The following is a 115,343-nucleotide window of genomic DNA, read 5'->3' as shown; positions in this document are numbered from 1 at the left end:
GACCGGGTTTGGTTCATCGTCAGTTGATATTCAATTTTCAGTGTGGTCAAGAAGAGAGAATTTTCTTGCGCTTAAAAATGAAATGTATCAGAACATTAAGAAAACATTTGATGAGCAGGGCATTGAGATCCCATTCCCGCATATCAGCCTTTATGCCGGGAGTGCAAGTAAACCTTTTAAAGTTGCTATGAATGAGAACCCGAGAAGTACGGCAGATGTTGTATCCAAAGAAGAGTAGTGACTGAATCAACGTTGAGCATTAACCTTGCTGGTTAATGCTCATTATTTATTTTACTGTTTAATAAGCAATAAATCACATGGCGGCTCATATAAAAAATTTGAGGTAGTACTTCCCACCCAAAACTTATCCAGCATGTTTCTATTAACTAGACCGATAAATAAAATATCGATATGGTTTTTGTTAATATATGACTTTAAGGCCTCTTCAGGTAAACCTTCAAGTAATTGATATTGATCCCTCTTAATGCGGAACTGATCAGCGAACTCTTTTAAACCGTCTTGGTGCATCGACAGTACTTTGTTTTTGTATTGGTATAAAACTGATGAAATGTAACAACAGTGGATAAGTTTCCATTTTACTGAAAGCGAATCTTCCCAGCTTTTTAAATGCTGAACAATATGTTCATCAATTTTTGCTGGCCGATCATTTTCGTGTAATGGGTCAACAGCGCCAATGGCATTGATGTTTTCTTTCCATACCTTGTCAGTTAATAATAATACGGGTGCGTTTATTTCAGTGAGAGTTTGAAAAATGGGATGTCTTTGTTTAGGTGGTGTGTCTTCTAAAATTAGCAGGCCATTATTTGTTTTTGCTAATTCAGTATTGATTGTTTTTATGTGATCTGCAGACTCTGAAACGATAATTTCAGCTTTAATTGCACTCATTTCTAATGCTTTAAGCAAGGTTTGTTTTTTCTTGTTAATCACCACTAAATCTTCATTAGCCGTTGGTGAGTCGCCAACCATGGCATGCCAATACCACCGTTGGGTAGATTTTACTTTAGCATCGATGATTATTTTAACGCGCATTTTATGAGTGTTGGCGAGGTGAATAACTTTATCTAAAGTAATGCTTTTATAAAAATAACGTCCATCTATAAACCAAATTAATTGCTCAGTTATCATTCTATTCCCTCATTTTGGATGTTAGTTCCCGGGTGGGATTGACCTAATTTTGTTAAAACGGTCTGGCGACTTTGCTGAAGAAGTCAATATTGTGTAAATTTATCGTAAGGTTGAAAGTATAGATAGTTATTTCTACCTTAAAACTTTTCTATCAGCAAAACCACATAAACTGTTATGCTATGCTTTTATTTAATTACTGCAAATTTCACGGATAATCTAGCATAATGTATAGTCGTTTTTTTTTGTTCATCTTGTTTTTTTTAATCTCACCATTTGCAACATCGAACACACTTATCGTTCAACTTTCAGATAACTTATCCAGTGCAGCAAAACAAAATATTTATGCTTATCTAGGCAATTTGCCAGAGAATGACACCGAACGAACAGCATTTGTTTTTACAGCGAAAAAACAAGCCTTAAATGCGCTCAAGGCACTGGGTTATTACCGTGCTGAGGTAACAAGTTCAATTGACAAGAATTTAGATAAAAATATCTGGACGCTTGGTCTTGTCGTGATACTCAATCAGCCAACAAGAATAAAACACGTGCGTATTAACCTAAGTGGCGACGCTTTAGGGGATAGTGCTTTTTCAGATATTATCAAAGAGGTGCCTATTGCCAGCGGAGATATATTACATCATGGCATTTATGAGCAATTTAAAACGGACTTGGTTTCCTTAGGTTTAGAACGAGGTTACTTTGATAGTAAGTTCATTAAAACTAATATCGCTATAAACAAAAATTTGGATACCGCAGAGATTATTGTTCACTTTGACAGTGGACCTCGTTATCGTTTTGGTGAGATAAAGTTTAATGATTTTGATATAAATACAGATATTTTGAAACCTTTGATTTCTTTTAAGCAAGGTGATTTTTATCAACAAACCTCACTGCAAAACTTACAAAATGAACTGGATGAAACTCAATACTTTAGCAATGTTGTTGTTCGCCCTGAAACAGAGAATAGCGCGAATAACATCTTACCAATAGATGTATCGCTGGAAAAAGCGAAACGCCATCAATTTAATTTAGGACTAGGCTACGCGACTGACACCAAAGAAAGGTTTTCTTTCGGCTGGAAAACACCGCTAGTCAACCGTTATGGGCATCGTCAAGAAACAAGGTTGTCCTATTCAACCATTAATCCGACCGGGCATTTTATTTACAGTATTCCTTTGTCACACCCCAACAATGATGTGTTGCAATTACAAACTGAACTAGAAAAAAATGACTATGGAGACTTAACCAGTCGATTTTTTTCTTTTCAAGTAGGACGCGTTTATCTAAAAGATGATATTTTACGCCAACCTTATTTAAGACACTTAGATGAAGAGTGGGAGACTGATAATGTTTACGATGATGCCAGTTATTTTATTCCCGGGTTTACTTGGTCTGATATTGATCGTGATGGCCCTTTACTCGATCCAACTAAGGGATTTAGACAATACTATAATTTAGAAGGAAGCTATGAAGGTTTATCTTCAGAAACCTCATTTTTACGTTTTAATGCGCGTTGGAAATATATTTCTCTGTTTGCTCCTAAGCACCGTATTGTCGCAAGAGTAGAGCTTGGCTATGTTATTGTCGACAAAGACTTTGAAGAGGAACTGTCTCCTTCATTACGGTTTTATGCTGGTGGTGACCAAAGTATTCGAGGATTCGACTATCAATCAATTGGCCCTAAAGTGACTCTTTCAGAAGGTATTAACCAAGGGAAGGAAATCGTTATTGGTGGCACTAATATGGTCGTTGCTAGTTTGGAGTACCAGTACTACTTTTCAAATACATGGCGCGGCGCACTGTTTATTGATGCTGGAAGTGTTAATGATAATGACAAACTTGAACCGGTATACTCTATTGGTCCCGGTCTTCATTATATTTCTCCCATTGGGCCGATCAGGTTTGCTTTAGGGTATTCATTAAGCGAAGAAAACCCATTATGGCGTCTTCATTTTAGTATTGGTGCTGAACTATGACTTATAAACGTGCCAGCTTCACACTTATCGGCGTGTTAACCGGCTTACTGTGTTTCTTTGCCATACTACTTTCAACGCCTTGGGGAGCTCAGTTATCACTTTATTTTGTCGGTAAGGTTTCCTCGCTGCAAGTTGAATACAAAAGTGGTGCCCTTTTAGATGACTTAGCGTTACGTAAACTAAAAATTGAAAACGATAATGCGCTAATTAATGCCAGTAACATTCGTTTAAAATTGCATTTGCGCTGCCTATGGAAAAACCAGATTTGTATTGATGAACTCAGTATAGGTGCACTACAAGTCAACATAAAAGAAGCAAAGCCAGCGGAATCATCTGAGCAACTTGTCGAACAAACGATTAACTCAACCAATTTCACCTTACCCTTTAGCGTTAAATTAAAGAAGTTTTCTTTAGCTCGCGCCCAAATAACAACTCAGGGGCTAGCGATAAACTTAACCGAGTTTTCTAGTGCTTTATCGGTCAATAAGAATGTTGTGAGTAATATCGCTATTAATATAGATAATGCTCGGTTGCTTAAAGCACATATTAATTTATCTGCGGCGAAGACCTCATCAACCCCGCAACCCGTTACCCCTTGGCCACTGGCATCACTGCCTAAGATGTATTTACCAGTTAAGTTAGCGCTAAAGTCGTTGGTGGTAAAAACGCTAATCGTTAATGAATTAGACAATACGGGCAGTGAGAAAACGCTAATTAATACCACGAATAATGTGGCACGTTTATCATGGTTCAAAACGCAATTATCTATTGAAGAATTGTCATCAAAAGTAGCGGCAGTAGGAGAGTTTTCATTAAAAGGAAAAGTTGACTTTGTACCCCCTTATCTTGTTGATTTAGCCTTGAGTAGTTCCATTGATAACTTTGAGTTATTACCACAACTCAGTCATTCTGAACAAAAGGTTTCATTAAAAGGTGATTTAGCTGATTTAGTAACAACGATTAGCAACGTGGGTGAATTAACACTAACCGCTAAAATGTCAGTGGATGTTACTAACGCAAACTTACCTTATAAATTGAAAGCTGATGTTAGCCAGTTTATTTTACCTGATGATATCGCTAATGTTATTACTCCATCAACACTGTTATTAAACAGCGAAGGCGACCTTAACCGACATGTTATTGATTTAAAAAGTAACATTAGTGGCTTTGGTTACCAAGATGCCGCATTGGAACTACAGGCAACTTACAGTGAACAAACCTTTAAAATAAAGACCTTATATTTTGAAGAGTTCAAAGAAAATAGCCGCTTGGATATAACCGGAGAGTTACAGTTAGGCAATCGATTCTTATGGGATGTTAAGGTGAATTCTTCGGGCATTAGCTTACCTAATATTGATAAACGTTTATCGGGTCGACTGCAGGGAAATATTTACAGTAAAGGATTTTGGCAAGATAATGAATGGGCGTTTACGCTTGCTGACTCTAAGGTCAAAGGCGAAATTAATAAAATAGCTTTTAACGCAAACGGTAATGTTGATATTAACCATAAAGGTCAATTAGCGCTAAGTAATATTAAGCTCAATTATGGTGATATAGCGCTTAACATAAAAGGCCATAGCGATACCCATTGGCATGTCGATGGTACGGTTAATGTTGGAGATAGCAGTTTATGGTTAAAGGATATTGAAAGTGGAATAGCGGCCAATATTTCAATATCTGGTCCAATTGAGCAGCCAGAACTCAATCTACAAGGTGAATTAAAAAAGTTGTTAGTGGCTAATCTTGCCAGTGATGCCATTAAGGTCGAGGTCAAATATCGACCGCTGGATAATCATCAACATCAGGTAGCGTTTAGCAGTGCGCTTATCAATTGGAACGATCACACCATCAATGGTGTTAATTTGTCGAGTAGTGGTGATTTAAATCAACAAAAAGTAAAGCTAGCATGGCTTGGCGATTCAGCGATTGACTTGTTAATTAATAGTGACTATTCACCTGTGGGAGAGCAGTGGCGAGTACAAACTGATCAGGTAATTTTTTCGATAGGTGACGATGTTTTTAAATCAAGTCAGCCACTTAATATACTTTATAATAATAGCCTTAAAACGCTTGCTGTTAATAAACATTGCTGGCTTGGTGACGGCGCTCAGCTCTGTCTAAAAGACGATGCCACCTTAAAAGTAGCTCAAGACGAGTTAACGTTAGCCGTTCAATTAGACACAGACCTTTTAACGCCCTTTATTCCTAAAGATATAACTGTGCAGAGCACATTAGCGGGGAATGTTGCTGTGGGTTGGCAACAAAACAAAATGCCAACCGTTAATGCTAAATTACTTATTAGTGATGGCGATATAAAGACAACTAAAGAAGGCGAATTACATCAATTACTTGAGTGGCAAAAGGGTGAGTTAACGTTAAAAGTTGATAGTAGCAGTGTTGCAGGCAAACTTGCTTTTTTTGCTCAAGACAGTGCTGAAATAGTCAACCTTAGCAGTACGATTGTCTTTGCCGATAGTCGCACTATAAATAGCCAGCTTAATATTAATGAATTCAACCTTTCACCCTTGCAAGTTTTTTTGCCAGAGTTAACCTCATTGGAAGGCCTATTAAATAGCCGTTTAACTGTGAATGGTGATTTAGATAAGCCAATAATAACAGGTGACATTACGTTAACTAAAGGTAAAGCTAAAATTTTAGGAAATATTAATACCTTAACTGATATTAATATGGCTTTAAAATTTAAAGGTCAACAAGCCGTTATTTCTGGTGGGGTAAATATTAATAATGCCTTAGCTAATCTTAAAGGAGACGTTGACTGGCAAGATGAATTGCAAGGTAATTTTGATTTTGATGGGGAATCATTAAAGTTATCAGTTCCCCCGGATCTTAGCATAACCGTTTCTCCTCACCTTAACGCCCAAATCAAAGCATCAGAGCTGAAAATATCGGGCCGTATAGAAGTGCTCGAAGGTAAATTACTGGTTAATAAATTGCCGCAAGGAAGTGTTAGTTTAAGCAAGGATGTCATTATGGTTAATGATGCAGGCGAACAAGTTGCTAATGAAAAACCATTTAAATTATTTACCAATGTTCGTGTGGTTATTGCCGATGCATTTAAAGTTGAAGGGCAAGGGTTTATAGGTCGTCTAGGCGGCGAATTACAAGTGAGTCAGCAGGCAAATCAACCCTTGCAGCTCTTTGGCAGCTTAAAGATCCCCGAGGGTCGCTATCGCGCTTATGGGCAAGATTTGTCGTTAACTAAAGGTATTATTTCTTTTAATGGCACAGCGAATAACCCCTATGTCTCAATGCAAGCGACACGTAGCATTGAAAAAGAAAACATTATTGTCGGTATTGATGCAACTGGATTAGCCAACAGTTTGAATATCAAGCTGTTTTCAAAGCCAACCATGCAACAATCTGAAACTTTATCGTATCTGGTGAGAGGGCGCGGTTTAGATGCAGAAACCAGCGATAGTAATACGGCTATAGGTGTGGCTTTAGGTTCAGCGTTAACAAACTTTTCTGGTGTGCTCACTCAAATAGAAAAATTACCTTTGATCAATAGAATCGAAATAGACGGAGACAATGAGCAAGCCTCCATCGCTGGCTATTTAGGTGAGCAGGTTTATATTAAATACGGGGTTGGTATTCTGAAGCCTATCAATGAATTAACCGTGAGGTTTTATTTATTAAACAGACTATGGGTTGAAACAGTTTCTGGGCTAGAAAGCTCTGCCGATATTTATTACTCATTCGACATAAAATAAGCCGGTGACCAGTAACCTTTATTTCCTAACACACTCGATAAGTTAATAAACGCTAAGCTGCGTTAATCAGCAACTGTTGGATCTAAACTAGGAAATAGCAGCACTTTATTACGGCCTTTGTCTTTAGCTGAGTAAAGTGCAATGTCGGCTTGTTTGTATAGTTCGTCGTAATTAGCGTTGTTCATATTACCAAACGTAACACCGATGCTTGCTGTGACTTTAGACTGAAAGGGGAGGGCCATTTTTTCAATACTACTTCTGACTCTTTCTGCAAATAAGCAGGCAGACACTTCATTACTATTCATTAATAAAATAACAAACTCTTCTCCACCAATACGTGCAAATAAATCATCTTTTCGACACAGTCTTTTAATTTTATCAGCAATCGCCACCAAGACTTCGTCACCAGCATCATGACCAAAGTTGTCGTTAATATCTTTAAAATAATCAACATCAAGCAGCAAAAAGGCCATTTGTATATCTCGCCCTCTAAAGGTATCAATTTGATGCTCTAAAAAACGACGGTTACCAATGCTTGTTAAATGGTCGGTTTCAGAAGCTTTTTTTAATGTTTTGTTTGTGGCTTCCAAACGAGAGATCACCTGTTTTCTTAGCATTAATACTAGGAATAGCACTAAACTAATCAGTGAAATAACAATAACAGCAAATAGGTACATTGAAGCGTGGCGAGACTCTCGTTCGCTGATCAGTAATTCATCTTGTAGTTTTATGTAATCTCGTTCCAAGAGTAGTTGACTCTCCAATTTTTGTAATAGACCCTTTTGTGTCAACGGTTGAACTTGATTTCTTCTGTTTATGTACTCTGTTTGAATAATAGCCGCTGCTTTAAAATTTTCTTGGCTTAATTCTAATTTGGCTAAATTTTCATAAAGCGCCATTTCACTTTCCACCGATATTTTATTTTTTACCTCAACAATGCCTTTATGATATAAATCGATGGCGGCTTTTATTTGGTTTGTTTGGATATAAATATCAGCGAGGCCTAAGTATGCTGATGCGACAGCCGGTGGATAAATACTACCTTTCTCATCGTTAATAACAAACTTATATAGAGATTCAGCCGCCGTAAAGTTTTTTAAATATTTATAAACATCAGCTAAGTTGGCTGATGCTTCACTAAAGCTAAAGTCATTGATGTAATCTTTATTTCTTAGCACTTCTTCAAGTAATTGTTGTGCTTTAAGAGGGTTATCGGATCTTAAGTAGGAGACACTTAATCCAACAGAAGCATTCATCTGCATTGCAATATCATTGAGTTCAGTGTTGATTACGATTGACTTTTTAAAATATTTAACAGCATTAGTATAATCATTTTGAGAATTAAGTACATTCCCTAAGTTATTATAAACCATCGCTAAATCTTCTTTTTGATCGCTTAATTTAGCAAACTTCAATGCTTCTATATAATATTTTACTGCATTTTTGTGATCGATAATGAGCTCGTGAAATACTCCCATTGCTCTATTAGAGACTGAGATTAAATGCACGTTCTCACTCTTATTGGCACTATTTATCGCTTGAGTGAGATGTTTGAAAGCTTCAAGGTTTAAACCTTGGTACATCTGTGATTGTCCAAGCAAGCGCAATAGTTTAGCTTTATTGAAATCACTATCTTCAATACTAGTAAAGGCTAGGGCTTGTGTTGCATAAGCGCTTGTTTCTTTTGGAGCGATATAAAGGTAATAGCTTGCCAGCTCAATTAATGGCGCTAAGCGTGCTTTATCATCTAGAGGAAGTGCTGTTAATGTTGCTTTTAATGAATCAACATTTACCTCGTTTGCTAAACTTGGTGAGGTGATAATCAGTGACAGTATCAATGCTATTAACCATTTTATCACTTTAACTCCTAGCGCTGATGTTGTCCTTAGGTTACTTTCTCATATTTTAATCAATAGATAAAACAAAAAAAAGCTAAATAACGGCCGGAAACTCATTATTCATTATTAACTCAAACTCTTCTTTATAACAAAGCACTCAGTAACGACCTTAGTGTTAATTACTGCGGGCCATTTGATTTGCAACAAAGGCGGTTAACTTAACCAGCATGATGCTTAACTTAACCAGCATGATGCTTAACCTATTTGCTTTAATTCTTTCCTATATTGATGATTGCTTTGAACGTAATGTGCTGCGCCTGCTGCAATCATCTCTTGGGTTTTTTCATCAAGTTGTTTAATTACTTTTGCGGGTGAGCCTAAGACTAAACTCCCATCAGGAATGACCATATTTTCTGTCACTAAAGCATTAGCACCAATTAAGCAGTTTTTACCAATTTTAGCGCCATTTAATACCACCGCATTGATACCAATTAAGCTCCCTTCACCTATCGTACAACCATGAAGCATTACTTTATGACCAATAGTTACATTTTCAGCAATATTAATGGGGAAGCCTTCATCAACATGCAGAATAGAGCCATCTTGAATATTAGAATTTTTCGCTATCTTCACTTGTGCTAAATCGGCTCTGATCACAACATTAAACCAAATACTGACATTTTCGCTTAAGTCTACACTTCCTATTACAGTGGCGTTTGGTGCTATAAAACAGCTTTTTGAAATACGAGGAGAAAGTTCACCTAATTGATAGATCATATCTTGATACCTTAATATTAATGTATTGATTTAATATAACTAATTAGAGATTAACAATCATTAACTTTGTCGCCTAATAATCTGTGGATTGTTGTTGGTATCTCATTAATTAACTAACTCAAGGGGATATATTCCACACTTTCTTTTTAGTCTTAGGCAAAGGCGCAGGATAGGTTTCGTTTAAGTATTTAACAATATTATGACTGCCCATGCCTTTATCAACAACTAAAGGGATAACTTCTTTAGTTGTTGATAAAGTAAAAAGGGTGGGGCTTAGCACTGTCGTATGAGCAATACGATCCACAAGTATCTTAAAAAATGGCGATTTTTAGGTAGGAAATGCCCAAACGTAATTATATTGTGTAAGTTTTTCAGATTATTAACGTTTTTATTTAATGTACACTAGGATTTTTATTGTTAGTCATGCCATTCATAGTGTAGTAGATGTCGTTAATCGCAATTAGCTTTTATCACCAATATTAAAGGGATAACTTGAAGCTAAGTTTTTTATTTACATTACTTTTTGAGGTTTAGCATATGAAGCTTTTATTAGCGTGCTTTTGGGTTGTTACGTTAGCAGTTTGTGTTAAAGCAAATTCAGTAGAGCGCAGTGAATATACAATGGCCAGTGACGGTCCTTTGCCTATATCTCAGCAGGGTTTAACACTTGACCATGCCGATTTATACTTTCGTATCTTTCCTAAACAAAAAACTATTTCAGGCAAAGGCGTTTTAACCCTTAACAGTCAGCGTGCAATGGGGCAGGTAGGCATAAATCTCGATAATTTTTTTACTATAGAACAAGTGCTGGTAAACGATGTGTTGATAGACAAAGCACAATACAGCAATCTTGAAGGGCTCCTGGTGATAAATCTTACAACCCCGCTAAAGGGCCAGTTTATCGTCGAAGTACAATATTCTGGTACGCCGCGCGAAGCGGTAAGAGCCCCTTGGGATGGAGGCTTTGTGTGGTCTAAAACATCGACAGGGAAAGACTGGATAGCTACGGCTGTGCAGGGTGAGGGTTGTGATTTGTTTTGGCCTTGTATCGACAACCCTGTTGGTGAGCCTAAAACAACCACAATGCATATTACTGTGCCTAAAGATTTGGTTGCTGCTGCTAACGGAAAGTTAATTTCGGTAACAGAAAATGATACGACTAAAACGTATCATTGGCATAGTTTATCGCAACTAAACACTTATGGTGTTGCCATTAATATTGCACCTTATGACGTCATTAAAACCACATTTGATAGCCGGTACGGCAATAGTATCCCTGTTGAGTTTTACCATTTACCCGAAAACAAAATGAAAGCGCAGCGTTTGACACAAGAGCTTATTGATATAACAACATTCTTTGAGAGAAAGATCGGGCCATATCCTTTTGCTCAAGACAAAATTGGGATAGCAGAAACCCCACATTTAGGGATGGAGCATCAAACCATTAATGCCTATGGTAACAAGTACCAAGCCGACAAATATGGGTTTGATTGGTTGCTTTTTCATGAGTTTGCCCATGAATGGTTTGCTAATCAACTAACCAATAAAAATGCCGATGCTATGTGGCTACATGAAGGTTTTGGCGCCTATATGCATCCGCTATATGAACAGTATCTCCATGGCGAAGTTGCTTATATGGCTCACATGTACGACATGCGTTTGAAAATACGAAATAAAGCTCCTATTGTGAGTAAAACATTGCAAACCGTAGAAGGGGTTTATCAAGAGGAAAAAGGCGGGCCAGGTGCCGATATATACGCTAAAGCTCCTTGGGTACTACACACATTACGTAACCTTATTGGTGATGAGGCTTTCTTTAGTGCAACAACTGAGCTCGTATATGGTGTTGCTGAGCCAAAACCAGGGCTGTTCAAGCCAGTACTGGCTGATACAGATGATTTTCTTAGTATTGTCAATCGTTTAACAGGTCAAAATTATCGCTGGTTTTTTGATGTGTATTTTTATCAGGCTCAATTACCTAAAGTGATTGAAAAAAGAACTGAAAATAGTCTGACGTTGCAATGGCAAATAGCGCATGATTTATTTTTTCCATTACCGTTGGAAGTATCAGTTAATGGTAAGATCACGACATTAACCATGAATACACCACAAACGATTAAAGTGTCCGCCAATGATTTAGTGATTATTGATCCTATGAGTAAAGTATTAATAGAAAAGCCTCATATTGCGAAATATCAAGATTTTTTGAAAACAAAAGAAAAGTAGCTTTTAGACTCGCACATACCCCACTAATAAAGTGCAAGGAAGCACTGCTATTACTTTAGCCATTCTTTTTTTCTTAACGCCATCATAAAATGAGCGGACTCTGAAATGGTTAAAGTTGCCAATTAGTGTTGTTAAAAATTAGGCCAAGAAGATTAGGTCGATAAATGTAAATATTGTTAAAGGAGAATGGAATTAGGTTGCATATTTGTTAAATACTTAAAGATGATGGAAGCGCTTTTAGAAAGAGAGAAAAGTATAGTTTCTCTTATTCAGTTTGTTCGGAGTTTATAGCCAGGTAGCATCAAATCCATTACCATCGAACAAAACATTCCTGTATAATCCTTCCCATTAAGCAACTGCCTAAGCAAACACACTAAAGTTAGCTATAAAGACAGTTAAACCAACATTTATGACGCTGCTCTTCATTAGTAAAAGCACCAGTTACACAATAAGAGTAAGTTGAGACACTATATGACCGTAGAACAATTCGATCCACAAGCAACTAAAAAAAGCAGTAATTCAGCCGAGAGCCAGACAACCACATTAGACATTCCGTCTAAGATGATTGAAGAGCAAAAGAATAGTCAACAGCCCTCTAAAGCGGCTAAAATCGGATTTGTTTCATTGGGTTGCCCAAAAAATCTTGTTGATAGCGAGCGCATCCTTACTCAGCTTCGCACTGAAGGTTACGATGTAACCAATAGCTACGATGATGCAGAATTAGTGATTGTAAATACCTGTGGTTTCATTGATTCAGCCGTTCAAGAGTCTTTAGATACAATTGGTGAAGCACTTGCTGCCAACGGTAAAGTATTGGTTACTGGCTGTTTAGGTGTTAAGAAAGACGAAATCATCGAATTACATCCCAATGTTTTAGGTGTTACGGGACCTCATGCTTACGATGAAGTGTTAACACAAGTACACAAACATGTAGCCAAGCCTGTTCATAACCCTTTTATTGATTTAGTGCCGCCACAAGGCGTTAAACTTACCCCTAAGCATTACGCGTATTTAAAAATATCAGAAGGGTGTAACCACCGTTGTACGTTCTGTATTATTCCTTCAATGCGTGGCGACTTAGACTCTCGTCCTATTGGCGATGTGTTAGGTGAAGCCAAACGTTTAGTTGATGCTGGCGTTAAAGAATTATTAGTTATATCTCAAGATACTTCGGCTTACGGCGTTGATGTGAAACACAAAACTGATTTTTGGGATGGCATGCCGGTTAAGACTCATATGCAGCAGTTATGTGAAGAATTAGCCAAGCGAGGCGTTTGGATACGTCTCCATTATGTTTACCCGTACCCACATGTTGATAAAATAATTCCTCTTATGGCAGAAGGTAAAATACTGCCGTACTTAGACATTCCTTTTCAGCATGCTAATAAACGTATCTTAAAATTAATGAAGCGTCCTGGTAGCTCAGACCGAGTATTAGAGCGTATAGCTAAATGGCGTGAGATTTGCCCTGAATTAGTTATTCGTTCAACCTTTATTGTTGGCTTCCCCGGTGAAACAGAAGAAGAATTTGAAGAGTTATTAGAATTTTTAGAAGAAGCACAATTAGACCGCGTCGGTTGTTTTAAATACTCACCTGTTGAAGGTGCTACGGCTAATGCTTTACCTGATCATAATTCAGACGAAGTTATGGAAGATCGTTTACAACGTTTTATGGCAGTACAAGCGAGAATAAGCGCGGAAAAACTACAAGCACGTATTGGCCAAGAATATTTAATTCTTGTTGATGAAGTAAGTGCCCTTGGTATTGTTGGGCGTTCTTATATGGATGCGCCAGAAGTTGATGGTAAAGTGTATTTGTCTGATGATTATGACGCTAAGCCAGGCGACCTAATGTGGGTACAAATTATCCATGCCGACGAACATGATGTTTGGGGCGTTCGTGTAGAAGATGAAGAAAGCGAAGAAGCTTAAATCACCTAGGCATAACCCTTAATGTCTCAGTTTTAAATCGCTCTGAAATATAAAGCAATAGCCATAGTGTTATTGCTTTATTTTTCCAAAAATAACGCTCTTAACATTATATCCGCTATCTTACGGGCTACATATTTCTCCCATCGTTACATCTGCTTTTACACAAAAACCTCTCCTGTTAACCTTTTATTGATGAGTGATGACTTCCATCGGATTGCTCTTTCTTACAATTTTTCACACAACGCTGACATTTGATAGACAAAAAGCCTCAGGAACCGAACGCAATAAGTTTTTATAATACCCCCATAAATTACAAAACATAAACTTTAGGGAACAATTATTATGAACAAATCACTTATTAGCACGGTATTACTTTTAGCTTCATCGACTGTTTTTGCAGAAACTGAATATCCTATCAATCCAATATTAAGACCTTTAACATTAACTGATGGCACCATTGCCGTCAGTGGTGCCTTAGCGTGGGGAGAAGAGAAGGATGAAAGACACGCAGCGCTAAATTTAAATCTGGGCTACGGGCTGACTGACAATTTAACGATTGGTTTGAATGGTATTAGTTACCGACTTTTAGCTCGCCCTGACAATGAAGCAGGCTTTGAGTTAGCGGTTGGGTTAGGTTTAAGGGGCTTTCAAGAGTCAACCATTAATGGAGATTCGGTTGCTTATGGTACCGACTTAAAGGGTAAGTATGTCTTTGATAAAAACTTAGCTCTGATTTTTTCTTTAGGTTATGTAAAGTGGGATGAAGAGAAGCTAAAAAATAAAGATGAATACCGTTACTCTGTTGGTGTGCAAACCCACTTAGCAAAAGATTGGACGGCTAACGTTAACTATACTTATCGAGATTTAAAAGACTTTCAGCAAAAATCCGCTCATGAAGTTAGTCTTGGTGTTAATTATAATTACAGCAAACAGACCGACATTGGGATGTTTGTTGGTTATTCAAGCTTCGATGCGCAAGAAAATGGTTATCAATATGATAATAATTTTGATCGTGTGGCAGGTGTTTACGCCACCTATCGTTTTTAACTTAACTTAACTTAACTTAACTTAACTAATTGTGTAACTACCCTTGTTAGTCATATGAAAGTGAGTTGAATAGGCTCACTTTAATCATTAAAAACATCTTCTTTTTAATCATCAGTCGTCACTAAGTCATTTTCTCTTTAACACCAACTTGTTACATTCGTTGGCAAGACACAGCTAATATTCGTTGCTACACTGGCCGATATAAATAAGGATAGTATTATGTGTGGTCGGTTGAATACGACGTTTGATAGCGGTGTAAAAAAGCTTTATACCCGCTTAAAAATAAATAAGGTTATCGATAGGCCGATTGATCGTCGCTTTGTTAAAGCAGCAGACACCGTTTCCATTGTGAGGAATGTGGGTGAACAACGCCGAGTAGAAAGTGCTATGTGGTGGTTATTACTAGATCAAACTGAAAATGACTTTAAACCCTCTCGGTTTACTTCATTTAATACCCGATTTGATAAGCTTAATACTCCCCAAAGTGCAGGTTATCAGGCGTATCGGAGCGCTAGGTGTATTATTGCCGTTAAAGGCTTTGGTGAAACTGAATTTGTCGATAAAAAGCCCGTTCATTACTTTGATATGCAAGCAGAGTCTGGCGGTTTAATATTGGGGGGCTTGTATAGAACATGGCAGCACAATAAAACGGGTGAAATAAAACTCAGTTGCTCGGTGATAACACTGCCCGCACATGAAAAATTAAAACATATCCACAGCAAAGCCATGCCACTGATACTCCCGCAAAATTTATCACTCATAGACAAGTGGTTAGATCCACAATGTGATGAACTTGATCAATTTGAACATTTGTTACATCCGCGTTTGCCTCAGTCTTTGATTGCCCATCAAATTGATAGGCCCATGACTCATCAGCCAATTTCTTTGCCGCAAACAATTCCTTATGATTGATTATTTATAAGTAAACTTAACAGCAGCTGAGCTTTTACTTGTTGAGAGTAAAAGGGCAGAGCATCGCTCTTTATTTACGATTGAAAGTCGATAATACACTAAGTTATCTGAGATAATTGATAGTAGGTGTAAATAGCGTAAAAGGAACAGAAGGTTTTAGCATAGAAGCACATTTAAAAGCTGGTGTTGTGTGTTTAATAACCGTTTCTTATTTAGACTTAGTTGATGTAATATTTTGAAAAGACTAAGGTATTATTATTGAGGGGATCAATTTTTAAGAAGGGATAATTACCTTAATTAAAATCGTTTAGAAAGTCTATATCTTGTATACTTCACCAGTTTTCGACTTAAATAATACAATCGTGTTTTAAACTATTCTAAATCTGGGGGACATGTAAAATGATAGATATTTTAGCGGTTTTTATAACATTCTTTGCTGTTGTAGATCCAATTGGCACAATACCAGTATTTATAGCTGTAACAGCTCAATATGACCAAAAAACTAAGCGTCGTGTTGCCTTACTCGCCACCATTGTCTCTGCGTGTGTGTTATTGTTTTTCTTGATTGTTGGTGAAATAGTCTTAACGGCGTTATCCATTCCATTACCCGCATTTCAAATATCTGGAGGGATCGTTTTGTTTCTTTTTGCTCTCAATATGATTTTTGGCGATAGTAAACCCGATGAAGAAATAAAATCATTACAAAACTCCCATAAAGAAACTGCCATATTTCCACTTGCGGTTCCTTCCATTGCAAGCCCCGGAGCCATGCTAGCGGCCGTACTCTTAACTAAAAATTCTGTATATTCACTCTGGGAGCAAACGCAAACTGCATTAGTTATGTTATCTGTCCTAATTTTAGTTTATATCTTAATGTTACTCGCTGGCTTCATTAACCGCATTATAGGGACAAGTGGAGCAAGTGTGATCAGTCGAGTTATGGGACTCATTCTTTCATCTATTGCTATCACGAATATTTTAGCCGGCTTTGGTGATTATTATAAACTGCTATAGGTAGGGGGAAATTAACTCGCATTTAGGATGAGTATCTTGTTAATTTTTATTAAAGGTAAAATGAACAGTTGGCTTTTTCCGCTTGTTGCGGTGTTAGGTGTAAGCGAAATCATCAGCGTTCAACTATTTTAGGCTATTGTTAACATGGATTTTTTTTCTCTAATACTTCTTGTCATAGTTATTCTAATAGTATTATCCATTGTTTGGAGTACGCTGAAAACGGGGATTTCCCCTATGATGAGTTCAAGCAAAGCGTGCAAAACCATGCTTGCTGAAATAGATACGTATGAAAAAGGACCTTTAATTGATCTAGGCTCTGGTTGGGGCACGCTGGTTATAGCTGTTGCCCAAAAAAACCCCAATCAGCAAGTTATCGGCTACGAGTTATCTTGGTTTCCGTGGTTGGTTTCAAAAATTTTGAAACACAGTTTACGTTTAGATAACCTTACTCTCTTTCGTAAAGACTTTAAAAACGCTGATCTCAGTACTGCCTCGACCCTAGTTTGTTACCTTTTTCCTGAAGGCATGGTCGCTCTTCAAGAAAAGTTAGTAGATGAAGTCTTTAATAAGGTTACTATTGTGAGTAACACCTTCGCCTTACCTTTATGTCAACCAACAAGAGTCATCAGGCTTAGAGACTTCTATCAAACACCTATTTACGTATACCATTGGCAACCAAAATGAGCTTTGGCTTTATTAAGGCGTAATGACGATATACTATATTCTAAATTTCAGTATCTAGCTGACAAGCCACTCAATAATGAAAATTAACAATTGGCTGTTTTTATTTCGTTCAACATTTCAGTAAACTTTTAACCTCTCCTTATTGGAGTGTAGCTAAATAGTATTAGTGTGTTTTACCTTTGGAGAATAAATGAAAAATGGATTTATGGGCGTTTTTGATATTGCGTCAGTAACAAAGACTTTAGCTCTTTGTATTCTAAGTATCGGCTCATATTTGATATATAAGCTCTACCTGTTGTCTAAGCAAATTAATAAACATACAGCGTTAAAAATATCTAAGACTTTTATTTTTATCACTATATTTTTATATATTATTTCGTTTGGCACTCTAATTCACGCACTAGTAAACTGGCAATAGCCTGGTATTTTAAATTTCACCTTAGGTTTTCATATTATCTCATCTATTTTCGATATCACCTGGATAATTATGGTGCGTAATCGTATTAATCTAATTGCAGGCGCTAATAAAGGAGACAAACTTTGGTTAAACCCGTTTATTACATCGTTGTTACATGTGGTTTATATGCAACATAAAATAAATCAAGGCTTGGCTAAAAACGCTACTGAGTATCAACGTTGAAGAGCGACCAAATAGCGTTGCAAAACTAATCAGAATCAACTGTAGAACTAGACGAGTTAATATCTGCAGTTGAAGTCATAATAAACGTAGACTTCTTCATTATTATTAGTGTGATATTGTTTTTATTAGGTATTATTCTAATTTTTATAGATATAATGAAACACAGTTATAATAAGTTGTTAGCTTAATAAGGGCAGTTAATGGGTGTAGGTGTTAAAAGTTAGCAGAAGATGATTGTTATTTTACCAGTAAAATCGTTTTATTCGGCGTTGTTATATTATGTGCACTTTTTGGGCTTGGTCTAAGTCTATTGGTTAGTTTAGTTCTACTTGAGCCATCAACAGGGCAGTGGGCTAATTTATTAAGTTCTATTATTTTCCCTGTACTCGCTTCTGGGTATGTTTTGCATTATTACTATAAGCAGGTCTTTACTCGCGCTAAGTAATACAACCATAGCTTCAAACTAAACCAATAGCTTATTTGTGTGACTTATATTAATCACAGACGCTAACTTGGGTTTGTTCAAATAAGCTTAAATCTTCGAGAATAAGTTCACGTGCCTTTTCCATCGTAATAGGCGCAAAGCGTACTTTACCGCCTTGAGATAACTGACCTAATTTGGCGGTATCAAGGGATATAACGGCACCGATTTTAGGATAGCCACCAATTGTTTGACGATCATTCATTAATACTATTGGTTGGCCATCGCTAGGAATTTGCACGGCACCATGACAAATCCCCTCTGATAAGATGCCGTTAATATCAGAGACGATTTTTTGACCTTCTAAACGATAACCCATCCGATCAAAGCTTTTACCAACACTATATTCACTTGAAAAAAACAATTTTTGCTGTTCTACGCTGAAATGATGTTGCTGATAACTAGGAATAATACGCAGCAGTACTTCTTGGCTATATTTAGGTTGGTCTTCTATAGATAAACTAACTAATTGAGAATCTTTTGTTGTTACACAAGGGAGTATATCGTTCGCGGCTAATTTTTTGCCCTTTAATCCCCCGATACCTTCACGGCAAACGGTTGCAGTGCTGCCAAAACTGGGTGTTATATTAAAACCACCAGCAACAGCAAAATAACTTCGCATACCAAGGTTAGTAAAACCTAGTTCGATTAAGTCACCGGCTTTCACCTGATAACTGCGCCATAACGTTTTTACTTGACCGTTAATGGTTAATGGCATGTCAGCGCCTGTTACGGCAATAACAGCATCTACTTGTGCAATGATGGCAAAACCACCAACACTCACTTCAATAGCACTAACATTAAGGGCATTATTACATAAGCGGTTTGCCCAGTGAAAAGCCAGCTTATCAATCGGACCACCATTGGTTAAACCGACATTAAAAGCACCATAACGACCCTCATCTTGAACAAGACTTAACATGCCTGGTCGTTTAACAATAAAACCTAAGTTTATTGCCGGTCTTCTTAAAGAAGCTTTACTTTGACTAATCATATGTTGCACCTAATACACCACCTAGTGCAAAAAATTCATCTTTGGAAATCGCTTTAAATTTAACCCTATCACCTACTTGAACGGGCATTGTTGGCGCTTTATTGGCGTTAAACATTTCAATAGGGCAAAGACCAATAATATTCCAACCACCGGGAGAAGTACTTGGATAAACAGCTGTTTGTCTGTCAGCAATACCAACAGCTCCTTTAGGCACTTTTATACGAGGAGTGTTTAATCTAGGCATCGCAATACGCTGATCAACTTCGCCTAAATAAGCAAAGCCCGGAGCAAAGCCAATAGCATATACGTTATATTCTTGTTGCTGATGTAGGGTAATTATTTGCTCTATGGTTAAATCTTTAGATTTAGCCATAGCCGCTAAATCGGGTCCTGACTCGCTCGAATAATAAACAGGTAATTCGATGAGTGCCCCTTGATTATGATTAATTATTGGTGAGTTTATTAATAGCTTTTGCAATTTGTTAGTGATCTGATGATGGTCGATATTGTGTAAATTAAACATCACTAATATTGAAGCATAAGATGGTATTAAATCAATAATATCATTGCTCATCTCTTGCCTGATCAGCCATTGTGCTTGCTGTACTTTTGCGGCAACTTCATCATTACCGGGTTGGTCAAAATAAAGGATCAAGCTGTTTTCACCGGCAATTTCTATTTTAAATGTTGCTGACATTAACGAATAAGCTCCCTAATAGTGGCTATTGCTTCTACGCCCTCGAGGTTGTCACCGTGCACACACAAGCTGTCTACTTCTAAAGGTAAGCGCTTACCATTAATAGTGATGACACTGCTTTGCTCTTTTAACAGTTTAACTTGTGCGATCATTTTTTCTCTATTATGCACCGCACCTGTTATGTTGCGTGATAACAAGCTGCCATCATCGTTGTAGCATCTGTCAGCAAAGGCTTCAGTGAGTATTTCCACGTTAAATTTTTCTGCTTGAGCGCGATGTTTTTTAATATTTGAGCTTGCTTGTATCATTAGCTTAAGTGGTTTGTGATATTGGGCTATGGCTGAAAGTATCGCCTCGCGCACTTCAATATTAGTCATCATGTCGTTATATAGTGCACCATGAGGTTTTACATAGCTAAGCTCAATATCTAAAGACTGAGCAACGCCATCAATAGCCGCCACCTGATATAAAACTAACGCAATAATTTCTTCTGTGGAGCACTTCATTGAGCGACGACCAAAACCAACTAAATCAGGGTAACTAGGATGAGCGCCAACACTAACGTTGTGCTGCTTAGCTAATTGTAATGTTTTTTGCATGACCAAAGGATCGCCGGCATGGAAGCCACAAGCAATATTTGCTTGATCAATGTGCGGCATTACTTTTGCGTCTGAGCCCATATTCCAAGAGCCAAAACTTTCGCCGAGGTCGCAATTTAACTTCATTTCATTTCCTAAAAATATTACCGTATATGCAGTGAAGAATTATGATTACTTTAACGATACTCTGACCAAGCATCGTTATTTTAAATCTTTAGCATGCTATTAAGTGACAAAGATTAGCCAGCATCTTACTAAATTTTAGGTGTATAAGGCTAATAGTATCTAAATAAGAGAGGCTAGATTACTTAAATCAAATGGCTGAGATAAATATAAAAAGATGTTAATGATACTTTTGGGAGTGTACAACAATAAAATCAATGCAATAAGACACTTGCCAGTTCAATAAATGATCATTTTTGTGTACCTATTGATCCTACATAATTTATTTTCGCAAGTAATAAGATAAAATGTTACCTGTACATTTCCTTGCATGTGTTAATGTCATTGTTTTAGACTTTACCGGCAGTTATGGTCTGTAGTCCTGTTAAGGCAAAGACTTGATTTAATGCTAGGTTTTCAAATAGGTAGTTGCCACTGACATGATAAAATAACGGGGTGTATTGATTACAATCATGGGATGAATGGCCAGTTGTTTGACGAGCGACTTTACATTAGCAATGCCTGTAAGGTATAAATTGGTATTGTTACTTTTGACCCTAGTAACAAGTAATCGGTCGTTTCTGTTAAAGTTAAAGTTAAAAATAAGCTAATCTTTAACAAGCTAATAGCTGACTATTGTTATAATTATTAATATACCAATAGATCTACTTACATTCTTATGGGGTTTTACCTAATTTCACCGTTGAAATTAGGTAAAAACGATGGTGCTAAATGCCGTATAAATATATATTATTTATTGTTTTTTCATGGTCACTGCAAGTTGGGGCAAATGACACCATAAACATTGCTTCAGACGAATGGTGTCCTTACATTTGTAATGAAGATGATAAGCCAGGTATATTAATTGAAATCATCAGTGAAATTGCTGAAGCTCAAGACTATGATGTTAATTTTACCCTTATGCCGCTGGCTCGTTCATTAAGGCTTCTTCAACAATCAAAGTTAGACATGGTCCTCGCTTTAACAAAAGAACACATTGAAGCTTTTGATTTAAGGCAAAGCCAACAAGTTTATGGCGGCTTGTATAATGACTTTTATGTTAGTAACGAAACTCAATGGAAATTTTCTACCATAGAGAACCTTAAAAACTTCATTGAACAGGGCAATATTCTTGGGCTTATTAATGGCTATGAATACGGCAGTGCAGTGAGTCGCCTAAAAGAAACCTCGGGTGAATTTATATTTTTAGCCTCGGGAGATAAGCCGTTATCCAGTGCTTTAAAAATGCTCAGTAAGCAGCGTATAACTGTGCTGCTTGATTCGCGTTTTAATGTTGAATATGAAATTCAGGATAAAAAAATCACTAACTTACAATATGCCGGTACCCAAGGTATATTTGTTCCTCTTTTTATCGGCTTTGCACCAGACACTAAGCTTAAATATATTAGTGCCTTTGATAAAGGCTTAATAAAACTAAGAAAAAAAGGACAACTGTCAAAAATATTGCAGCGTTATGGTATCTCAGATTGGCACTCAAAAAAGTAGCCAGCCAACGGACTAAATAAAACCCTCAGGCAAGTATTTTTACCACTTGTTTACCGGTAAAACCTCCATCAACTTGAATGTGCAGGGCACGAGAAACCTGCTGTGCGTTAAATTCAATTAAGGTAATATCAGGCGTTTGAATACTGCCTTTTGCTAGTGCATCAAGTAATTGATTACTCTTAAAACTCATTTTTTGTTGTGCGCACAAGCTATTGGCTAACCACGCACCAGCGAGTGATACTATGCCGATATTGGGCGCTTTTCTAAACATGAGCTCTTGGTCAATGTTAGGCAAGGGACGCAAGCAAGCAATACGACCACAAAACCTCATCAGCTCAATATTACGCATTGTTGAGTCACCACCAACAGAGTCAAGAACTGCATCAAAACCTTGTGGTCCTAATGCTAGGCGAATTTTTTGACAAAGTTTTTTATCGTGGTAATCAAATATTGCATCAGCACCGAGTTTCTTTACTAATTTATGATTATGCTTAGCAGCCGTGGTAAACACATCTGCACCACGTTCCTTGGCAAACTGAATAGCAAATTGCCCAACAGCACCTGCACCAGCCTCAATTAAAATAGTATCGCCTTGTACTACTTGTAATTTATCTAAAGCAATTAAAGCCGTCATACCGGCACAAGGAAGTGTTGCCGCTTCACTTGCTGTAACATTTTTTGGCACAATAGAAACGGCAAAGTTAGGGACTTTAGCGTACTCACTTAGCACGCCTTGTTGACCAATATTGGCATGCCACATAACGCGGTCGCCAATATTAGGAAACAGGCCTTTTTTAGCTTGAACGACAATGCCAACTGCATCTAAACCAAGAATATGAGGATATTGCCATTGAGAAAATCCACTTTTAGCGAAATGAGCATCAATAGGATTGAGACCTACATATTCAACCTTAACTAACAGCTCGTGTTCATCGCACTCAGGTAACGGCAATTGCACATCAGATAAATGGATTTTTTCGTTTGCCTTTTCAAGCACTATAGCTCGCATAGAAGTAGGTTGGTCAATGTTGGGCAATATCTCAGTAGTTAGCATAAAAAAACTCAAACTTTACAAGGTGATTAAACCGTAACTCCACCGACCATTAAAAGCCTGATAGGCACTTACTTTGGCCAGAGATGAAGAAATGGTCGCGTTTACTGCATTTTCTTGGGCTATTAAAACATCCTGCCGCGCATCTAACAACTCTAAGTAAGGAATTTGCCCCTCTTGATACATAGCGTTAGCTTGCATAAAAGCTTGATGAGCAAATTGAAAACGTTTATCTGCAAAGCGTTTTTGTTCAAGGTGCTTTGTCAGCAATTGTAACGATAGTTCACTGTCATTAATAGCCGCTAAAACAACCTGCTGATATTGGCTATAAGCCGCTTCACTTAAATATTGCTGCGCGTCACGTTGCGCCAGTAAAGCTGGATAGCTTAATAATGACCATTGTATTTGTGGCGCGACTTGCCATTGATGCTGGCTATTATTTAATTGACTACTGCCAAGGCTTAGCACACCAACAAAGGCACTTAAACTAATGTCAGGTAACAAGGCTTTACTTGCGGCTACACTTAACGAATTAGCTTGGCTAAATTGATATAAGGCTTCGCTAATATCAGGACGTAAAGCTATAGCCGAACTGGGTTGCGCTAAAGTGACCTCAAAGGGTAAGTCAAAGATCTTTTGTTCATTATTAAGCTTTATATCGCCGCTTAAACGACCGGTTAATAAGGCCAACGTAGATAAATCGTTATATAATGCATAACTTGTTTCAGGTAATAATGCTTGTTGTTGACTTAACTGGGCACGAGTGCGGTTTAAGTCAAGTTCATTAGCAATGCCTTCTTCAACCCTGGCGGAAAGAACCAAGATACTTTTTTTAAGCGCAGCAACTTGCAGACTAATAATCTCTTGCTTTTGCATATTGCCCTGATAACTAATGAAACCTTTAACAACAGACGAAATCACTTCGATTTGCAAGGCGCGTAATTGTTCAGCCTGGCTCATCGCTGATGCATTGGCGGCATCAACTAACGCATTAATACGACCAAATAAATCGAGTTGCCAACTTAAGGCTAGATTAGCACTTGATTGACGACTAATATTATCAGCTATGCTGGTGCGTTGCGCACCAATCTCAAGCCCACCTTGTGGTAGAAAATCACTCTTTTCTACCTTGAGTTTAGCTAAAGCACTTTGCAATTGTAACTGACTTGTTTTTAAGTCATGGTTATTGGTAAGTGCATCTTTAATCAATTGATTCAATTGTACTGAGTTGAGTTGTTGCCACCAATTAATCTCGTCTTGACCGGTCAACTGTGTGGCTATATCAGCATCAGCAATAAAACTTTTCATTAATTGTTGATGCTGTTGCTCATCAATTTTGGTGGCACATCCCGATAATAAGCTGGCGACTAAAACGACACCGACAGTTAACTTGGTTTTTAGCGGTTTAGCGCTAAATTGCTTGGCTTTTAAACTACGGGTAAGTAACTTAATCATTGGCTACTCCTCAACCTTTTTTTGTTTAGTCTTGGTCACTAAAATATAAAATACTGGCGTAAAGAGCAGGCCAAATACAGTCACGCCTATCATGCCTGAGAACACCGCATTACCCATAGCATGGCGCATTTCTGCTCCAGCACCTGTAGCAAAAACTAACGGTAGTACACCAGCCGTAAAGGCTATCGAAGTCATGAGTATTGGACGTAAACGCAGCTTACATGACTCAATAATAGCGTCAAAGTGAGATAAGCCTTGCTCGTTTTGATCCTTAGCAAACTCTACCATTAAAATAGCATTTTTCGAGGCCAGTGCGACCAGAACAATTAACGCAATTTGGGTGAAAATATTGTTGTCTGAACCAACGAGCCAAACACCTAACAAAGCAGAGAATATAGTCATGGGTACAATGAGAATAATGGCTAAAGGTAAACGCAAACTTTCATATTGTGCAGCTAAAACCATAAAGACTAAAAGCACCACTAGCGGAAAAACATACACCATAGTGTTGCCGGCTAATATTTGTTGGTAAGTCACTTCTGTCCATTCATAAGCAATACCTTTGGGTAGGGTATTGGCCAATATACCTTCTATTGCCGTTTGTGCTTGGTCTGAACTATAACCAGGGGCAGGGCTACCATTAAGCTCAGCACTTGGGTAACCATTGTAATGCATTACACGGTCTGGACCTGTTGTTGGCGTTACGGTTAAAACAGAACCTAACGGCACCATATCACCATGGCGATTGCGCACTTTGAGGTTTAATATTTGTTCAGGGTCTTGGCGAAACTCAGCTTCTGCTTGCGCTTTTACTTGATAAGTACGACCAAACATATTGAAGTCATTGACATAAACTGAGCCTAAATAGACTTGCAGGGCATTAAAGACTTCATCAAGTGGAATTCCTTGTATTAAGGCTTGTTCACGGTCGATATCTATATCCATTTGTGGAACTTGAATTCTAAAACTTGAAAACAGTCCTACCAATGCAGGGTCTTGTCTTGCTTTGTCAATAACTGCCTGTAAGCTATTAAATAACACTTCAAAGCCTTTGTTACCACGGTCTTCAATTTGTAACTTAAAGCCGCCGGTTGTACCTAAACCTTGGATTGGTGGTGGTGTAAATACCGCAACAAAAGCTTCATCTATGGCTGTAAAACGTTGGTTTAATTGCGCTGCAATTGCCATAGCTGATTTACTATCATCAGTTCGCAGAGAAAAAGCATCTAAAGGAAGAAAAACAATCGCACTATTAGGACTATTAGTAAAACCATTGATCGACAAGCCAGGAAAAGCAACAGTATGAGCAACACCTGGTATATCTAGAGCAATTTTTTCCATTTCTCTAACCACCGCATGGGTACGGTCAAGACTTGCTGCGTCAGGTAATTGAGCAATAGCGATAAGATATTGTTTATCCTGTGTTGGAATAAAGCCACCGGGCACACTGCTAAATAACTGTGCCGTTCCACCCAAGAGTGCGATATAGGCAACAATAACGATAACACTCATACGCATTAATTTTTTAACCAGCTTCTGATAACCATGGCTACCACGTTCAAAAACACGGTTAAAAGGCGCGAATAACCAACGGCCAAAAAGTTTATTAAGTAGGCGTGTTAATCGGTCTGGTTTACTATCGTGTGATTTTAATAACAATGCCGCCAATGCTGGCGATAACGTTAAAGAGTTAAAGGCCGATATTATCGTTGATATCGTAATAGTTAAGGCAAATTGTTTATAAAATTGCCCCGATAGGCCACTAATAAATGCCGTTGGTATAAATACCGCACTTAATACTAAGGCGATAGCGATAATAGGTCCGGTGACTTCTGTCATGGCAACGCGTGTTGCTTCTAAAGGGCTTAGCCCTTTTTCGATGTTACGCTCGACATTCTCAACGACAACAATAGCGTCATCGACGACAATACCTATTGCCAGTACTAAACCAAAGAGTGATAGGGTGTTAATTGAAACGCCAAGTAATTGCATTACCGCAAAGGTACCAATTAACGACACGGGTACGGCAATTAACGGGATAATTGAAGCACGCCATGTTTGTAAAAATAGTATTACCACAATCACAACTAAAACAATGGCTTCAATTAAGGTCGTTATTACTGCATCGATAGAGTCACGGACGAAAATAGTGGGATCGTAAACTATGTCGTATTCGACACCAGCAGGGAAGTCTTCAGATAATAACGCCATAGTTGCCCGTACTTGATCTGATAACTCAATAGCATTAGAACCAGGTCGTTGAAAAATAGGCATAGCTAAAGCAGGTTGCCCGTCTAACATGGCACGCAAGGCATAAGTATTTTGTCCTAGGTCAACACGAGCGACATCTTTTAATCGAGTAAGCTGGCCTTGTTCGCCGACTTTAATAATTACTTGTTCAAACTCTTCAATGTTATCAAGACGGCCTTTTACATTGAGTAATACTTGAAATTCACTGTCGTTAGCAGCAGGTTGAGAGCCTAAACTACCGGCAGCAACTTGTTGGTTTTGCTCACGTAATGCATTAATAACATCGGTTGCGGTTAATTCACGCGCAGCTAATGCATCTGGGTTAAGCCAAACGCGCATCGAATATTGACCACCACCAAATAATTTTATATCACCAACGCCGGGTAAGCGGGAGATTTTATCTTTAACGTAGAGATCGGCGTAGTTAGATAAATATGCGGTATCATGGCTTTCTTGGGGGGAATATAAATGTACCACCATAGCTAAATCAGGCGATGATTTTTCTGCAACCACACCCAGACGTTGCACTTCTTCTGGTAAGCGAGATAATGCACTATTAACGCTATTTTGTACTTGTACTTGCGCGCGATCTAGATCAGTTCCAAGAGCAAACGTCACCGTTAAGGTCATACGACCATCGCCAGTGGCTTGTGAAAACATGTATAGCATGTTTTCAGTGCCGTTGATTTCTTGCTCAAGTGGGGTTGCCACTGTTTGTGCAATAACCGAAGGGTTTGCCCCCGGGTAATTTGCCGTAACCACCACGGTTGGTGGCACAACACCAGGGTATTCACTAACGGGTAGTTGAAAAAGTGAAAGTCCACCAGCAAGCAGAATGACAAATGACAAGACAGCTGCGAATATCGGGCGTTGTATAAAAAAATGTGAAAAGTTCATGGTTAACTCTTATTCTTCTGACGTTAGTTTTGCCGTTAAACTGGCATCAGCAACAGGTGATAAAGTAAAGGCAATACCAGCACTATCAATGGTGACATTATTAGGTGCGACAGGCATGCCTGGACCTACGCGGGCAGGACCATTAACAGCAATAACATCCGTTGCTTTTAGCCCAGAAGTAATCGCCTGTAAACTGCCGTAACGCTCACCCAATTTAACCAGCTTATATTGCAAAATATTATTTTCACCAACAGTTAAAACAAAATTATTTTTTAAGTCGGTACCAATAGCGCGTGAAGGCACGATAATTTTTTCGGTAATGGCATTTGCAGCCAACTTGATGCGCGCAAAAGAGCCTGCACGGAGTTGGTTTTTCTCTTCATTAAATACCGCTCTTACCCGCAATGTGCCGGTTGCCGAATTTATTTGGTTATCAATAAAATCAATATAGCCTTGGTAAGCAAACTCACTTTGTCCTACTTTTTGCATCATGACTTTTTGCTGATCGGAGGCACTAATATTAGCAAAATCGCTATTCCAAGTGCGCTCATCAATGTCAAAGTAAGCAAACATCGCTTGGTTAGAAACAATCGTTGTTAGCACACTTTGTCCGGCGATAATGTTATTGCCTTTGGTAATGTTGGCGCGAGAAATAATACCGTCGATAGGTGAACGAATAGCGGTAAATTCTAAATCAAGTTGTGCTGCTGTTAATTGTGCTTGTAATGCAGCGAGTTGTGCTTCGCGCTGACGTAATGTTGACGTGCGAGACTCTGCTTGTTCAGTGGATATCGCTTTTCGTTGAGTTAAACGTATTGCACGCTCTTCTTCACTTTTTGCTTGATCAAATGCAGCTTTTGCACTGTTTACTTGTGCTTGAAGGCTAGCAACAATAGCTAAAAAGGGTCGATCATCTAGTTTAAACAGTAGGTCGCCCGTTTTAATTTGCTGACCCTCATCAAAAGCAATCGACTCTATTACCCCTGAAACACGTGGTTTCAAAGCAACTTGCTCGGGAGCTTCTAAGTGGGTGGTATAGGTGTGCCAATTTTGTACAGATTTGACTAGCACTTCTGCCACATCAATCGACTGTAGTTGTTGCTGCTGTGTTTTTTGACTAGGCGCTTCTGAGCAACCTAATAAAGTTAAGCTTGCCATAGCAATAGCTACTGCGATTAAATGTTTATTCATAATAAGACCTCTTTTAATTTGAGCGCAATTTTACGTAACAAACCTGTTGATAAAAAGCATAGATTTTGCATTTAATTAGTGCCAAAATGGCACCAATAGAATTGTGATGGTAATAAAGTATGGATACGACTAGCCGATTATTGATGTTGCTTGAAGTGGTTGAACAAGGCTCTTTTATTAAAGCGGCTGAGGTACGTAATATTGACCGTTCGGTTATTTCTAAACAGCTCAGCCGCCTTGAGGAACAATTAGGCGTTAGATTACTTAATCGCACTACACGCTCATTTTCCTTAACGGCTGCTGGCGCTGAGATGGTTAAAAAAGCAGCTGAACTTAGAGAGTTACTGGGCGAAACAGTACGAATGGCTGAAAATTATCATTTGGAGCCCCAAGGAGTCCTCAAAATAACGTCTTCTACCTTATTTGGGAAACGTTACTTACAGCCAGTCATTAACGATTTTCAAATGCGCTTTCCGCAGGTTGAAGTAGAATTGCGTTTAGATGATCGTGTTATTGATATTGTCTCAGAAGGGTTTGACCTTGCGTTTCGTATCGGTGAGCCCAAAGATTCGTCGTTAATTGCTCGTAAAATAGCGCGTAATCGTTTGTTAATTTTAGCGACCCCGACATTTATTGCTAATTATGGTTTACCTCAAACTATTGAAGATTTAACGCAATTACCGGCGGCAAGTTACGCTAGCACCTCGTTTAAAGTCGAAGGTGTTCGCTACTATGATAAAAATGGTGAAGCCAAGGAACAAAAACTCAATAGTATTTTTAGGGCAAACGATGCCGAAGTTTTATTGATGAAAACATTATCAGGTAGCGCGTTTTTTGTTGCGCCAGCTTTCGTACTTGATAACGAAGTGAAAGATGGTCATTTAGTACCTTTATTGACCGACGTTAGATTAATGGAGTATGGCGCTATCTATGCAGTATATCCACATCGCGATCTACCCGTTAGAACGCGATTATTTTTTGATGCGGTTCGTGAGTATTTAGGAAAAGAAATACCTATTTGGGAACGGGCTATTCCTAACTTTGAACAGTTATATACCCGGTAGATATTTGTCTGTGCTATTAAATATTAACCCGCCAATTTTACTCGTTTTATTTGCTTGTTTACCTCAGTTAAATTACCTGTCTTAAGCCAAATTCTTGCGCCAGCGCTACCAGCGGTTACCGTTAAGGTATCGCCTAATGGCAAACGTACCCAACTATGCTTTTGTAATAAATCACTGGGTGTTTGTAACTCCCCTGATAACACTAAAACTTCAGCCCCTTGAGTCGCGACAATATTCATTACTGCGCTCGGTTCAAAAGATAAAATAGCGACCTCTTCGATTGTATCTTGGTGTAGTGGGATAATTGAAACGCCTAGTATTTCTGTCGGTGTTGCAGACATTTGCTGTGTTTGTAAACAAACATGGCTTCTATCTTCTTGCTGAAATTGCCAAAGTTTTACAAAAATAATACAGCCTTCATCAGAACGAGGTGTATGAGAAGATTGTGGTGGGTTTCTAATATATGAGCCGACAGGGTAGTCGCCGTGTTCATCTTGAAATACACCTTCAAGCACAATAAATTCTTCACCACCGGTGTGAACGTGGGCAGAAAACTTGCTTCCTTTTGCGTATCTTACTATCGATGTTGCTCTGGCCACTTCACCGCCTACTCGGTCTAACGGTCTTCTATCTACGCCAGGCATAGGTGAAGCTAACCATGCTAATGAGGTACTGTGCACGATAGCTCTTTGTTCAAAGTTAGCTAAAATTTCCATAATCAATCCTATTTTAAAACAGTAAGGGTGAAAGTGAGCCATTTTACATTTAGTAAAAACCTTCATGTAAAATGACTAACAGTCATTTTTTATTTAACGCTTGGACGTTCAGCAACCTTAGCACGCCAATTGAGTAAATGTGTGTATTCGTCGGGTACGGCTATTTTTGCAAAGTCAGCAAAACCAAGACCGGCAAACAGGGTAATATCAGCGACAGTAAAAGCTTCACCTGCGACATAAGTCTGGTTGCTTAAAACAGTGTTAAAGTATTTAAAACCAGCAAGTGCTTTCTCGCCTTGTTTCTTACCCCATTCTTTATTTTGATATGTTTCAAGTTCAGGTCCTAGGCCGTCGGTAGCATGATGAAAATAAGTAGCGACAGCATCAAGTACCATTAATTCAGCTCTTCGTTGCATCATGCTAATAACGGCACGCGATTTTGCCGTTGACCCTGTTAACGATATCCCCTCAAAAGTGTGGTCGATATATTCAATAATAGCAGAACATTCAGCGATGTAAGTTCCATCATCTAATGCCAATACGGGTACGCTGGCTAAGGGGTTCATAGCGATGAAAGCGTCACTTCGATGTTCTTTGTTCATCACATCAACAGCAATAAAAGTGACCTTGTCAGAGGCGTTTTTCTCTGCTAACGCCATGCGGACACGCAATGGGTTAGGAAAACCTTCTACATCATATATTTTCATTTTATATTTCCAATTAATTTGGTTATCGTTGTTTACTTAACTACCTACCGGTAGGTGGTTTACGTATTTTTAATTATATTGTCAAATTTTATTTAAAACTCAAGTCTTCTAAAAAATTAAAGTTGCTTTTACAGGTCGAGCTAGCTAATATTTATCTATCAGTAGATAGTTTTTTAAAGTTTACATATATGAATAATAAACGTGTGATTATTGTCGGTGGGGGATTAGCGGGTTTATATACCGCTTATCAACTAGAACAGTTGAATATTCCTTATCTTCTTTTTGAAGCAAAAGATGTTTTTGGTGGCCGTATATATAGCGAGCAACCGAAAGTGTATGATGAAAATGAACCATTACATGATTTAGGTCCGACGTGGATATTTCCGCATCATCACCAGATGAAAGCACTAGTGGCTGATTTGAAAACACATTTGTTTGACCAACATATTGAAGGTGCGGTTGTTTATCATGCGGATCAGCATACTCAGCCACAAATTATTGAAAATGGTCAAGGGCCACTTTTACATCGTTTAGCTGGCGGATTATACAAGCTCATTTTAGCTTTACAGGCTAAGCTATCTAAAGATAACTATCAGCTTAGTTGTCAAGTCGAGCAATTAACAAAAGTGCACGATAGCTGGCAAGTGACAGTAAAAAATACTAAAGATGACTCGACATCTATTTTTGAAACCGACCATTTAGTTTTAGCTTTACCACCGCGGATCATTAATGAATTTTTAACACCCGTTCATTGGGCAAGCAAAGCTTTAACCGCAGCCCTTGTCGCTGTGCCGACTTGGATGGCAAGCCAAGCTAAGTTTATTGCAACTTATGAAGAGGCTTTTTGGCGAACGAAAGGCTTAGCAGGGCAAGCCTTTAGCCGTGTTGGACCTATGATAGAAATTCATGATGCCTCGGCACAAGTACAGCAAGATTTCGCTTTATTTGGTTTTATTGGGCTTTCGTCACAAGCGATAGAAGGTTTATCTGTAGAACGGGTTAAAGCTTTGTGTATTAATCAACTGAGCTTATTATTTGGTGATGAGGCCCAGCAATACTCACAGTGTTATTTAAAAAGCTGGGGTAATGATCATTATGTTGCCGTTGAAAAAGACAGAGTGGAGCCACCAAATCATCCTTATTTTAATATGAAGGGGTTTGCTGGCGAATTATCCTCATTAAATTTATATTTAGCCGGTAGCGAATTTGCTCAGCAAGAAGCCGGTTACCTTGAAGGCGCATTATTTGCCGCAAATACAACCATTAAGTCATTAGAAAAGAATTTAATGACCTTAACTAGAGAGAAAATATAATGAGTAAAAGTTCTTATGCTTTATATCACAAGGTTCATTGTCCATATTGCCGACAAGTCATTGCCGCAATGAAAACTAGCAATGTTACGCTTGAATTACGTGACACAGAGAAAAATTTAGCCTTTAATAAAGAGTTAATCGAACAAGGGGGAAAGAAACAGGTACCTTGTTTAAAAATTACAGAAAATGGTCAAGAATCTTGGCTGTATGAATCTGGAGATATTATTAACTATTTGAATAAAATAGCCTAGTCATTGATAATGGATGAAATTATTAAATTTATTTAATAATTTCATCATTTACTTCACCTTCAAATAGCATTTATTTATGAATAAAAAATCTCAAATACTCAAATTAGCTGAAAATAAAGTAAGATCTGGTGGCTATGGTAATTTTAGCTTTAGGGAACTGGCTGATGAAATTGGCATAAAAAGCTCAAGTGTTCATTACTATTTTCGTACAAAAGCTGATTTAGGTGCCGCACTAGCACACCAGTACGTAGATGATTTTTTAGCGTTATTAAATGCTGAAAAAGCAAAGTTAAAGGGTCGTAGTGCGATTAACCTCTATATTAGTGCTTTTAAAACGGCATTAGAAAAAGACAATCAAATGTGTTTATGTGGCTTGTTAGGCGCACAGTCTGATGCACTGCCAGAGCAAGTCAACATAGAAATAAAACGCTTTTTTGAATTAAATATAAACTGGTTACAATCAGTGTATATAGACGAAAAAGGTTTAGCAGTAGACATTGCCAAAACTAAAGCTATTCAGTTATTAGCTACTTTAGAAGGGATGATGATTTTAGCAAAAGTGTTAGACGATACAACGGCTTTTGACAGCCTTAATGATTATATCAATGAGGACATTTAATCGAGTCTATTGATGATAGTGTTACTTGCCAATCATCATATTTAGCTGATCATTTCTTTACTTTAAAGTGCAGAAAAATAGTGAGGCTAGGTAGTAGAGCATAGTTAAGGAGGTTCTTAAAAATATAAAAAATGCCATTAAATATAGAGGCATTTTTACAACACTCTTTTTATCGAGGTAACAACGGCTAAGGGACTGCCAAATGATTAACACTCTTTTCATCTAAACTTTCTTGCCACGTTTCTGGCATTTTCTCCATAATTCGCACTAATAATTGCTTAGCCACTGCCTTATCTTCTAATTGCTTAGCCACTGCCTTATCTTCTAATTGCTCTGATGAGTGTGACAATATTGTTGCCCATAAATAGCTTTTTGCTAAAAGCTTATCTTTATTGATTTGTGCTTTGTTAAAGACTTGCCAATACAATAAAGCGGTTGGCATATAAGCTTTTTTGTATTTTCCTAATGCCGCGATTTCATACCAGTGCAAAGCCTCTTTCTCGTCAACATTCATGCCAATTCCTTTATCATAAAATTGTGCTAACAGATAAGCTGAACTGGGCGATTTTTCACTCGCAACATGCTGTAGCCAGTTAAAAGCTTGTTGATAATCTTGCGGGAAATATTGACCATAAAAATACCACTGAGCAAGCTTGTTTTGTGCACTAATCGAGCCTTGCTGACCGGCCTCAAGGCAAAGCCGTTGCCCAGCTATTAAATCAACTTTAACACCATCACCGGAAAGTAATAATTCGCCAGCCTGGCATGCTCCTGACGGTATTCCTTGTTCAAACGCTTTTATAAACCAATGGTAAGCCAATTTTTTGTTTTGCTTAACTCCTTGTCCTTCAAAAAAGCATTGCCCCAATGATTGCATAGCGCCTGGCATATTATTTTTTGCTGCTTTTTGATACCATTGACAGGCGGTTGAACGGTTGGGGGTGATCCCCCAGCCTAGATCGTAAAATAACGCGACAGTAAATTGCGCAAGACCATTTTCTAAATTGGCTTGTTCTTTAAAGGCTATTAATGCGGCTTTATATTGCTGCTTTGCCAGTAATGCTTGGGCATTACTTAATGGGCCTGCCCAATCATCAATGTTTTTCGCAAAAACAGGTGGTTTGAAGAGTATTAGTAGAATAAAAAAAACAAGGCCGGTAGTTAATCGACCTTGAATTATTTGACCTTTAGATGATTTAGTCATATTAATTACGCGACGGGAAAACACCTTGTAAGGCAATTAACCAAGTGAGCGAAAGGTAAGGGCCGCGAATATTAAAGTCTTGACTACTCCCATTATTATTAACCACGGTATCAGATGTTGAACTTACCTCAACACCTAAACTTAGTGCAATCGCATCAGCTCTCATATCGACATTAGGAGCACCATTACTATATATATTTTCCCTATTCGGACTATTTGATAAAGCCGCGTCCGTCGGTGAATTAGTTGTACTACTTGATGCTAATGCACGTAATGCTATTGTGGTAGCACTGGTATCGACAACATTGCTCGTTGTGGTTGTTGCGGTATGATTATGAGCCGGCATTTGTAAAATATTCAAGACATGAGTTTCTGACCCACCTCTTTGTCCTAAACGGTAATTACCAAGTCCGGGTCCTTGTCCCTGACCAATAGGTGAGCGCCCACGTAAATCGGGTAGTCCAAAAGTTGAACGACCATCGCCACCATAAGTAGTACCAAGAAGAGCAAATAACGCATTATTACTTGAAATCGCTAGTAATTGCCCTTCAGCTTTTGCCCAACTTCGAATAGCAAAATTACCACCAAAAGCACACATCCCACCCAAATATGGTTGAGAAGAGCAGGCCAGTGCTTTCATCGGCATCGTGATAGCCGTGATACTAAATCCTAAAATGCAGCTTAATTTTATTACCTTTACAATATTCATTTCTATTATCCTTAATTTGTAAAAAACCATTAATTATTTATTTTGCGCTTTACTTGTAATAGTGCCATCGCCATAAAAAACAGTATAAATGTACTAGGCTCTGGCACTTGTGACGGTGGCTGTGTGTTGGTTAAATTTTCTGCACCAACAATACTAATAAAGGCACTGGTGCGTGCATTAAAAGTAGAGCTATTGTCGAAAGCTTTACCATCCATTTTTAATAATGCTGAGAAGTTATCTGAGGCACCTGCCGCCAACGTAATATCAAAAATAAAGGTGCCATTATCAGATAGTGCTGCCCCACTAGTCGGTAAATCTGTACCATTTTTTTTGTCAATATAAAAAGTATCTGAGGTTAAATCAGAGGCAAATAATTCACCGATTAAAGTATTTAAAAGGTTTATTTCAGCATCAATAAAAGCTTCAGGCCCGTCTGCATCAGCAAAGTTTAAAAATGCTAATTCAAAAAATATTTTATAAGTATCGGTAGCTGAACTATTGAATAAGGAAAACCTCATGTCAAAGATAAAATCAGGAACTTCACTTATTGCACCCGCAGTAGAAGAGCTTATAGCACTAACACCAACGCCATCTCCAAAATCAGTCAATGTCCCTGCTAAAGGGTTTGCACCTGTTGGCGTGAGATTAGCAATAGAGGTGAGTGTCGTGCCGCCACCAATAACAAGTGACATATCCGCACTTTGACTGGCGTTACCTGTGGGAGAAGCTGAATTAGTAGTATCGAGTTCAGCGTTACCGGTAATAGAGATATCTAGCGGAATTAACCCCGCAGTAACTGTTGGTGCAATTAAACTAAAAGCACATAGAATAGAACAAAACCTGAGAACTTTACGCATCCGTGTAATCCTTTTTAAAGTGGTTGATGAGTCATATGCAAGGTTTAAACCCTTTTACTAATTGATTATAAAAACAACAGTTTGTAATGTGTAGCAAAATGACAAAAAGATAAAATGTAAAAAATACTGACATATTTATTGTTTTAAAATCGTTCTATAAAAATATTAGCCAATAAAATAAGTATCTTCTGAACCTTATGTGAATTTCATACGTATTTAGTTTAATTTAATCAATGTTGTATGCTTACTTTTTACTGAATTAGAAAGTATCGCTTTATTTTATTGTTTGATCAGGTGTTTAGTCTAACAACTCAATATTGAATGGGCTAAAAACACTCAGGAATAACAGTAGTGAACATTAATAGTTTTTCAATTATAAATAAAAAATGGGATTTATGTATGCCACTAATAATTAAAAATGGTTTTTTGGTGATTTTTAGTTCATTTTTGCTATCAGCCTGTAGTTTTAGTTTTATTTATAACCACTTAGACTGGTGGAGCAATTGGTATCTTGATGATTACGTTACCTTAAGCCAAGAACAGCAAAAAACATTTGATACGACATTTAATGAGCTGCATACATGGCACCGACGAACACAACTCAGTGAATATAGTCGGCAACTTATCACGCTAAAAGACCAAGTAAATCGCGGTATTACCGTAGAAGAAGTCGACGATCAATTAGTCATCATCAAACAGCATTGGCTTGCAGTGCGAGAGCAAGCAAAACCGGCACTGATATCGTTAGTTCATACCCTGAGTAGTCGCCAAAGAAAACAAGTTGTCGATGAAATTGCCAATAATAATGAAGAACGTCTCGACGACTATGATGAGTTATCTCAAGAGCAATGGCTTAACGAAACATGTATAGAACGACAAGACCAGTTCAAAAAATGGTTGGGGAAGTTAACTGAAAGTCAAAAAATTGAAGTATGTCAACTGACCAAAAGTTTAGCACCGACATTTAATCATAGAATGGATTATCGAATAAAATGGCACTCAGGTTTAAAACAAGTATTAGCCATGGGATTAGATAGACAAGAATATGAAGTGATGTTTACTGAACTTATTTCTGAACCAGAGTCATTAAAGTCAGAGCAACACAAAACATTATCTAAAAATAATAGTGATACCTCTGTAAAAATATTTCATATTATGATGAACAGCTTAACAGATAAACAATTGAATCGATTTAATAATAAACTTGATGATTTAATTGAGGACTTAAAAGAACTGGCTATAAACACTTAGCACCAAATCTTATTTTAAAGCACTTATATAAGACAACTTTGCGTTGACGTTGTTATTTTCCCTCGTGTTTAATTTTAATTATCTCTTCTTGGTTGTACCCGCCTGAAAATAAAACTATTTTTTCACATGAAAAGTAAACTTAATCTTAGTTTTATCGTATAACATATATTAATTTATACATATCACCGGTAGTAAGTGCGATTAACGTGCAGACACCAGCAAAAATAATTTAAGAGAGTGCTAAATGAACGATATTAATTCACCACAAAAACCGGTGGAAGTGACCCAAAAACCTGTTGTTTGGGGAATACATTTGATTGTAACCATCGTGATTTTTGCTATTGCTTTTGCAATTATTGCAGCGATGTTTGCTAGTAAACCTACTCCACGTAAATGGGGAGGAGGACCGCCGGCTTCTGTTGGTGTTGAAACAGTACAACTAACGGCTACGGATTACCCTGTTTGGATTGAATCTTACGGCTCAGCTGAGCCTTTAACTAGAACGCAATTAGTTTCAGATGTCAGTGGGCGTGTTATTGAGGTCGCTAATAATATTCGTGCAGGAGCATCATTTAAAGCGGGTGATGTTTTACTGGCGATCGACCCTCGTGATTATCAGATAGAAGTTGATGTTACAAAATCAACGGTCGCTAATGCTTGGGTAAAATACAAAGAAGAGTTGGCTCAAGCAGATGTCGCTGAGCGCGACTGGAATGTTAGACCCGGTAGTAAAGCGGGTCGCGATTTAGCACTTCGCATTCCACAAGTTGCGGCTGCACTCGCTTCTTATGACGCATCTAAAGCGCAATTGGCGAAAGCCAAACTCAACCTTGAGAGAACTCAAGTTAAAGCCCCCTTTGACGGAAAAATTTTGAAGCAAATGGTTGATTTAGGGCAAGTTGTTAATCCGTCTCAAACTATTGCTGAGATATATTCCACTGATTATATTGAAGTAAGATTACCGGTAAAAGCCCAAGACCTAGCGCACATCTACTTACCCGATGAATACAATGCACCAGGCAACGAGCCTACAGACAACAAGGAACATCAATCTGTTGTTCTTTTTGAAGGTGAGTTAGGTGGTAAAACTTATACATGGAAAGGTAAGTTAGTACGTAGTGAAGGAGCTTTTGATTCATCTACTCGTATGCTTTACGTTGTTGCCAAGCTCGATAATCCTTTTGTTAGCTCTCCACAACTCCCCGCATTACGTGTTGGGCAGTTTTTAAGAGCAAAGATTGAAGGCACACAATTGAAGAATGTCTATGCTATTCCAAGAAGAGCAGTAAGTCAGAATAATATGATTGCGGTTGCAGAAGATGGTTTATTGCAAAAACGTGCTATTGAACCTTTATGGACAGATGTTGAGTCTGTCGTTATTTCGGCTTCTTCACTTGCTGGCGATATTTATAATTATGCTGGCGCTATTGATTCTACCGATAAGCTTATTTTAACGCCAACGGCCAATTTAGCCGCGGGTACCCGAGTTAAATCATTGAATGACATTAATTCGACAACCAATGAAGAATTAGCTAAAAAGAAAATGACAACACCTGCAATGAATCAAGAGATACAAGATAGTGATAGTGAAAAGCAAGAAGGTTTACCGGCTTTAAAAAAATCCCCAAGTAATTCATCCACTTCGACTACGGACTAGGAACTCATTATGCATGGTTTAATCGCTTGGTTTGCTCGTAATGACGTCGCTGCTAATCTTCTTATGGTGGTCATCGTTGCCGTTGGACTTTATAGTTTGTCTAACAAAATCCCTGTAGATTTATTTCCTGAATTTGAAATAAATACTGTACAAGTTAGTGCTGTTTTACCTGGCGCTTCACCACAAGAGGTTGAAGAAGGTTTAACCATAAGAGTGGAGGAAGCGATTCAAGATATCGAAGGCATTCGTGAAATGACTTCGCGCTCTAATGAAGGCAGTTCAACCGTGACTGTTGAAGTAGAAGATGGTTTCGACGTTAGAGAAGTACTCGACGAAATGAAAGTTCGCGTAGATGCGATTAATAATTTTCCTGTTGAAGCTGAACGTCCTTTGGTGACAATGCCTAAGCGTATGCGTGACGCCATTGGTGTGGTGATGTATGGCGATTATGACAGCTTAACATTACGCCGCTTTGCTGAAGATGTTCGAGATGAAATAGCTTCGTTGCCTGGGGTTACTCAAGTCAGTGTTGATAACTCTCTGCGTTTTGAAATATCGATTGAAATACCTGAATGGTCATTAAGAAAATATGATATTACCTTAGAGCAGGTTGCCGACGCTTTACGACGTAACTCTACAGATGTATCCGCCGGTAATTTGAAAACTGAAGGCGGAGATATTTTTATCCGCAGTATTGGTCAAGCTTATAAAGCAAGTGACTTTAGCCAGCTACCGATATTAACTGATAAAGATGGTACATTAATCCGTTTAGGTGATATTGCTGTTTTACGTGATGAATTTGAAGAAACCCCCTTGAGAACAAGATTTAACGGTATACCCGCAATAGAGGTAGAGGTCTTTCGCGTTGGTGATCAAAGTATTATCGAAGTAACCGATGCCGTTAAAAATTATATCGCAGGTAAACAACAAGCATTACCGGTAGGGTTAACGATGACTTACTGGCGCGATCGCAGTAAGTCGATAAAAGCACGTTTAGCTACGCTTACTACAAGCGCTTGGCAAGGTGCGCTATTAGTTATTCTTCTCTTAGCTTTATTTTTACGACCCGCCGTTGCATTTTGGGTGTGTCTTGGCATTCCAATGTCATTTATGGGTGCATTTATATTGATGCCATTTTTTGGTATATCTTTGAATTTAATGAGCCTATTTGCTTTTATTTTGGTGCTAGGTATTGTTGTCGATGATGCGATTGTTACGGGGGAAAATGTTTACGAACATATGCAACGTGGTACTGATCCCCTTACCGCTGCCATTAGAGGTACTCAAGAAGTTGCCGTACCGGTTACCTTTGGTATTTTAACGACTGTTGCGGCCTTTATACCCCTGGCTTTACTTGAAGGACGAGGCAGTTGGTACCAGAGTATTCCTTACGTTATTGTGCCGGTTTTACTCTTTTCATTGATCGAGTCTAAATTGGTATTACCCGCGCATCTTAAACATATTAAACCGCGAACAGGCGCGCCATCGCGGCTAACACGTATTCAAATGGCAATATCGACCTCTTTAGAGACGTTTATTGCTAAATTTTACCAACCAACATTAGCATTAGCGCTGCGCTGGCGATACGCGACGCTGGCAATTATGTTGTCGTCACTTTTTATAGTCATTGGTGCGCTTTCAAGCGGACAAACAAAATTTGTATTTTTCCCTCGTGTGCAAAGTGAAGTAGCAACAGCAACACTAACAATGCCAACAGGTACCGCCTTTGAAAGTACCGATCGTATTGTTCAACATATGACTACGCAAGCAAAGTTATTACAAGAGAAATATATTGATCCCGAATCTGGTGAGTCTATTATTAAGAATATTTATTCTATTAGTGGTGGACGTAATTCAAGTACGGGACGTGTTCGTGTCGAAACAATCCCTCCAGAAGACCGCAGTACAGATATTGGCACGCAACAGATAGTTGCAGAATGGCGTAAAATGGTTGGACAAGTCGCTGGCGCTGAACAGTTAAATTATCGAGCTGAGATTGGTTGGAATAGACCCGCTATTAATATCGAATTGCGTGGCAAGAATGCTAATGATTTAGCTGAGCTAGGCGATAAATTCAAAAGTAAATTAACGCAGTACTCAGCAGTTTCAGATGTTGAAGACTCAATGTCTGATGGCAAAGAAGAACTACAATTAAAACTTAAGCCCGAAGCAACGTTACTTGGACTTAATTTAAATATGGTTGCAAGACAAGTTCGTCAAGCAGTCTACGGTTTTGAAGTTCAGCGTATTCAACGTGGGCGTGAAGAAGTGCGAGTTATGGTGCGCTATCCTATTGCTGCTCGACAGTCGATTGAGACGTTAGAGCAGATGATGATAAGAGTCGAAGCCGGTCAAGAAGTTCCGCTATGGCAGATTGCTGATATAGTGCCTGGATTAAGTCCTTCGAGTATTTTACGTATTGATCGACAGCGAACACTTTCTATTACGGCTGACTTTAACAAAGAGCAAGGTAATTTGTCTGCGGTACAGGAAGAGTTAGAAGAATTTTTACAACAATCGATAAGTACGTATCCAGGCATGAATTATGAAATGGCTGGTGAAGCTAGAGATCAAAAAGAGTCTTCCCAAGAACTGAAATTTGGTATGTTTGGCTTGTTATTGGTGATTTATATCCTACTTGCTATTCCGTTTAAAAGTTATTCTCAGCCTTTAGTGGTGATGATGGTTATTCCTTTTGGCATTGTCGGTGCGGTTATAGGTCACTGGATAATGGGCATGGATTTAACCTTATTGAGTCTGATGGGGGTCTTAGCGTTATCGGGTGTGGTGGTTAACGATTCACTGGTCCTGGTCGACTATATTAACAAAAAGCGTGCTGAGGGGAGTGCTGTTTTTGAGGCTGTTTATGCCGCAGGTGGTCGTCGCTTTAGGCCGGTTTTACTGACATCATTAACAACGTTTGCTGGTTTAATGCCACTTTTATTTGAAAAGAGTACTCAAGCACAGTTCTTAATTCCGATGGCAGTAAGTCTGGGATTTGGTATTTTATTTGCGACAATCATTACATTGTTTTTAGTGCCGATAAATTATTTGATTATGGAAGATATCAAACGCTATTTCGCTCGTTATAAAAATGACATGCGTTGGTTAATACGTAAAGGCGTTGATAAAGGAAAATCGTCATAACGTCAGCCGTTAAACGCTTAACTATGTTGTTGGAATAACACTAAAAAATTGCCAACCTTTCATTAGGTTGGCAATTTTTTTATTTATCATAAAAATTTAACTTCACTATTATCTGCAGTGCTGATTTCTTCAAATTTTATTAAAAATATGCTCAGTAGAGTAAACTGTTTACTTAAAATAACGCTTTGGCTACAATATTTCATCAAGGTTAGCTGTAATACTGATATTTATTAAAATATTCCTTGACCAATCACCCCCCTCAACCCACTCTTTGCCCACGAATTTATTCAAATGTAGAGATTTAATTAGTGAGCCAAGAATTAATGTACGACAAAAATAGCATTATCATTATTATTACCCTTTTTATTTTGATGTTAATTATTAACCAAATAGGCTACAGCTTCGGATTACGTAATAAAGACGCAGAAAACACCGAGATGAAAAGTCAATCTACGGCTATTCAAGCCGGCATTCTGGGTTTATTGGCTTTGCTGCTGGGTTTCACGTTTAATATGTCGCTGCAACGATACGATGGACGAAGCAGCGCGGTTATTGAAGAAGCGGGTGCTATTTCAAGAGTAGCCATGCAAGCAAAACTATTGAGTGGTAAAGTAAAAGATGACGTTTTTGATGAATTAGAGTCTTATTTAGCACTACGTATTTCACTGAGCCAAATAGATTTGAGCAATGCAGAGCAACGTATGGCTGTAAACAAAAAGGTCAGTAAATCACAAGCGAAACTGATTGAATTAGCACAACAAGAATTAGAAAATCCAAGATCATTGTTAATTGCCAATGGCTTTTATCAGTCATTGTCCAGCATGATTCAAATTGAAAACAAACGTTCGGCTATGCTTAGACTCCATGTGCCTGAGCCGGTATTGTTTTTGTTGTTCAGTGTTTTTGTTACTGTTGGCGGCATGCTTGGATATAATAGCGGGTTAGGGAAGAAGCGTCCCGCATTTCCCACGATATTATTATTCACCTTAATCATCTTGGTGGTCTTTATTATCATTGATTTAGACAGACCTAAGCGCGGTATTATACAAGTTAACCAAGATAGCCTGCATGATGCGGTCATGACCCTTCAAGATTATAAAACTGAATAATGTTAACGTTTATTTAAGCTAGGGATATTAAAACTTAATAGCTATTTTGGGTCATTTAATAATGAATAGCTATTAGATATTCATTATTAAAAGGACAAAGCACCAAAGCTTCGGCTACAATCTCACCTTATATTTGTTCGAAAATATAGATACTAGTCCTGTCGATACCAGCCTACCTAGCTAAGCGCTTTATAGGGATAATAAAGACTATAAAAGTCGACAACGACCAAGCTCTTAAATTTTTGTTATTTAAAAACATCGCCTTGCAAACTTCCTCCTGATTTTTCCTCAATATATTCCTCGATCATTTGTCGCACTTTCTGATACGCATTAACATCATCTAATGCAGCCAGTTTTTCAAAGTTCGCCTTTTTATGATCAATGAATACCGTAAGTCTGGCTGTTGTTTTTACCACCTTTAATGTTTGTATAGCGACATGTTATTTTCATTATCATTTAATTAGAATTGTATTGTCTTTTAATTGGAATATAATTGTCGTTTTGTTGGCTGTCGTGTGAAATATTAACCGATAAATTACGCTTATATATTGATGATATTTACCCATATTTATTTTATGTAAGCAAGACATGCAGATAAACCCCCAACATACTTATATTATGGCTGTTCTTAATTTTCAGCCTTTAAAAGCGTTAGCCACAGGCTTTTTTTGATGGTGACCGTTGCCTTGTATTATCTTTGCTTACTCTGTCAAAGGAATATCTAATGCAGCGCTGCTCGCTGAGATAAAACGTTTTTTGACAAATTTTAAATTAACTCAGAGAAATATCGTGAAAAAATTAATAACGACTGTATTGCTGCTCCTCTTTGCAACACCTGCTTTTGCCGCTGGAGCCGGTGAAATTGATCTCACTAACACTATTGCAGGATTTACTGCATTAACGATTTTTATTATCGCTTACCTACTGGTTATTAGTGAGGAGTTTCTTCATCTGAGAAAGTCAAAACCGGTATTGGTCGCGGCTGGTGTCATTTGGCTGATTATTGGTTGGATTTACACCCAACACGGCATTCCTAAAGCGGCAGAAGAAGCTTTTAATCATAATTTATTAGAATATGCTCAGTTATTATTATTTTTATTAGTCGCGATGACTTATATAAATGCGATGGAAGAGCGAGGGGTGTTCGATAGCTTACGGGTTTGGATGATTTCTAAAGGGTTAAGTTTACGCAGTTTGTTTTGGGTAACAGGCATGATGGCATTCGTTATTTCTTCGTTTGCTAATAATCTAACGACGGCAATGTTGATGTGTGCCATTGTCCTTAAAGTGGCTCCTAAGGACCTTAAGTTTATTAACATTGCCTGTATCAATATAGTTGTAGCCTCTAATGCTGGCGGTGTGTTTAGTCCATTTGGGGATATAACCACTTTAATGATATGGCAGGCAGGCTTAGTTAAGTTTGAGCAATTTTTCGTACTATTTATACCTTCACTGGTCAACTTTTTAGTCCCTGCTATTATTATGAGCTTTTTTATCTCTAATGAAAGATCAACACCTATAACCGATGAAGACTTCATGCTAAAACGTGGCGCGAAGCGAATTATTTTCTTATTTATACTCACCATAGCTACGTCAGTTGCCACCCATAGTGTTGTTAACATGCCACCCGTGTTAGGAATGATGATGGGCTTAGGTTACCTCAAGTTTTTAGGGTTTTATTTAAGAAGAAGCCTTCCTCGTTCATTAGATAAAAAACGTACCTTAGCAACTATCCGTCATGATGAAAAAGCCCTGAAAAGGTTAGGTAATATCGTTCCTTTTGATATTTTTGAAAAAATAGCACGCGCAGAGTGGGATACCTTACTGTTTTTTTATGGGGTTGTTATGTGTGTTGGTGGCCTCGGTTTTATGGGCTATTTAAGTTTAGTATCAGACTTATTATATACCAACTGGGATCCGACCTATGCCAATATTGCTGTCGGCGTACTTTCAGCCATTATTGATAATATCCCTGTTGTTTTTGCTGTCTTAAGTATGAACCCCGTGATGGATTTACAGCAATGGTTATTAGTTACAATGACCGCTGGGGTAGGGGGAAGTTTACTGTCGGTTGGCTCTGCGGCGGGTGTTGCTTTAATGGGGCAAACGAAAGGCAAATACTCATTTGTTGGCCACCTTAAATGGAGTTGGGCTATCGCTTTAGGCTATAGCGCCAGTATCTATGTTCATTTTTTGATTAATGGCTAAGTAATCTGGAACACCTTTAATGTAACTGCGTTATATTAAAGGTGTTCTCTTAGGATATTGATCGACTATTAGGCTGTGCTTGGCCCTGCTAAACAAAGTAATAATTCCCGCACGACTTTCGCCGCAAAAACATCACTATTTCCTGTACTGTCAATTTTAGGCGCTAACTCGACTACATCGCAGCCAACAAAATATTTAGATCGTAAAATTTTGCATAAGCTAATCAGTGAATGAAAATCTTCTCCGCCTGGTTCAGGTGTTCCGGTACCTGGAAAAAAGCTTGGATCAAAATAATCTAAATCTAAGGTTAAATAAATAGGTGTATCTTGTGCAATCGCCTCAACACTGGCAAGAAATTCAGCTCTGCTTTTTTTGAGTGTTTGATGTGCTTTCATCCATTGATATTCTTCACGAGTACCTGAGCGAATACCGTATTGTATTAGCTTATTATCTTTACCAAAATGATCGGTAATACGGCGAATAATAGCGGCATGGGAATAATGATATCCTAAGTAACCATCGCGTAAATCAGCATGTGCGTCGAGATGCAATATGACTAAGTCAGGGTATTCGCTCAAATACTTCTTTATTGGAGCGTAAGAAATAGAATGTTCGCCGCCTAAGGTGACAATGCGAATATTATTTTCTTTTAAAGCAACATTTTCAAATAAGGTGTTAAAAGCATCATTAGCATTACTATAGGCGTTTTCTATATCAGCTTGACAACTTTGTTCATTAATGGATAAATCAATCGGTAAATTACCTAGATCAACAAATGAAATATCTTCAAGGTCTGCGTCTAAATACGGAGAATACGATTCAATACCATCAGAAACGGCTCGAAGTGCGTTAGGCCCATCTTTAGTACCTTTTCTAAAGCATGCGGTACCATCAAACTCAAAGCCGATGATGTGGCTGGTATTTTGAAAAATACCTCGCTTATCTTTAGCTCCTTCAAAAGGTGTTGGCGGGGATATTAAACCCACATTAATTTCTTTAACCATATTCATCGAGTCGTGATACCTAACGGCAATATTTTCTTAATTATCCAAAATAAAGGCTAAATGTATAGTTTTATTTATAAAATATAGTGTTGTTAATAAAAATATGGCTATTGGATGGCAAGCTTGTTGTTTATTTTTTCGATGTTAGCTACATTATTTTATTGATAAAAATGAAATAATTTGTAAAATGACGCACTATTTTTTTAATGAGGAGTTGTTATGTTTTTTGAGGGATCAGAAAAAAAAGCTGAAATCTTAATCGATGGTAAGCAGCTTTCTTTACTTAACGATATTGACGACGAATTTTGGTCAGCATTAGTTAATCGTAGTCAAGCTCAAATATTATCTTCGATTGAAAATGAGTATTGCAAAGCTTTTTTACTGTCCGAGTCGAGTTTATTTGTCTGGTCAGATAGAATATTAATATTAACTTGTGGTGAAACGCAGTTAGTTAAAGCGGTAGAGTTTTTTATTCAAAAATTTGGCACAAAAGTGATTAAACAGCTCACTTATCAGCGTAAGAACGAATATTTTTCAAACGCCCAGCCTAGCTGCTTTGGTGATGATATCAAATTAATTAATCAATATTTACCGGGTAAGGCTTATCGTTTTGGTGAAATGGACAGTCACCACAACTACGTTTTTCATTTAGATAACGACTTTACTGCTGATACTGATGACATTACCTACGAGTTACTCGCCTATCAAATAAGTGAGCAGGCTTCGAAACATTTAACACAAGCTAATTTGACAGCTGAAGAAATTCGTCAGTTTTTGTGTATTGATAGTATTCTACCTGGCTTTATTATTGATGACTTTGTCTTTTCTCCTTACGGTTATTCACTTAATGCGATTAACGAACAGCAATATTTAACCATTCATGTGACGCCTCAAATGGACAGTAGTTATATTAGCTTTGAATCGAATATAGATTTACTTTTGCTTGCGCCAAAACTTTTAGAGATACTGGCACCAAAATCTTTTGATTTAATGAGCTTTAATGAACAAGCTTTTGAGCAAAAATTAAGGGTGTTAATTCCAACACAATATGTGAGTAAATCACGTGTTTGTAAAAAGCTTGATAATGGCTATTTAGTAAACTTTGCCAACTATATTCTGCCACAGACAGTCTTTGCTGAGCCAATTATGATTGATATTTCAGGAGAAAACCATGCACTCTAATTTATGGGTAGAAGAAAAGTTTGAAGACTTTTTGGGGATTAAATTTAAAGTAGAAAAAGTACTTTTCTCTGGGAAAAGTGAATTTCAAACCGTTGATGTTGTTGAAACTAAAGGTCATGGTAAAATGTTACTAAATGACGGTTTGATTATGGTCACCGAGCGAGACGAATTTGCTTATCACGATATGATAAGCCATGTGCCCTTGTTTGTGCATCCTAACCCTAAAAATGTTTTAGTGATTGGTGGTGGTGATGGTGGAACGGCAAGAGAAGTCATTCGTCATCTATCAGTAAAAAAATGTACTATGGTTGAAATCGACGTGATGGTTGTCAACGCCTGTAAAGAGCACATTCCACAAACCGCTTCAGCACTCGATGATGAACGCATAGATCTTATTATCGGTGATGGTGTGCAATTTGTTAAAGAAACCACTGAGAAGTTTGACGTTATTATTGTCGACAGCACTGACCCGATTGGACCTGCTCAACCTTTATTTGGCGAAGCATTTTATAAAGATGTTTTTAACTGTTTAGCCGATGACGGTATCGTTGTTGCCCAGGGAGAGTCTTCTTGGTATGCCATGGATATTCAACAATCGCTATTGAAAGTATTAAACAATGTCTTTCCTAAAACTTATTTGTATAGTTTTAGTAATTTAACTTATCCAGGCGGCTTATGGAGTTTTACTTTTGCGTCTAAGCAATACCATCCTATTAATGATTTTAACGCTGAACGGGTTGAAAAGTCAGGCTTAATTTTTGATTATTATAATGCTCCGCTACACTCTGCTGCCTTCGCCTTACCTAGCTTTGTCAAAAAAGGTTTGCTGGGTTTAATTGATAATTAAGTCATTTTAAACGGCCAATAATCTTTAGACGTTTGCGTTGTAACTGTGTAAGTAAAAATCACCAGACAAGCTATAGCTAAGTAACTCGCTTATTTTGCTATAGCTTATGATTACTCCCCCAAGAGATCCCCTTATTTTGCTATAGCTTATGATTACTCCCCAAGTGATCCCCTTATTTTGCTATAGCTTATGATTACTCCCCAAGTGATTCCCTTATTTTACTGTAGCTTTTGATTATTTCCCAAGTGATCCCCTAATGCTCTTTTATTTATATTTATACTTGTGCAAAGGATATTGTTCATTTTTACATCGACTCATTAAACTATTGGCAACGATTCTTTTTACTGATGCTTAGCAGGTAAAGCGCTAAGTCTTTTAACTTTACTATTATCGTTAAATATAAGTTATTACACCGTTAACAAGGGAGTGGGATTGATTATTACTTTAATAAAATTAGACTCTTGTCATATGTACAGGTATTATTTGAAAACGAAAAAAAATCATTTAAGGTCATCATAATAATGTTTACGTTTCGATTGTTTATGGTTATATCTTTCTGTTCAGTGGTATTCCTTGAAACTGCTTTTAGCCAAACACTTATAAAAGTTGTTGATCAAAATAATGATCCTCTGCCCGATGCTGTTATTGAATATGTCATACCTCAACCCGTTATAAATCAATCAATCGATGATCGTATCTACGTGATGGATCAAATAAACAAACAATTTTCCCCTCATGTTTTAGTTGTGCCGGTTAATAGTCAGGTTAGCTTTCCCAATAAAGATGATATTAGACATCATGTTTATTCTTTTTCGCTAGCTAAAACATTTGAATTAAAATTGTATTCAGGTAAGCCTAAAAGCCCGGTTCGTTTCGAAGATAAAGGTCTTGTCGTCATGGGTTGCAATATCCATGATGCTATGGTCGGCTATATTTATGTTTCAGATGAAAATAATGCCTACTTAAGTGATACCAACGGAGAGGTCTTGTTAACGCAACCATTAGCGTTAAATACCCAATTAAAAATTTGGCATCCTAATAGCACTATAGGTTTAACAAAGCATACCCTGTTAACCGTTGATCAAAAAATGATTGATAACAATGAAATTTTTATCACCATAAGCGTAAAAGCACCTCAAGCAAGAGGCAGTTTTGAAGAGTTAGCTTTCTATGAACACTAGGTTTAGTTTTAAAGCACAAATTACTTGGCTATTAACCAGTTTAATTTTATTAACCGTGATTATTTTAACGGGGAGTAATTGGTTTAGGTTTGCTGATTATGCCGAAAACCAAATCGAACGCCAAATGTATTTTGCTCAGAACGTACTCGACCAAACATTAAGGTCGCAAGAGCGAGTGTTAACGACTACCGCCAGTGTTTTAGCCGCAGACTTTGGTTTTAAACAAGCGGTAGCGACTCGCGACAAAAACACTGTGGAGAGTGTTCTCTTTAATCACGGTAAACGTATCAATGCTGATTTGATGTTGATTTTAGACTTAGAAGGTAAGTTATCGACGACCAGTTCATTACACTCATTCGATGAAAAAACAATTCAAGCAAATATTACTAAACTTCCTTTTAGGGAGGTTCATGCTCAAATTCTGAGTATCGAAAATAAAGTTTACCAAGTTATTGTTGTCCCGGTTAAGGCGCCAAGAGTTATTGCTTACACCGTGATTGGCTTTGAATTTGACCAAGTTGCACTATTAAAACTGAAAGACCTCATCGCTTTAGACTTAACATTAGTGCAAAACAATCAACTGATTGAGTCAAGTATCGAACGTGAAGACATTATAAAACAATTGTTACAAGGCACTAAACAACAGTCGCCAAACTTATTGCTAACACGAGCAGATTACTTCCACAAAACCATCAACTTCGGTGGTTCTAAAGATATAAAAGCAACCTTGTCTGCGCCTTTAACACAAATTCAAAGTGATTTTAATCGGCTGATTTTTTCTATGTTGATAATAGCGGTGATTGTCATCGTTATTGCTATCACCTTTTCTCGCCTATTATCTCGAGGCTTATCTACGCCGTTACATATTTTAATGGAAGTTACGAAAAAAATTGGCCGCGGTGAACTTAATGTGCCTAAATTGGCCAACCGTTTGCCTGTTGAATTTAGCGAACTTTATCAAGGATTTTCATTGATGGGCGCGGCTATTGAGAATCGTGAGCAGTCAATTGTTTATCAGGCAGAGCGCGATATATTAACTGGCTTATACAACCGCCATAAAACATTAACAAAAGTAGCTGACTACTTTAATAAAGATATTCACTTAGTGGTGATTACTTTTAATATTAAAGCCTTTAAAGCACTTAATGACACCATAGGATTGACTAATGGTGATAATATTTTAAAAGAAATTGCTGCCCGTATTTTAGTCTATATTGAAAAATCAAATCATAACTTAGAGCACGATATTATTGCTGCGCGCACTAATTCAGATGAATTTTTATTGGCTGTACCTATACAGAAAACCAATGAAATAAAACATTTTATCGAATTGCTGCAGAGTGAACTTAATCGTCCTTTTTGGCTTGATGACATTAAAATTAATTTATCACTTTATTTTGGTGTCGCCAACTCTATAGAGCATGGCGTCGATGCGGAGCGATTGATCAGGCGATCAACCATGGCAGTTGCTTCAGCTTATCAAGACCAGGTCTTATTGCGATTTTATCAAGATGGAGAAGACGAGGCTTATCTTTATAAGTTGCGCTTAATAGAAGAGTTAAAAGAGGCACTTGAGTGTGAAGTAAGTCCACTTTTCATGAATTATCAGCCAAAATTAAATATGAATACCGGTAAAATTGATAAACTTGAAGCGTTAATTCGTTGGATAAATAAAGAAGGTAACTTTGTAAACCCAGAATTGTTTATTGATTTAGCTGAAAAAGCCGGTTTGATTGTATCCTTAACACGCTGGGTGATCCTACAAGTTATTCAACAAACTGAACAATGGAATAAGATGGGCTACCGTTTTAAGGTAGCGATTAACTTATCCGCACAAGATATTCAAAATGAGCAATTTGTTGATTATTTACTTAACACAGTAAATAATCACGAAGTGTCAACATCGCAAATCACTTTGGAATTAACAGAGAGAGATATTGCCGAAAACGAAGCATTAGTCGTTGCGCGTTTATCTCACCTAAAATCATTAGGTTTTCTGATTTCAGTCGACGATTATGGTATTGGTCAATCTTCATTAGCTAAGTTAAAAAGTTTACCCGTCGATGAACTGAAAATTGACAAAACCTTCATTTTAAAGTTAGAACAATGCCAGAAAGATCAAGATATTGTTGCCTCAACTATCTCTCTTGGTCATAAACTTGGGCTGAGTGTGGTCGCTGAAGGTGTTGAAAACAAAGAAAGCTTAATGTTATTAAATGACTTTCAGTGTGACTATGCACAAGGTTACTATTTATCAAGACCTGTTAGCGCTGAAAAATTTATTGAATGGTATAAAACTTATGAATCGCCTCTTTAGCCTTATATTACTCCTTTTACCTTTGACTAGCTTCGCTAATGGTAAAATATTAGCAACCCCTGGTGTTTCTCAAGTCGAGGGCTCAGGAGGCGGTGGTCTAGTGCCTTGGGCGCAATTAGCGGGGTATGCAACGGAAGACGAAATAGCCTTTTCTGCCTTTTGTTCGCAGGCTAACGTGAAAGACTTTCAATTAAATAGCTGCGGAGGGCAAATTAATTTTTATGACCGTGTCGAGTTTTCATTTGCTAAGCAAGATTTTCAGGTCGACCCATTATCATTAACCTTATCTCAAAAAATTTTAGGTCTTAAAGTACGTTTGTACGGTGACTTGGTTTATAGCACTTGGCCACAATTATCAGTAGGTATACAGCACAAATCACTATCAACTGCCGATGTCGCTTTTTCATTAGGCGCGAAAGATGACACAGGTACCGATATTTATTTAGCAGCGAGCAAGCTTCATTTAGGTTTGTTGGCCGGTTATAACGTGTTATGGAATGCTACTGCTCGTTACACAAAAGCAAATGAAATGGGGTTACTCGGTTTTAGTGGCCCAAAAGGTAATGGTGCATTACAAACCGAAATGTCAGTAGCCGTATTAATGAATAAACACTTGGCGATTGGCACTGAATATCGCCATAAACCAGACAATTTAGGTCTTGGAGAAGACGACTGGCAAGATGTTTTTGTTGCTTGGTTCCCAAACAAACATTTGAACGTTACTCTCGCCTATCTTAATTTAGGCACTATAGCTGCATTAGCCGATCAAAAGGGTTGGTATTTATCTTTGTCGGGATCTTATTAATGATTAAATATGTTAACGGTTTTTTTATTGTCCTAGTCCTGCAACTTTGTCTGGGCTGTAGTAGTAAGAATTTAATACCAAGTGATGAACTTTATCAAGATATTGGCGGTCATCAAGGGATAGAACAACTTGTTGATGCTTTTGTAAAAAGAATTGTCAAGGATAAAGCAATACTGCCTTATTTTGCCAAATCGAGCGTCAAACATTTCAAGAACGGTTTTATCAACCATCTGTGTGGTGTGGTTAATGGTCCCTGTAAGTATAATGGCGATAGCATGATTGATATTCATACCGGTATGAATATCAATGAAGCTGATTTTAATCGTGTGGTAGAGTTGTTAATAGAGGCGATGGAAGATGTTGATATCTCTTATCAGTCCCAAAATAAAATATTGGTTAAATTAGCTGTTTTGAGACCAGAGATAATAAAAATGTAAAGTCGGCAACTGTTTCTATCTGTTGCTTAAGTTAGCCCTAACAACATTATTTGCGTTTAGTTTTAATCGATTACCTCTATACCTTAATATAAACGAAAAATAAGCAAACATAATGATGTTAATTATGTAATAGCGAAGGTAAAATTGCGCCAATTGTGTCAACAGTCATTTTTATGTTGTCTTGCTAAAGGTAGTTGAAATTTTATGGATTATTTTGAACAGTTAGGCGTGAGTAGGGTGTCAACCACCATCGAAATTAAAAAAGCTTATCGAAAACTTGCCAATAAATATCACCCAGATAGAAATGATAATGTTGAAGCCAAAGAAAAGTTTCAACTTATTCAAAAAGCATATGATGTTATTTCTGATCCAAAAAAACGGTCATTATATTTAAAAAGTAACTATACGGTAATAACCGATCCGCGAGAAATTGCTGATTCTTTTTGGCAAAGTGCTTTTAATCAAGCGCAGAATTAGCCTTTTTACTAGGAGATTTGTATGCAATCCCAAACTAACTTACCCGAATATTTAACGGATGATTTCTCTATGTATTTAGAGAATATGAATTCATTATCGGATCCAGAAAATCCTGATCTATTATCAAATTATTTATCAAATTTGTTTGAACAATTAAAGCAAATGCCTTTATTATTTAATGGCATGGTTGATCAGTTGGCGATGGCTATCTCAACTAAGGTAAGAATCGATAGTAAAAATTTATCGACAATCGAGCTTAACGATGAACCAGAGTGGGCTGACGTTAAGCCTTTTGTCGGCGTTCATGCTGATGCTCGAGCATGTATTACTGAAATAATGGCGCATGCTGAAGACGACTTGAAAAAAGCTGTTTTGCTGATTCATTTCTATAATGGTTATGATGCAACGCCCTTAAAAGCCGAAGAAGATGATTACGCTCAAGTCGATGATGACGATGAATCTAATGATTATGATGAGAACTACTAAGCTTAATCAATAAGAGTGTAATTAAGTTTAACTCACCATTAAAAACCGAAATAATCGACAAATAAATATAAGTTTTAAGGAATCAACTTGACAAAAAATGCATTAATTCTAGCTAGCGATATTATAGAACAAGCACAACACAGCGGTAGACGTGCAGGCACTTCATTAGAGGCTATTGCCTCTGAGCACGGCGACGAAAAAATGCTGGCAGTGTTAACCGAGATGGATATTTTAACGGTAGCAAAAATTGTCAGAGAGCACGATGCCACCATTCCCTCTATTGCCACATGGTTAATGGATGCTGAGTCAATAAAACAACTCTTAAATGTTGAACCATCTTACTGGCAAAATATTGATGAAGACCACGTCTTTTGTGCACAAACAGAAGCGCATAGTTTGTTAACGCAAATATTTCTTTCTTCTGATGATGAAGAAAAACAACGAGAAGTATTAACGGCGATAGTTGAAGACGACTTTGGTCTTTTATACTTGTCTTTACCATTCATCGGCCATGATTTTTCAGAAATTGAAGAAGATGAAGAGCAAACCTCTGGTAGTATTGAAGAATTATTAATGAAAATAAAATCCTTAAGCGAAGAAGCTTATCGTGAAGTAATGACGGTTAGTACCAATGGCACACTCGATAATATAGAGAATGCATTAAAGCAAAATGCAAATAAACAAAGAGTGACTGCTGTAGAAATGGATACCGACGATATGTTTGCGCCTCTTTAACGCTAAACTGCCACCGTATTTATTTAGCTTATAATAACCGCTTTAATTGATTGGAATTCATCAATGAACATTGCAGAGTTAAGAAATTATCCGTTTTTACTTTTAGTATTAAGAGACGGCGAAAGTGAAGGTTTTTTTACGCCTGAATTTATGCATAAAACCAAACAACAGTTATCTGATATGTCTTTGAGAATAGCGTCTGATAATCTATCAATAATTTATGCTGATCAAATTAAAAAAGGCTGTGAAATTGTTCTGGGAATGAGCAATTTAGGTTTGTTAGACCTTTGTGATAACGACACAGATAAGGCAAAAGAAATTTTAAAAAGCCAAGGTGTTGTTTATTGCTTTCGGGCAGGCTGGGCAAAGTATGCTCAATTAAAAACAATATCCCCTTCATACTTCGAAGAAATATCTATTCGCCGTTACGCTTTAGCCATCAATGATACAACTGATATCAGAGTAATGCATACAGCGTTAGTTAATGAAGGGTATAAAAGTGCCAAGTTATTACAAGTTTATAAAAGCATTGCCACAGATTATTGTGCAACCAGTTTACTTGTTGACGATGATGAAGAGGTATTGTTGTTTGAATTACAAAAATTTCTAAACACCGCCATTGCATTATTACTTATTGATAGTGATAAAAAAGTTTTTACTACAAGTTTGTACGAGCAGTTGAATACTTACCTGACCAAAACAGATAAACAGGCCTTACTGACTAAAGTCGATACTTGTATTGCCAGTTTTACTGAACAATTATCAGTTTTAACTAAAGGTTACCTGCAAGATATAAAGTTATTAACGTTCACTGAACTTAAGGGCATTATTGATCAACAGGAAAATCTCTCTATTTATATTCAGGAGATATTAGAATTGCCTATCACTGTTGCTAATGAGCTCAATGGCGACTTTGACGGTGGCTATGACTTTCATGCTGACGATGAAGATGATTTGGCTTATTTAAGACCTGAAGGGCAATAATAAAAGTATTAACCAATACTTAAAAGTAAGCGATAACTTGTTAAATAACCGTGCACTAGTGCGGTTATTTCTTTGTGATAACTCAACTCCAGATAAAATTTTCAATGCTATTCATTATTAGCGCTTTTTTTTAGTTTTTGTTAATACAATTAAACCTTCCCTTTATTAAGTTTAGACCTGTCGGTTGAAATATTACTTTCTGTGTTGATAAAATATATCTAAGGCAATTACTTGTACAGATTGGTTGACGTAAAGTTTAGGTTTAAGCTACCTTACTCATCATATTATTATTTTTGGATAAAGGGTTATGGATGAATAGAATAAAGAGGCGTTTTTTACCTGTTGTTTGTTGGGTTGCTGGTAGTGTAATAGTGAGTGCTTGTTCTTCTTTACCTGTTTATCAGAACTTGTCTAGTGACGCGATAGTGGTTAATGCTAAAAAAAACAGCCCTGAGTTAGCCGATGAATTTACAGTAGACATAGGTGATAACTTATTAACTAAAGTGTCAGGTAGCTACTTAGAAAAAAAAACGCAGTCTGTTAGTTTACTTACTCATATTAAATTTATTTACGATGAACACCCAGGATTAAGCAAAGGAAAAACCACCCTGTTAGGCATGAGTCGCTCAGGGGGCAATGCCGCTTGTTTTAATGACGCTGAATATGATGATGGTTTGGTTAAATTTTGTTTATTTGATGAAAACAAAGATGGGTATTTTGAATTGGGAACTTTTGCTGGCGATGAAAGTGTTACTTTAAATATCCCTTATAATATTTTTAGCGATAACAGTAAGACCCCTGAGAAAGGCTATTTCAGAAAAACACTCTCTTATAAAGGATTATCAAACGGTAAAATTAACTTTAACTATGCTGAATACTCAGCAAACATGGCTAAAGCGACTTTTAGCCAAGATTTTTCTATAGAAAATAAAGAAGGTGCGCATATCCTATTTAATTTCAAAGGCGCTGAAATAAAAATCAAGCAAGCGACGTTGTTAAATGTTACCTATGAAGTCATCCAATACTTTAAGTAATTATTTTAGTTCCCATTCTCCCCAATAAAAAAGCCTGATAAGTCAATTATCAGGCTTTTGTCATAAAAAATTATAATGGCATTAAAAGATTAGAAACCACATTGCTTGCCTTTGTTCTTCTCTTTTAACCAGACTTGTAAAGGAGCAAAGTAATCGAGTACTGCGGTTGCGTCCATTTGTTTACTCCCAGTCAACACTTTATAAGCTTCTTGCCAAGGCTGACTAGAGCCCATTTCTAACATGGTATTAAGTGCTTTACCGGCAGCCTTAGAGTTGTAAATTGAACAGCGATGAATGGGATCGGTATTACCTGATATTTCACAAAGCGCTTTATGAAACTCAAATTGTTGAATATGCGCTAAGAAATATCGACTGTAAGGTACGCCACCAGGCACATGGTATTTCGCACCGGGGTCAAATGCATCAACTTCACGAGCTACGGGTGCAGCAATGCCTTGATACTTTTGACGTAATTCCCACCAAGCTGTATTGTAATTCTCTGGTGTAATTTCTCCTGAATAGACTTTCCAACGCCATTGATCAACCATTAAGCCGAAGGGGATGAAGGCTATTTTCTCTAACGCCATTTTCATTAATAAACCAATATCTTTTGATTCGTCAGGGATAGTGTCGATTAAGCCAATTTCTTTCAAGTATTTAGGTGTTACTGAAAGTGCAATGGTGTCACCAATCGCTTCATGAAAACCATCGTTGGCACTATTTTGAAAATAAACGGGTTGATCTTGGTAAGCGCGCTGATAGAAATTATGACCAAGTTCGTGGTGAATAACGTTGAACTCTTCGCCGGTTTTTTGAATACACATTTTAATGCGAATATCATCTTTTGCATCAAGATCCCAAGCGGAAGCATGACAAACAACATCGCGGTCTGCTGGTTTAGTAAATAATGATCGCGTCCAGAATGTTTCAGGTAATGCATCGAACCCTAAAGATGTAAAAAAGGTTTCAGCCCCTGCAACCATTTTAATTTCGTCATAGTTATTTGCAGCTAACTGCTCGGTAACATCATAACCTGGATCTGCATTTTCAGGAGCAACTAACTCATAGATATTCCCCCATGATTGTGCCCACATATTACCCAACAAATGAGCGGGAATAGGTTGGTCTTGTGCTACCTTATCTTCTCCATAGGTTTTGCCTAGTTCGCTGCGAACATAGCAGTGAAGGTCATCGTACAAGGGCTTTACTTGTCCCCATAAACGGTCAAGTTCTTTAGCGAAATCGTCAGCAGGCATATCGTAGTTTGAACGCCACATGGCGCCTAAGTCTTTGTAGCCTAGCCCTTGTGCACCCTCATTGCCTAATTCAGATTGACGAACAAATAAAGGTTTCATCTCTGGACTAATTGTTCGCCAGCCTTGCCACATTTCTAGCAATTCGTCGTAATCACGTGATGTTGCCATCGTCGAAGTCATTTCACCCAAGCTTAATTTTTTTCCAGCTTGGGTCGTGTATGTTCCTTTACCGTACATGCCGCCAAGTTCAGAGCCAATTTTTGCCAGTTCAGCTGACTTTTCAGAATCTTGTGGCGCTGGCATAACTAAGCTTTGCTTTAAGGTATTTAATTTTCTACGTTGTGTCTCTGTAACATCGACATCGTCAAATTTAGCCGCTGCCATAGCGAAACGAACGCCAGCTTCTGTTGATTTTTGGTTTGCTGCCGCAGATAGGGCGGCTGTATCATCGGTAATAAAATTTGAATAAATCCATTCGGCGCGGCTCCCCTCAATACCTAGAGCGATTAATTCTTTTTCGGTAGCGTTAAGAAATACATTCGCATCTTTTGCTGTTAATGCTGGAGCTACTTGCGTTTGTGCTTGTTCAGTTTGTGTAGAATTTTCATCATTACATGCAGTAAGTGAGGCCAATACACACAAGGCTACGCTTGTTTGTTTGAATAGTTTTATCATAACAGTCTTATATTTTTATTATTAATAGATAATGAATCGCCAGTATATAAAATTGTCTAGTCAGCTTAAAGCTTTGACCGCAAAAACTGATCAAACTTTTACAATACTCTGTGATTAAGTAAGTTTGAACATTATCTTACTAGGTAATTAACGGGCAAACGTTAACGCGATTAACGTTAAATAAAAGTCGAGATTAAAGATAACCTATGTAGATTAAATCAGATAAACCAGTAGGGAAGTATCAACGTATCTAAACGTTTTAGTTGTTTCGATAAAAAGCACTAAACACTTTTACGTTGAGTGCTTTATATCGCCATATTATGCTCTTTACTTTCAGTGTGTAAAACTTAACCTTAGCGAATGTGATTAAGGTTAAATTAGGCTTATAAACTTAGAATTTAATGCTAGGGCTTAACTTTTATTCTTGGACTGAACTGATAGTCATCTCCAGTACTTTGTACGCTTCAATATTCTCTTCAATAAAACGTAAAGGTCTACGTTGCGTTTTTTACGAATATAACAACGTTTGGTCTGTATTGTGATCGTTGCCATATTCATCTGGCTGTGAATAGGTAATAGAGGAGGTGGTCATACCAAAATAAAGGCTATCTTGTTGAATTTAAATGTAAATTTATTGATTTGTATATTCATTGTTGCGTTATTTCAAACGCTTGTTTAAACTAGGCTTAATTAATGATGAATATTTTCATTTAGGGCGCAGGTAAGAGGTACCGTTGGCACATGAGTACAAAAAACAAAATTTTAGATGCAGCAGAAAAATTATTCGCAACGCAAGGTTTTAATGGTACATCATTAAGAGAAATTACTAGCCAAGCAGAAGTTAATTTAGCCGCAGTAAATTACCATTTTGGCTCTAAAAAAGAGTTAATAAAATCAGTAATGTCTCGTTATATGAACGAACTTTCACCTCGTTTAGAATTATCGCTAGTGAATATATGCGAACAAGATGATTTAACCTTACTTGAAGTGTTTTCAGCTTTTATTGAACCCTTGTTATCATTAAATGAATTTAAAGAAAATGGTACCAGTAATTTTTTACAATTATTAGGACGAGGTTATAGCGATAGCCAAGGCTTTTTGCGTTGGTTCTTAACGACACAATACCCAGGCGTTATTAATAACTTTGTTAAAGCGGTGCAAAAAGCTTATCCAGAGCTTACTGCTGAAGAAATGTTTTGGCGTTTGCACTTCACTATGGGCACAGTGGTTTTTACCATGTCTTCGAGTGATGCTTTAATTGATATCGCTAAAAGTGATTTTGATCGTAATATGGACATTGCCGGCGTGATTAAACAAGTTATCCCTTATGTCGCCGCAGGTGTTGCTGCTCCTTTACTTTAATCTTACTCTTTTATCATTTTTATATGATATATCCGTGATACTTCAATCTGTCAGCGATAATTTTCAGGTATCACCGTTATATATCAATATCAGCCTTTGTAATTACTATTGATTTAGGTAAAGTAGCAACATCAAAAACTTATCATCTTCAAAGTGTGTATATGGGTCCTATTATGCTAGATGTGCTTGGCACATCTTTAACGGCAGAAGACAAAGAGCTTCTGCAACATCCTCTTGTTGGTGGGTTAATTTTATTTACTCGTAATTATGAATCCCCTGAACAAATAGCAGAATTGACTGCTGATATCCGCCGTGCCGCTAAAAAGCCATTGATTATTGCCGTTGACCATGAAGGTGGTCGAGTTCAGCGATTTCGTGATGGCTTCTCTCTTATTCCGGCAATGGGTAAGATTTGGCACTTTGCCGAAGAAAATATTAGTGTGGCGCAAGAGCTGGCTAAACAAAGTGCAATATTAATGGCATTAGAAGTTCAAGCCGTCGGTATTGATATCAGTTTTGCACCTATTCTTGATATTAACGATATTAGTGCTGTTATTGGTGATAGAGCTTTTCATAAAAATCCAGAAATTGTTTGTCAACTCGCTAGTGCTTTTGTCGATGGCTTACATTTGGTTGGTATGAAAGCTACGGGTAAGCATTTTCCTGGTCATGGCAGTGTTGAAGCTGATTCTCACCTTGCTTTACCTATTGACTCTCGTTCACGTGATGAAATATTCGCTGTTGATATGTTACCTTTTAAAACGTTAATTAATAGCAATAAGGTCGATGCATTAATGCCTGCCCACGTTATTTTCCCTGACGTTGACCGCGAAGCTGTCGGTTTTTCTCCTTACTGGCTCAAAGATATTTTGCGTAAGCAACTTGGTTTTAGTGGCGTTATTTTCAGTGATGATTTATCGATGGAAGGTGCTGCATGTGTTGGTGGTTATGTTGAACGTGCTGAAGCAGCTCAACAAGCAGGTTGCGACATGCTATTACTGTGTAATAACAGAGATAGCTGTATAGATGTCATTGACCATGCCAATATCACTATTGATGAAAAAAGTAATCAGCGCTTATTACGTTTATTGAAAACGTCTACGAGTGGGCTCAGTGAGTTAAAGGCGAATACTCATTGGCAACATGCTCGACAAGCATTAGCCGAATACTTATAAAATAATTTTATCGTCCTCTTAAAAATAATAAAAATAGAGAGTTAAATGAAGTTAACTAAACAAAGTTTTATTGTCTTAGCACCCGCACTAGCCTTTGGTTTTTACTTTTTGCTACTTTGGTTAGGCTTAGCAGAAAAACCCGCAACTGCGGCGGCAATAACATTACTCACCGTTATTTGGTGGGTTAGTGAAGCGATCCCCATTCCTGCAACATCTTTAGTCCCTTTTGCTTTGCTGCCACTACTGGGGGTTGTTGATCATAAAACAGTAGCTTCATCATTAGGTAGTCACGTTATTTTATTGTTAATGGGGGCATTTATGCTCTCTAAAGCGATAGAGAAAAGTGGAGCACACCAAAGACTTGCTGTTTACATGGTTAAGTTAGTTGGCGTATCAAGTGGGCGGCGATTAGTCTTTGGTTTTATGTTAGCGTCTGCTTTATTAAGTATGTGGATTTCAAATACCGCAACGACTTTAATTATGCTGCCGATTGCATTAGCTATACTTACTCATGTAGATAACAAAGAACTTAAAGTCGCTTTAATTTTAGGTATTGCCTATGCTGCGTCGGTTGGCGGTATTGGTACCCCTATTGGTACACCACCCAATGTTATTTTTATGGGCATATATGAAGAAAATACTGGCCGAGAATTTGGGTTTTTATCATGGATGAAAATAGGCGTCCCGATAGTGTTAATCGCTTTACCTATTATGGCATTCTGGCTAACAAGAAAGGTAAAACTCGACCATGAAATAAAGTTACCCGCGCAAGGCGAATGGCGAAGTGAAGAAAAAAGAACACTGTGGGTTTTTGGCCTTACAGCACTCGCATGGATCACTCGCTCAGAGCCCTTTGGTGGCTGGAGTGACCTATTAAATGTTCAAATTGCGGGTGACAGCACCGTCGCTTTATTTGCCGTGGTGTTAATGTTTTTAATCCCTAATGGTAAGGGCTCGCGCCTGCTTGATTGGGACACTGCTAAATCAATACCCTGGGGAATGTTGCTGTTATTTGCTGGCGGTATTGCCATTGCTAAAGGGTTTGTTGAATCAGGTTTAAGCCAGATACTAGGCGAATGGCTGTCTTCGTTGGCTAATTTACCGGTAATTGTGATGATACTGACAATTTGTTTAGTGGTTACTTACCTCACAGAAATTACCAGTAACACCGCGACAGCAACCTTACTTATGCCTATTTTGGCTGTCGTTGCCACCTCTGCTGGTTACGATCCTATGGTATTAATGGTGCCCGCCGCTATGTGCGCGAGTTGCGCTTTTATGCTGCCTGTTGCTACTGCGCCTAATGCAATTGCTTATGGTACTGGTGAACTTGAAATTAAAGATATGGTGAAAGAAGGGGCAATATTAAGTTTTATCTTGTCTTGTTTAATAGCAATTGTTTGCTATTTATTTTTGTTATAACAAAAATAAGGGGCTAAATTTTAGCCCCTTTATCTTAATTACCTAGCATAAATGTAATGGCAAATTATGCTTCTATTATAACGCCATTATGATTTATGCTGCCGTTAACATTAGCCCCAACATGCCAAGAGTAAAGCCTAACACAGCGCCCATCGGTGGAGCCCAATGATTTTCTAATTTTACTTGTGGTGCCAAATCTTGAAATATTGAATAAAGAATTCCGCCTGAAGCGAAAAGCATAACCGCGCCAATAATCTTGGGGGACTCAGATAGCCATAAATAGCCAGAAACTGCGGCGATAGGCCCAAGTATTGCCATTAAAGCAAAGACCATGATAATTTTTTGCGGTTTATAACTTGAAGATGCACTTAACTCACGATAAGCGCTAAATCCTTCAGGTAAGTTTTGTAAGGCAATTAAACCAGCTAGCAAATATGCACTACTACTTCCTGTTGCGAATGCTGCTCCAAGTGCTATTGATTCTGGAATGAAATCAGCAAGCATTGCTGCTAGTTGACTGGCAGGTGTATCTATTTTTTTAAGATAAATATCTAGTGCCATAAAGTTAAGCCCGCCAACAATAAACCAAATGCATGCGGGTAATATATCAAGATTTCCCATTCCTTCAGGTACTAATACTAAGGCAACTGCCGACAACAGCGCTCCGCCACCAAAAGCCATAACGCTATGTCTGAGCTCTTGTTCAAGCCAGTCATTGCCAATTTTTTCGAAGCAGGCAAGGGCAGCACCAAGTGGCATAGCCAAACCAGCAAGAAATGTTGATACGATAACAGTGAGTAATATAGACATGATTTTATCACTTAAGCAGTAAGTGCCCCATTGTGAGGCTATTGTTTAATACAATGAGATTAGTTAGGCCATTAAAGGCCTTATAATTTGACTACTGTGTTCTGTGACCCTTTATTAAAAGCAGCGAGTAAATCGACATTTTAAATGATCACAGTGATTTTTTATTGATCAGTTGAGCTAATACAATTACCACTAGCGCAGCAGTAAAACCACCAAAAACAACAATCATCATTTGTGGCATAGTATAACCGAAGAATTGCCAATTTATGTCACCACAATCTCCTGTTGCTTCAAACAAAGAAGGTAACCATTTGTGTAAAGGGGCCCAACTTGGGAAGTTAGGTACAAACTCACAACTATAGAGAAATGATAATGTAGCTGATTGAATTTCAACGTGCTCAATGGCAATCAATAACCCCCATATAGCGCTAACACCCCAGAGTGTCAATGCGACTGAGCGTAAGAGAGTATTTTTATTGCCCATGCTGCCAACTATGCCAGCAAAGAATATTCCCCATAGTGCTGTACGTTGGTAAATACACATAATGCAAGGAGCTAAGCCCATTACGTATTGAAAATAAAGAGCCGATAATTCTAAACCAAAAACGGTTAGGCTAAGTAATTGCCAAGCGCGAGTGTTTACCGATAAATCACTTAAAAATTTCAAAAGTTTTCCTTAATCATGTTCAATGTTGTTATTTTAGATTGTTATCTAGTTAACTATAGACATCATCACATATTGACACTTAAATTGATGTGATAGTGACATTAGCGTGATAGTTGCTAGCACTTAGTTTGTTGCACAAAAATGACTTTTATCATTAGTATAAATAAAGCGCCATAAGGGCGCTTTATTGATACAAGTTAACAGTAAAACTACTATATGTTAACTTTAGTGTTCTTGTGAAGATGACGCCCCACCTTCAGTCATGTGATGCTGAATTAAACCCGATTCATAAAAATCTTGTGTCGATTGCTCCAAATGACCTGAAGAAATAGCAAGTAAACCAATAATGGTCAATACGATAGTATAAGGGAAAGCCATAATAACCATACGGCCATATGACAATCTAACTAAGGGAGCAAGCGCTGAAGTTAATAGGAATAAAAACGCAGCTTGGCCATTTGGCGTAGCAACACTCGGCAAGTTAGTGCCTGTGTTAATAGCAACAGCAAGTAAATCAAATTGGTCACGGCTTATTATTCCTGAAGAAAGTGCTTTTTCAATTTCAGTAATGTATACCGTGCCAACAAATACGTTGTCACTGACCATAGATAATAGGCCATTAGCTAAATAAAACATGACTAATTGCATGTTACCTTCAAAAGTTAATACCCAAGTGATGACGGGCGTAAATAATTGTTGGTCAACAATAACGGCAACGATGGACAAAAAAACCACTAATAGCGCGGTAAAAGGTAATGCTTCTTCAAAAGCATGACCAATTTGATGTTCTTCAGTTACACCTGTGAAAACCGTTGCAAGTATAATAACGGATAAACCAATTAAGCCAACTGGCGCTAAATGTAATGCTAAACCAACAATCAACCAAACGGCGATTAATCCTTGCACGACTAATTTTACATTATCACTTTTATTGCGTTTTTTACTTTCTTCAATGTCGAAGTCACGTAATATTTGATAAACATTTTCTGGCAGGGCAAAACCATAACCAAACCATTTGAACTTTTCTAATAAAGCACATGTGATTAAACCTGAAACAAATACAGGAATAGTAACGGGTGACATCCGAATGGTGAATTCAATGAAATCCCAACCGGCTTGCTGACCAATAATCAAATTTTGTGGTTCGCCCACGATAGTGCATACACCACCTAAAGCTGTACCAACACCTGCGTGCATCAATAGGTTACGTAAATATCCTCTAAAGCTTTGTAAATCGCTTTTTATATCATCATCATCGGGATTGTCATGGGGATGGTCTTCACCTATAGAGGCAGCTTTATGATAGACAGAATAAAAACCTAGGCCAACGCTGATTATTACCGCAATGACGGTTAATGCATCTAAAAATGCTGATAAAAATGCCCCTGAAAAACAGAATAATAATGACACCACTATTTTTGAACGGATCTTAGTGACTATTTTCGTGAACAAAAAGAGCAACAAACTCTTCATGAAATATATTCCAGCAACCATAAAAATCAGCAGCAGAAGTACTTCGAAGTTAATCATTAATTCATGTTTTACATGAGCGGGTGAAGTCATCCCTATGGCAATAGCTTCAATCGTTAATAAACCGCCGGGTTGCAGCGGGTAACATTTTAATGCCATTGCTAAAGTGAATATAAACTCTATGACTAATGCCCAACCTGCAATATAGGGGTCAACATAGAAAAAGAGGATAGGGTTAATCACTAAGAATGAGATAATTGCCAGCTTGTACCACTCAGGCGAGTTGCCAAGAAAGTTTTTATAAAATGCACTCATGAAGGATTGTTGCATAATTGACCTGTTTATTTTAAGTATATGACGAATTGTGTCTCGCCTTGAATGGATCTTGTTTCTGTTATTTTGATAAAAAATGCATAGTAGTTTAAGTACAATTGAAAAGCTTGTAAATAATCTATCTTTATAGCGTAATCGTGGCCTTTTCTTCTGATAATATAAGGCATGAGTCCTTTATATTATTTAATAACTTAGCCGCAGTGATATTTATTGAATTGCCGTTTTGCTTGAAATGCTTCGACTCTGCAGTATTAAATTAAATATTGCTTTTATAAATACACATTTTAGCCCCGCGTTAAACACCATCGATTGATCTATAAATTCACAATGAGTAAGCTAATTCTAGATTTGCCATGCTATTTCGCAGAATATAGCATGTTAATATTGCTAAATTATTGAGTTAATCGATGTTTATGCATAATAAGTACTTTAATAAGATAAAAATTTATTAGGGGGGGCTTTCGTGACTTAACTCATCGCTTCTTATCAGGCATTAGCTTTAAATATTAATAGTTTTTTAGACGCTAGTTCAGTATTGGCTTAAAAATTAAATAGTAAATTGCATTTTGACTTACTGACTTTATCTACAAATAAAATTATTTATTATTCATAAATTAAAGGCTTATCTCTCTACAGCCGCTAATAAACAGGGGTTAACTCTGTTGTTTTTCACAAAATATAGTGTGAGGTTGCCACTGAGTATCCACATAAGTGACCAACGTTGACAGTAACGTCGAATTTATCCGCTTGTGCCAAATAGATGTTCTGGTACAATCAGTTAAAATTTTAAGATTAAGATATTGTGTGGAGCAGTATGGTTATCAAAGCACATAGCCCAGCAGGGTTTGCAGAGCAATATATTGTTGAGTCTATTTGGAACGGTGGTTTCCCCCCCGGTTCTATACTTCCGGCTGAACGAGAGTTATCTGAACTCATTGGCGTTACGCGTACAACATTACGTGAAGTTTTACAGCGCTTAGCACGAGATGGCTGGTTGACTATTAAGCACGGTAAACCCACCAAAGTGAATAACTTTTGGGAAACCTCTAGTTTAAATATTCTTGAAACCTTGGCTCAACTCGATCAAGAAGGCATACCTGATCTGGTTGACAATTTAATGTCAGCTCGGACAAATATTAGCGCCATTTATATTCGTGGCGCGATTAAAAATAATGCTGAAAAAGTGATTGAGCTCATTAAAGCTTATGAAGATGTAGAAGATAACGGAGAAGCCTTTGCCGAGTTTGATTATCGATTAAATAAAGAGTTGGTGGTTGCCTCTGGAAATTCTATCTATTTATTAATCTTAAATGGCTTTAGAGGCTTATATTCTCGTCTAGGTACTTTATATTTTTCTCATCCTAAAGGTCGTGAGATATCTCGAGTCTATTATAAGAAATTAATTGAATTAGCTAGCGAAGATAAGTTTGATGAGTCTATATTTGCCGTACGTAAATATGGTATCGAGTCAGGTAAGCTTTGGCTAGAACTTAAAGATGACGTATTAAAAGAGCTATCTGAATAAATTATCTATAGTGATTAAAAGGCAAGGGTTAACTTGCCTTTTAATCATCTTCACTGCTCTCTCATTCTGGATATTGTGCAATAACTTCTTCATCCCCCTCTTCATTGTTCTGTACTAACCGCACGTCAAATTGCCATAAGGTATATAAATGTTTCATCACTTCATCTTTTGAATCGTCTAGCGGAACATTTTGGTGTGGTGTATATTTCAATGTTAGCGATCGGTCACCATCAACATCAGCATTTGTTACCTGAATATTAACCTCCAGATTACTCAAATTATACTGTTCAGATAACGCGCTTCTTACTTTTTTGTAGCCACTTTCATTGTGAATAGCCGCCACGTCAATAAAATTTTCTTTTTCATCATCGTGTAAATAAAATAACTTGAAATCGCGCATTAGTTTTGGTGATAAATATTGACTAATGAAGCTTTCATCTTTGAAATTTTTCATGGCAAAATGTAAAGTATCTAACCAATTACTATTGGCTATTTCTGGAAACCATCGTTTATCTTCTTCTGTTGGTTGTTCACATATTCTTCTAATATCTATAAACATATTAAAGCCTAACGCATAAGGATTAATACCAGAATAATGAGGACTGTTGTAATTGGGTTGAGCGACAACATTGGTATGGTTATGTAAAAATTCCATCATGAACTTATCGGTAACTAAGCCTTCATCATATAAATGGTTTAGCAGTGTGTAATGCCAAAAGCAGGCCCAGCCCTCGTTCATGACTTGTGTTTGTTTTTGCGGATAAAAGTATTGCGAGATCTTACGAACAATGCGTACAATTTCTCTTTGCCATGGTTTTAGTAACGGCGCATATTTTTCAATGAAATATAAAATGTTTTCTTGCGGTTCATTTGGAAATGTCGGTTTCTTATCTTTAGCATCATCTTTGTTTTTCGGTAATGTTCGCCATAATGTATTCACCTGCGATTGTAAATATGCTTCACGGTCATTTTGACGTTGTAACTCTTCCTCTAATGATATCTTTTGTGGACGTTTATAGCGGTCAACACCGTGATTCATTAATGCATGACAAGCATCTAAGCATGATTCAACCTCACTAATGCCAAATTTTTGTTCACATTCGCTAATGTAGTTTTTAGCAAACAATAAGTAGTCAATTATTGAGCTCGCATCAGTCCAGGTTTGGAATAAATAATTACCTTTAAAAAAAGAATTATGTCCGTAACAAGCATGTGCCATAACGAGTGCTTGCATGGTCATAGAATTCTCTTCCATTAAATATGAAATACAAGGATCAGAATTGATAACAATTTCGTAGGCTAATCCCATTTGACCACGTTTATAGTTTTGCTCTGTTTGAATAAATTTTTTACCAAATGTCCAATGGTTATATCCAATAGGCATACCGACACTAGCGTATGCATCCATCATTTGCTCTGCGGTGATCACTTCAATTTGGTTGGCGTAAGTCTCCAATCGATAATGCTTTGCAACCCGTGCAATTTCAGTTTGATATTGATCAAGTAAATCAAAGTTCCAGTCACACTGGTCACTTAAGGGTTTACGTTTGTCCATTATTTGCCTCCTTTGCCATTATTAACTTAGGCTGCTTTACTCTGATTTTTCTTGAAAAGCTTTCTAAAAACAGGATAAATATCTTCAACGCTTTTAATATGTTGTATTGCAAAATGTTCTGTATATGCTGCAATTTCTTGATATTGCTGCCAAAGTGTTTGATGAGGTCGTTGTGATATTTCAATGTAACTAAAGTAGCGTGCTTTAGGTAGAATATGCTCTGTGAGTAATTTTTGACAACGAGGAGAGTCATCGGCCCAGTTATCTCCATCAGAGGCCTGCGCGGCGTAAATATTCCATTCGCTTTCCTTATAACGCTCATCCATTATTTTAATCATTAAATCTAATGCACTTGAAGCAATAGTGCCGCCAGTTTCTTGCGAATAAAAAAACTCTTCTTCATCAACCTCTTTTGCTTGCGTGTGGTGTCGAATATAGACCACATCAATCGTTTTATAGGTGCGGGTGAGAAACAAATACAATAAGAGATAAAATCGTTTGGCAATATCTTTAGTGGCTTGGTCCATAGAGCCCGAAACATCCATTAAACAGAACATCACCGCCTTTGATGTAGGTAGGGCTTGTTTTGCATAGTTTCTAAAACGTAAATCAAAGGTGTCAATGAAAGGGACTTTACTGATTTTACCTTTAAGCATGTCGATCTGATTGTTTAGGTCTTTAATTTTTTGGACATGATCATGTTTATCAGCCATTAGTGCCGCTAAGGCGAGTTCAAGGACTTTTAACTCTTTACGCTTGGTTGATGTCATGGCAATACGTCTTGCTATTGATCCCTGTAGCGATTTTACAATATCTATATTTGAGGGGACGCCTTCAGCACAATAACCCGAGCGAACAGTTTTATAATCAATTAACGTATCTAATTGGTTCTTTTCTAAATTTGGCAATTCAAGATCTTCAAAAAGTAAGTTCAAATATTCATCTTTAGAAATAGAAAAAATAAAATCATCATCTCCCTCACCAGTGTTACTGGCATCACCTTTACCGCTACCTTGTCCTTGCTGTTGTGGAGGGCGTTTGATTTGATCGCCGGTTGAAAATTGGTCATTACCCGGGTGAACTCTATCTTTAACACCCCCTTTGCCCTGATGAAAAACAGGTTCAGATAAATCTTTTTTGGTGATGGTAATGTCCTCACCACTATAAACATCAGTAACACTGCGTTTATTAATCGCTTGTTCAACGGATTTCTTTATTTGGCTTTTATAGCGTTTAATAAAGCGCTGGCGATTAACCGTGCTTTTGTTTTTGCTATTTAAGCGTCTATCAATAAAATTCGCCATATTATCCTCCTACTTTATTGGCTTTTTAAAACAATAAAGTACAAGTTAAGAAGACTTTCTTACCCGTAAATACCACTCTGACAGTAACCGCACTTGTTTTTTTGTATAACCTTTACTCATCATGCGTTCTATAAAATCGTCATGTTTTTGCTGGTCGTCATTTGATGTTTTAGTGTTAAACGAAATAACGGGTAATAAATCTTCAGTATTCGAGAACATTTTTTTCTCAATAACCGTGCGCAGTTTTTCGTAACTTGTCCAGTTGGGGTTCTTACCGTTGTTATTGGCTTTAGCACGTAATACAAAATTGACAATTTCATTACGAAAATCTTTAGGGTTACTAATGCCAGCAGGCTTTTCTACTTTTTCTAATTCATTATTTAAGGCTTCTCGGTCGAAAAGCTGTCCAGTTTCAGCATCGCGATACTCTTGGTCTTGTATCCAAAAATCAGCATAAGTGACATAGCGATCAAAGATGTTTTGTCCATATTCAGAATAAGACTCTAAATAAGCCGTTTGAATTTCCTTGCCAATAAATTCTATGTATTGAGCTGACAAGTAACCTTTAATGAACTCTAAATATCGCTCGGCTGTTTCTTGGGGTAATTGCTCTCGTTCAATTTGTTGCTCGAGTACATAAAATAAATGTACTGGATTTGCGGCAACTTCTAAATGATCAAAATTAAAAACGCGTGATAATATTTTAAAAGCAAAACGTGTTGATAGCCCAGACATACCTTCATCCATGCCCGCATAATCACGGTATTCTTGATACGACTTAGCTTTTGGGTCGGTGTCTTTTAAGCTTTCGCCGTCATAAACGCGCATTTTAGAATAAATACTAGAGTTCTCGGGATCTTTTAAACGTGATAGTACAGAAAACTGCGCTAAGGTTTCTAACGTATCTGGCGCACAATGTGCATTTTTTAATTCACTGTTTTCGAGTAATTTTTTATAAATTTTTACTTCTTCAGAAACACGCATACAGTAAGGGACTTTGACCATATAAACGCGGTCCAAAAAGGCTTCGTTGTTTTTGTTATTTCTAAAGGTTTGCCATTCTGACTCATTAGAATGCGCAAGCAATATGCCATTAAAGGGCAGGGCTGATAATCCTTCTGTTGGATTATAGTTACCTTCTTGTGTTGCTGTTAACAACGGATGCAATACTTTAATGGGGGCTTTGAACATTTCGACAAATTCCATCATGCCTTGATTCGCTCGACACAATGCGCCTGAATAGCTATAGGCATCAGGATCATTTTGTGAAAAGTGCTCTAACTGTCGAATATCAACTTTACCAACCAGGGCTGAAATATCTTGATTGTTATCGTCGCCAGGCTCTGTTTTTGCAATGGCTATTTGATCAAGAATTGAAGGATATAACTTAACCACCTCAAATTTTGCAATATCACCTTGATATTCATGCAGCCTTTTAGCCACCCAAGGCGACATAATGGTCTTTAAATAACGTTCTGGTATTTTATATTCTTTTTTTAATATCTTACCATCTGCATTTGCGTCGAATAAACAAAAAGGGTGGTCATTTACCGGGCTTCTTATGCCATTAGCACTGAGCACATAGATAGGCTCTTGCTGCATTAATGCTTTTAATTTTTCAGCTAATGATGATTTTCCTCCACCCACAGGCCCTAATAAATAGAGTATTTGTTTCTGTTCTTCCAGTCCTTGTGAAGCATGCTTAAGGTAGGCAACAATCTGCTCTATAGCTTCTTCCATGCCATAAAATTCCTTAAAGGCAGGATAGCGAGCAATTACCCGATTAGAAAATATACGGCTTAAGGTAGGTTCATTTGAGGTGTCTATCATTTCAGGCTCGCCAATGGCCTTCAATAAGCGCTCAGAAGCGGTGGCGTAAGCAAGTTTGTCTTTTTGACAAATAGCTAAAAATGCTTGAATACTAAAGTTCTCTTCTTTAGCTTCATCGTAACGTGATTGATAATGCTGAAAAATACTCATAACTGCCTCCATAAGGAAAAAATTTGCAGATGAGTAAAAACTTACCGTAGTACAAAGTCGATATTGTTTAACTCATTCAAATAAGACCGAGAAACTATCGATATTCGCCCCAACAAGACACTAAACTTTGCATTTAAACGAATATGTCTACCATTAAGTCTAGACGGTATTTTTTAAGGTTGAGAATAATTAGAGATTTTTTTGTAAGCAAAGAGGAAAATATAAAAATATTTTATATTGAATTTAAAAGAAAAAGGACACTTTTATTGAATTTTAAGCATAAAAAAACCAGAGTAGGTACTCTGGTTTTCAATAAAATTCTTACTTAAAGGTTAATAAATTAATCTTTAATGAATATAAATTAAGCGAAGTTTGCCGCAGCAAAATCCCAGTTAGCTAATGCCCAAAAACCAGCCATGTAGCTTGGACGAAGATTACGGTAATCAATGTAGTAAGCATGTTCCCATAAATCCACTGTTAATAACGGTGTAACGCTCTCATCAGTTAATGGTGTTGCAGCATTTGAAGTGTTAACGATAGCAAGGCTACCATCTGCTTTTTTCACTAACCATGTCCAGCTTGAACCAAAGTTGTTGATTGCACTTTCAGTAAATTTTGTTTTAAATTCAGCGAAAGAACCAAAGCTTGCATTGATTGCATCAGCTAAAGCGCCTGTTGGTTCACCGCCGCCGTTAGGGCTTAAGCTGTTCCAGTAGAATGTGTGATTCCAAATTTGTGCTGCATTATTGAAAATGCCTGCTGATGAAGTCTTTACGATGTCTTCTAAAGACTTGCCTTCAAAATCAGTACCTTCAATTAATCCATTAAGCTTTACAACATAAGTGTTGTGATGCTTACCGTAGTGAAACTCAAGTGTTTCAGCTGAAATATGTGGTACAAGTGCATCTTGTGCATAGGGTAATGCGGGTAATTCAATAGCCATTAGTTTCTCCAGAAATGGGTTATACAAATTTATTTTTGCGCAAAAATAAAGAAGTTGTGTGCTTTTATTTAAAAACCAGTTAAAACCTAGTAAACTAGTCAAGTATTATTAAAGCCTGACTAGTGTACCCATTTATATAGGTTTTGCCAGTGTAAATATCAAGCCTGTTATTGTTTATTCTACTAAATAAGTGCTTTTTAGTCTTTATTACCTTGATTATTTTAGTGTCAGACTCCATTAATCAAAGTAATAAACATTAAATTTTATATTGTAAAGATCGAGGTTTTTTCGGTCGTAATTAGAGGTATCCCATGGAAACTATTGAACGTATCAAAGAACAACTTTCTGAAAACACTATTTTGCTTTATATGAAAGGTTCTCCTAAATTGCCTAGCTGTGGCTTTTCTTCACAAGCATCACAAGCACTAATGCAGTGTGGTGAAAAATTTGCTTATGTTGATATTTTACAAAATCCTGATATTCGTGCCGAATTACCAAAGTATGCTGATTGGCCAACATTCCCACAATTATGGGTTGACGGTGAATTAGTCGGTGGTTGTGACATTATTATGGAAATGTTCCAACAAGGTGAATTACAAACCTTGATCAAAGAAGCTGCAGAAAAAAATAATTCTGAAGAAAAAGCTTAGTATCATTTTTGAAACTGACGTTAGTTAAATTTTTTATTAAAAAAGATGAAAATAAGTTGAAAATCACCTTATCGTCTCAATAATAGATGTATGTCAGTTTTATGATTTAAATCAATTTAATAAAAATATTGGAGAATAGAATGAGTGTATTAGTTGGCCGTGCAGCACCAGATTTTACTGCAGCAGCAGTTTTAGGTAGTGGCGAAATTGTTGATAGCTTTACGTTATCGACAGCAATTAAAGGTAAAAAAGCCGTAGTGTTTTTCTACCCTCTAGATTTTACTTTTGTTTGTCCGTCTGAGTTATTAGCTTTTGATCACCGTATGGAAGAATTCAAAAGCCGTGGTGTTGAAGTTATTGGTGTTTCTATCGATTCACAATTTTCTCATAACGCATGGCGTAACACTCCAGTAAACGAAGGCGGTATTGGCCCAGTACAATATACTTTAGTTGCTGATACAAAGCATGAAATCTGTAAAGCGTACGATGTTGAACATCCTGAAGCGGGTGTTGCATTTCGTGGTTCTTTCTTAATTGATGAAGAAGGCAATGTACGTCATCAAGTAATTAACGATTTACCATTAGGTCGTGACGTTGACGAAATGATCCGTATGGTTGACGCATTACAATTCCACCAAGAGCACGGCGAAGTTTGTCCAGCTGGCTGGAACAAAGGTGATAAAGGTATGACTGCTTCTCCTGAAGGCGTTGCATCTTACTTAGCTAACAATGCTGACAAGCTTTAATATTATAGCTTAGGCTTTAGTTAGCCGATGTAATTATTAAAAGTAATAAAAAACCGCTTAATTGCGGTTTTTTTATGTTCAGGAAGAACGGTATGTCACGGTGCCAAGGATGGCAAAGAGTGACGATGTTCAGGAAGAACGGTATGTCACGGTGCCAAGGATGGCAAAGAGTGACGATGTTCAGGAAGAACGGTATGTCACGGTGCCAAGGATGACAAAGAGTGACGATGTTCAATCCCGTCATGCTGAATTTATTTCAGTATCTGTTTTTGTTTTGTCAACAACGAGATCCTGAAACAAGTTCAGGATGACAGTGTCTTTGTGAGTTGTATTTAAGTATATAAATACTGGCCCTTAAGATCGTCATGCTGAATTTACTTCAGTATCTGTTTTTTGTTTTGTCAACAACGAGATCCTGAAACAAGTTCAGGATGACAGTGTCTTTGTGAGTTGTATTTAAGTATATAAATACTGGCCCTTAAGATCGTCATGCTGAATTTATTTCAGTATCTGTTTTTGTTTTGTCAACAACGAGATCCTGAAACAAGTTCAGGATGACAGCGTCTTTGTGAGTTGTATTTACGTATAATAAGTACTGGCGCTTAAGATCGACATACTGAATTTATTTCAGTATCTGTTTTTGTTTTGTCAACAACAAGATCCTGAAACAAGTTCAGGATGACAGCGTCTTTGTGAGTTGTATTTACGTATAATAAGTACTGGCGCTTAAGATCGACATACTGAATTTATTTCAGTATCTGTTTTTTGTTTTGTCAACAACGAGATCCTGAAACAAGTTCAAGATGACGGTGTCTTTGTTAGTTGTATTTCAGTATATAAATACAGGCTCTTGAGATCGTCATACTGAATTTATTTCAGTATCTGTTTTTTGTTTTGTCAACAACGAGATCCTGAAACAAGTTCAGGATGACGGTGTCTTTGTTAGTTGTATTTCAGTATATAAATACAGGCCCTTGAGATCGTCATGCTGAATTTATTTCAGTATCTAAAGTACTAGATCCTGAAACAAGTTCAGGATGACGTTGTCTTTGTGAGTAGTATTTCAGTATCTAAAGCACTAGATCCTGAAACAAGTTCAGGATGACGGTGTCTTTGTGGGTTGTATTTACGTATTTAAGAACTGGCTCTTGAGATCGTCATGCTGAATTTATTTCAGTATCTAAGCACTAGATCCTGAAACAAGTTCAGGATGACGGTGTCTTTGCTAGTTGTATTTCAATATCAGGATGACGGTGTCTTTGCGAGTTGTATTTTAATATCAGTATGACGGTGGCTTCATTGAGAGGGTAAATAATAGAAAGTGACAGTGTTTAAAATTAAGCCAATCAAAAGTTGAAAATCAACCTACACTTAATTTATCACCTTATTGATTTCTGGAATCGTTTTGTTTGTACCTAAGACGCTTTATGAGAACTTACCGTTCGCGTATTTTATTGTAAGTGGTTATTTACTTACCTTTAATATGACATGGCCTATGCTTATTTCTGCGGCGCTATTTTATAGTGCTGCTTGTGTTACATTAGTTACTCGTTCTGCTTGTCGAAGACTCGATAAACAAAAAAAACTCGGTATAAAAAATAAAATACCTGAACTCTTCTATGAATATTTACCCTATATTTACAACGCTATTGGGGTATTTACCCTGATGGTCACCAAAAATTCACTCTTGCAATTTTTTGCATTCACTTTGATTGTTTTAGCGGTTAGAAATCTATTGTGTCGACATAATAACCGCAGTAGCTCAGCTAAATTATTTTAATCGCTTGCCGGTGTATCACTCTCTTGTTGTTCTTCATTGATTATTGCTAGGGGCCAACCACCCATTTTTTGCCATTTATTAACGATAAAACAAAAAAGTTCAGCGGTTTTTTCGGTATCGTATAATGCCGAATGAGCTTCACTATTATTGAAGTCTAACCCTGCCGCTAAACAGGCTTTTGCAAGAACAGTTTGTCCAAGCGCTAAACCAGATAATGTTGTGGTATCAAAGCTAACAAAAGGATGAAAGGGTGATCGCTTTATCAAACAACGTTCTACGGCTGCATTGACAAATCCCAAATCAAAAGCGGAATTATGAGCAACCATAACGGCACGCTGGCAGCCGGCAATTTTCATCTTTTTTCTAATTAACTTAAAAATCTCTGTTAACGCTTTGTGTTCATCAACAGCACCACGTAATGGGTTTGTTGGGTCTATGCCGGTGAACTCTAATGCCGCTTGCTCTAAATTGGCGCCTTCAAAAGGTTCTACGTTAAAGTGAATTGTTTCATCAATAGAGAATTGACCTGTACTTTCATCTAGCGATAAAGTTGTCGCTGCTATTTCCAGTAAAGCATCAGTTTGTGAATTGAAACCTGCTGTTTCAACATCGATGACTACTGGGAAATAACCTCTAAAGCGCTGTGCAAAAGCACTTTTAATATTTTTATCAGCAGAACTCTTATTTTTAGTATCAGGATTTATACTCATGTTTACATCTTTTTTAAGTTAGCATTCAATTTCAAGGAGTAAATTATCGCAGAAAAAAAATGTAAACTCTATGCGAACGCTATGATGAAGCTTTAAAGTTATGAAAATATTGCTGATAACTGCTAAAGTTATAGAATATTGGGTCGATAACAGATACGTGGCAGGATAAAAGATAAATATTTTATGAAAAAAACTATCATCACATTATTATTATGCGTATTTGTTAGCCAAGCTAATGCTGGTATTCGTCAGTATGGTGCTGACTTAGAACACGCTAATTGGCAGTTAACTAATAACTCAAGGCTAGAGTGCACTTTATCACACCAAATACCTAATTATGGTGAAGCAAAATTCTACAGTACGGCAAACCGTAAAATGAATATGGAATTTGAACTCGATATGATGCGTTTACCTGATACTTATTCATTAGCAGAGGTTCGTTCTGTTGCGCCTAATTGGCGCCCTGGAAAAAATGGTCGAACTCTTGCCAATATGAAACTTCATAAGCAGTTTGCGCCAAGTCTACCGAAAAAGGTTGCTTGGAATATGCTTAATGAATTAGAGCAGGGCATGAACCCAACGTTTTACTATAACGATTGGTATAGCGACAACGATCTTATTTCTGTTGGTATATCAACGGCTAAGTTTAACCGTGCCTATCAAGAATTTATTGGTTGTGTCAGTAACTTACTTAATTACAATTTTGATGATATTTCTTATACGGTATTAAATTATCAATTTGGTGGTGATAGCTTAACGAAATCATCTAAAAAGCGTTTAACGATGATCGCAGAGTACCTTGCTTTAGATCAAAACTTAGAGTTGGTGCTTATTGACGGTTATACTGACAGTTATGGTGGCAGAAATGATAACTTGAAAATATCAAACCGCCGAGCAAACACGATTCGAGAGCATTTTGTTAAGAGTGGTATTGACCCCAGTCGAATTGAAGCAAAAGGTTATGGCGAAAAGCGTCACATTGCTGCTAACAATACCGTTATTGGTCGTGCACAAAACAGACGTGTTGTTATTAGAATGGAACAACCGTAAAGACGAATGTACTGCAAAAAAATTATTTTATAAAGAATCAGTTGAATAGGCTGGTAGGTTATCTTAATCTATCAGCCTATTTTTTTATTGGATCTTCCATAATGCGACCATTGTTTAAGTCTTTATTTGCACTATTGGTTTTATCGAGCTTTACAAGTTTGGCAAAAACCAATGACGCATACACCTATGCTAATTACGACCAAGTAAAAACAACCCACATCTATTTAGATCTAGCGGTTAATTTTGATGAAAAATCACTCGCTGGTTTTGCAGAATTATCGTTAGAGTGGTTAAGTAAAACTTCGCAGCCGATTATTCTCGATACCCGAGATTTAATCATTGACCGTGTAATGGCTCAAACTGAAGCAGGACAATGGCGTGGGGTAAGTTTCACACTGGCTAATCGTGATAACGTGTTAGGTTCAAAACTCACCATAAACAATACTTTTAAAGCACAAAAAATTCGTGTTTATTACCAATCAACTGAAAAAGCATCAGGTTTGCAATGGTTGTCAGCTGAACAAACGGCAGGGAAAAAGTATCCTTTCCTATTTAGTCAAAATCAAGCGATTCACGCACGTTCATGGATACCTGTGCAAGACACACCTAGTGTTCGCGTAACTTATACCGCTCGTATTACTACGCCTGATAATTTATTAGCGGTAATGAGTGCTAATAACGAACCTAATACCGCTCGTGACGGCGATTACTTTTTTAGTATGCCGCAAGCAATCCCTCCATATTTAATTGCAATTAGTGTCGGCGATTTAGAATTTAAAGCGATGAGCAAGCAAACGGGTATTTATGCTGAAGCCAGCATTTTAGATGCAGCGGTTAGTGAGTTTGACGATACACAAGCGATGATTGATGAGTCAGAAAAAATCTTTGGTCCTTATCGTTGGGGACGTTATGACTTACTGATATTACCGCCTAGTTTTCCTTTTGGTGGTATGGAAAACCCACGTTTGTCTTTTATTACCCCAACAGTTATTGCTGGTGATAAAAGCTTAGTCAATTTAATTGCTCATGAACTCGCTCATTCTTGGTCGGGTAACTTAGTGACGAATGAAAGTTGGCGTGACTTATGGTTAAACGAAGGTTTTACCAGTTATGTTGAAAATCGTATTATGGAAGCGGTATTTGGTGAAGACCGAGCTGTTATGGAACAAGCGCTTGGTGCACAAAGTTTAAATTATGAAATTGCTGAATTAGCGCCGGGTGATACTCAACTTTATATCGACCTTAAAGGACGTGATCCTGATGACGCATTCTCAGGTGTTCCGTATGTGAAAGGTCAGTTGTTTTTAATGTTTTTAGAGGCTAAATTTGGTCGAGATAAATTTGATACTTTTATTTTAGATTACTTCAACAGCCATGCCTTTGAAAGTTTAGGTACTGCCAATTTTGTTATTTATTTGAAAAAAAATCTTACTGATAAATATCCAAATATTGTCAGCGATAAAGAAGTTAATGAATGGATTTATGAACAAGGACTACCTAGTTATGCGCCGCAGCCTACATCAAGTGCATTTACCACTATCGACGGTCAAATTAATAGTCTGTTAAGTGATAAAATAACGTTAGCGCAATTACCAACTAAAGCATGGACCTTGCATGAATGGCTGCATTTTATTAATAACCTACCGGTAACATTACCGACTGAGCGGATGAGTGCACTCGATAAAGCGTTTAACCTTACCGCCAGTACTAATGCTGAAATTGCACATGCTTGGTACTTATTAGCATTAAGAACAGGTTACGATACTGTTTACCCTGCGATGTCAAAATATCTAATTGCTATCGGGCGTCGTAAGTTAATTGTACCGCTTTATAAAGCGTTAGCTGAGACACCTGCAGGTAAAGCTTGGGCACTTAATGTCTATGAAAAAGCGCGTCCTGGTTATCATGGTTTAGCGCAAGGCACTATTGACGGTGTCTTAAAAGCTAAATAACATTCAACTAAAATGATAAAATAAAAACGCCACGTTAACATTTATTAACGTGGCGTTTTTTTATGTGATTTTGTGATGTATATATTATTTATTGCTGTTTTCTTCAACGATCACATCAACTTGTCGTAGCTTGTTTTGCTGTGAAATAACAACTCGGATGCTATGTTGTTTTTGGTTAAAGTTTAGCGTTAAACGGCCACGTTTCCTTTCTAGGTTTAACGCTTGCCCATATTCTTTTTGATAAAACTGGATAACTTCCTCTTCGGTACTTTTTGTAAAATAGTTTATAACCGCAGGTGTCTCATCGGTAAATTCAGCAAAAACTCGCGCATCACTCATGGCCGGTATGGTCACCATTGCTGTTTCTTCTGCGATAGCAAGGTTGACGTTTATCAACATAAAAGCGACTAATAGTGTTTTCAAGGAACAAGCTAATCGACTTGATAAATTTACGGTACTTAGGTTAAACATAATATTTGATCCTTTAACGGGCTTAGCTAAATCTAGTGTGTTGCTAGGTAATTATCAAGAATATTGTTAATAATCTAATCATTACCGCTATATAAGGCATTGTTTAAATAACAAATAATAATAGCGGTAATAAGTACCTAATCGTATAAATAACGCTAACTAACTGATTAATAATTAATTAACATGAACGGTCAACAAAATCATCTCGAAAGTTCATTCGGTATCAACAAAGTCATTTCTGTAATGATCAACCCATAGCGCGGTTGCACCACATATAGCGACAGGCATGACCACTAGATTAATAATAGGGATCATTGAAAATACTGCCGTTGTGATACCAAAGCTATAACTTAATCCTTGCTTTTGTTTGAGTGCGTAACGCATTTCATTAAAGTCAATTTTATGATTATCAAAAGGATAGTCTTTATATTGAACGGCCATCATCCAAGCTAAAAATAAAAACCAAAATATTTGTCCTATAACCGGCAGTATCCAATAAAGAATAAAAAAACCAATAGCGCGCGGTAAATAGTAACGTAATTTACACCATTCTCTTGATAACGTTCGTGGTACATCTTTTATAACATCGAGGGTCGAAGCGGGTGGTATTGTTTTACCACAGAGCAATAATTCCATCTTTTCTGATAGCAAACCATTAAAAGGTGCGGCAATCCAGTTGGCGACTGAGCTAAATATAAAAGAAAACATCACTAACAAAAATAATAAAGCGACTGGCCATAAGAAAGCACTTAACCAAGATAGCCAATCAGGAAGCCAGTTATCGAGCATAGTCATATAGGTATCAAGTTCTAAAAATAGACCATAAAAGGCGACACTAAATAATACTAAATTAACCAGTAGGGGTATAAACACAAAACGGCGAATACCTTTTTCTCTGATTAATTCAAAGCCCTTAATAAAATATCCGGCACCACTGTTAGCTAACGGTTGATTAATAATTGTATTCATTGGCTGATTTTTATCCTTACATGCTTTCTTTAACTGTGATTATAAAATAAATTGATAAATTGAACAGATGTTTCATGTTACAAAATATAGATAACTCTGGTAAAATTTTATTGCTGAGTATTATCAAAGTATAACAATAAAAGGTTTCTGTGTTTTATGCGTTTAAAGCATATAAAACTTGCTGGTTTTAAATCATTTGTTGACCCGACTAAAGTGCCATTTGAACAAAGAATGACAGCTATTGTTGGGCCAAACGGTTGTGGAAAATCGAATATCATTGACGCTGTTCGTTGGGTACTTGGTGAAAGTTCAGCGAAAAATTTGCGTGGTGATGCCATGACTGATGTGATTTTTAATGGCGCAGCAACACGCAAGCCGGTCGGACAAGCATCTGTTGAATTGTTATTCGATAATATTGATGGTCGCATACAAGGCAATATGGCCGATCGTAATCAAGTTTCTATTCGACGCGTTATAAATCGAGATAGCCAAAATACATATTATTTAAACGGTAGTAAATGCCGCCGTCGAGATATCACCGATATTTTCCTGGGTACCGGTCTTGGTCCTCGCAGTTATGCGATTATTGAGCAAGGTACTATCTCAAAACTTATTGAATCTAAGCCGCAAGAGTTACGTGTTTTTATTGAAGAAGCCGCGGGTATTTCTAAATATAAAGAACGCCGCAGAGACACTGAAAATAGAATCAGACATACGCGAGAAAACCTTGAACGTTTAAACGATATACGTGTAGAGCTTGGTTTACAAATCGACAAATTGCATCAACAGGCAGAAGCCGCTAAGCGTTTTAAAACGTTAAAAACTAGAGAGCGTAAATATAGAGCTGAGTTGACTGTTTTAAAATGGCAAAAATTTGATCAGCAAGCTAACGAGCAAAAACAACAAGTAAGTCAATATCAAACAGAAATAGAAGCTTTGATTGTTGAACAGAAAAAAATCGATATCCAGTTGTTTGATGCTAAACAAAAAGTGACCATAGGCGGAGAGTCTAGCGGTGGGCTACATCAACAAAAATTACTATTAAGTAATGATATTGCTCGTGCAGAACAAAACATCAAACATTTAAAGCAACAAAAACAGAAAGCCCAACACGATAACAGTGTTACCCAGCAACAGCTGATTAATGCGCAACAATTGGTGCTAGCCGAGCAAGAACAGCTCCAAAAAAGCACTTTAAAAATTACCGAACACGTACCTGAACTTGAACTCATAGAGCAGCAACTGCTTGAGAGTCAAATTCAGTTAGAAGGCTATATTAAACAGCAGCGAAATGAGCATCAGCAATGGCAAGCTTTACAACGCCAACACCAAGATACAAATGATCAACAGTTGAGTGTTAATCAGCGAATCTCTCAGTTAAGCGAGCAGATAAGTCAGCAGCAGCAGCGCCAACAATCATTAACACATTTATTAGCGAATTTAACCAAAGAGAGCTTCAGCGAAAATGTCGAGAGTACTGCTGAGCTTGGAAATAAGCTACTTAAGCAAGAAAAACACCAGCAATCTTTACTAAAACAATATAAAGATAATGAATCAAACCAACTCGTACTCGTTACCCAAATCAGCCTAGCCTCGAAGCAGCAAGCACAGTACAGTGGTGAAATAGCAGCATTAAAGCTTTATTTACAGCAGTTACTGACACAAGAAAATCAACAAGCAGGTTGGCGCATTAAGCAAAAAGAATGGTTAAGTGTGCGCGGGCAAAAAGTTCTTGGCGCTGTTTTTCAATTATTAACCGTAGAAACAGCCTGGCAGGCAAGTGTCGAATTAGTGCTACATCATTGGTTACAAGGCGAGTTGGTTGAATATTTCCCCACAGAAGTCACCATTGAACCACTATTTTTAGTGCTTGATCAACAAATAAACAAGACTAGCGCGACTCGTTCAGTGAAAGTAACAAGCGGCACATTGGCCGAACAAGTTAAAGGCTTACCGGCAATAACGGCCTTGCTAAATAATATTTTTATTGCCCAAGATTACCAACAAGCACAACAGATAATGTTAACGCTTGCTGATCATCAGTCAGTTATTTGTAAAGATGGTACTTGGTTAAGTCGGTATTTTCTGCGAAAAGGAAGCGCTGAAAATTTTGATGCCTTGCTACAGTTAACGGATAATATCAGCCAGACCTCAGAAAAAGTGACTGAATTAACACTCAGTATTCAAGAATGCCAAGATAAAGAAAGTCAGCTGATAAAAAGCAAAGAACAATTTGTTAGTGACGCTAAGGCACTTAAAACGGCAATCGAACAATCTACTTATCAAGTTCAGGCTTTACAGCAAAATATTGCTTTGGCTAAACAAGCGGCAGAGCAACGCGATAAACAAAGTACCCTTTATCAACAAGAGCTAACAACGCTAGAAAGTTTACTGAGCCAAAACAAAAAATTATTATCAGTACAAGAAGATGCGCTTACAAAATTACCAAAGCATGATGCCGAACAGCTTATGCATATCAGCAGTGCACAAGAGAGTTTACAAAGAAAAATTCAAGACAGTCAAGAAAGTAGCCAAAGGTTCCATCAACAAAAACATCAGCAAGCGTTAATGATTGAAAAATTGAATCATGAGCAAACTCAAGGCCAATTATCATTAGTTCGTGCGCAAGAAAGTATTCAACAACTCACCAAACAACAACGCATGCATCAAGAAATCGTTGAAGAGTGTGCATCGCCGTTGCAAGTTGATGAACAAAAGTTACAAGCATGGTTAATAGACGTTGCGGAACTTGATGGAAAAATAGCAAAGATACAGCATGATACAACAGACTCTAAAACACTGATTAGTGATGCAGAATCAAAAGTTCAGCAACTAACTAGAAATATTAATAGTAAGAAAGAGCAAATTAATGCTGTTCATTTAACCGCAGAAAGTTATCGTTTACGTGCTGATGCGGCACTCGAGCAACTTAATGAAATGCAACAGAATTTATTGGCGGTGCAAACCGCTATGCCAGATCAGGCAAAAGAGCCTTTATGGCAGGCTCATATTGTTAACTTAGGTAAAGATATTAATCGTTTAGGGGCAATAAATCTTGCAGCTATTAATGAATATCAAATACAATTTGAGCGAAAGACCTATCTTGATCAACAAGATGAAGATTTAACCCAAGCGATTAATACGTTAGAATTAGCCATTGCTAAGATAGATAAAGAAAGCCGTCACAAATTTAAAAATACCTTTGAAAAAATTAATAGTGATCTTAAAGCATTATTTCCTAAGGTGTTTGGTGGTGGTAGTGCCTATTTAGCCTTAACAGATGATGATATGCTTGAAACGGGTGTTACTATTATGGCTAGACCGCCAGGTAAAAAAAATAGCACTATTCACTTATTATCTGGTGGCGAAAAAGCGCTGACCGCATTATCATTAGTGTTCGCAATTTTTAGGTTAAATCCTGCACCATTTTGTATGCTTGATGAAGTCGATGCGCCTCTTGATGATGCTAACGTTAGTCGTTTTTGTAACTTGGTGCGAGAGATGTCGCAAACTGTACAGTTTATTTATATCAGCCATAATAAAATAGCGATGGAAATGGCGAGTCAGTTAACCGGTGTTACTATGTTTGAACCGGGCGTATCAAAAATGGTAGCTGTAGATATTGATGAAGCAATCGCTATGGCTGAATTAGAATAAGTACAAAATTAAGCAAAGCTAAACAAAGCTGAAAATAGAATAATAAAAGGCTATCCGATGGAATATAATTTCAGAACTGCATTGATTGTTATCAGTGCTGTGGTTATCACGGCAATATTTGTTCATGGTTTTTGGACCATAAGAAAAAATAAAAACCCTTATAAGCTTAAAGCAAAAGCTGAAAAAGTTGAGCCTAATAACCGAGGTTTTGATGGCTCAGGCTTTGATCAAGATGGTGTTAGTAAACCAAGAGTTGTTGAAAACTCACTTGGTGCTCAATCATATGATGAAGAGATGCCTATGCCATCGACAGCTGAATATGAAGAACAAGCTACATCATATCGCGAATTTAGTGCCGAAGATGATGAACCAAGTTTGGGGGACATGTCTTCTTTTGATGAAACTTCTGCTAAAAAAGATAACAACAGTGCTGATTTACGTGATCATGATGCATCATTATTTGGCTCGGTTACCGCCAAAGAAGCGGCTGTTATTGAGAGAATTGAAACACCTGTCTATCAAACACCGATAACATCAGCTAAACAACCATTGAAAACGTCGGCGCGTTTTACTGAAAAAGCGCCTGTTAAGCGAGACCAAATAGAGATAAATTTTGGCAGTGAAAGCAAGGAAAGTAAAAGCGCGGCCAAAAAAGAATCGATAATCCCTCAGCATAAAAAAGTGGAAGTTGAACCCGAAGTACTGGTTATTTCAGTGGTTATGCCTGAAAAACAGCAAATGTCAGGTGCCGCACTTTTACCGACATTATTAACCTTGGGTATGAAATACGGAGAGATGAACATCTTTCACCGCCATCAAGATAATGCTGGAAATGGTAAAGTTACCTTTAGTTTAGCAAACATCATGAAACCAGGAACATTTGACCTCGACAATATGGAAAGCTTTACTACACAAGGTATTAGCCTTTTTATGATGTTACCTAATGCGGGTGATGCTTCCGTTGTCTTTGAGCAAATGCTCAACGCAGCAAAGCAACTCGCTTTAGAATTTAATGGTCAATTATTAGATGACAAACGTAATGTTATGACCAAACAAACAGAACAACATTATGTGGGTAAAATTCGCGAATTTACGCGAAGAAATTTAATCGCCTCATCTTAAAACTAAGCAAACTCTGACAGGTTAATTTATTGATTAACCTGTAATTTAAACTCTTTCAAAAGTAATTCATTCTTATGTCATCACCTGCTAATGCGACTCGAGTACAAGAGCTTCATCAACTTATCAATCAATTAAATCATCAATATTACGACCTAGATGAACCCAGTGTTCCTGATGCAGAATATGATCGCTTAATGCGAGAACTTATTTCAATTGAAACAGCAGAGCCAGAATTAAAATTACTTGATTCACCGAGTCAAAAAGTCGGTGGGCAAGCGTTAAAATCTTTCAGTCAAGTGACACACCAAGTACCGATGTTATCGCTTGATAACGTGTTTTCTGGGGATGAATGGCAAGCTTTTGCTAAGCGTGTAAAAGACCGTTTGCTTTCTAAAGAAACTATTAAATACTGTGCTGAGCCAAAACTTGATGGTTTAGCGGTGAGTTTACGCTACGAAAATGGTGTTTTAGTACAAGCAGCTACGCGCGGGGATGGCGCTGTTGGTGAAAATATCACGGTAAATGTTCGCACGATCAAATCGATACCTTTAAAATTAACCGGTGATAACTACCCTGACATATTAGAGGTTCGCGGCGAAGTTTTTATGCCCAAAGCCAGCTTTAATGCGTTAAATGCTAGTGCGCTAAAAAAAGGGGAAAAGATTTTCGCAAACCCAAGAAATGCAGCTGCAGGTAGTTTACGCCAATTAGACTCAAAAATAGCCGCTAAACGCAACTTAGCTTTTTATGTCTATGGTATTGGTTATGTTGAACAAGCATCAAGTCAAACATTAGGTGAAGAGTGGTTAGAAAATTCACACTATCAACGTCTTTGTCAGTTAAAAACATTGGGTTTACCTATGTGCCCAGAAGTTAAGTTGCTGAGTGATTCGTCAGAAGTCGCCAGTTTTTATCAATATATCATGCAAGAACGTGACAATTTAAGCTATGAAATAGATGGCACGGTTTTTAAAGTTGATGATATAGCCCTGCAAAAAAAATTAGGCTTTGTTGCTCGAGCGCCGCGCTGGGCAACCGCTTATAAATTTCCGGCACAGGAAGAGACAACACAATTACTTGATGTTGATTTTCAAGTTGGCCGAACAGGGGCTATTACTCCGGTTGCGCGTTTAAATCCTATTTTTGTTGGTGGTGTAACCGTCAGCAATGCGACCTTACATAATCAGGATGAGATTGAGCGTTTAGGTATCAAAATTAATGATTTTGTTACGATAAGAAGAGCGGGTGATGTCATTCCACAAATTGTCAGTGTTCAATTGCAAAAGCGTCCTGAAAATTCTCGTGACATCGTTTTTCCGACAACTTGTCCAGTATGTGATTCTGCTGTTGTTAAGGCTGAAGGCGAAGCCGTGCTACGTTGTACGGGGGGCTTATATTGTGGCGCACAACGTAAAGAAGCGATTAAACATTTTTCGTCACGAAAAGCCCTCGATATAGATGGTTTAGGCGATAAATTAGTTGAGCAATTAGTCGACGAAAACTTGATTAAAACCCCTGCTGACTTATTTAAGTTAACAGAACTAGACGTGAGTACCATGGCTCGTATGGGTAAAAAATCGGCAGATAATTTAATTTCAGGTCTAGTAAAAGCAAGAAGTACTACATTGCCTAAATTTATTTATGCACTCGGTATTCGCGAAGTAGGTGAAACCACGGCAACCAATTTAGCCAATTATTTTCTTAACTTCTCTGCAATCAAAGTAGCGAATGAAGAGACTTTGCAAAAAGTGCCTGATGTTGGGGCGGTTGTTGCTAAAAATATTATACAATTTTTTCAGCAAGATCATAACATTGAAGTGGTCAGTGAGCTTGAAAGCATAATGTCGTGGTCAGATATTGAAGTAAAATCTGCAGAACAACAGCCCTTAAAAGATAAAATATTTGTCTTAACAGGCACCTTGACACAAATGGGGCGCAACGAAGCTAAAGCAGAATTACAAGCACTGGGCGCTAAAGTCTCAGGCAGTATCTCAGTAAAAACTGACTTTTTGGTCGCTGGTGAAAAGGCTGGGTCAAAGCTAACAAAAGCGCAAGACCTAGGGGTAGATATATTGACCGAAGATGAGCTGGTAACCTTACTTGCAAAACATAAATAAGGTTATTACTGATCCCTAGGTATTAAATAATAAATAGCCGGTTAAACAATAAATAACCGGTTAAATAACGATCAGTGCGTAAACAAACAAAAGCATAGGTAAAGGTAATATAACGGTAAAAATAATGGCCTCACACCATTCGATTGTTGAATAAAACTTTCGCCACGGTTTATTCTCTTGTTTATTTGATTGTAAAGTCACAAAGAAGAAAATAAAACTTGCTACCACTAAGGTCTGTAAAGCCGCAAATAAAATAAATATAGCGAACCACACCAAGACAATAGGGGTGCTTTGTTCAATTTGCTTACTTAACATAAAAAATAGTGCAAACGAGAAACAGCTCCACGCTAATAGTTTCCAGCGATATGAAGAACAAGTAATGGCGATATTATTGAATAGTGCTGGTGTTAACCGATATTTCATATAAATTCTAAAAGATGATAATGATTAATAATTTTGTCACGCTTGCTGCGGGACTTGCAAGATTTAATAAATATTATCAATACATAGAACCTCTTTATCTAAATAAATTTCATTACTTTTATAATTAACTCTTGTGATGAATTCGTGATAACTTCGTGAAACCTTCGTAATATTTGCTGCGCATACTGAATGTGAAATCATTTAGTCATCAAAGGAAAGTTATGAAATTTTTTAAAGTCGCATCAGCTATCGCATTAGCTTGTTCAAGTTCAGCATTAATGGCACAAACCATTGATATTCAAATTACTAACCTCACCCATGCACAACATTTTACGCAACGCTTAGTTATAGCCCATGATAATTCTGTTGATGCTTTTGAACCCGGTGTTGAAGCTACATCAGCATTAGCATGGCTTGCAGAAGCGGGTGTCATTGATGATGCGCAAAATGCTGCATCAGCAGGTCAAAACTTTGAAGCACTTTTAGGCCCTACAGATACCGATAATACAACGAATACATGGCACCGTTTTGATGGTTTAGTCGCGCCATCAACATCTTTAAGCTATGCCTTTGATACGATGGATAAGCCTTATCTTTCAATTTTATCTATGTTGATCCCAACGAATGATGCATTTGTTGGCTTAGACAGTATTAAAATTCCAACTACGCCAGGTACTTATACTTATATGTTGCACGCATATGATGCAGGTACAGAATTAAATGATGAATTAAACAGTATGCGTACTGATATTGTTGAACAAGGTGGTGCTGCACTTGGTGGTTACGGTGTTCCAGGTGTTGCAGGTGCAGGTGCTTCTCCAGTGCCATTAGGTGTTGGCGGAACAGGTGTTGCAGTAAAAGTTGGTTTTGCTGAAGATGGTAGTGCAATTGGTGCTAATGAAGTTGTTGATGGTACCGATGGTCCCGTACATATTCATAGAAATATTCTAGGTGATACCAGTCTTACCGATGGAGCAAGTGATTTGCAATCGACAGAGCATCGTTGGTTGAACCCTGTTGCCCGAGTAACCATTACTATCCCAGCATCTTAATTTAGGGAGAATAGAACATGAATATTAATAAAATAAGTTTAGTGTTATTGCCTCTTATTACTGTATTAGCAACGGGTTGTGGCGGAGATGATGGAAGTAATGGTACAGCTGGTCAAGCCGGTGCTGCCGGTACTGCGGGTGTTGATGGAGCTGATGGAACTGATGGTACTAACGGTGCTGATGGTACTAATGGTAATCTAGCTATTTTCACTGTTCAGTTAACTAATTTAACCTACAGTCAGCCATTTTCACCTGCGGCGATTATTCTACATGAACCTGGCTACCATGCCTTTATCGATGGTGAAGCCGCCAGCCTTGGTTTAGAGCAGCTCGCTGAAGGTGGTGACCCTACTGAACTTCTTGCTGAAGCTTTAGCTGCAACGCAGTATTTAGATGCTACCACTACAGATGGTGCAACGGGACCTCGCTCTGTTGGTACAATGTCGACACTCGTTGTTCCATTACTTGACGTAGATGATTTAAGACTTAGTTTCACAACAATGTTAGTTGACACTAATGATGCGTTTACCGGTCTTAATGCGGCAGACATAAGTAATATGACCGTCGGACAATCAATGAGCTTTATGGCTCCTACATGGGACTCTGGCACTGAAGCTAATACTGAAACGGCAACGACTATGCCTGGTCCAGCAGCAGGTGCTGCAGGTGGCGGTGGAGCAAGTGCTGGTTTTGATGCAGCACGTGATGATCTTTTTGACTTAGTTCATTTCCATCGCGGTGTTGTCACTAATGCCAATGCTAATGACGAGAGTAAGGAAGGTTTAAGCACGTCGGTATTAACAGAAGCGGATCGCTGGGATAATCCAACGTCACGTATCATAGTAACTCGAACTCGATAAATTGGCTGGCGTCCTTACAGGCGTCGCTATTTCTACATTGCTAGTGATAGATAATAAAGTCAAAGAGTTGATAAAAAATAAAATAATAAATGTTTCGAAAGTATTTATGCCCGAGCAAGTTCTTATGCTCAGGCATAAAGAAAAATAATGCAGAACATATTGATGTTGTTGGTATTGGCTTAGGTGTATCGATGGAGAGTTAGCTTAATAATAGCTTAACTTGAATCGATGAGGTTTATAACTCCTGCTTGGCTACCTAATAATATTGATGAGCATTAAAATTGTCCAATAAAGTATATTCAATCAATAGTTGATGAACTTTTTTTCTTTGTGCTGTAATTCTTAATAATAAATAGAATAAAACGGAGCAAAGCATGGACACTATTTTAGTGGTTGAAGATGATCAAGATATTGCAGATTTAATGATTTTAAATTTACAAGAACTGTCATTAACGGTTGAACACTGCTTAACCGGAGAGCTAGCGTTGCAGAAACTTGTTGATAATAACTATGCTCTCGTTTTACTGGATGTGATGCTACCAGGAATTTCAGGTTTAGATGTGTGCCGACAACTACGTGAACAAAAACCAGAACAAGTGATCTTAATGATAACCTCTCGTGATAGTGAAATTGATCGTGTATTAGGGCTTGAATTGGGCGCAGACGATTATATGAGTAAGCCTTTTAGTGTGCGTGAATTACAAGCTAGGGTAAGAAGTCAGCTGCGACGGTTACACTTAGCGGCTCAGAGAGAGCAACAACACTCACAACAACAGCAACCAGAACAGCATTTAACAATAGGTGAATTGCAAATTAATAATACCACTCATCGAACGCTATTGGCTGGAAAAGAACTAGAGCTAACCTCCACTGAATTTGACTTACTCTTATTTTTGGCTTCTCATCCTGAGCAAGTGTTTTCTCGAGAACAGCTACTTAGTAATGTCTGGGGATACCACCATAGCGGTTATGAGCATACTGTAAATTCTCATATCAATCGCTTACGTAACAAAGTTGAAAGAAATGCCACTAAACCTGAAATTGTGCAAACAGTTTGGGGGGTGGGTTATAAATTTAATAAAAAAGGTGTTGCCGCATGAAACTGTCTTTATATCACCGTTTGTCTCTTTCTTTATTGGTGGTATTTATTGCAATTATTAGTGTTTTTTATATTTGGGCGCAACAGCTTGAGCAAAAAACAAGATATGAATCAGAGCAAAATTTACACTTATCTTTAGCGGCTAATCTAGCCAGAGACAACCCATTATTACAACAAGGTGTTTATGATCACCAAGCGTTGAAAAATTTATTTCATACCTTAATGGTTTTAGGCCCCGCCTTTGAATTTTATTTTGTTGACCCCGCAGGTAAAATTATAACCCATTCGATTACTCCAACATTAATTAAACGTACAAAAATTGATTTACTCCCACTTATTCAATTAACACAAAATCAAGCTGCGTTACCTATTTATGGCGATGATCCGCAACACATTTCTCGTAAAAAAATATTTTCTGCCGCGCCTGTTTTTAATGGCAGTAGTTTGCAAGGTTACTTATATGTCATTGTTACAGGAGAACGTTATGAATCTGCTTTTAAGCGATTGCAGCCAAGCAGGCAAGCCGAACTTTCTATTCTGGCAATGTTTGGTGCTATGCTATTCTTTTTTGTAGTAATGTTAGGAATATTTGCTTATTTTACTCGCCCATTAAGACGCTTGAGTAGAGATATTAAAGCACTAAGAGCTGTTGGTTTTGACAAAAGTAAAGTGAATCTCGCTAAATGGATGCCTAACAGTCGTAATGAAGTACACCAACTGGGCGAAGCGTTTGAGCAAATGGTTAAACAAATTAATCAACAGTTTGGCATGTTACAAAAAAATGATGAGCATCGACGAGAGCTGTTGGCTGATATATCTCATGATTTACGAACACCACTGTCGTCTCTGCAAGGTTATATTGAAACCCTTGAATTAAAAAATGATCAGGTCACTAAAGAACAACGACAAAAATATATCGAAATAGCATTGAAAAACGCTCAACAATTGAAAGGGCTTATTGATCAAATATTTGAGTTAGCCCATCTTGAAAGTGGTCAAGTTTCTTTGAATCTTGAAGCGTTTAATTTAGCTGAACTTTTATATGATGTTGTTGCTAAATTTAGTTTGCAAACCTCAGCAAAGCATATAGAAATTAATATCGTACCTGAGTGTTCTTACACCCAAGTTCATAGTGATATTGGAAAATTAGAGCGGGTATTAAGTAATTTACTAGAAAATGCTATTCGTCATACTGCTGAGTTAGGAAAAATCACCTTATCTATTTCTGAGGTGGATAAAAACCACTGTCAATTAAATATTACGGATACGGGCACAGGTATTAAAGAAGATGAGCTGCCCTATATTTTTGATACGCGTTATCGTGCAAGTAATGCAGTGCAAGACAAGCAGAAGCATACTGGACTTGGGCTTGCTATCACTAAAAAACTATTGGAATTATTAAAATCTGATATAAAAGTAACGAGTACGTTAGGCGAAGGGACAACATTTTCTATTAATTTAAGTAAAGTTTCGTTATAAATTGAATTTTAACAGTCGAATTGTTTGGCAACATTCCTTAGAATACCTATTAGGATTTCATTTAAAAAATTTCACCTAAGGAAATATCGTGAATAACAAAGCTACCCTCTTATTAACACTTGCTGCGCTTATCGTTTTAGCAAGCTGTGCAAAATCTTCGACTGGACGTAATCAAATAACGCTTTTCTCAAGTTCAGATCTCAATAAAATGGGTGCCAGTTCGTTTGAACAAATGAAAGAAAAAGAAAAAATCAGTACCGATATTGCAGTAAATAATTACGTACAATGTGTCGCGAAAGCCATCACTAAAAACGTGCCTAAATCTGCTCATAAAGGAGAGTGGGAAGTTGTTGTTTTTGACTCTGAACAAGTCAATGCATTCGCTTTACCCGGCGGGAAAATTGGCGTTTATACGGGTATTTTAAAAGTTGCCGAAAATCAAAATCAACTTGGGGCAATTATTGGTCATGAAGTAGGGCATGTTATTGAAAGTCACTCTAATGAGAGGATGTCATCTAGTAAAATTTCTCAAACAGGTATGGCTGTTGTCGATACGGCCCTATCAGTTGGAAATGTTGAAAACCGCAACTTGTGGATGTCTGGTTTAGGCTTAGGGTTACAATACGGTATATTAATGCCCTATGGACGTACCCATGAAAGTGAAGCTGATATAGTTGGGCAAGACTTAATGGCAAAATCAGGATTTGAACCATCGGCAGCTATTAGTTTGTGGCAGAACATGGCTAAACTTTCAAATGGTTCACCACCAGAATTTATGTCAACACATCCATCAAATGAAACCCGTATTACTCAGTTAACAGAACATTTGCCGAAATCCCAAGCTTATTATAAGGCCAGTAACGCACCCAGTTGTAAAAAGCCAAAGAATATTTAAAGACTTATATAGAGTCTTTACGCTCAAATACAGCAGTAATTGATTCTTTTACCTCTAATTGAGAAACGTATTATAATTATATTGATGGCTGGCTTTAGTAACACTGCTACAAATGTTATTGATTTTTGTTTAAACAGTTAAATATCAGAACTTAACATGGTAAAATACGCTATAGTCATTGGAATATAGTTTAATGTAATCTTCTGTTTTTCCTATAAACGTAGTTAATGCAACCTAAGGATTTGCGTATTATGATAAGTGCTGAGCTGCACCCCGAAGAATTACAACGTATTGATGAATTACTCAGATACGAAGTATTAGACACTGAAGATGAAAAGATGCTCGATGAACTTACTCAGTTGGCTAGCGCCATTTGTGGTACTTCTATTTCTCTGATCTCTCTTGTCGACAAAGACCGCCAGTGGTTTAAATCTCGAGTAGGTCTTAATGCTCAGGAAACGCCAAGGAATATCGCTTTTTGTTCACATGCTATTTTACAAGATGACGTTTTTGAAGTACCTGATACCTTAGCGGATGAACGCTTTGTCGATAATCCATTGGTAACAGGTGCTCCAGATATTCGTTTTTATGCGGGAGCACCACTGGTCAGTACAAACGGCATGCCTATCGGCACCTTATGTGTTATTGATACAGTTCCCCATAAACTGGATGAAAAACAACAGCTAGCATTAAACACTTTAGCAAAACAAGTGGTTAGCCAATTAGAACTAAGACTACGTAACCGTCAGTTAGAGCGTATGCAAGCAGATCAAGAAAAAATATTTGCCATTTTGTCTCATGATTTACGCTCTCCTTTTAATGGTATTTTAGGATTATCAAAAGTTTTGCATGAAAATGCAGACACTCTTGAGCCTGAGCTTATTGCTGAAATGGCCGATGGGATTTTAGAGTCGTCACTGACTTTTTATCAGCTACTAGACGAAATTTTGCAATGGTCGCGTAATCAATTAGGCGCCGTTCATGCGGAATTAAAAACGATAGCGTTAAAGCCACTGTTAATAGAAACGCTCGACTTGATGACAGAAAGTTTCAATTTAAAAAAAATCAGTATTAAACACAACATCAATGAAAATACTACTGTGATGGCGGACGTTAATTTAACAAAAACTATTATTCGTAATTTATTAGCAAACGCCATTAAATATACGCCAGAGCATGGCAGTATCGACATTGAAGCTAAATCTAGTGATGGCCAGGTTAAACTGGTTATAACAGATACTGGTGAAGGTGTTCCTCAAAATATACAAGACCAACTATTTAGTGATTGTGTTGCTAGTCAGTGCGGTACTCAAGGTGAATCAGGTCATGGCTTAGGATTAAGTTTATGTGGTGATTTTGCCCGCAAGCAGCAAGGTTATCTCTCTCTAGATAAAACCTATACTGGTGGTGCTAAATTAACCCTTAATTTTCCAAAAACTGCTGAATAATAATTAACTAAATGAATGACGGCTTTAGAATCGTATAAATATTGAAAAATAAAGACGTTTACTAAGGCCCCATCTAGGGGCTTTATTTTGCTAACTATTTAATAAGTTTAAGCCATTGGTTGTTTAAATAGTTTTTTGCCTTCGGTTAATAAATGTTGAACCGCTGGATGTTTGACTTTACGTTCGGGTGAGATCAAGTAGTAATGTTCGGTTATATCATTGGTTTTTCCGATAATGCTCACGTTAAACTGTTCCATAACGTGATCTTCAATAATTGTTGGGGCACAAAAAACACCATAACCCGCCTGACCAAAATACTTAGTTAATATCGAATCATCAAACTCTCCAATAATTAATGGCGAGATACTCAATTGATTAAACCAAGAAAGTACACTTAAACGTTGATTTGTACCTTCACCAGCAATGAAAAATGATTGTCCATCGAGTGAGTAAGGAAAATTAGCCTGTAATTTATCAGCCAAACTTTGGTGAGCAAAAAAGCTAAAACCGCTTTTTCCGATAGCATGGCTATATGCCTTTAACGGGGAAGTCGTAGGCAGGGGAGTATCAGTTAATATCGCGTCTAATTTATTTATCGCCAACTCTCCAAGTAATACCTCTAAACTCGTTTCCTTACAGATTAATTTTATCGAACTATCCATGGTATAAATTTGCTTTAGGAAATGAAAAGAAAATACTTTTGCTATCACATCTGTAACACCTATTGAAAAGCGGGAAGCAAAATCTGCTGAGTGATTTTTAAGTGAATAAAGTAATTCGTCTCCTAAACTAAAGATTTCTTCGCTATAACTATATGTCAAGCGTCCCATTTCGTTCAGCACTAAACGTTTCCCTTTTCGTTCAAATAACAGGTAGCCTAATTGATCTTCAAAAGTACTGAGTTGGGCACTCAACGTTTGCGGAGTTATATGAATAATTTTTGATGCTTGGGCAATACTGCCATGTTTTACTATCGCATTAAAATACTGTAGGTGGTGATAGTTTAGTTTGGCCATAATGTTCTCTTAATGATTTACCTATAGCTATTAAAAATAATAATCCTTAGATTTTTTGTCAACTTTTTTCTAATAAAGAAGTAACAACAAACAGCTTTTATTGTTTTACTTTCGGATTGTAAAATATCTAGAAAGATAAAACTGCTTAGGTTAGGATGGTTAAGCACTAAAGTTGGCTATTATTGTAGTTTTTGCCATTACTTGCAGAATATTAATACGAGTGGTTATCTGGAAAATTAATTGAATTAAGGGATTTTAACAATGAAGTTCACTAAAAATTTTATAGCTAAATTTATTTTCGTTGGTTTTTTATTAGCAAGTGGCTCAGTATTTGCCGACTTTAAGTCTGATATTATTAAATCGTGTAAAGCATACCAACAGGGTATAGACCGTAGTGAAATTAATCCATGCAAACTTTATATCGATGGGTTTATCGATTCATCTTTGCTTTCAGAAAGTGCGGTAGTAAAACCAGAGGCGTTAATTGATAATCCTCGAGCGCCAGTCAGTGATTTTGTCAAAAGAGCCTACAATACTCGTGTTACAGCGAGGTCATCATTGACAGAGAAAGGCGGTGAACATGAGTTTTGCATTCCTCTTGAAGAAGACCGAAGGAAAGTGGTCTCTAAAGTAGCCAAGTCGATGAAAATAGATGACTTACAGACGAAATCTTTGAAAGAGGTATTATTTGAAGCGTTAGTTTCAGAATTTCCATGTTGATCATCAAGGCAGATAAATCGCTGTCTAGCGGCATGTAGAGCACTTCGCTACTTTGGTGTTTCACTTATCGATAATCACGTTATAACGTCTTATTTACTGTTGTTTAGTGCCGATAGAGCTATGTCGTTAACTTGGCATTTTTATTGTTGCCAACAAACTTGAATTATTGCTCAATAACCCGTAATGCTTAAAGGGCTGTTATATTAGCAGTTAGCTAATATTTAGTGAGTTGTGTAATTAAAAGTATGACAACTCTGCTTACCTTTTTCCTTCGCTTGGTACATAGCCGAATCAGCTTGTTGCATCAGTAATTCCGGTGAGCTAGTTTTATCTTTATTCCATGCCATTCCAACACTTGCGTGGCAATATAAAGATAACTTATCAATAATATAGGGTTCGTTCATTTTAGCTAAAATACGCTCGGTTACCTCATTAATTTCACTAATACAAACAACGTCTTTTAATATAATGGTAAATTCATCACCTCCTAAACGAGTCAATCACGCAAGAATCTAGAATAGAGTAACGAAAGCCTAATATTGGTAAGCTACTTAGTGATGCGCCAAAAAGCTATGCTGGCGACAACTAGCAAGATCATCGGATAAAAAGCACTTGATACCACTTCAATAGGTGATATTTTCAAGGTTGCTCCTAGCAGTAAAGCTTGCGCACCATAAGGCAGTAAACCTTGGTTAATACAAGCGTAAATATCTAATAAACTTGCCGAGTGTGCTGGGCTGACTTGTCCATCTTCTGCTAACTCTTTCGCTGTTTCACCAGTAACAATAATTGATACGGTATTATTTGCGGTAAAAAAGTTACAAGTAAATGCTAACGAAGCGATACCTAAACCGGCGGCACGTTTTTTATTGTTGGGGTTGAGCTTTCGCGCAAAGTGCTCAATTGCATGGGTTAGCGCGGCTAAGCCTCCTTGGCGTTTGATCAGTTCGCTTAAACCACCAATAAACAGCGAAAGAATGAAAATGTCTTGCATACTAGCAAAGCCAGCATTGATATCACTGACCCATGCCGATAATTGATAGCCATTGTCGTACATGCCTATTGCAGCCGCGAGGATAATACCAACAATTAATACGACAAACACATTAAGACCCATTAACGCTAACGTTAGTATGACCAAATAGGGTAGTAAGCCAAGTACGTTAATATCTTGGGTTTGTTCATGCGGAATACTAATTCCCATTGAAGCATAAATAATGAGACATAAAATTGCCGCAGGTACGGCAAATTTAAAATTGACTTTAAATTTATCTTTCATGTGCGCACCCTGACTGCGCGTCGATGCTATGGTGGTGTCAGATATTATTGATAAATTATCGCCAAAAATAGCGCCTGAAATAATACAGCCAGCAACAATTGAAGCGTCTAAATCAGCAGACTCTATAAAGCCTAATGCCACCGGCGCAATCGCAGCGATGGTGCCCATTGAAGTACCCATGGCGGTAGCAATAAAAGCCGCAACTAAAAATAAGCCTGGCAGTAATAAGTAATCAGGGAAAAAAGATAAACCTAGCTGAACGCTCGCATCAACACTCCCAGTTGTTTTGGCAACTGTTGCAAAAGCACCGGCGAGTAGATAAATAACACACATAGTAATAATGTTTGCATGGCCAGCTCCAGAAATAAATTGGCTTACTTGATCATTAATACTGTCTTTACCTAAATATATAGCCACTAAGATGGCTGGAATAATAGCGATGCTGGCGGGGAGTTGATAAAAAGCAAACTCAACGCCTTGTAGGGTAAGGACAATACCGGTGCCCAGAAATAAACCAAGAAAAACCCCAAAAGGTAACAGGCTAAGTAAACGCTTCTCTGGAGAAGAAATAACGATATCTTTATTCATAAAATTTATCTTTAACATTAAGTTAACGCTAGTCTATCGTAAACTAAATCGATAGCAAAATAATAACGAAAGCATAGCCATAACCGGAAATTATATAAAATAACCAAATGTCTTAAGTTCAAGCTACAGACCAGTAGCTGTTTATGTTATCCTATCGCGAATTTTTATCTAATTGCCATTTTTACACAATAACTGTGTCGGCGAAAACATAAGGAATATCATGTCAGAGAATACATTTGAAACAATTGAGCAACGTGTAAGTTACGGCGTAGGTCGTCAATTAGGTGATCAATTACGTAATAACCCTTTTAAAGAGTTTGACGTATCTGCTGTACAAGCAGGTTTGGCCGATGCTATTGCTAATTCAGCAAGCCAAGTATCAGACGAAGATTTAAATGCCGCGTTTTCTGTTGTTTCTAAAAAAATGCAAGAGTTAGAACAAGCCGCAGCTAAAGAAATGTCTGCTGAAGGCGAAAAATTCTTAGCTGAAAATGCTAAGCGTGATGAAGTAACTGTTACTGAATCTGGCCTTCAATATGAAGTTTTAGCAACAGGCGATGGCGAGAAGCCAACAGCAGCAAGCACAGTTCGTACTCATTATCATGGTACTTTCATCAATGGCGACATTTTTGATAGTTCTGTAGATCGCGGTCAACCTGCTGAATTCCCAATTGGTGGTGTTATCCCAGGTTGGACTGAAGCATTACAGTTAATGACCGAAGGTTCTAAGTGGCGTTTATACGTTCCTTACCATTTGGCATACGGTGAGCAAGGCTCACAAGGTGCTATACCACCTTATTCAACGTTAGTATTTGACGTTGAATTATTAGCAATTGTTAGCTAATTAGTTTTTAAAGCCCTCCGTTGAGGGCTTTTTTATGCCTGTATGTCGTGATGCCATAGATGGCAAAGAACGACGAATACGCTAAAATAATAAAATATAAACCCATAGTGATTAACCATAACAAAGCAATCAAGTAGGGATGTATGTTAGAGCAAGCACTGATCAAATTATTTAAAGATTATATTACTGCCTTTGAACATTGTGATTTAGAGGCAGCCCGCGCTTGTTATCATTTACCTTGTACATTACATACCCCAGATAAAATTGCTTATTTAGTGAATAGTGAAAGTTTCAATCAAGAGTTTAAAGATATTTTTACTGTTTTAACGCATGCAAAAACCCGAAAGATAATACCAATTACAGCAAGTTATAATTATGCAGATAATTCGTCTATCGATATATGTGTTGATTGGGCTTTCTTTGATGACAAAGATCAAGTTTTTGCTGATTTTACCGCATTTTTCCATGTAGTTAAGATAGATGAGCAGTTTAAAATAATGAGTGTTGTTTCACACGATTTATCCAATAGTATTGAATTAGCATTGCCATTAGCGTTAGTACGCTAAAGTAATCTAGTAGATAAAATAATTTTATAGAGATTAAAATGAAAGTAAAAGTAGCCATTTTAGGATGCAGCGGCCGTATGGGCCGTAACTTAATTCAAGCAGCCGTTGAGCATAAGTCTATTGAACTTGTTGGTGGTACGGTTCGAGCGTCTTCATCGTTTGTTAATTTTGACTTAGGCGAACTCGCCGGTATTGGTGCTATTGGCCAAAAAACAGCAACTAACTTAAACGACTTACTCGATGCTGATGTTTTTATTGACTTTACGGCTATTCAAACCACTTTAGACAACCTAAAATGGTGTCAACAACATCATAAAGCTCTCGTTATTGGTACCACGGGCTTCAGTGACGAGCAAGTGAGTATTATTGAAAAAGCAGGCGAACTTATGCCGGTGATTTTAGCGCCAAATACTAGTGTCGGTGTTAATTTAATGTTTAAGCTACTAGAAGTTACCGCAAAAGCAATTGGTGACTATACTGATATAGAAATATTTGAAGCACACCACAGATTTAAGAAAGATGCTCCATCAGGTACAGCAGTAAAAATGGGGCAAGTTATAGCAGACACTTTAGGTAGAGACTTAAATAAAGTGGCTGTTTATGGTCGCGAAGGTATCACAGGAGAACGTGATAAAGAAACCATAGGTTTTGCGACAGTAAGAGCTGGAGATATCGTTGGAGAGCACACCGCTTTTTTTGCTGATATTGGTGAACGGTTAGAAATCACCCATCGCGCAAGTTCAAGAATGACTTTCGCATTAGGTGCTATGAGAGCCGCATTCTGGTTAAGTGAAGCAGATAATGGTTTTTATGATATGCAAGATGTTTTAGGCTTGAAGTAATTTATTTTTAGAGAAAACAGTTACTTTTGGCTGTTTTAACTGAATATTCAATTAAACGCTTAGTTTTTACAATTATCGCTAGACGAACATGTGATACAAGCGTAAAATAAGTGGATTTTGTCAAAAATTTAGTAGTTCTGTTAGTAATAACGAAATTTTTGGCATTTTTTATGGGTGTTTCATTAGGAAACAGCCGACACGTAATTTGTACTTAATGATGTTTTTTAGTTGCATCGTTAAGCTTCTTTCTTCTTTACGGAGGTTAAATTGACTAAATCTGCCATTTTAGTGCTTGAAGACGGCACTGTATTTAAAGGCACCGCTATTGGTGCAGACGGAGCGGCTGTTGGTGAAGTAGTATTCAATACTTCAATGACCGGTTACCAAGAAATTCTTACCGACCCATCATATGCAGAGCAAATTATTACCCTAACTTACCCGCATATAGGTAATACAGGTACCAACAGTGAAGATGAAGAATCAAACACTATTTGGGCAAAAGGTTTAGTTATTCGTGACTTACCGCTATTAGCGAGTAATTTTCGAAATGAACAGAATTTAAGCGACTACCTAAAGGCACGTAATGTTTTAGGTATTGCTGATATTGATACGCGTAAACTAACACGTATTCTTCGGGAGAAAGGTGCTCAAAACGGTTGTATCATGACCATAGATACAATGTCTGAGGCTGCAGAAACAGACGCTTTAGCTCAAGCAAAAGCATTTCCAGGTCTTAAAGGCATGGATTTAGCGAAAGTTGTTTCAACCAAAGAACAATATCAATGGACAGAAGGTAGCTGGGAATTAGGAAAAGGTCATATTACCCCTGAAAACTCGAAGTTTCATGTAGTTGCTTACGATTTTGGTGCCAAACGCAATATTTTGCGTATGTTAGTAGACCGTGGTTGTAAGGTAACAGTAGTGCCAGCACAAACACCAGCCGCTGATGTTTTAGCAATGAATCCAGATGGCATATTCTTATCAAATGGCCCAGGCGATCCAGAGCCTTGTGATTATGCGATTTCTGCTATTCAATCATTTTTAGAAACACAAACGCCAATCTTTGGTATTTGTTTAGGTCATCAACTTCTTGGCTTAGCCAGTGGAGCGGGTACCATTAAAATGAAATTTGGTCATCACGGTGGCAATCACCCCGTGAAAGACTTTGAACGTAATGTCGTGATGATAACTGCGCAGAACCATGGTTTTGCGATTGATGAAAATAAAATGCCCGCGAATTTGAAAGTAACGCATGTGTCATTATTTGACCAATCAATTCAAGGTGTACATCGCACCGATAAGCCTGCATTTAGTTTTCAAGGTCATCCTGAAGCAAGTCCTGGTCCTGCAGATGCGGCACCATTATTTGATCATTTTATCGATTTAATGAACGAAGCCAAAGCTTAGCCCTTAAACAAGATATAGAGAGAACTGAAAAATGCCAAAACGTACCGATTTAAAAAGTATCTTGATCTTAGGCGCTGGCCCAATTGTTATTGGTCAAGCATGTGAATTCGATTATTCAGGCGCACAAGCCTGTAAAGCACTTCGTGAAGAAGGCTACCGAGTTATTTTAGTTAACTCAAACCCTGCAACTATCATGACAGACCCTGAAATGGCCGATGCAACTTACATTGAGCCTATTCACTGGGAAGTTGTGCGCAAGATCATTGAAAAAGAACGTCCTTGTGCGGTTTTACCGACTATGGGTGGGCAAACCGCTTTAAACTGTGCTTTAGAACTTGAAGCAAAAGGCGTATTAAAAGAATTTAATGTTGAAATGATCGGCGCAACAGCTGATGCGATTGATAAAGCTGAAGATCGTTCTCGTTTCGATAAAGCTATGAAAGCAATCGGCTTAGATACGCCAAATGCTGAAATTGTTCATACGATTGAAGAAGCGCACGCCGCTAGTAAAATATTAGGCTTTCCTTGTATCATTCGACCTTCATTTACTATGGGGGGTACCGGTGGTGGTATCGCTTATAACCGCGAAGAGTTCCATGAAATTTGTACTCGTGGATTAGATCTCTCGCCAACCTCTGAATTATTGATTGATGAATCATTAATTGGTTGGAAAGAGTATGAGATGGAAGTGGTTCGCGACAAAAATGATAACTGTATTATTATTTGTTCGATTGAAAACTTTGACCCTATGGGTATTCATACCGGTGATTCTATTACGGTTGCTCCAGCACAGACGTTAACTGATAAAGAATACCAAATCATGCGTAATGCATCGATTGCGGTTTTACGTGAAATTGGCGTAGAAACAGGCGGATCTAACGTACAGTTTGGTATTTGTCCTAACACTGGCCGCATGGTTATTATCGAGATGAACCCACGTGTTTCACGTTCATCAGCACTTGCTTCAAAAGCAACAGGTTTCCCAATAGCTAAGATTGCTGCAAAATTAGCGGTCGGTTATACGCTTGACGAATTAACTAACGATATTACCGGCGGCGCAACTCCAGCGTCATTTGAACCGACTATTGATTATGTTGTTACTAAGATTCCACGTTTTAATTTTGAAAAATTTGCTGGCTGTGAAGACCGTCTAACCACGCAAATGAAATCAGTTGGCGAAGTAATGGCCATTGGCCGTAACCAACAAGAATCATTACAAAAAGCGTTACGTGGCTTAGAAGTCGGCGTAAATGGTTTTGACTCTATGGTTGATGTTACTCAGCCGGGCGCTAAAACTAAAATTATGCACGAACTTCAAGAAGCTGGCGCTGACCGTATTTGGTATATCGCTGATGCGTTTCGCTTAGGTTTATCAGTTGATGATATTTATCGCTTAACTATGGTCGACCGTTGGTTCCTTATTCAAATCGAAGATATCGTTTTAGAAGAAGCTAAAGTTGCTGCCGGCGGTTTAAAAATATTAACCGCCGACTATTTGCGTAAACTTAAACGTAAAGGTTTTGCTGATTCTCGCCTTGCCGATTTAATTGGTATAGCCGAAGCTGAAGTGCGTAAAAAACGTCATAAAGCTAATATTTTCCCGGTATACAAACGTGTTGATACCTGTGCGGCTGAATTTAGTTCAGATACAGCTTACATGTATTCAACCTACGATGAAGAGTGTGAAGCAAACCCAACCGATAAAGAATCAATTATGATCTTAGGTGGCGGTCCAAACCGTATCGGTCAAGGTATTGAATTTGATTACTGTTGTGTACATGCGGCATTAGCATTACGCGAAGACGGTTATGAAACTATCATGGTCAATTGTAACCCTGAAACTGTTTCAACCGATTACGACACATCAGACCGTTTATATTTTGAATCTATCACTTTTGAAGATGTTCTTGAAATTGTTCGTATCGAAAAACCTAAAGGCGTTATTGTGCAATACGGTGGTCAAACACCGCTTAAATTAGCGCGTGCTTTAGAAGCAGCCGGAGTGCCTATTATTGGTACCTCTCCTGATGCAATTGATAGAGCAGAAGATAGAGAGCGTTTTCAACAAGCCGTTGAACGCTTAGGTTTATTACAACCAGAAAATGCGACGGTGACTTCATTAGAAGAAGCAATGGCTAAAGCTGAAGGTATTGGCTTTCCGTTAGTTGTTCGTCCATCTTATGTTTTAGGTGGTCGTGCGATGGAAATTGTTTATGACCTAGATGATTTACGTCGATACATGACAGAAGCTGTTAGTGTTTCAAATGATTCACCAGTCTTGCTTGACCATTTTCTTGATGATGCGATTGAAGTCGATATCGACGTTGTTTGTGATGGTACTGACGTTGTTGTTGGCGGTATTATGCAACACATTGAACAAGCGGGTGTTCACTCAGGTGACTCAGCATGTTCATTGCCAGCTTATAGCTTAAGCCAAGAAGTCCAAGATGTTATGCGCAAGCAGGTTACCGACTTAGCATTTGAGTTAGGCGTTATTGGCTTAATGAACACACAAATGGCGGTTAAAGATAACGAAGTTTACATTATTGAAGTAAACCCTCGTGCTGCACGTACCATACCGTTTGTTTCTAAAGCGACATCTGTGCCACTAGCTAAAATTGGCGCACGTGTCATGGCTGGCAAGTCACTAAGAGAACAAGGGATAACGAAAGAAATTATTCCACCATACTTTTCAGTGAAAGAAGTGGTTATTCCGTTTAACAAGTTTCATGGTAGTGATCCTTTGGTTGGTCCTGAAATGCGCTCTACGGGTGAAGTGATGGGCGTTGGCAAGACATTTGAAGAAGCATACGCAAAAGCTTGTTTAGGTGCTGGTGTATCTGTGCCTAAATCAGGTCGTGCGTTAATCTCTGTTCGTAACAGTGATAAAGTACGTGTGGTTGATTTAGCGAAACAGTTGGTCGCTTTAGGTTATGACGTCGATGCTACTCATGGCACAGCGATTATCCTAGGTGAAGCTAATATTCCATGTCGCTTAGTTAATAAGGTACAAGAAGGTCGTCCGCATATTCTTGATAGAATCAAAAATGGTGAATATAGCTATATTATTAACACCACAGAAGGTCGTAAAGCGATTGAAGATTCTAAAGTCTTGCGTGGAGGAGCATTGCGCTATAAAGTGGCATACACGACTACTTTGAACGCAGCATTTGCAACATGCCAATCTCATGCAGCTGATGATAGAAATACGGTAACATCAATACAAGAATTGCATAAGCAATGTAATTAATATTGAAGTATGTAAGGCATTTATTTATTATGAGATAAATGCTTTATAAAAAATTGTTATATAAGGGTGGTTATACTTTTTAAGTAAGCCACCTTTATCATTTAAAAAGAAGAGAGAAATGACAAAATATCCAATGACACTTCTTGGTGCTGAACAGCTGAAAGAAGAGCTTAGAGTTTTAAAAACAGAAAAACGCCCACGTATTGTTAAAGATATCGCTGTTGCCCGTGAACATGGTGATTTAAAAGAAAATGCAGAATACCATGCGGCTAAAGAAGAGCAGGGCTTTTGTGAAGGCCGAATTCAAGACATTGAAGGTCGACTGTGTAATGCTCAAGTTATCGATATCACTAAGATACCCAATCATGGCAAAGTGCTTTTTGGTACAACAGTTACCTTATTAAACATTGAAACCGAAGTTGAAGTCACTTATAAAATTGTTGGCGATGATGAAGCAGACTTTAAAACCGGTCGTATTTCATTAAACTCACCGATTGCCCGTGGTTTAATTGGTAAAGAAGTTGATTCTGAAGTTGAAATCACCATACCTGGTGGCGTTGTTGAATATGAGATTGTTTCAGTCGAATATATTTAATATACAGCTAGAGTAAACCCAGTTACAAGAGACCAAGCCCATTATGAAAATAATGGGCTTTTTTATGTTAAGCCCTGTTATTTTAGTACTTAAATCACGAGATCTTAAGATTGTCATACTGAATTTATTTCAGTATCTAAGTAACGAGATCCTAAGATCGTCATACTGAATTTATTTCAGTATCTAAGTGACCAGATCCCAAGGTCGTCATACTGAACTTGTTTCAGTATCTAAGTGACTAGATCCTAAGGTCGTCATGCTGAACTGGTTTCAGTATCTAAGTGACCAGATCCTGAAACCAGTTCAGGATGACGGAGTTTTTGTTGTCTACAAAAAAGCAGTACTTCAGCATTAAGGTGAGAGAGTTCAGGTTTAGAATAATATTTATGTCAGTATCAAAGTAACGAGATATTAATGTCGCCATACTGAATTAATTTCAGTATCTAAGTGACCAGATCCTGAAACCAGTTCAGGATGACGGAGTTTTTGTTGTCTACAAAAAAGCAGTACCTCAATGTTAAGGTGAGAGAGCTCAGGTTTAGAATAATATTTATGTCTCTATCTAAGTAACGAGATCCTAAGGTCGTCATGCTGAATTTATTTCAGTATCTAAGTAACTAGATACTAAGGTCGTCATGCTGAATTTATTTCAGTATCTAAGTAACGAGATCCTAAGGTCGTCATGCTGAATTTATTTCAGTATCTAAGTCACTAGATCTTAAAGTCGTCATGCTGAACTTGTTTCAGTATCTAAGTGACTAGATCCTGAAACCAGTTCAGGATGACGGAGTTTTTGTTATCTACAACAAAGCATGAATAATTCCAATCGTGTCAATAACAAAGAAAGATGATGTTTATAAAACGATTACTATTAATTGTTATCAACTTTTCGTAGTATTTAATGAATGAAGAATATAGGTTTTATGAGTTGATTTATCGTGGAGATAATATGAAAAAAGTAGCATTTGTTGGTTTAGGCGTTATGGGCTATCCAATGGCCGGACATTTACAAAAGGCAGGCTTTGATGTTTGCGTTTATAACCGTACGACTGCGAAGGCAGAACAATGGGTGCAAGAGTTTGGTGGCTGTTTAGCTCAAAGTCCAAGAGAAGCCGCCCAAGGTTGCGAGATCGTCTTTTCCTGTGTTGGTAATGACAATGATGTTAGGCAAGTTGTTTTGGGGGATGACGGTATATTCGCTGGCTTAGCTGTTGGCGCTATTTTGGTCGATCACACTACCGCTTCAGCAGAGCTGGCAAGAGATCTTGATGCACTAGCAAAATTGCAAAAAAAGCACTTTATTGATGCACCCGTATCCGGTGGCCAAGCAGGCGCAGAGAATGGTGTATTAACGGTTATGGCCGGTGGTGACTTGACTATTTTTGAACAAGTAAAACCCGTCATGGATGCTTATGCCCGTTTTAGTCAATTAATGGGCCAGGTGGGCTCGGGTCAGTTAGCTAAGATGGTTAATCAAATATGTTTTGTAAACACCGTACAAGGCTTAGCAGAAGGCCTTAACTTTGCCCAGAAGGCAGGTCTTGATACTGATAAGCTAATAGAGACCATTTCTAAAGGTGCAGCAGGTTCATGGCAAATGGATAATCGTGGTAAAACGATGTGTGCCCGAGAATTTGATTTTGGTTTTGCCGTCGATTGGGTGAGAAAAGATTTAGCTATGGCGTTCAGTGAAGCAGAAAAGATCGGCGCTGACTTAACCATTACTAAACAATTAGACGGTTATTATGAAGAGGTACAGAACAAAGGCGGTAGCCGTTGGGATACATCTAGCTTGATCGCTCGTCTAGATGATTAACAAGTTAACTTGCTAGCCGTCTGACAATTAAGATAGCCAAAAAATGTATTAGTATAATTAACGTCTTAAATTTAGCGTAAAAAATAGCCTGCATATAACTGCAGGCTTATCTTATGTGGCTCCTTAGCTCTTTCTTTGACTCTTTCTTTAGCTATGGACTTGAACCAGGGAGAAACGCTGACTTTATATAAGTACAGTCCGTTGCTCTGCCAACTGAGCTATTGAGCTTTCTCAGATCATTAAATTTAGTGTAAAAAAAAGCCTGCATATAATTGCAGACTTATCTTATGTGGCTCCTTAGCTCTTTCTTTAGCTATGGACTTGAACCAGGGAGAAACGCTGACTTTATATGAGCACAGTCCGTTGCTCTACCAACTGAGCTATTGAGCTTTCTCAGATTATTAAATTTAGTGTAAAAAAAAGCCTGCAAATATTTGCAGGCTTATCTTATGTGGCTCCTCAACCTGGACTTGAACCAGGGACAAACGGATTAACAGTCCGTTGCTCTACCAACTGAGCTATTGAGGAATTGTTCTTTATGTAGTTGCCTTTAATAATGAAAAGCGACTATTTTTATTCACTACTATCAATTAATTGAAGTAGTCATTCAAATAAAAAAAAGCCTGCAAATAATTGCAGGCTTATCTTATGTGGCTCCTCAACCTGGACTTGAACCAGGGACAAACGGATTAACAGTCCGTTGCTCTACCAACTGAGCTATTGAGGAATTGTTCTTTTCTAAAGCCGCTTTAAAATTCAAAGCCACTCATCTTAATTTGGCTCCTCAACCTGGACTTGAACCAGGGACAAACGGATTAACAGTCCGTTGCTCTACCAACTGAGCTATTGAGGAATTGTTTTGTTTGCCAAGGGTCTTGGCTAACGGGGCGAGATATTAAATGTCCGTGGCGGAACTGTCAACACAAAATGTAGAAATAAATCATTATTTTGTTTGTTTGCTTATTTTGTCGACACTCAGTCTGCTTTATCTTCAAGTTCAGTGCTTTTTTTACACTTGGGCTATATAAGTTACTATTACACAAAGTTATCCACTGAATCTGTGGATAACTTTGTGAGTTAAAGTGTAAAAAAGCGTAACTTGGGTGAAGAATGCACGTTACAGCTAAATGGCTATATAAAGATGATTTGTCTTTTTATATTTATAACAGTGACTTAGCTAGTTTTGTTGTCTACTTTACTATCTTAGTGTGATTTTTGTTCAACGTCAGTTTTTATACCCATTTGCAGTGAGTTATACAAAAGTAAAGATATTTCAACGTTATTATTTATTTCTTTTTAACATTAAATTTATATAAAAAATTAAAATGAAGTTGAAATAAAATATATACATAGCGAGTCTTATCACTATCTTTTACAATACTTTGCTATTCTCCTGCAAAGACAAGCAAAAGCTACCTTTAAATGACCGAAATAAATAAAAAGAAAAAAATCAATTTACTCGAAGACCCTGTTGCAGAAACCATTAAACGTATGACTATACCTATGATATACGGTATGGTTTTGTTAATGACTTTTAACTTGGTCGATACTTTTTTCGTTGGTTTACTCGGTACACAACCTCTCGCAGCAATCAGCTTTACCTTTCCTATTACCTTTACCGTGATCAGTTTAACCATAGGTTTGGGTATTGGCACATCAGCTGTTATTGCCAAAGCCTTAGGTAAAGGTAATGATGATTCTGCAAAAAACTCAGGCACAGCAGCGATATATTTAGCGGCAATAATTGTCGGTATTATATCTTGTGTTGGTTATTATTTTATTGATGAAACCTTTTTATTACTGGGAGCGAGTGAAAGTTTATTACCGCTTATTCATCAATACATGGATATCTGGTTTATTGGCAGTATTTGTTTAATTGGACCTATGATAGGTAACGCTATTTTAAGAGCATCCGGTGATACCAAAACGCCAAGCATAATTATGGGCAGTGCCGGTTTAATTAATGCGATATTAGATCCTATTTTTATTTTTGGATTAGGTCCTATACCGGCCATGGGAATACAAGGTGCGGCTATTGCGACGCTAATCTCTTGGGTTTTTGGACTCTTACTGGTTTTATATATTGTTGGTATCAAGCGACAATTAATTCACACTACGCTGTTACCTTTGAAAACATTTATTGCGTCGAGTCGAGGTATTTTACATATCGGTTTACCAGCAGCGGGAGCTAATATGCTTACGCCAATAGCCGCTGCTATTTTAACCGCTATTGTAGCAAATTATGGTGAGTCGGCTGTTGCAGCCTTTGGTGTTGGCTCTCGTATTGAATCTATAGCTTGTTTAGTTGTGCTGGCTATGTCGATGACTTTACCTCCTTTTATTAGCCAAAATTTTGGTGCTGGTAATATGCATAGGGTTGAGACAAGCTATAAAGCATCAACAAAGTTTATCATGGTATTACAATTACTTATTTATTTTCTACTGGTGTTAATTGCGCCATTTATCGCCGATGTTTTCTCTAAAGAACAAGCGGTAGCAGATATTATTGTACTTTTTATTTGGATACTTCCCTTAGGTTATGGTTTTCAAGGCGTCATTATTTTAACTAATTCTTCTTTTAATGCACTTCATAAGCCGTTAGTCGCATTAGTGCTTAGCGCTATCCGACTTTTTGTCTGTTATGTTCCTTTAGCCTATTTAGGCAGTGTTTATTATGGTCTTGAAGGGTTTTTCATTGGTGGAGTCTTTGGCAATTTTATAATGGCGATGATCTCATACCGTTTATTTGATAAACAATTTCCGCATGAATTTACCCAAGCAAAGGATGTTTCTTAATGAAATCAATGGATTTAAAGTCAGATTACACCCCTAATGGTGACCAACCAGCAGCGATTAAACAGTTAGTTGATGGTATTGAAGATGGCTTAGCGCATCAAACGCTATTAGGCGTTACTGGCTCAGGGAAAACCTTTACTATTGCCAATGTAGTTGCGACCTTAAATCGTCCGACAATGATGATTGCCCCTAATAAAACCCTTGCTGCACAACTTTATAGTGAGATGAAAGAGTTCTTTCCAAATAATGCGGTCGAATACTTTGTTTCTTATTATGATTATTATCAACCAGAAGCTTACGTGCCAACAACAGATACTTTTATAGAGAAGGACGCCTCTGTAAACGAACATATCGAACAAATGCGCTTGTCGGCTACTAAGGCCTTGCTAGAGCGTAGAGATGTTATCATTATCGCTTCAGTGTCTGCTATTTATGGTTTGGGTGACCCCGACTCGTATTTAAAGATGATGCTACACATTAGTGTTGGCGATATTATCAACCAGCGCGATATTTTACGACGCTTAGCTGAATTACAGTACAAGCGTAACGATGTCGCTTTCCAACGGGCAACTTATCGGGTGCGCGGTGATGTTATTGACATATTTCCTGCTGAATCAGATCGTTTGGCATTACGTGTTGAATTGTTCGACGAAGAAATAGAACGTTTGTCGATGTTCGATCCGCTGACTGGACAAGTTGACCGCACGCTAGATCGAGTAACCGTATACCCTAAAACACATTACGCGACCCCAAGAGATAAAATTTTATCAGCAATAGATAAAATTAAAATCGAGTTAAAAGAGCGAGCAACTTTTTTAAAGGATAATAACCGCTTAATTGAAGAGCAACGCATCGTGCAACGTACTCAATTCGATATTGAAATGATGACAGAGCTGGGTTATTGCTCGGGTATTGAAAATTATTCTCGTTACTTATCAGGGCGTGGGGAAGGGGAAGCACCACCGACTTTATTTGATTATTTACCTGACGATGGTTTATTAATTATTGATGAATCGCATGTAACCGTGCCGCAAATAGGTGCTATGTATAAAGGCGATCGTTCTCGTAAAGAAAACCTAGTGAACTATGGCTTTCGTTTGCCATCTGCATTGGATAACCGTCCAATGAAGTTTGATGAGTTTGAAGCGTTAGCGCCACAAACTATTTATGTTTCAGCGACACCGAGTAATTACGAGATTGAAAAGTCAGGTAATGAAATTGCTCAGCAATTAGTTCGTCCAACAGGCTTACTTGATCCTATCATCGAAGTTCGTCCAGTCGAAACACAAGTAGATGACTTATTATCAGAAATTCGAAAACGTGTCGTGATACAAGAGCGTGTTTTAGCGACCACGCTAACCAAGCGAATGGCAGAAGATCTTACTGATTACTTAGATGAACATAATGTAAAAGCCCGTTATTTACATTCTGACATTGATACCGTCGAGCGTGTTGAAATTATTCGTGACTTTCGTTTAGGTAAGTTTGATGTGCTCGTTGGTATTAACTTGTTACGTGAAGGTTTAGATATGCCAGAAGTCTCCTTAGTGGCGATTTTAGATGCAGATAAAGAGGGATTTTTACGCTCAGAGCGTTCACTTATTCAAACGATTGGACGTGCTGCCCGTAATATTAATGGTCGAGCTATTTTATATGCGGCGAAGATCACTGGCTCTATGAAAAAAGCGATTGATGAAACTGAACGAAGACGTGAGATGCAACATCAATACAACCTTGATAATAACATTACGCCTCGGGGAGTCATTAGCAAAATTAGTGATGCACTTCATAATGGTACGGTATCTTCAAGTAACACCTTATTAAATGTAGCTGAGCAAGCTTCAGATTATAAAATATTATCAATTAAAGATATTGATAAAAAAATTAAGCAGCTTGAAAGTGAAATGCTTAACCATGCTCAAAATCTAGAGTTTGAACAAGCTGCTAATTTACGTGATGAAGTGGCAAAATTAAGAGAACAGCAGCTATCTCGTTAAATAGATTTGTCATCACTTAAGCTCAAACATCATATATTGGCTGATGATGTTTGAGACGGACTCACAATTGCAATATGGCAAGTGGCTAATGTCATTGATTATTTTATCTTGAATATCTAAAGGAAACAGCATTAGCTGTTCAAGATAAAGATGTGCTTGAACTTCGTTATTATTATTAACGAAGTCCACCAGTCGACTTGCATGATTCTTCCAAATAACACTCATATACATTACCTCTGAAACTTAAATAACTTTATGCTCCTTTATTCATAAGCCAATCTAACGGTGATTAATGGTATGAGACGATGATCTTACCCCATTAAGCTCAGTTTAAGTTTAGAGTATCTCAGCGGAAGGGTTATATGTTTTAGGAATTAAAACCCTTTGTTTGCAACCTTGTTTTATAAGTAAGAGGTACTTTAGTGCTAACTATGTGATGTTTGATGATATTTAAAATTTTATGATCGCTGTAGACATCTCTATTAAGGTCAATTTAAATTTCCCTTAGGCGTTTTTATCTCAATAAACGACCCTTTACCGCTTTGTAAAGGGTGTTTTACTCTATCGTAGACAATAAAAAACCAGTCTAGTGACTGGTTTTTTTAATTTTACCTAGTGGTAAATATATACGCTATATAGGCCTATGGTTTAGTTGGACCTGCACCACTACGACTTACTGCGTTAGATACTCTTGCCATTTTACCCGATGAAGCATGCTTGACACGATCTTCACTAGCAATGAAGTCCGTAGGAACTTCATTCATGGTGGTAATTGATTCTGTTTTAGTCATTGGCGCAGATGATTTACCTGGCTTACTACCTTTACTAGAAACTTTCCCGGCTTTTGAGCTCACTTTAGGGCTTGGTTTTCTTGAAATAACGCGCTTTGGCTTTTCAACTGCAGTTTCAACTTCTTGCTCTGCAACTTGAGGTTCATCAAAAGGTAAATCTTGTTGAACTTCTGCTTTGCTTGTTTCAACCACGGTTGTCTCAACTACTGTTGTCTCAACCGTAGTTGTTGCTACAACAGTAGTTTCAACTGCTGGCTTTTCAGCTACCGGTGTATCAACCGTGGTCGTTTCAACGATCGTTGTTTCAACTAACGGTGTGGTAACAACCGTGGTTTCAACAACAGGTGCTTCAACAACAGGCGCTTCAACAAC

At 37.6% G+C, this 115,343-nt stretch carries 91 protein-coding genes, 3 tRNA genes and 1 pseudogene (1 of these 95 running past the window's edge); 58 read left to right on the top strand and 37 right to left on the bottom strand.

Translation table 11 applies throughout. From position 1 onward, the window contains the following. Window positions 1-238 carry the 3' portion of a mechanosensitive ion channel family protein gene (locus H4J69_RS08910; protein ID WP_182245049.1) on the top strand. It extends 635 nt beyond the left edge of the window, so 238 of the gene's 873 nt are visible here — the last part of the coding sequence; the start codon falls outside the window, past its left edge; it ends in the stop codon at window positions 236-238. Window positions 239-291: 53 nt separating this feature from the next. On the opposite strand, the gene H4J69_RS08905 is transcribed toward H4J69_RS08910, so the two are convergent. Further along, on the bottom strand, window positions 292-1,146 hold the full coding sequence (locus H4J69_RS08905; RefSeq protein ID WP_182216537.1) for a universal stress protein: 855 nt from the start codon (window positions 1,144-1,146) through the stop codon (window positions 292-294). Window positions 1,147-1,370: 224 nt separating this feature from the next. Between H4J69_RS08905 and H4J69_RS08900 the strand changes: the two genes are divergently transcribed. Beyond that, window positions 1,371-3,122, top strand: coding sequence for an autotransporter assembly complex family protein (locus H4J69_RS08900; RefSeq protein ID WP_182216539.1), 1,752 nt, complete (start codon window positions 1,371-1,373; stop codon window positions 3,120-3,122). After that, window positions 3,119-6,853 carry a translocation/assembly module TamB domain-containing protein gene (locus tag H4J69_RS08895; protein WP_182245050.1) on the top strand — a complete coding sequence of 1,245 codons (3,735 nt, stop codon included), beginning with the start codon at window positions 3,119-3,121 and terminating at the stop codon, window positions 6,851-6,853. Before H4J69_RS08900 ends, H4J69_RS08895 begins: the two co-directional genes overlap by 4 nt. 62 nt (window positions 6,854-6,915) lie before the next feature. Here H4J69_RS08895 and H4J69_RS08890 read toward each other — a convergent pair whose 3' ends face one another. The 3 genes from H4J69_RS08890 to H4J69_RS08880 form a co-directional block, all read right to left on the bottom strand. Next, the gene (locus tag H4J69_RS08890) at window positions 6,916-8,712 is read right to left on the bottom strand and encodes a diguanylate cyclase domain-containing protein (RefSeq protein ID WP_182245051.1); all 1,797 of its coding nucleotides are present in this window, start codon (window positions 8,710-8,712) and stop codon (window positions 6,916-6,918) included. Window positions 8,713-8,946: 234 nt separating this feature from the next. Beyond that, entirely contained in the window at window positions 8,947-9,468 is a 522-nt protein-coding gene (locus H4J69_RS08885; protein ID WP_182244289.1) for a gamma carbonic anhydrase family protein, read from the bottom strand. A gap of 118 nt (window positions 9,469-9,586) precedes the next feature. Beyond that, window positions 9,587-9,772 carry a hypothetical protein gene (locus H4J69_RS08880; RefSeq protein ID WP_182244288.1) on the bottom strand — a complete coding sequence of 62 codons (186 nt, stop codon included), beginning with the start codon at window positions 9,770-9,772 and terminating at the stop codon, window positions 9,587-9,589. A gap of 233 nt (window positions 9,773-10,005) precedes the next feature. Here H4J69_RS08880 and H4J69_RS08875 point away from each other — a divergent pair, with 233 nt between their 5' ends. From H4J69_RS08875 to H4J69_RS08850, 6 genes are all read left to right on the top strand, one after another. After that, window positions 10,006-11,694, top strand: a complete 1,689-nt coding sequence (locus tag H4J69_RS08875; protein WP_182244287.1) for a M1 family metallopeptidase — start codon at window positions 10,006-10,008, stop codon at window positions 11,692-11,694. A 471-nt stretch (window positions 11,695-12,165) separates the two neighbouring features. Then, on the top strand, window positions 12,166-13,626 hold the full coding sequence (rimO, locus tag H4J69_RS08870; RefSeq protein ID WP_182244286.1) for a 30S ribosomal protein S12 methylthiotransferase RimO: 1,461 nt from the start codon (window positions 12,166-12,168) through the stop codon (window positions 13,624-13,626). Between the two features lie 342 nt (window positions 13,627-13,968). After that, complete coding sequence (locus H4J69_RS08865; protein ID WP_182244285.1) at window positions 13,969-14,673, top strand: porin; 705 nt, start codon at window positions 13,969-13,971, stop codon at window positions 14,671-14,673. Between the two features lie 219 nt (window positions 14,674-14,892). Beyond that, window positions 14,893-15,585, top strand: coding sequence for an SOS response-associated peptidase family protein (locus tag H4J69_RS08860; RefSeq protein ID WP_182244284.1), 693 nt, complete (start codon window positions 14,893-14,895; stop codon window positions 15,583-15,585). Between the two features lie 399 nt (window positions 15,586-15,984). Continuing rightward, window positions 15,985-16,599 carry a MarC family protein gene (locus H4J69_RS08855; RefSeq protein ID WP_182244283.1) on the top strand — a complete coding sequence of 205 codons (615 nt, stop codon included), beginning with the start codon at window positions 15,985-15,987 and terminating at the stop codon, window positions 16,597-16,599. Window positions 16,600-16,833: 234 nt separating this feature from the next. After that, a complete protein-coding gene (locus H4J69_RS08850; RefSeq protein WP_310733600.1) occupies window positions 16,834-17,283 on the top strand; it encodes a methyltransferase in 450 nt (149 codons plus the stop codon). A 1,134-nt stretch (window positions 17,284-18,417) separates the two neighbouring features. Here H4J69_RS08850 and H4J69_RS08845 read toward each other — a convergent pair. From H4J69_RS08845 to H4J69_RS08835, 3 genes are read right to left on the bottom strand one after another with little or no spacing between them, the layout of a single operon-like run. Beyond that, window positions 18,418-19,398, bottom strand: coding sequence for a biotin-dependent carboxyltransferase family protein (locus H4J69_RS08845; protein WP_182244281.1), 981 nt, complete (start codon window positions 19,396-19,398; stop codon window positions 18,418-18,420). After that, window positions 19,391-20,095 carry a 5-oxoprolinase subunit PxpB gene (gene pxpB / locus H4J69_RS08840; RefSeq protein WP_182244280.1) on the bottom strand — a complete coding sequence of 235 codons (705 nt, stop codon included), beginning with the start codon at window positions 20,093-20,095 and terminating at the stop codon, window positions 19,391-19,393. Before pxpB ends, H4J69_RS08845 begins: the two co-directional genes overlap by 8 nt. Then, window positions 20,095-20,820 carry a 5-oxoprolinase subunit PxpA gene (locus H4J69_RS08835; protein ID WP_182222388.1) on the bottom strand — a complete coding sequence of 242 codons (726 nt, stop codon included), beginning with the start codon at window positions 20,818-20,820 and terminating at the stop codon, window positions 20,095-20,097. The genes pxpB and H4J69_RS08835 overlap by 1 nt, the downstream gene beginning before the upstream one ends. Before the next feature lie 768 nt (window positions 20,821-21,588). On the opposite strand from H4J69_RS08835, the gene H4J69_RS08830 reads away from it, so the two are divergent. After that, window positions 21,589-22,362 carry an ABC transporter substrate-binding protein gene (locus H4J69_RS08830; protein WP_182244279.1) on the top strand — a complete coding sequence of 258 codons (774 nt, stop codon included), beginning with the start codon at window positions 21,589-21,591 and terminating at the stop codon, window positions 22,360-22,362. A 25-nt stretch (window positions 22,363-22,387) separates the two neighbouring features. Here the strand turns inward: H4J69_RS08830 and H4J69_RS08825 are convergent, their stop codons facing one another. The 4 genes from H4J69_RS08825 to H4J69_RS08810 are packed head-to-tail and all read right to left on the bottom strand — an operon-like array spanning window position 22,388 to window position 29,206. Then, a complete protein-coding gene (locus H4J69_RS08825; RefSeq protein WP_182244278.1) occupies window positions 22,388-23,416 on the bottom strand; it encodes a zinc-binding dehydrogenase in 1,029 nt (342 codons plus the stop codon). A gap of 15 nt (window positions 23,417-23,431) precedes the next feature. Continuing rightward, the gene (locus tag H4J69_RS08820; RefSeq protein WP_182244277.1) at window positions 23,432-24,868 is read right to left on the bottom strand and encodes a TolC family protein; all 1,437 of its coding nucleotides are present in this window, start codon (window positions 24,866-24,868) and stop codon (window positions 23,432-23,434) included. A 3-nt stretch (window positions 24,869-24,871) separates the two neighbouring features. Continuing rightward, entirely contained in the window at window positions 24,872-28,015 is a 3,144-nt protein-coding gene (locus tag H4J69_RS08815; protein WP_182222386.1) for an efflux RND transporter permease subunit, read from the bottom strand. A gap of 9 nt (window positions 28,016-28,024) precedes the next feature. Continuing rightward, entirely contained in the window at window positions 28,025-29,206 is a 1,182-nt protein-coding gene (locus H4J69_RS08810) for an efflux RND transporter periplasmic adaptor subunit (protein WP_182175705.1), read from the bottom strand. Between the two features lie 119 nt (window positions 29,207-29,325). On the opposite strand from H4J69_RS08810, the gene H4J69_RS08805 reads away from it, so the two are divergent. Next, window positions 29,326-30,270 (top strand): LysR family transcriptional regulator, encoded by a 945-nt coding sequence (locus H4J69_RS08805; RefSeq protein WP_182244276.1) that lies wholly within the window; start codon window positions 29,326-29,328, stop codon window positions 30,268-30,270. Between the two features lie 23 nt (window positions 30,271-30,293). Here the strand turns inward: H4J69_RS08805 and H4J69_RS08800 are convergent, their stop codons facing one another. Continuing rightward, window positions 30,294-30,986, bottom strand: coding sequence for a cupin domain-containing protein (locus H4J69_RS08800; RefSeq protein ID WP_182244275.1), 693 nt, complete (start codon window positions 30,984-30,986; stop codon window positions 30,294-30,296). A gap of 89 nt (window positions 30,987-31,075) precedes the next feature. After that, entirely contained in the window at window positions 31,076-31,693 is a 618-nt protein-coding gene (locus H4J69_RS08795) for a glutathione S-transferase (RefSeq protein WP_182218249.1), read from the bottom strand. Between the two features lie 188 nt (window positions 31,694-31,881). Here H4J69_RS08795 and H4J69_RS08790 point away from each other — a divergent pair, with 188 nt between their 5' ends. The 3 genes from H4J69_RS08790 (at window position 31,882) to H4J69_RS08780 (ending at window position 33,876) form a co-directional block, all read left to right on the top strand. After that, window positions 31,882-33,006, top strand: a complete 1,125-nt coding sequence (locus H4J69_RS08790; RefSeq protein WP_182244274.1) for an FAD-dependent oxidoreductase — start codon at window positions 31,882-31,884, stop codon at window positions 33,004-33,006. Further along, a complete protein-coding gene (locus H4J69_RS08785) occupies window positions 33,006-33,257 on the top strand; it encodes a glutathione S-transferase N-terminal domain-containing protein (RefSeq protein ID WP_182218245.1) in 252 nt (83 codons plus the stop codon). The genes H4J69_RS08790 and H4J69_RS08785 overlap by 1 nt, the downstream gene beginning before the upstream one ends. A 76-nt stretch (window positions 33,258-33,333) precedes the next feature. Further along, a complete protein-coding gene (locus tag H4J69_RS08780; RefSeq protein WP_182251935.1) occupies window positions 33,334-33,876 on the top strand; it encodes a TetR/AcrR family transcriptional regulator in 543 nt (180 codons plus the stop codon). A gap of 187 nt (window positions 33,877-34,063) precedes the next feature. Here H4J69_RS08780 and H4J69_RS08775 read toward each other — a convergent pair whose 3' ends face one another. Genes H4J69_RS08775 through H4J69_RS08765 form a run of 3 tightly spaced genes read right to left on the bottom strand, consistent with a single transcriptional unit; the run spans window position 34,064 to window position 36,646 of the window. Beyond that, a complete protein-coding gene (locus tag H4J69_RS08775; protein WP_182244272.1) occupies window positions 34,064-35,080 on the bottom strand; it encodes a tetratricopeptide repeat protein in 1,017 nt (338 codons plus the stop codon). A gap of 1 nt (window position 35,081) precedes the next feature. Next, entirely contained in the window at window positions 35,082-35,789 is a 708-nt protein-coding gene (locus H4J69_RS08770) for a phage tail protein (RefSeq protein ID WP_220466023.1), read from the bottom strand. A 29-nt stretch (window positions 35,790-35,818) separates the two neighbouring features. Further along, window positions 35,819-36,646 (bottom strand): PEP-CTERM sorting domain-containing protein, encoded by an 828-nt coding sequence (locus tag H4J69_RS08765; protein ID WP_182230630.1) that lies wholly within the window; start codon window positions 36,644-36,646, stop codon window positions 35,819-35,821. A 399-nt stretch (window positions 36,647-37,045) separates the two neighbouring features. On the opposite strand from H4J69_RS08765, the gene H4J69_RS08760 reads away from it, so the two are divergent. The 4 genes from H4J69_RS08760 (at window position 37,046) to H4J69_RS08745 (ending at window position 43,810) form a co-directional block, all read left to right on the top strand. After that, entirely contained in the window at window positions 37,046-37,897 is an 852-nt protein-coding gene (locus H4J69_RS08760) for a DUF6279 family lipoprotein (protein WP_182230629.1), read from the top strand. 244 nt (window positions 37,898-38,141) lie between these two features. Then, on the top strand, window positions 38,142-39,554 hold the full coding sequence (locus H4J69_RS08755; protein WP_182244271.1) for an efflux RND transporter periplasmic adaptor subunit: 1,413 nt from the start codon (window positions 38,142-38,144) through the stop codon (window positions 39,552-39,554). Between the two features lie 9 nt (window positions 39,555-39,563). Beyond that, window positions 39,564-42,701 carry an efflux RND transporter permease subunit gene (locus tag H4J69_RS08750; protein ID WP_182244270.1) on the top strand — a complete coding sequence of 1,046 codons (3,138 nt, stop codon included), beginning with the start codon at window positions 39,564-39,566 and terminating at the stop codon, window positions 42,699-42,701. 308 nt (window positions 42,702-43,009) lie between these two features. After that, window positions 43,010-43,810, top strand: coding sequence for a hypothetical protein (locus H4J69_RS08745; RefSeq protein WP_182218237.1), 801 nt, complete (start codon window positions 43,010-43,012; stop codon window positions 43,808-43,810). A 245-nt stretch (window positions 43,811-44,055) separates the two neighbouring features. Here H4J69_RS08745 and H4J69_RS08740 read toward each other — a convergent pair whose 3' ends face one another. Then, window positions 44,056-44,226 carry a CopG family transcriptional regulator gene (locus H4J69_RS08740; RefSeq protein ID WP_182244269.1) on the bottom strand — a complete coding sequence of 57 codons (171 nt, stop codon included), beginning with the start codon at window positions 44,224-44,226 and terminating at the stop codon, window positions 44,056-44,058. A 370-nt stretch (window positions 44,227-44,596) separates the two neighbouring features. Here H4J69_RS08740 and nhaD point away from each other — a divergent pair, with 370 nt between their 5' ends. Beyond that, window positions 44,597-46,018, top strand: coding sequence for a sodium:proton antiporter NhaD (nhaD, locus tag H4J69_RS08735; protein WP_310733551.1), 1,422 nt, complete (start codon window positions 44,597-44,599; stop codon window positions 46,016-46,018). Window positions 46,019-46,086: 68 nt separating this feature from the next. Here nhaD and speB read toward each other — a convergent pair whose 3' ends face one another. Continuing rightward, complete coding sequence (gene speB, locus H4J69_RS08730) at window positions 46,087-47,028, bottom strand: agmatinase (RefSeq protein WP_259367733.1); 942 nt, start codon at window positions 47,026-47,028, stop codon at window positions 46,087-46,089. 213 nt (window positions 47,029-47,241) lie between these two features. Between speB and H4J69_RS08725 the strand changes: the two genes are divergently transcribed. From H4J69_RS08725 to H4J69_RS08675, 11 genes are all read left to right on the top strand, one after another. Next, on the top strand, window positions 47,242-48,204 hold the full coding sequence (locus H4J69_RS08725) for an adenosylmethionine decarboxylase (protein ID WP_182230625.1): 963 nt from the start codon (window positions 47,242-47,244) through the stop codon (window positions 48,202-48,204). Continuing rightward, window positions 48,194-49,051 (top strand): polyamine aminopropyltransferase, encoded by an 858-nt coding sequence (gene speE / locus H4J69_RS08720; RefSeq protein ID WP_182244268.1) that lies wholly within the window; start codon window positions 48,194-48,196, stop codon window positions 49,049-49,051. Before H4J69_RS08725 ends, speE begins: the two co-directional genes overlap by 11 nt. Before the next feature lie 521 nt (window positions 49,052-49,572). Continuing rightward, the gene (locus tag H4J69_RS08715) at window positions 49,573-50,232 is read left to right on the top strand and encodes a methylamine utilization protein (protein WP_182244267.1); all 660 of its coding nucleotides are present in this window, start codon (window positions 49,573-49,575) and stop codon (window positions 50,230-50,232) included. Next, entirely contained in the window at window positions 50,222-52,549 is a 2,328-nt protein-coding gene (locus H4J69_RS08710) for an EAL domain-containing protein (RefSeq protein ID WP_182216347.1), read from the top strand. Before H4J69_RS08715 ends, H4J69_RS08710 begins: the two co-directional genes overlap by 11 nt. Then, a complete protein-coding gene (locus H4J69_RS08705) occupies window positions 52,533-53,354 on the top strand; it encodes a DUF3034 family protein (RefSeq protein ID WP_182244266.1) in 822 nt (273 codons plus the stop codon). Before H4J69_RS08710 ends, H4J69_RS08705 begins: the two co-directional genes overlap by 17 nt. After that, window positions 53,354-53,791 (top strand): group 1 truncated hemoglobin, encoded by a 438-nt coding sequence (locus H4J69_RS08700; RefSeq protein WP_182244265.1) that lies wholly within the window; start codon window positions 53,354-53,356, stop codon window positions 53,789-53,791. The genes H4J69_RS08705 and H4J69_RS08700 overlap by 1 nt, the downstream gene beginning before the upstream one ends. A 204-nt stretch (window positions 53,792-53,995) precedes the next feature. After that, window positions 53,996-54,268: a DnaJ domain-containing protein gene (locus H4J69_RS08695; protein WP_070376442.1), complete on the top strand. Its 273-nt coding sequence runs from the start codon at window positions 53,996-53,998 to the stop codon at window positions 54,266-54,268. A gap of 21 nt (window positions 54,269-54,289) precedes the next feature. Then, window positions 54,290-54,754: a hypothetical protein gene (locus tag H4J69_RS08690; protein ID WP_070376443.1), complete on the top strand. Its 465-nt coding sequence runs from the start codon at window positions 54,290-54,292 to the stop codon at window positions 54,752-54,754. Between the two features lie 87 nt (window positions 54,755-54,841). Continuing rightward, window positions 54,842-55,489: a hypothetical protein gene (locus tag H4J69_RS08685; RefSeq protein ID WP_070376444.1), complete on the top strand. Its 648-nt coding sequence runs from the start codon at window positions 54,842-54,844 to the stop codon at window positions 55,487-55,489. Window positions 55,490-55,552: 63 nt separating this feature from the next. Beyond that, window positions 55,553-56,473, top strand: a complete 921-nt coding sequence (locus H4J69_RS08680) for a hypothetical protein (RefSeq protein ID WP_070376445.1) — start codon at window positions 55,553-55,555, stop codon at window positions 56,471-56,473. Between the two features lie 311 nt (window positions 56,474-56,784). Further along, window positions 56,785-57,507: a hypothetical protein gene (locus H4J69_RS08675; RefSeq protein WP_182241945.1), complete on the top strand. Its 723-nt coding sequence runs from the start codon at window positions 56,785-56,787 to the stop codon at window positions 57,505-57,507. Between the two features lie 89 nt (window positions 57,508-57,596). On the opposite strand, the gene H4J69_RS08670 is transcribed toward H4J69_RS08675, so the two are convergent. Beyond that, a complete protein-coding gene (locus tag H4J69_RS08670) occupies window positions 57,597-59,438 on the bottom strand; it encodes a M2 family metallopeptidase (protein ID WP_182241944.1) in 1,842 nt (613 codons plus the stop codon). A gap of 741 nt (window positions 59,439-60,179) precedes the next feature. On the opposite strand from H4J69_RS08670, the gene H4J69_RS08665 reads away from it, so the two are divergent. The 3 genes from H4J69_RS08665 (at window position 60,180) to H4J69_RS08655 (ending at window position 63,397) form a co-directional block, all read left to right on the top strand. After that, window positions 60,180-60,800, top strand: coding sequence for a TetR/AcrR family transcriptional regulator (locus H4J69_RS08665; protein WP_070376448.1), 621 nt, complete (start codon window positions 60,180-60,182; stop codon window positions 60,798-60,800). Between the two features lie 161 nt (window positions 60,801-60,961). Next, window positions 60,962-61,975: a beta-N-acetylhexosaminidase gene (gene nagZ / locus H4J69_RS08660; protein ID WP_182216335.1), complete on the top strand. Its 1,014-nt coding sequence runs from the start codon at window positions 60,962-60,964 to the stop codon at window positions 61,973-61,975. Between the two features lie 45 nt (window positions 61,976-62,020). Then, window positions 62,021-63,397 carry a DASS family sodium-coupled anion symporter gene (locus tag H4J69_RS08655; RefSeq protein WP_182216333.1) on the top strand — a complete coding sequence of 459 codons (1,377 nt, stop codon included), beginning with the start codon at window positions 62,021-62,023 and terminating at the stop codon, window positions 63,395-63,397. Between the two features lie 93 nt (window positions 63,398-63,490). On the opposite strand, the gene H4J69_RS08650 is transcribed toward H4J69_RS08655, so the two are convergent. The 3 genes from H4J69_RS08650 to nhaB all read right to left on the bottom strand — a co-directional run bounded on the left by H4J69_RS08650 (window position 63,491) and on the right by nhaB (window position 66,674). Continuing rightward, window positions 63,491-64,207, bottom strand: a complete 717-nt coding sequence (locus H4J69_RS08650; RefSeq protein WP_182244264.1) for a ZIP family metal transporter — start codon at window positions 64,205-64,207, stop codon at window positions 63,491-63,493. 148 nt (window positions 64,208-64,355) lie between these two features. After that, window positions 64,356-64,874: a disulfide bond formation protein DsbB gene (dsbB, locus tag H4J69_RS08645; protein WP_182216330.1), complete on the bottom strand. Its 519-nt coding sequence runs from the start codon at window positions 64,872-64,874 to the stop codon at window positions 64,356-64,358. 225 nt (window positions 64,875-65,099) lie between these two features. Continuing rightward, on the bottom strand, window positions 65,100-66,674 hold the full coding sequence (gene nhaB / locus H4J69_RS08640; protein WP_182216328.1) for a sodium/proton antiporter NhaB: 1,575 nt from the start codon (window positions 66,672-66,674) through the stop codon (window positions 65,100-65,102). 817 nt (window positions 66,675-67,491) lie between these two features. Here nhaB and fadR point away from each other — a divergent pair. Next, window positions 67,492-68,202, top strand: coding sequence for a fatty acid metabolism transcriptional regulator FadR (gene fadR / locus H4J69_RS08635; protein WP_182216326.1), 711 nt, complete (start codon window positions 67,492-67,494; stop codon window positions 68,200-68,202). Window positions 68,203-68,263: 61 nt separating this feature from the next. Here the strand turns inward: fadR and H4J69_RS08630 are convergent, their stop codons facing one another. The 4 genes from H4J69_RS08630 to sodB all read right to left on the bottom strand — a co-directional run bounded on the left by H4J69_RS08630 (window position 68,264) and on the right by sodB (window position 73,984). Further along, on the bottom strand, window positions 68,264-69,757 hold the full coding sequence (locus tag H4J69_RS08630) for a SpoVR family protein (RefSeq protein WP_182244263.1): 1,494 nt from the start codon (window positions 69,755-69,757) through the stop codon (window positions 68,264-68,266). Between the two features lie 26 nt (window positions 69,758-69,783). Continuing rightward, complete coding sequence (locus tag H4J69_RS08625) at window positions 69,784-71,061, bottom strand: YeaH/YhbH family protein (protein WP_182244262.1); 1,278 nt, start codon at window positions 71,059-71,061, stop codon at window positions 69,784-69,786. A 45-nt stretch (window positions 71,062-71,106) separates the two neighbouring features. After that, on the bottom strand, window positions 71,107-73,041 hold the full coding sequence (locus H4J69_RS08620) for a PrkA family serine protein kinase (RefSeq protein ID WP_182216320.1): 1,935 nt from the start codon (window positions 73,039-73,041) through the stop codon (window positions 71,107-71,109). Between the two features lie 361 nt (window positions 73,042-73,402). After that, window positions 73,403-73,984 (bottom strand): superoxide dismutase [Fe], encoded by a 582-nt coding sequence (gene sodB / locus H4J69_RS08615; protein ID WP_070376458.1) that lies wholly within the window; start codon window positions 73,982-73,984, stop codon window positions 73,403-73,405. Between the two features lie 311 nt (window positions 73,985-74,295). Here sodB and H4J69_RS08610 point away from each other — a divergent pair, with 311 nt between their 5' ends. From H4J69_RS08610 to H4J69_RS08600, 3 genes are all read left to right on the top strand, one after another. After that, complete coding sequence (locus H4J69_RS08610) at window positions 74,296-74,634, top strand: Grx4 family monothiol glutaredoxin (RefSeq protein ID WP_070376459.1); 339 nt, start codon at window positions 74,296-74,298, stop codon at window positions 74,632-74,634. A gap of 140 nt (window positions 74,635-74,774) precedes the next feature. Continuing rightward, window positions 74,775-75,380 (top strand): peroxiredoxin, encoded by a 606-nt coding sequence (locus tag H4J69_RS08605; protein ID WP_070376460.1) that lies wholly within the window; start codon window positions 74,775-74,777, stop codon window positions 75,378-75,380. Between the two features lie 1,405 nt (window positions 75,381-76,785). After that, window positions 76,786-77,160, top strand: a complete 375-nt coding sequence (locus H4J69_RS08600; RefSeq protein ID WP_182244261.1) for a hypothetical protein — start codon at window positions 76,786-76,788, stop codon at window positions 77,158-77,160. Here H4J69_RS08600 and rnt read toward each other — a convergent pair. Then, window positions 77,157-77,870, bottom strand: coding sequence for a ribonuclease T (gene rnt, locus H4J69_RS08595; RefSeq protein ID WP_182244260.1), 714 nt, complete (start codon window positions 77,868-77,870; stop codon window positions 77,157-77,159). The two genes, H4J69_RS08600 and rnt, sit on opposite strands and share 4 nt — an antisense overlap. 183 nt (window positions 77,871-78,053) lie before the next feature. Between rnt and H4J69_RS08590 the strand changes: the two genes are divergently transcribed. Next, the gene (locus tag H4J69_RS08590) at window positions 78,054-78,920 is read left to right on the top strand and encodes an OmpA family protein (RefSeq protein ID WP_182216315.1); all 867 of its coding nucleotides are present in this window, start codon (window positions 78,054-78,056) and stop codon (window positions 78,918-78,920) included. Between the two features lie 101 nt (window positions 78,921-79,021). Next, the gene (locus H4J69_RS08585) at window positions 79,022-80,872 is read left to right on the top strand and encodes a M1 family metallopeptidase (RefSeq protein ID WP_182216313.1); all 1,851 of its coding nucleotides are present in this window, start codon (window positions 79,022-79,024) and stop codon (window positions 80,870-80,872) included. A gap of 84 nt (window positions 80,873-80,956) precedes the next feature. Here the strand turns inward: H4J69_RS08585 and H4J69_RS08580 are convergent, their stop codons facing one another. Further along, complete coding sequence (locus tag H4J69_RS08580; protein WP_182244259.1) at window positions 80,957-81,343, bottom strand: hypothetical protein; 387 nt, start codon at window positions 81,341-81,343, stop codon at window positions 80,957-80,959. A gap of 213 nt (window positions 81,344-81,556) precedes the next feature. After that, window positions 81,557-82,312 carry a sulfate transporter CysZ gene (cysZ, locus tag H4J69_RS08575; RefSeq protein ID WP_182230529.1) on the bottom strand — a complete coding sequence of 252 codons (756 nt, stop codon included), beginning with the start codon at window positions 82,310-82,312 and terminating at the stop codon, window positions 81,557-81,559. Between the two features lie 156 nt (window positions 82,313-82,468). Here cysZ and smc point away from each other — a divergent pair, with 156 nt between their 5' ends. The 3 genes from smc (at window position 82,469) to ligA (ending at window position 89,208) form a co-directional block, all read left to right on the top strand. Then, the gene (smc, locus tag H4J69_RS08570; RefSeq protein WP_182244258.1) at window positions 82,469-85,969 is read left to right on the top strand and encodes a chromosome segregation protein SMC; all 3,501 of its coding nucleotides are present in this window, start codon (window positions 82,469-82,471) and stop codon (window positions 85,967-85,969) included. Between the two features lie 57 nt (window positions 85,970-86,026). Further along, window positions 86,027-87,091: a cell division protein ZipA gene (zipA, locus tag H4J69_RS08565; RefSeq protein ID WP_182216306.1), complete on the top strand. Its 1,065-nt coding sequence runs from the start codon at window positions 86,027-86,029 to the stop codon at window positions 87,089-87,091. A 74-nt stretch (window positions 87,092-87,165) separates the two neighbouring features. Further along, window positions 87,166-89,208 (top strand): NAD-dependent DNA ligase LigA, encoded by a 2,043-nt coding sequence (ligA, locus tag H4J69_RS08560; protein WP_182244257.1) that lies wholly within the window; start codon window positions 87,166-87,168, stop codon window positions 89,206-89,208. Window positions 89,209-89,268: 60 nt separating this feature from the next. On the opposite strand, the gene H4J69_RS08555 is transcribed toward ligA, so the two are convergent. After that, on the bottom strand, window positions 89,269-89,631 hold the full coding sequence (locus H4J69_RS08555; protein WP_182222361.1) for a hypothetical protein: 363 nt from the start codon (window positions 89,629-89,631) through the stop codon (window positions 89,269-89,271). A 221-nt stretch (window positions 89,632-89,852) separates the two neighbouring features. Here H4J69_RS08555 and H4J69_RS08550 point away from each other — a divergent pair, with 221 nt between their 5' ends. The 6 genes from H4J69_RS08550 to H4J69_RS08525 all read left to right on the top strand — a co-directional run bounded on the left by H4J69_RS08550 (window position 89,853) and on the right by H4J69_RS08525 (window position 96,464). Then, window positions 89,853-90,683, top strand: coding sequence for a spondin domain-containing protein (locus H4J69_RS08550; RefSeq protein WP_182251934.1), 831 nt, complete (start codon window positions 89,853-89,855; stop codon window positions 90,681-90,683). A gap of 17 nt (window positions 90,684-90,700) precedes the next feature. Next, the gene (locus tag H4J69_RS08545; protein ID WP_182244256.1) at window positions 90,701-91,543 is read left to right on the top strand and encodes a spondin domain-containing protein; all 843 of its coding nucleotides are present in this window, start codon (window positions 90,701-90,703) and stop codon (window positions 91,541-91,543) included. 374 nt (window positions 91,544-91,917) lie between these two features. Beyond that, window positions 91,918-92,643 carry a response regulator transcription factor gene (locus H4J69_RS08540; protein WP_182216299.1) on the top strand — a complete coding sequence of 242 codons (726 nt, stop codon included), beginning with the start codon at window positions 91,918-91,920 and terminating at the stop codon, window positions 92,641-92,643. Beyond that, the gene (locus H4J69_RS08535) at window positions 92,640-94,121 is read left to right on the top strand and encodes a HAMP domain-containing sensor histidine kinase (protein WP_182216297.1); all 1,482 of its coding nucleotides are present in this window, start codon (window positions 92,640-92,642) and stop codon (window positions 94,119-94,121) included. Before H4J69_RS08540 ends, H4J69_RS08535 begins: the two co-directional genes overlap by 4 nt. 88 nt (window positions 94,122-94,209) lie before the next feature. Beyond that, window positions 94,210-95,016: a M48 family metallopeptidase gene (locus H4J69_RS08530; RefSeq protein WP_310733599.1), complete on the top strand. Its 807-nt coding sequence runs from the start codon at window positions 94,210-94,212 to the stop codon at window positions 95,014-95,016. A gap of 251 nt (window positions 95,017-95,267) precedes the next feature. Then, complete coding sequence (locus H4J69_RS08525; RefSeq protein WP_182244255.1) at window positions 95,268-96,464, top strand: GAF domain-containing sensor histidine kinase; 1,197 nt, start codon at window positions 95,268-95,270, stop codon at window positions 96,462-96,464. Between the two features lie 107 nt (window positions 96,465-96,571). On the opposite strand, the gene nhaR is transcribed toward H4J69_RS08525, so the two are convergent. Continuing rightward, a complete protein-coding gene (gene nhaR / locus H4J69_RS08520; RefSeq protein WP_182244254.1) occupies window positions 96,572-97,480 on the bottom strand; it encodes a transcriptional activator NhaR in 909 nt (302 codons plus the stop codon). Between the two features lie 261 nt (window positions 97,481-97,741). Here nhaR and H4J69_RS08515 point away from each other — a divergent pair, with 261 nt between their 5' ends. Continuing rightward, complete coding sequence (locus H4J69_RS08515) at window positions 97,742-98,200, top strand: Rap1a/Tai family immunity protein (protein ID WP_182216292.1); 459 nt, start codon at window positions 97,742-97,744, stop codon at window positions 98,198-98,200. A gap of 221 nt (window positions 98,201-98,421) precedes the next feature. Here H4J69_RS08515 and H4J69_RS08510 read toward each other — a convergent pair whose 3' ends face one another. Both H4J69_RS08510 and H4J69_RS08505 read right to left on the bottom strand, forming a co-directional pair. Then, on the bottom strand, window positions 98,422-98,700 hold the full coding sequence (locus tag H4J69_RS08510; RefSeq protein ID WP_182222356.1) for a diguanylate cyclase domain-containing protein: 279 nt from the start codon (window positions 98,698-98,700) through the stop codon (window positions 98,422-98,424). A 47-nt stretch (window positions 98,701-98,747) separates the two neighbouring features. Further along, window positions 98,748-100,067 carry a Na+/H+ antiporter NhaC family protein gene (locus H4J69_RS08505; protein ID WP_182222355.1) on the bottom strand — a complete coding sequence of 440 codons (1,320 nt, stop codon included), beginning with the start codon at window positions 100,065-100,067 and terminating at the stop codon, window positions 98,748-98,750. A gap of 220 nt (window positions 100,068-100,287) precedes the next feature. Here H4J69_RS08505 and H4J69_RS08500 point away from each other — a divergent pair, with 220 nt between their 5' ends. The 7 genes from H4J69_RS08500 to H4J69_RS08470 all read left to right on the top strand — a co-directional run bounded on the left by H4J69_RS08500 (window position 100,288) and on the right by H4J69_RS08470 (window position 109,387). After that, on the top strand, window positions 100,288-100,911 hold the full coding sequence (locus tag H4J69_RS08500) for an FKBP-type peptidyl-prolyl cis-trans isomerase (RefSeq protein WP_182216286.1): 624 nt from the start codon (window positions 100,288-100,290) through the stop codon (window positions 100,909-100,911). 143 nt (window positions 100,912-101,054) lie between these two features. Next, window positions 101,055-101,477 (top strand): hypothetical protein, encoded by a 423-nt coding sequence (locus tag H4J69_RS08495; RefSeq protein WP_182244253.1) that lies wholly within the window; start codon window positions 101,055-101,057, stop codon window positions 101,475-101,477. A gap of 38 nt (window positions 101,478-101,515) precedes the next feature. Further along, entirely contained in the window at window positions 101,516-102,319 is an 804-nt protein-coding gene (gene dapB / locus H4J69_RS08490) for a 4-hydroxy-tetrahydrodipicolinate reductase (protein WP_182216282.1), read from the top strand. Window positions 102,320-102,586: 267 nt separating this feature from the next. Next, complete coding sequence (gene carA / locus H4J69_RS08485; protein WP_182241928.1) at window positions 102,587-103,726, top strand: glutamine-hydrolyzing carbamoyl-phosphate synthase small subunit; 1,140 nt, start codon at window positions 102,587-102,589, stop codon at window positions 103,724-103,726. Between the two features lie 31 nt (window positions 103,727-103,757). Continuing rightward, a complete protein-coding gene (gene carB, locus H4J69_RS08480; RefSeq protein WP_070376487.1) occupies window positions 103,758-106,976 on the top strand; it encodes a carbamoyl-phosphate synthase large subunit in 3,219 nt (1,072 codons plus the stop codon). A 118-nt stretch (window positions 106,977-107,094) separates the two neighbouring features. After that, the gene (greA, locus tag H4J69_RS08475) at window positions 107,095-107,571 is read left to right on the top strand and encodes a transcription elongation factor GreA (protein WP_070376488.1); all 477 of its coding nucleotides are present in this window, start codon (window positions 107,095-107,097) and stop codon (window positions 107,569-107,571) included. A gap of 949 nt (window positions 107,572-108,520) precedes the next feature. Continuing rightward, window positions 108,521-109,387: an NAD(P)-dependent oxidoreductase gene (locus H4J69_RS08470; protein WP_182216280.1), complete on the top strand. Its 867-nt coding sequence runs from the start codon at window positions 108,521-108,523 to the stop codon at window positions 109,385-109,387. 452 nt (window positions 109,388-109,839) lie between these two features. Here H4J69_RS08470 and H4J69_RS08465 read toward each other — a convergent pair. The 3 genes from H4J69_RS08465 to H4J69_RS08455 form a co-directional block, all read right to left on the bottom strand. Continuing rightward, a tRNA-Asn gene (locus H4J69_RS08465) sits at window positions 109,840-109,915 on the bottom strand. A 123-nt stretch (window positions 109,916-110,038) separates the two neighbouring features. Continuing rightward, window positions 110,039-110,114: transfer RNA gene (locus H4J69_RS08460), tRNA-Asn, on the bottom strand. Between the two features lie 50 nt (window positions 110,115-110,164). After that, window positions 110,165-110,240 (bottom strand) — tRNA-Asn (locus H4J69_RS08455). A 569-nt stretch (window positions 110,241-110,809) separates the two neighbouring features. Here H4J69_RS08455 and H4J69_RS08450 point away from each other — a divergent pair. Together H4J69_RS08450 and uvrB are read left to right on the top strand one after the other, a co-directional pair. After that, window positions 110,810-112,183, top strand: a complete 1,374-nt coding sequence (locus H4J69_RS08450) for an MATE family efflux transporter (protein ID WP_182244252.1) — start codon at window positions 110,810-110,812, stop codon at window positions 112,181-112,183. After that, the gene (uvrB, locus tag H4J69_RS08445) at window positions 112,183-114,180 is read left to right on the top strand and encodes an excinuclease ABC subunit UvrB (protein ID WP_182222351.1); all 1,998 of its coding nucleotides are present in this window, start codon (window positions 112,183-112,185) and stop codon (window positions 114,178-114,180) included. Before H4J69_RS08450 ends, uvrB begins: the two co-directional genes overlap by 1 nt. 641 nt (window positions 114,181-114,821) lie before the next feature. Here the strand turns inward: uvrB and H4J69_RS08440 are convergent. Continuing rightward, window positions 114,822-115,343 (bottom strand): annotated as a pseudogene (locus H4J69_RS08440) (hypothetical protein); the annotation flags it as partial.

Origin of the sequence: Colwellia sp. BRX10-9, from assembly GCF_014077405.1 — a bacterium.
Lineage (GTDB): Bacteria > Pseudomonadota > Gammaproteobacteria > Enterobacterales > Alteromonadaceae > Colwellia_A.
Note: the sequence above shows the minus strand (reverse complement) of the source record. Positions and strands in the feature narration are given on the sequence as shown.

Excerpts from the sequence above, each read along its gene's own strand:
- H4J69_RS08905 (WP_182216537.1), bottom strand. The coding sequence starts at position 1,146 with ATGATAACTGAGCAATTAATTTGGTTTATAGATGGACGTTATTTTTAT.
- H4J69_RS08900 (WP_182216539.1), top strand. The coding sequence starts at position 1,371 with ATGTATAGTCGTTTTTTTTTGTTCATCTTGTTTTTTTTAATCTCACCA.
- H4J69_RS08895 (WP_182245050.1), top strand. The coding sequence starts at position 3,119 with ATGACTTATAAACGTGCCAGCTTCACACTTATCGGCGTGTTAACCGGC.
- H4J69_RS08885 (WP_182244289.1), bottom strand. The coding sequence starts at position 9,468 with ATGATCTATCAATTAGGTGAACTTTCTCCTCGTATTTCAAAAAGCTGT.
- H4J69_RS08875 (WP_182244287.1), top strand. The coding sequence starts at position 10,006 with ATGAAGCTTTTATTAGCGTGCTTTTGGGTTGTTACGTTAGCAGTTTGT.
- rimO (WP_182244286.1), top strand. The coding sequence starts at position 12,166 with ATGACCGTAGAACAATTCGATCCACAAGCAACTAAAAAAAGCAGTAAT.
- H4J69_RS08865 (WP_182244285.1), top strand. The coding sequence starts at position 13,969 with ATGAACAAATCACTTATTAGCACGGTATTACTTTTAGCTTCATCGACT.
- H4J69_RS08860 (WP_182244284.1), top strand. The coding sequence starts at position 14,893 with ATGTGTGGTCGGTTGAATACGACGTTTGATAGCGGTGTAAAAAAGCTT.
- H4J69_RS08855 (WP_182244283.1), top strand. The coding sequence starts at position 15,985 with ATGATAGATATTTTAGCGGTTTTTATAACATTCTTTGCTGTTGTAGAT.
- H4J69_RS08850 (WP_310733600.1), top strand. The coding sequence starts at position 16,834 with ATGATGAGTTCAAGCAAAGCGTGCAAAACCATGCTTGCTGAAATAGAT.
- H4J69_RS08845 (WP_182244281.1), bottom strand. The coding sequence starts at position 19,398 with ATGATTAGTCAAAGTAAAGCTTCTTTAAGAAGACCGGCAATAAACTTA.
- pxpB (WP_182244280.1), bottom strand. The coding sequence starts at position 20,095 with ATGTCAGCAACATTTAAAATAGAAATTGCCGGTGAAAACAGCTTGATC.
- H4J69_RS08835 (WP_182222388.1), bottom strand. The coding sequence starts at position 20,820 with ATGAAGTTAAATTGCGACCTCGGCGAAAGTTTTGGCTCTTGGAATATG.
- H4J69_RS08830 (WP_182244279.1), top strand. The coding sequence starts at position 21,589 with ATGCCGTATAAATATATATTATTTATTGTTTTTTCATGGTCACTGCAA.
- H4J69_RS08825 (WP_182244278.1), bottom strand. The coding sequence starts at position 23,416 with ATGCTAACTACTGAGATATTGCCCAACATTGACCAACCTACTTCTATG.
- H4J69_RS08820 (WP_182244277.1), bottom strand. The coding sequence starts at position 24,868 with ATGATTAAGTTACTTACCCGTAGTTTAAAAGCCAAGCAATTTAGCGCT.
- H4J69_RS08815 (WP_182222386.1), bottom strand. The coding sequence starts at position 28,015 with ATGAACTTTTCACATTTTTTTATACAACGCCCGATATTCGCAGCTGTC.
- H4J69_RS08810 (WP_182175705.1), bottom strand. The coding sequence starts at position 29,206 with ATGAATAAACATTTAATCGCAGTAGCTATTGCTATGGCAAGCTTAACT.
- H4J69_RS08805 (WP_182244276.1), top strand. The coding sequence starts at position 29,326 with ATGGATACGACTAGCCGATTATTGATGTTGCTTGAAGTGGTTGAACAA.
- H4J69_RS08800 (WP_182244275.1), bottom strand. The coding sequence starts at position 30,986 with ATGGAAATTTTAGCTAACTTTGAACAAAGAGCTATCGTGCACAGTACC.
- H4J69_RS08795 (WP_182218249.1), bottom strand. The coding sequence starts at position 31,693 with ATGAAAATATATGATGTAGAAGGTTTTCCTAACCCATTGCGTGTCCGC.
- H4J69_RS08790 (WP_182244274.1), top strand. The coding sequence starts at position 31,882 with ATGAATAATAAACGTGTGATTATTGTCGGTGGGGGATTAGCGGGTTTA.
- H4J69_RS08785 (WP_182218245.1), top strand. The coding sequence starts at position 33,006 with ATGAGTAAAAGTTCTTATGCTTTATATCACAAGGTTCATTGTCCATAT.
- H4J69_RS08780 (WP_182251935.1), top strand. The coding sequence starts at position 33,334 with ATGAATAAAAAATCTCAAATACTCAAATTAGCTGAAAATAAAGTAAGA.
- H4J69_RS08775 (WP_182244272.1), bottom strand. The coding sequence starts at position 35,080 with ATGACTAAATCATCTAAAGGTCAAATAATTCAAGGTCGATTAACTACC.
- H4J69_RS08770 (WP_220466023.1), bottom strand. The coding sequence starts at position 35,789 with ATGAATATTGTAAAGGTAATAAAATTAAGCTGCATTTTAGGATTTAGT.
- H4J69_RS08765 (WP_182230630.1), bottom strand. The coding sequence starts at position 36,646 with ATGCGTAAAGTTCTCAGGTTTTGTTCTATTCTATGTGCTTTTAGTTTA.
- H4J69_RS08760 (WP_182230629.1), top strand. The coding sequence starts at position 37,046 with ATGCCACTAATAATTAAAAATGGTTTTTTGGTGATTTTTAGTTCATTT.
- H4J69_RS08755 (WP_182244271.1), top strand. The coding sequence starts at position 38,142 with ATGAACGATATTAATTCACCACAAAAACCGGTGGAAGTGACCCAAAAA.
- H4J69_RS08750 (WP_182244270.1), top strand. The coding sequence starts at position 39,564 with ATGCATGGTTTAATCGCTTGGTTTGCTCGTAATGACGTCGCTGCTAAT.
- speB (WP_259367733.1), bottom strand. The coding sequence starts at position 47,028 with ATGAATATGGTTAAAGAAATTAATGTGGGTTTAATATCCCCGCCAACA.
- H4J69_RS08725 (WP_182230625.1), top strand. The coding sequence starts at position 47,242 with ATGTTTTTTGAGGGATCAGAAAAAAAAGCTGAAATCTTAATCGATGGT.
- speE (WP_182244268.1), top strand. The coding sequence starts at position 48,194 with ATGCACTCTAATTTATGGGTAGAAGAAAAGTTTGAAGACTTTTTGGGG.
- H4J69_RS08715 (WP_182244267.1), top strand. The coding sequence starts at position 49,573 with ATGTTTACGTTTCGATTGTTTATGGTTATATCTTTCTGTTCAGTGGTA.
- H4J69_RS08710 (WP_182216347.1), top strand. The coding sequence starts at position 50,222 with ATGAACACTAGGTTTAGTTTTAAAGCACAAATTACTTGGCTATTAACC.
- H4J69_RS08705 (WP_182244266.1), top strand. The coding sequence starts at position 52,533 with ATGAATCGCCTCTTTAGCCTTATATTACTCCTTTTACCTTTGACTAGC.
- H4J69_RS08700 (WP_182244265.1), top strand. The coding sequence starts at position 53,354 with ATGATTAAATATGTTAACGGTTTTTTTATTGTCCTAGTCCTGCAACTT.
- H4J69_RS08695 (WP_070376442.1), top strand. The coding sequence starts at position 53,996 with ATGGATTATTTTGAACAGTTAGGCGTGAGTAGGGTGTCAACCACCATC.
- H4J69_RS08690 (WP_070376443.1), top strand. The coding sequence starts at position 54,290 with ATGCAATCCCAAACTAACTTACCCGAATATTTAACGGATGATTTCTCT.
- H4J69_RS08680 (WP_070376445.1), top strand. The coding sequence starts at position 55,553 with ATGAACATTGCAGAGTTAAGAAATTATCCGTTTTTACTTTTAGTATTA.
- H4J69_RS08675 (WP_182241945.1), top strand. The coding sequence starts at position 56,785 with ATGAATAGAATAAAGAGGCGTTTTTTACCTGTTGTTTGTTGGGTTGCT.
- H4J69_RS08670 (WP_182241944.1), bottom strand. The coding sequence starts at position 59,438 with ATGATAAAACTATTCAAACAAACAAGCGTAGCCTTGTGTGTATTGGCC.
- H4J69_RS08665 (WP_070376448.1), top strand. The coding sequence starts at position 60,180 with ATGAGTACAAAAAACAAAATTTTAGATGCAGCAGAAAAATTATTCGCA.
- nagZ (WP_182216335.1), top strand. The coding sequence starts at position 60,962 with ATGGGTCCTATTATGCTAGATGTGCTTGGCACATCTTTAACGGCAGAA.
- H4J69_RS08655 (WP_182216333.1), top strand. The coding sequence starts at position 62,021 with ATGAAGTTAACTAAACAAAGTTTTATTGTCTTAGCACCCGCACTAGCC.
- H4J69_RS08650 (WP_182244264.1), bottom strand. The coding sequence starts at position 64,207 with ATGTCTATATTACTCACTGTTATCGTATCAACATTTCTTGCTGGTTTG.
- nhaB (WP_182216328.1), bottom strand. The coding sequence starts at position 66,674 with ATGCAACAATCCTTCATGAGTGCATTTTATAAAAACTTTCTTGGCAAC.
- fadR (WP_182216326.1), top strand. The coding sequence starts at position 67,492 with ATGGTTATCAAAGCACATAGCCCAGCAGGGTTTGCAGAGCAATATATT.
- H4J69_RS08630 (WP_182244263.1), bottom strand. The coding sequence starts at position 69,757 with ATGGACAAACGTAAACCCTTAAGTGACCAGTGTGACTGGAACTTTGAT.
- H4J69_RS08625 (WP_182244262.1), bottom strand. The coding sequence starts at position 71,061 with ATGGCGAATTTTATTGATAGACGCTTAAATAGCAAAAACAAAAGCACG.
- H4J69_RS08620 (WP_182216320.1), bottom strand. The coding sequence starts at position 73,041 with ATGAGTATTTTTCAGCATTATCAATCACGTTACGATGAAGCTAAAGAA.
- sodB (WP_070376458.1), bottom strand. The coding sequence starts at position 73,984 with ATGGCTATTGAATTACCCGCATTACCCTATGCACAAGATGCACTTGTA.
- H4J69_RS08610 (WP_070376459.1), top strand. The coding sequence starts at position 74,296 with ATGGAAACTATTGAACGTATCAAAGAACAACTTTCTGAAAACACTATT.
- H4J69_RS08605 (WP_070376460.1), top strand. The coding sequence starts at position 74,775 with ATGAGTGTATTAGTTGGCCGTGCAGCACCAGATTTTACTGCAGCAGCA.
- rnt (WP_182244260.1), bottom strand. The coding sequence starts at position 77,870 with ATGAGTATAAATCCTGATACTAAAAATAAGAGTTCTGCTGATAAAAAT.
- H4J69_RS08590 (WP_182216315.1), top strand. The coding sequence starts at position 78,054 with ATGAAAAAAACTATCATCACATTATTATTATGCGTATTTGTTAGCCAA.
- H4J69_RS08585 (WP_182216313.1), top strand. The coding sequence starts at position 79,022 with ATGCGACCATTGTTTAAGTCTTTATTTGCACTATTGGTTTTATCGAGC.
- H4J69_RS08580 (WP_182244259.1), bottom strand. The coding sequence starts at position 81,343 with ATGTTTAACCTAAGTACCGTAAATTTATCAAGTCGATTAGCTTGTTCC.
- cysZ (WP_182230529.1), bottom strand. The coding sequence starts at position 82,312 with ATGAATACAATTATTAATCAACCGTTAGCTAACAGTGGTGCCGGATAT.
- smc (WP_182244258.1), top strand. The coding sequence starts at position 82,469 with ATGCGTTTAAAGCATATAAAACTTGCTGGTTTTAAATCATTTGTTGAC.
- zipA (WP_182216306.1), top strand. The coding sequence starts at position 86,027 with ATGGAATATAATTTCAGAACTGCATTGATTGTTATCAGTGCTGTGGTT.
- ligA (WP_182244257.1), top strand. The coding sequence starts at position 87,166 with ATGTCATCACCTGCTAATGCGACTCGAGTACAAGAGCTTCATCAACTT.
- H4J69_RS08555 (WP_182222361.1), bottom strand. The coding sequence starts at position 89,631 with ATGAAATATCGGTTAACACCAGCACTATTCAATAATATCGCCATTACT.
- H4J69_RS08550 (WP_182251934.1), top strand. The coding sequence starts at position 89,853 with ATGAAATTTTTTAAAGTCGCATCAGCTATCGCATTAGCTTGTTCAAGT.
- H4J69_RS08545 (WP_182244256.1), top strand. The coding sequence starts at position 90,701 with ATGAATATTAATAAAATAAGTTTAGTGTTATTGCCTCTTATTACTGTA.
- H4J69_RS08540 (WP_182216299.1), top strand. The coding sequence starts at position 91,918 with ATGGACACTATTTTAGTGGTTGAAGATGATCAAGATATTGCAGATTTA.
- H4J69_RS08535 (WP_182216297.1), top strand. The coding sequence starts at position 92,640 with ATGAAACTGTCTTTATATCACCGTTTGTCTCTTTCTTTATTGGTGGTA.
- H4J69_RS08525 (WP_182244255.1), top strand. The coding sequence starts at position 95,268 with ATGATAAGTGCTGAGCTGCACCCCGAAGAATTACAACGTATTGATGAA.
- nhaR (WP_182244254.1), bottom strand. The coding sequence starts at position 97,480 with ATGGCCAAACTAAACTATCACCACCTACAGTATTTTAATGCGATAGTA.
- H4J69_RS08515 (WP_182216292.1), top strand. The coding sequence starts at position 97,742 with ATGAAGTTCACTAAAAATTTTATAGCTAAATTTATTTTCGTTGGTTTT.
- H4J69_RS08505 (WP_182222355.1), bottom strand. The coding sequence starts at position 100,067 with ATGAATAAAGATATCGTTATTTCTTCTCCAGAGAAGCGTTTACTTAGC.
- H4J69_RS08500 (WP_182216286.1), top strand. The coding sequence starts at position 100,288 with ATGTCAGAGAATACATTTGAAACAATTGAGCAACGTGTAAGTTACGGC.
- H4J69_RS08495 (WP_182244253.1), top strand. The coding sequence starts at position 101,055 with ATGTTAGAGCAAGCACTGATCAAATTATTTAAAGATTATATTACTGCC.
- dapB (WP_182216282.1), top strand. The coding sequence starts at position 101,516 with ATGAAAGTAAAAGTAGCCATTTTAGGATGCAGCGGCCGTATGGGCCGT.
- carB (WP_070376487.1), top strand. The coding sequence starts at position 103,758 with ATGCCAAAACGTACCGATTTAAAAAGTATCTTGATCTTAGGCGCTGGC.
- greA (WP_070376488.1), top strand. The coding sequence starts at position 107,095 with ATGACAAAATATCCAATGACACTTCTTGGTGCTGAACAGCTGAAAGAA.
- H4J69_RS08470 (WP_182216280.1), top strand. The coding sequence starts at position 108,521 with ATGAAAAAAGTAGCATTTGTTGGTTTAGGCGTTATGGGCTATCCAATG.
- H4J69_RS08450 (WP_182244252.1), top strand. The coding sequence starts at position 110,810 with ATGACCGAAATAAATAAAAAGAAAAAAATCAATTTACTCGAAGACCCT.
- uvrB (WP_182222351.1), top strand. The coding sequence starts at position 112,183 with ATGAAATCAATGGATTTAAAGTCAGATTACACCCCTAATGGTGACCAA.